General features: G+C 43.2%; 108 protein-coding genes and 1 tRNA gene (1 of these 109 running past the window's edge). 59 read left to right on the top strand and 50 right to left on the bottom strand.

Translation table 11 applies throughout. The features are described from left to right. Nucleotides 1–563 carry the end of a multidrug effflux MFS transporter gene (locus tag LZG73_RS11150; RefSeq protein WP_233848853.1) on the top strand. Its footprint begins 670 nt before the window's first position, so the window shows 563 of its 1,233 coding nt (coding positions 671–1,233); its start codon lies off the left edge, out of view; its stop codon occupies nt 561–563. 4 nt (nt 564–567) lie between these two features. Here LZG73_RS11150 and rbsK read toward each other — a convergent pair whose 3' ends face one another. Both rbsK and LZG73_RS11140 read right to left on the bottom strand, forming a co-directional pair. Beyond that, on the bottom strand, nt 568–1,464 hold the full coding sequence (gene rbsK / locus LZG73_RS11145) for a ribokinase (protein ID WP_233848852.1): 897 nt from the start codon (nt 1,462–1,464) through the stop codon (nt 568–570). 7 nt (nt 1,465–1,471) lie between these two features. Beyond that, complete coding sequence (locus tag LZG73_RS11140) at nt 1,472–2,071, bottom strand: class I SAM-dependent methyltransferase (RefSeq protein ID WP_233848847.1); 600 nt, start codon at nt 2,069–2,071, stop codon at nt 1,472–1,474. Between the two features lie 60 nt (nt 2,072–2,131). Here LZG73_RS11140 and LZG73_RS11135 point away from each other — a divergent pair, with 60 nt between their 5' ends. Then, a complete protein-coding gene (locus LZG73_RS11135; protein WP_233848845.1) occupies nt 2,132–3,991 on the top strand; it encodes a DUF885 family protein in 1,860 nt (619 codons plus the stop codon). A gap of 42 nt (nt 3,992–4,033) precedes the next feature. Here LZG73_RS11135 and LZG73_RS11130 read toward each other — a convergent pair whose 3' ends face one another. Next, nucleotides 4,034–4,681 carry a hypothetical protein gene (locus tag LZG73_RS11130; protein WP_233848842.1) on the bottom strand — a complete coding sequence of 216 codons (648 nt, stop codon included), beginning with the start codon at nt 4,679–4,681 and terminating at the stop codon, nt 4,034–4,036. A 153-nt stretch (nt 4,682–4,834) separates the two neighbouring features. Here LZG73_RS11130 and LZG73_RS11125 point away from each other — a divergent pair, with 153 nt between their 5' ends. The 3 genes from LZG73_RS11125 to LZG73_RS11115 are packed head-to-tail and all read left to right on the top strand — an operon-like array spanning nt 4,835 to nt 10,854. Continuing rightward, a complete protein-coding gene (locus tag LZG73_RS11125; protein WP_233848841.1) occupies nt 4,835–7,156 on the top strand; it encodes a PSD1 and planctomycete cytochrome C domain-containing protein in 2,322 nt (773 codons plus the stop codon). A 33-nt stretch (nt 7,157–7,189) separates the two neighbouring features. Further along, complete coding sequence (locus LZG73_RS11120) at nt 7,190–8,644, top strand: DUF1501 domain-containing protein (RefSeq protein ID WP_233848840.1); 1,455 nt, start codon at nt 7,190–7,192, stop codon at nt 8,642–8,644. A 38-nt stretch (nt 8,645–8,682) separates the two neighbouring features. Then, nucleotides 8,683–10,854 carry a c-type cytochrome domain-containing protein gene (locus tag LZG73_RS11115; protein WP_233848839.1) on the top strand — a complete coding sequence of 724 codons (2,172 nt, stop codon included), beginning with the start codon at nt 8,683–8,685 and terminating at the stop codon, nt 10,852–10,854. A gap of 7 nt (nt 10,855–10,861) precedes the next feature. Here the strand turns inward: LZG73_RS11115 and LZG73_RS11110 are convergent, their stop codons facing one another. Both LZG73_RS11110 and LZG73_RS11105 read right to left on the bottom strand, forming a co-directional pair. Further along, on the bottom strand, nt 10,862–12,040 hold the full coding sequence (locus tag LZG73_RS11110; protein WP_233848838.1) for an AGE family epimerase/isomerase: 1,179 nt from the start codon (nt 12,038–12,040) through the stop codon (nt 10,862–10,864). A gap of 127 nt (nt 12,041–12,167) precedes the next feature. Beyond that, on the bottom strand, nt 12,168–12,497 hold the full coding sequence (locus LZG73_RS11105; RefSeq protein WP_233848837.1) for a hypothetical protein: 330 nt from the start codon (nt 12,495–12,497) through the stop codon (nt 12,168–12,170). A 221-nt stretch (nt 12,498–12,718) separates the two neighbouring features. On the opposite strand from LZG73_RS11105, the gene LZG73_RS11100 reads away from it, so the two are divergent. After that, on the top strand, nt 12,719–14,002 hold the full coding sequence (locus LZG73_RS11100; RefSeq protein ID WP_233848836.1) for a sorbosone dehydrogenase family protein: 1,284 nt from the start codon (nt 12,719–12,721) through the stop codon (nt 14,000–14,002). Nucleotides 14,003–14,066: 64 nt separating this feature from the next. Here LZG73_RS11100 and LZG73_RS11095 read toward each other — a convergent pair whose 3' ends face one another. Continuing rightward, nucleotides 14,067–14,849, bottom strand: a complete 783-nt coding sequence (locus tag LZG73_RS11095) for a DUF1080 domain-containing protein (protein WP_233848830.1) — start codon at nt 14,847–14,849, stop codon at nt 14,067–14,069. Nucleotides 14,850–15,097: 248 nt separating this feature from the next. Here LZG73_RS11095 and LZG73_RS11090 point away from each other — a divergent pair, with 248 nt between their 5' ends. Then, on the top strand, nt 15,098–15,601 hold the full coding sequence (locus tag LZG73_RS11090) for a C13 family peptidase (protein ID WP_233848829.1): 504 nt from the start codon (nt 15,098–15,100) through the stop codon (nt 15,599–15,601). Between the two features lie 82 nt (nt 15,602–15,683). On the opposite strand, the gene LZG73_RS11085 is transcribed toward LZG73_RS11090, so the two are convergent. From LZG73_RS11085 to LZG73_RS11075, 3 genes are read right to left on the bottom strand one after another with little or no spacing between them, the layout of a single operon-like run. Next, nucleotides 15,684–18,059 (bottom strand): prolyl oligopeptidase family serine peptidase, encoded by a 2,376-nt coding sequence (locus LZG73_RS11085; RefSeq protein ID WP_233848828.1) that lies wholly within the window; start codon nt 18,057–18,059, stop codon nt 15,684–15,686. 36 nt (nt 18,060–18,095) lie between these two features. Beyond that, nucleotides 18,096–18,383 carry a hypothetical protein gene (locus tag LZG73_RS11080; RefSeq protein ID WP_233848825.1) on the bottom strand — a complete coding sequence of 96 codons (288 nt, stop codon included), beginning with the start codon at nt 18,381–18,383 and terminating at the stop codon, nt 18,096–18,098. Nucleotides 18,384–18,405: 22 nt separating this feature from the next. After that, complete coding sequence (locus LZG73_RS11075; protein ID WP_233848824.1) at nt 18,406–18,567, bottom strand: hypothetical protein; 162 nt, start codon at nt 18,565–18,567, stop codon at nt 18,406–18,408. 116 nt (nt 18,568–18,683) lie between these two features. On the opposite strand from LZG73_RS11075, the gene LZG73_RS11070 reads away from it, so the two are divergent. After that, the gene (locus LZG73_RS11070; RefSeq protein WP_233848823.1) at nt 18,684–21,185 is read left to right on the top strand and encodes a M1 family aminopeptidase; all 2,502 of its coding nucleotides are present in this window, start codon (nt 18,684–18,686) and stop codon (nt 21,183–21,185) included. Between the two features lie 27 nt (nt 21,186–21,212). Here LZG73_RS11070 and LZG73_RS11065 read toward each other — a convergent pair whose 3' ends face one another. Both LZG73_RS11065 and LZG73_RS11060 read right to left on the bottom strand, forming a co-directional pair. Continuing rightward, nucleotides 21,213–21,596 (bottom strand): VOC family protein, encoded by a 384-nt coding sequence (locus LZG73_RS11065; protein ID WP_233848822.1) that lies wholly within the window; start codon nt 21,594–21,596, stop codon nt 21,213–21,215. Nucleotides 21,597–21,764: 168 nt separating this feature from the next. Next, nucleotides 21,765–22,640: a helix-turn-helix domain-containing protein gene (locus LZG73_RS11060; protein WP_233848814.1), complete on the bottom strand. Its 876-nt coding sequence runs from the start codon at nt 22,638–22,640 to the stop codon at nt 21,765–21,767. A 34-nt stretch (nt 22,641–22,674) separates the two neighbouring features. Between LZG73_RS11060 and LZG73_RS11055 the strand changes: the two genes are divergently transcribed. Then, on the top strand, nt 22,675–23,175 hold the full coding sequence (locus tag LZG73_RS11055; protein WP_233848813.1) for a DinB family protein: 501 nt from the start codon (nt 22,675–22,677) through the stop codon (nt 23,173–23,175). On the opposite strand, the gene LZG73_RS11050 is transcribed toward LZG73_RS11055, so the two are convergent. The 5 genes from LZG73_RS11050 to budA all read right to left on the bottom strand — a co-directional run bounded on the left by LZG73_RS11050 (nt 23,172) and on the right by budA (nt 27,199). Continuing rightward, entirely contained in the window at nt 23,172–23,810 is a 639-nt protein-coding gene (locus LZG73_RS11050) for an HAD family hydrolase (RefSeq protein WP_233848810.1), read from the bottom strand. The genes LZG73_RS11055 and LZG73_RS11050 overlap by 4 nt on opposite strands. 78 nt (nt 23,811–23,888) lie before the next feature. After that, on the bottom strand, nt 23,889–24,377 hold the full coding sequence (locus LZG73_RS11045; protein ID WP_233848809.1) for a hypothetical protein: 489 nt from the start codon (nt 24,375–24,377) through the stop codon (nt 23,889–23,891). Nucleotides 24,378–24,603: 226 nt separating this feature from the next. Next, the gene (locus tag LZG73_RS11040; RefSeq protein ID WP_233848808.1) at nt 24,604–25,131 is read right to left on the bottom strand and encodes an REP-associated tyrosine transposase; all 528 of its coding nucleotides are present in this window, start codon (nt 25,129–25,131) and stop codon (nt 24,604–24,606) included. Between the two features lie 229 nt (nt 25,132–25,360). Further along, nucleotides 25,361–26,377, bottom strand: a complete 1,017-nt coding sequence (locus LZG73_RS11035) for an alpha/beta hydrolase (RefSeq protein ID WP_233848807.1) — start codon at nt 26,375–26,377, stop codon at nt 25,361–25,363. A 36-nt stretch (nt 26,378–26,413) separates the two neighbouring features. Beyond that, nucleotides 26,414–27,199, bottom strand: coding sequence for an acetolactate decarboxylase (budA, locus tag LZG73_RS11030; protein ID WP_233848806.1), 786 nt, complete (start codon nt 27,197–27,199; stop codon nt 26,414–26,416). Between the two features lie 282 nt (nt 27,200–27,481). Between budA and LZG73_RS11025 the strand changes: the two genes are divergently transcribed. The 7 genes from LZG73_RS11025 to LZG73_RS10995 all read left to right on the top strand — a co-directional run bounded on the left by LZG73_RS11025 (nt 27,482) and on the right by LZG73_RS10995 (nt 35,442). Next, on the top strand, nt 27,482–28,690 hold the full coding sequence (locus LZG73_RS11025; RefSeq protein ID WP_233848805.1) for a dipeptidase: 1,209 nt from the start codon (nt 27,482–27,484) through the stop codon (nt 28,688–28,690). A 122-nt stretch (nt 28,691–28,812) separates the two neighbouring features. Then, entirely contained in the window at nt 28,813–30,822 is a 2,010-nt protein-coding gene (gene glgB / locus LZG73_RS11020; RefSeq protein ID WP_233848804.1) for a 1,4-alpha-glucan branching protein GlgB, read from the top strand. A gap of 114 nt (nt 30,823–30,936) precedes the next feature. Then, nucleotides 30,937–31,620: a hypothetical protein gene (locus LZG73_RS11015; RefSeq protein WP_233848801.1), complete on the top strand. Its 684-nt coding sequence runs from the start codon at nt 30,937–30,939 to the stop codon at nt 31,618–31,620. A 24-nt stretch (nt 31,621–31,644) separates the two neighbouring features. Beyond that, nucleotides 31,645–32,316 carry an NUDIX hydrolase gene (locus LZG73_RS11010; protein WP_233848799.1) on the top strand — a complete coding sequence of 224 codons (672 nt, stop codon included), beginning with the start codon at nt 31,645–31,647 and terminating at the stop codon, nt 32,314–32,316. Nucleotides 32,317–32,424: 108 nt separating this feature from the next. Continuing rightward, nucleotides 32,425–32,499: transfer RNA gene (locus tag LZG73_RS11005), tRNA-Arg, on the top strand. 246 nt (nt 32,500–32,745) lie between these two features. Then, the gene (locus LZG73_RS11000; protein ID WP_233848797.1) at nt 32,746–33,972 is read left to right on the top strand and encodes a site-specific integrase; all 1,227 of its coding nucleotides are present in this window, start codon (nt 32,746–32,748) and stop codon (nt 33,970–33,972) included. Nucleotides 33,973–34,263: 291 nt separating this feature from the next. After that, nucleotides 34,264–35,442 carry a hypothetical protein gene (locus LZG73_RS10995; RefSeq protein ID WP_233848796.1) on the top strand — a complete coding sequence of 393 codons (1,179 nt, stop codon included), beginning with the start codon at nt 34,264–34,266 and terminating at the stop codon, nt 35,440–35,442. Nucleotides 35,443–35,507: 65 nt separating this feature from the next. Here LZG73_RS10995 and LZG73_RS10990 read toward each other — a convergent pair whose 3' ends face one another. Both LZG73_RS10990 and LZG73_RS25675 read right to left on the bottom strand, forming a co-directional pair. Next, nucleotides 35,508–35,765 (bottom strand): hypothetical protein, encoded by a 258-nt coding sequence (locus tag LZG73_RS10990; protein WP_233848795.1) that lies wholly within the window; start codon nt 35,763–35,765, stop codon nt 35,508–35,510. A gap of 142 nt (nt 35,766–35,907) precedes the next feature. Continuing rightward, entirely contained in the window at nt 35,908–36,129 is a 222-nt protein-coding gene (locus tag LZG73_RS25675) for an SOS response-associated peptidase family protein (RefSeq protein ID WP_409014329.1), read from the bottom strand. Between the two features lie 125 nt (nt 36,130–36,254). Here LZG73_RS25675 and LZG73_RS10985 point away from each other — a divergent pair, with 125 nt between their 5' ends. Beyond that, on the top strand, nt 36,255–36,728 hold the full coding sequence (locus LZG73_RS10985; protein ID WP_233848794.1) for a hypothetical protein: 474 nt from the start codon (nt 36,255–36,257) through the stop codon (nt 36,726–36,728). Between the two features lie 145 nt (nt 36,729–36,873). Continuing rightward, nucleotides 36,874–38,412, top strand: a complete 1,539-nt coding sequence (locus LZG73_RS10980; RefSeq protein ID WP_233848792.1) for a Fic family protein — start codon at nt 36,874–36,876, stop codon at nt 38,410–38,412. 46 nt (nt 38,413–38,458) lie between these two features. On the opposite strand, the gene LZG73_RS10975 is transcribed toward LZG73_RS10980, so the two are convergent. The 5 genes from LZG73_RS10975 to LZG73_RS10955 all read right to left on the bottom strand — a co-directional run bounded on the left by LZG73_RS10975 (nt 38,459) and on the right by LZG73_RS10955 (nt 41,712). Next, a complete protein-coding gene (locus LZG73_RS10975; RefSeq protein ID WP_233848784.1) occupies nt 38,459–39,016 on the bottom strand; it encodes a hypothetical protein in 558 nt (185 codons plus the stop codon). Nucleotides 39,017–39,164: 148 nt separating this feature from the next. After that, nucleotides 39,165–39,620 carry a hypothetical protein gene (locus tag LZG73_RS10970; RefSeq protein ID WP_233848782.1) on the bottom strand — a complete coding sequence of 152 codons (456 nt, stop codon included), beginning with the start codon at nt 39,618–39,620 and terminating at the stop codon, nt 39,165–39,167. A gap of 2 nt (nt 39,621–39,622) precedes the next feature. Further along, nucleotides 39,623–40,075 (bottom strand): hypothetical protein, encoded by a 453-nt coding sequence (locus LZG73_RS10965; RefSeq protein ID WP_233848780.1) that lies wholly within the window; start codon nt 40,073–40,075, stop codon nt 39,623–39,625. A 30-nt stretch (nt 40,076–40,105) separates the two neighbouring features. Further along, on the bottom strand, nt 40,106–40,921 hold the full coding sequence (locus LZG73_RS10960) for a DNA-formamidopyrimidine glycosylase family protein (RefSeq protein WP_233848779.1): 816 nt from the start codon (nt 40,919–40,921) through the stop codon (nt 40,106–40,108). Between the two features lie 8 nt (nt 40,922–40,929). Beyond that, entirely contained in the window at nt 40,930–41,712 is a 783-nt protein-coding gene (locus tag LZG73_RS10955) for a DNA-formamidopyrimidine glycosylase family protein (RefSeq protein ID WP_233848776.1), read from the bottom strand. Nucleotides 41,713–42,025: 313 nt separating this feature from the next. Between LZG73_RS10955 and LZG73_RS10950 the strand changes: the two genes are divergently transcribed. From LZG73_RS10950 to LZG73_RS10920, 8 genes are all read left to right on the top strand, one after another. Further along, complete coding sequence (locus LZG73_RS10950) at nt 42,026–42,412, top strand: hypothetical protein (protein ID WP_233848774.1); 387 nt, start codon at nt 42,026–42,028, stop codon at nt 42,410–42,412. Nucleotides 42,413–42,417: 5 nt separating this feature from the next. Further along, nucleotides 42,418–42,744, top strand: a complete 327-nt coding sequence (locus LZG73_RS10945) for a hypothetical protein (protein ID WP_233848773.1) — start codon at nt 42,418–42,420, stop codon at nt 42,742–42,744. 287 nt (nt 42,745–43,031) lie between these two features. Continuing rightward, entirely contained in the window at nt 43,032–43,517 is a 486-nt protein-coding gene (locus tag LZG73_RS10940) for a hypothetical protein (protein WP_233848771.1), read from the top strand. 16 nt (nt 43,518–43,533) lie between these two features. Further along, nucleotides 43,534–43,785, top strand: coding sequence for a hypothetical protein (locus tag LZG73_RS25670; protein WP_409014328.1), 252 nt, complete (start codon nt 43,534–43,536; stop codon nt 43,783–43,785). Between the two features lie 70 nt (nt 43,786–43,855). Then, entirely contained in the window at nt 43,856–44,392 is a 537-nt protein-coding gene (locus LZG73_RS10935) for a hypothetical protein (protein WP_233848769.1), read from the top strand. Nucleotides 44,393–44,710: 318 nt separating this feature from the next. After that, on the top strand, nt 44,711–46,276 hold the full coding sequence (locus LZG73_RS10930; protein WP_233848768.1) for a M12 family metallopeptidase: 1,566 nt from the start codon (nt 44,711–44,713) through the stop codon (nt 46,274–46,276). Between the two features lie 252 nt (nt 46,277–46,528). Further along, nucleotides 46,529–47,035, top strand: coding sequence for a hypothetical protein (locus LZG73_RS10925; protein ID WP_233848766.1), 507 nt, complete (start codon nt 46,529–46,531; stop codon nt 47,033–47,035). Nucleotides 47,036–47,483: 448 nt separating this feature from the next. Continuing rightward, nucleotides 47,484–48,308: an SOS response-associated peptidase gene (locus tag LZG73_RS10920; RefSeq protein WP_233848764.1), complete on the top strand. Its 825-nt coding sequence runs from the start codon at nt 47,484–47,486 to the stop codon at nt 48,306–48,308. A 272-nt stretch (nt 48,309–48,580) separates the two neighbouring features. On the opposite strand, the gene uraH is transcribed toward LZG73_RS10920, so the two are convergent. The 4 genes from uraH to LZG73_RS10900 all read right to left on the bottom strand — a co-directional run bounded on the left by uraH (nt 48,581) and on the right by LZG73_RS10900 (nt 51,174). After that, on the bottom strand, nt 48,581–48,991 hold the full coding sequence (gene uraH, locus LZG73_RS10915; RefSeq protein WP_233848763.1) for a hydroxyisourate hydrolase: 411 nt from the start codon (nt 48,989–48,991) through the stop codon (nt 48,581–48,583). Nucleotides 48,992–49,002: 11 nt separating this feature from the next. After that, nucleotides 49,003–49,536, bottom strand: coding sequence for a heme-binding protein (locus tag LZG73_RS10910; RefSeq protein WP_233848761.1), 534 nt, complete (start codon nt 49,534–49,536; stop codon nt 49,003–49,005). A gap of 61 nt (nt 49,537–49,597) precedes the next feature. After that, on the bottom strand, nt 49,598–50,194 hold the full coding sequence (locus LZG73_RS10905) for a Crp/Fnr family transcriptional regulator (RefSeq protein WP_233848760.1): 597 nt from the start codon (nt 50,192–50,194) through the stop codon (nt 49,598–49,600). Nucleotides 50,195–50,349: 155 nt separating this feature from the next. Beyond that, the gene (locus LZG73_RS10900) at nt 50,350–51,174 is read right to left on the bottom strand and encodes an XRE family transcriptional regulator (protein WP_233848754.1); all 825 of its coding nucleotides are present in this window, start codon (nt 51,172–51,174) and stop codon (nt 50,350–50,352) included. Between the two features lie 70 nt (nt 51,175–51,244). Here LZG73_RS10900 and LZG73_RS10895 point away from each other — a divergent pair, with 70 nt between their 5' ends. Genes LZG73_RS10895 through LZG73_RS10880 form a run of 4 tightly spaced genes read left to right on the top strand, consistent with a single transcriptional unit; the run spans nt 51,245 to nt 57,227 of the window. After that, nucleotides 51,245–51,982, top strand: a complete 738-nt coding sequence (locus LZG73_RS10895) for an ImuA family protein (protein ID WP_233848752.1) — start codon at nt 51,245–51,247, stop codon at nt 51,980–51,982. A gap of 3 nt (nt 51,983–51,985) precedes the next feature. Next, the gene (locus LZG73_RS10890) at nt 51,986–53,485 is read left to right on the top strand and encodes a DNA polymerase Y family protein (protein WP_233848750.1); all 1,500 of its coding nucleotides are present in this window, start codon (nt 51,986–51,988) and stop codon (nt 53,483–53,485) included. Nucleotides 53,486–53,504: 19 nt separating this feature from the next. Beyond that, nucleotides 53,505–56,738, top strand: coding sequence for an error-prone DNA polymerase (locus LZG73_RS10885; RefSeq protein ID WP_233848748.1), 3,234 nt, complete (start codon nt 53,505–53,507; stop codon nt 56,736–56,738). A gap of 12 nt (nt 56,739–56,750) precedes the next feature. Further along, nucleotides 56,751–57,227: a hypothetical protein gene (locus tag LZG73_RS10880; protein WP_233848746.1), complete on the top strand. Its 477-nt coding sequence runs from the start codon at nt 56,751–56,753 to the stop codon at nt 57,225–57,227. Between the two features lie 375 nt (nt 57,228–57,602). Here the strand turns inward: LZG73_RS10880 and LZG73_RS10875 are convergent, their stop codons facing one another. From LZG73_RS10875 to LZG73_RS10860, 4 genes are all read right to left on the bottom strand, one after another. Continuing rightward, nucleotides 57,603–58,670 carry a cytochrome-c peroxidase gene (locus tag LZG73_RS10875; protein WP_233848745.1) on the bottom strand — a complete coding sequence of 356 codons (1,068 nt, stop codon included), beginning with the start codon at nt 58,668–58,670 and terminating at the stop codon, nt 57,603–57,605. Nucleotides 58,671–58,684: 14 nt separating this feature from the next. Continuing rightward, nucleotides 58,685–59,404 (bottom strand): TonB-dependent receptor domain-containing protein, encoded by a 720-nt coding sequence (locus tag LZG73_RS10870; protein ID WP_233848744.1) that lies wholly within the window; start codon nt 59,402–59,404, stop codon nt 58,685–58,687. An 81-nt stretch (nt 59,405–59,485) separates the two neighbouring features. Continuing rightward, nucleotides 59,486–60,511, bottom strand: a complete 1,026-nt coding sequence (locus LZG73_RS10865) for a sugar phosphate isomerase/epimerase (protein WP_233848741.1) — start codon at nt 60,509–60,511, stop codon at nt 59,486–59,488. 11 nt (nt 60,512–60,522) lie between these two features. Further along, nucleotides 60,523–63,243, bottom strand: coding sequence for a PQQ-dependent sugar dehydrogenase (locus LZG73_RS10860; protein WP_233848739.1), 2,721 nt, complete (start codon nt 63,241–63,243; stop codon nt 60,523–60,525). Nucleotides 63,244–63,380: 137 nt separating this feature from the next. Here LZG73_RS10860 and LZG73_RS10855 point away from each other — a divergent pair, with 137 nt between their 5' ends. Continuing rightward, nucleotides 63,381–64,145: an NrtR DNA-binding winged helix domain-containing protein gene (locus LZG73_RS10855; RefSeq protein ID WP_233848737.1), complete on the top strand. Its 765-nt coding sequence runs from the start codon at nt 63,381–63,383 to the stop codon at nt 64,143–64,145. 474 nt (nt 64,146–64,619) lie between these two features. On the opposite strand, the gene LZG73_RS10850 is transcribed toward LZG73_RS10855, so the two are convergent. After that, nucleotides 64,620–64,961 carry a helix-turn-helix domain-containing protein gene (locus LZG73_RS10850; RefSeq protein WP_233848735.1) on the bottom strand — a complete coding sequence of 114 codons (342 nt, stop codon included), beginning with the start codon at nt 64,959–64,961 and terminating at the stop codon, nt 64,620–64,622. Nucleotides 64,962–65,030: 69 nt separating this feature from the next. On the opposite strand from LZG73_RS10850, the gene LZG73_RS10845 reads away from it, so the two are divergent. The 4 genes from LZG73_RS10845 to LZG73_RS10830 all read left to right on the top strand — a co-directional run bounded on the left by LZG73_RS10845 (nt 65,031) and on the right by LZG73_RS10830 (nt 67,783). Beyond that, nucleotides 65,031–65,933, top strand: a complete 903-nt coding sequence (locus LZG73_RS10845) for an SDR family oxidoreductase (RefSeq protein ID WP_233848734.1) — start codon at nt 65,031–65,033, stop codon at nt 65,931–65,933. A 248-nt stretch (nt 65,934–66,181) separates the two neighbouring features. Next, nucleotides 66,182–66,760 (top strand): Crp/Fnr family transcriptional regulator, encoded by a 579-nt coding sequence (locus tag LZG73_RS10840; RefSeq protein ID WP_233848731.1) that lies wholly within the window; start codon nt 66,182–66,184, stop codon nt 66,758–66,760. A gap of 77 nt (nt 66,761–66,837) precedes the next feature. Then, the gene (locus LZG73_RS10835; RefSeq protein WP_233848730.1) at nt 66,838–67,227 is read left to right on the top strand and encodes a DUF4267 domain-containing protein; all 390 of its coding nucleotides are present in this window, start codon (nt 66,838–66,840) and stop codon (nt 67,225–67,227) included. A 49-nt stretch (nt 67,228–67,276) separates the two neighbouring features. Further along, nucleotides 67,277–67,783 (top strand): cupin domain-containing protein, encoded by a 507-nt coding sequence (locus LZG73_RS10830; RefSeq protein WP_233848727.1) that lies wholly within the window; start codon nt 67,277–67,279, stop codon nt 67,781–67,783. A 235-nt stretch (nt 67,784–68,018) separates the two neighbouring features. Here LZG73_RS10830 and LZG73_RS10825 read toward each other — a convergent pair whose 3' ends face one another. From LZG73_RS10825 to LZG73_RS10810, 4 genes are all read right to left on the bottom strand, one after another. Next, nucleotides 68,019–68,819 carry an SDR family oxidoreductase gene (locus LZG73_RS10825; RefSeq protein ID WP_233848725.1) on the bottom strand — a complete coding sequence of 267 codons (801 nt, stop codon included), beginning with the start codon at nt 68,817–68,819 and terminating at the stop codon, nt 68,019–68,021. 51 nt (nt 68,820–68,870) lie between these two features. Further along, nucleotides 68,871–69,425 (bottom strand): TetR/AcrR family transcriptional regulator, encoded by a 555-nt coding sequence (locus LZG73_RS10820; RefSeq protein ID WP_233848723.1) that lies wholly within the window; start codon nt 69,423–69,425, stop codon nt 68,871–68,873. A 231-nt stretch (nt 69,426–69,656) separates the two neighbouring features. Beyond that, entirely contained in the window at nt 69,657–70,088 is a 432-nt protein-coding gene (locus LZG73_RS10815; protein ID WP_310588413.1) for an ATP-binding protein, read from the bottom strand. A gap of 104 nt (nt 70,089–70,192) precedes the next feature. After that, nucleotides 70,193–70,933 (bottom strand): RsbRD N-terminal domain-containing protein, encoded by a 741-nt coding sequence (locus LZG73_RS10810; RefSeq protein WP_233848720.1) that lies wholly within the window; start codon nt 70,931–70,933, stop codon nt 70,193–70,195. Between the two features lie 509 nt (nt 70,934–71,442). On the opposite strand from LZG73_RS10810, the gene LZG73_RS10805 reads away from it, so the two are divergent. After that, entirely contained in the window at nt 71,443–73,851 is a 2,409-nt protein-coding gene (locus LZG73_RS10805; protein ID WP_233848718.1) for an outer membrane beta-barrel protein, read from the top strand. Nucleotides 73,852–74,309: 458 nt separating this feature from the next. Further along, complete coding sequence (locus LZG73_RS10800) at nt 74,310–75,473, top strand: AraC family transcriptional regulator (protein WP_233848716.1); 1,164 nt, start codon at nt 74,310–74,312, stop codon at nt 75,471–75,473. A 555-nt stretch (nt 75,474–76,028) separates the two neighbouring features. Here LZG73_RS10800 and LZG73_RS10795 read toward each other — a convergent pair. Both LZG73_RS10795 and LZG73_RS10790 read right to left on the bottom strand, forming a co-directional pair. Beyond that, nucleotides 76,029–76,763 (bottom strand): SDR family oxidoreductase, encoded by a 735-nt coding sequence (locus LZG73_RS10795; protein WP_233848715.1) that lies wholly within the window; start codon nt 76,761–76,763, stop codon nt 76,029–76,031. 69 nt (nt 76,764–76,832) lie between these two features. Then, nucleotides 76,833–77,204: an AraC family transcriptional regulator gene (locus LZG73_RS10790; protein ID WP_233848713.1), complete on the bottom strand. Its 372-nt coding sequence runs from the start codon at nt 77,202–77,204 to the stop codon at nt 76,833–76,835. 335 nt (nt 77,205–77,539) lie between these two features. Between LZG73_RS10790 and LZG73_RS10785 the strand changes: the two genes are divergently transcribed. Genes LZG73_RS10785 through LZG73_RS10775 form a run of 3 tightly spaced genes read left to right on the top strand, consistent with a single transcriptional unit; the run spans nt 77,540 to nt 79,518 of the window. After that, nucleotides 77,540–78,466, top strand: coding sequence for an alpha/beta fold hydrolase (locus tag LZG73_RS10785; protein ID WP_233848712.1), 927 nt, complete (start codon nt 77,540–77,542; stop codon nt 78,464–78,466). Next, complete coding sequence (locus LZG73_RS10780; RefSeq protein ID WP_233848711.1) at nt 78,456–78,929, top strand: RNA polymerase sigma factor; 474 nt, start codon at nt 78,456–78,458, stop codon at nt 78,927–78,929. The genes LZG73_RS10785 and LZG73_RS10780 overlap by 11 nt, the downstream gene beginning before the upstream one ends. Further along, complete coding sequence (locus LZG73_RS10775) at nt 78,916–79,518, top strand: hypothetical protein (RefSeq protein WP_233848710.1); 603 nt, start codon at nt 78,916–78,918, stop codon at nt 79,516–79,518. Before LZG73_RS10780 ends, LZG73_RS10775 begins: the two co-directional genes overlap by 14 nt. A 61-nt stretch (nt 79,519–79,579) precedes the next feature. On the opposite strand, the gene LZG73_RS10770 is transcribed toward LZG73_RS10775, so the two are convergent. Beyond that, complete coding sequence (locus LZG73_RS10770; RefSeq protein ID WP_233848709.1) at nt 79,580–79,963, bottom strand: recombinase family protein; 384 nt, start codon at nt 79,961–79,963, stop codon at nt 79,580–79,582. A 741-nt stretch (nt 79,964–80,704) separates the two neighbouring features. On the opposite strand from LZG73_RS10770, the gene LZG73_RS10765 reads away from it, so the two are divergent. Next, nucleotides 80,705–81,124, top strand: a complete 420-nt coding sequence (locus LZG73_RS10765; RefSeq protein WP_233848707.1) for a hypothetical protein — start codon at nt 80,705–80,707, stop codon at nt 81,122–81,124. Between the two features lie 397 nt (nt 81,125–81,521). On the opposite strand, the gene LZG73_RS10760 is transcribed toward LZG73_RS10765, so the two are convergent. Beyond that, nucleotides 81,522–84,206: an ABC transporter permease gene (locus tag LZG73_RS10760; RefSeq protein ID WP_233848705.1), complete on the bottom strand. Its 2,685-nt coding sequence runs from the start codon at nt 84,204–84,206 to the stop codon at nt 81,522–81,524. A gap of 2 nt (nt 84,207–84,208) precedes the next feature. After that, a complete protein-coding gene (locus tag LZG73_RS10755; RefSeq protein WP_233848703.1) occupies nt 84,209–84,535 on the bottom strand; it encodes a helix-turn-helix transcriptional regulator in 327 nt (108 codons plus the stop codon). A gap of 411 nt (nt 84,536–84,946) precedes the next feature. Between LZG73_RS10755 and LZG73_RS10750 the strand changes: the two genes are divergently transcribed. Further along, nucleotides 84,947–85,618: a hypothetical protein gene (locus LZG73_RS10750; protein WP_233848702.1), complete on the top strand. Its 672-nt coding sequence runs from the start codon at nt 84,947–84,949 to the stop codon at nt 85,616–85,618. A gap of 144 nt (nt 85,619–85,762) precedes the next feature. After that, nucleotides 85,763–86,398 carry an FISUMP domain-containing protein gene (locus LZG73_RS10745; protein WP_233848700.1) on the top strand — a complete coding sequence of 212 codons (636 nt, stop codon included), beginning with the start codon at nt 85,763–85,765 and terminating at the stop codon, nt 86,396–86,398. 1,000 nt (nt 86,399–87,398) lie between these two features. Here LZG73_RS10745 and LZG73_RS10740 read toward each other — a convergent pair. After that, the gene (locus LZG73_RS10740; RefSeq protein ID WP_233848698.1) at nt 87,399–88,373 is read right to left on the bottom strand and encodes an OmpA family protein; all 975 of its coding nucleotides are present in this window, start codon (nt 88,371–88,373) and stop codon (nt 87,399–87,401) included. A gap of 39 nt (nt 88,374–88,412) precedes the next feature. After that, nucleotides 88,413–88,910, bottom strand: a complete 498-nt coding sequence (locus tag LZG73_RS10735; RefSeq protein ID WP_233848696.1) for a hypothetical protein — start codon at nt 88,908–88,910, stop codon at nt 88,413–88,415. 857 nt (nt 88,911–89,767) lie between these two features. Between LZG73_RS10735 and LZG73_RS10730 the strand changes: the two genes are divergently transcribed. The 4 genes from LZG73_RS10730 to LZG73_RS10715 all read left to right on the top strand — a co-directional run bounded on the left by LZG73_RS10730 (nt 89,768) and on the right by LZG73_RS10715 (nt 94,910). Continuing rightward, a complete protein-coding gene (locus LZG73_RS10730) occupies nt 89,768–90,151 on the top strand; it encodes a BlaI/MecI/CopY family transcriptional regulator (RefSeq protein ID WP_233848694.1) in 384 nt (127 codons plus the stop codon). A gap of 83 nt (nt 90,152–90,234) precedes the next feature. Further along, nucleotides 90,235–91,278, top strand: a complete 1,044-nt coding sequence (locus LZG73_RS10725) for a M56 family metallopeptidase (RefSeq protein ID WP_233848693.1) — start codon at nt 90,235–90,237, stop codon at nt 91,276–91,278. A 146-nt stretch (nt 91,279–91,424) separates the two neighbouring features. Beyond that, complete coding sequence (locus LZG73_RS10720; RefSeq protein WP_233848692.1) at nt 91,425–93,857, top strand: outer membrane beta-barrel family protein; 2,433 nt, start codon at nt 91,425–91,427, stop codon at nt 93,855–93,857. 834 nt (nt 93,858–94,691) lie between these two features. Then, on the top strand, nt 94,692–94,910 hold the full coding sequence (locus LZG73_RS10715; RefSeq protein WP_233848691.1) for a hypothetical protein: 219 nt from the start codon (nt 94,692–94,694) through the stop codon (nt 94,908–94,910). Here LZG73_RS10715 and LZG73_RS10710 read toward each other — a convergent pair. After that, nucleotides 94,872–95,621 (bottom strand): GIN domain-containing protein, encoded by a 750-nt coding sequence (locus tag LZG73_RS10710; RefSeq protein WP_233848690.1) that lies wholly within the window; start codon nt 95,619–95,621, stop codon nt 94,872–94,874. The genes LZG73_RS10715 and LZG73_RS10710 overlap by 39 nt on opposite strands. Nucleotides 95,622–96,064: 443 nt before the next feature. Here LZG73_RS10710 and LZG73_RS10705 point away from each other — a divergent pair, with 443 nt between their 5' ends. After that, nucleotides 96,065–96,898 carry a CPBP family intramembrane glutamic endopeptidase gene (locus LZG73_RS10705; protein WP_233848688.1) on the top strand — a complete coding sequence of 278 codons (834 nt, stop codon included), beginning with the start codon at nt 96,065–96,067 and terminating at the stop codon, nt 96,896–96,898. Between the two features lie 178 nt (nt 96,899–97,076). Here LZG73_RS10705 and LZG73_RS10700 read toward each other — a convergent pair whose 3' ends face one another. Next, nucleotides 97,077–97,613 (bottom strand): hypothetical protein, encoded by a 537-nt coding sequence (locus LZG73_RS10700; protein ID WP_233848686.1) that lies wholly within the window; start codon nt 97,611–97,613, stop codon nt 97,077–97,079. Nucleotides 97,614–98,124: 511 nt separating this feature from the next. On the opposite strand from LZG73_RS10700, the gene LZG73_RS10695 reads away from it, so the two are divergent. Further along, nucleotides 98,125–98,979 carry a TraB/GumN family protein gene (locus LZG73_RS10695; protein ID WP_233848683.1) on the top strand — a complete coding sequence of 285 codons (855 nt, stop codon included), beginning with the start codon at nt 98,125–98,127 and terminating at the stop codon, nt 98,977–98,979. 143 nt (nt 98,980–99,122) lie between these two features. Here LZG73_RS10695 and LZG73_RS10690 read toward each other — a convergent pair whose 3' ends face one another. Together LZG73_RS10690 and LZG73_RS10685 are read right to left on the bottom strand one after the other, a co-directional pair. Next, nucleotides 99,123–100,046 (bottom strand): IS3 family transposase, encoded by a 924-nt coding sequence (locus LZG73_RS10690; protein ID WP_233848681.1) that lies wholly within the window; start codon nt 100,044–100,046, stop codon nt 99,123–99,125. A gap of 5 nt (nt 100,047–100,051) precedes the next feature. Next, a complete protein-coding gene (locus LZG73_RS10685; protein ID WP_233848679.1) occupies nt 100,052–100,429 on the bottom strand; it encodes a hypothetical protein in 378 nt (125 codons plus the stop codon). A 178-nt stretch (nt 100,430–100,607) separates the two neighbouring features. Here LZG73_RS10685 and LZG73_RS25495 point away from each other — a divergent pair, with 178 nt between their 5' ends. Further along, nucleotides 100,608–100,730 (top strand): hypothetical protein, encoded by a 123-nt coding sequence (locus LZG73_RS25495; protein ID WP_255697055.1) that lies wholly within the window; start codon nt 100,608–100,610, stop codon nt 100,728–100,730. 538 nt (nt 100,731–101,268) lie between these two features. On the opposite strand, the gene LZG73_RS10680 is transcribed toward LZG73_RS25495, so the two are convergent. Further along, nucleotides 101,269–101,973 carry a hypothetical protein gene (locus tag LZG73_RS10680; protein ID WP_233848677.1) on the bottom strand — a complete coding sequence of 235 codons (705 nt, stop codon included), beginning with the start codon at nt 101,971–101,973 and terminating at the stop codon, nt 101,269–101,271. 964 nt (nt 101,974–102,937) lie between these two features. Here LZG73_RS10680 and LZG73_RS10675 point away from each other — a divergent pair. The 4 genes from LZG73_RS10675 (at nt 102,938) to LZG73_RS10660 (ending at nt 107,779) form a co-directional block, all read left to right on the top strand. Then, nucleotides 102,938–104,452, top strand: a complete 1,515-nt coding sequence (locus LZG73_RS10675) for a hypothetical protein (RefSeq protein ID WP_233848675.1) — start codon at nt 102,938–102,940, stop codon at nt 104,450–104,452. A 586-nt stretch (nt 104,453–105,038) separates the two neighbouring features. Beyond that, nucleotides 105,039–105,572 (top strand): YceI family protein, encoded by a 534-nt coding sequence (locus LZG73_RS10670; protein WP_233848673.1) that lies wholly within the window; start codon nt 105,039–105,041, stop codon nt 105,570–105,572. 232 nt (nt 105,573–105,804) lie between these two features. Then, entirely contained in the window at nt 105,805–107,148 is a 1,344-nt protein-coding gene (locus tag LZG73_RS10665; protein ID WP_233848671.1) for an NAD(P)/FAD-dependent oxidoreductase, read from the top strand. Between the two features lie 127 nt (nt 107,149–107,275). Further along, nucleotides 107,276–107,779, top strand: coding sequence for a hypothetical protein (locus tag LZG73_RS10660; protein WP_233848670.1), 504 nt, complete (start codon nt 107,276–107,278; stop codon nt 107,777–107,779). 35 nt (nt 107,780–107,814) lie between these two features. Here the strand turns inward: LZG73_RS10660 and LZG73_RS10655 are convergent, their stop codons facing one another. Further along, entirely contained in the window at nt 107,815–108,552 is a 738-nt protein-coding gene (locus tag LZG73_RS10655; RefSeq protein WP_233848668.1) for a LuxR C-terminal-related transcriptional regulator, read from the bottom strand. Nucleotides 108,553–109,619: 1,067 nt separating this feature from the next. Beyond that, complete coding sequence (locus LZG73_RS25555) at nt 109,620–110,357, bottom strand: LuxR C-terminal-related transcriptional regulator (RefSeq protein WP_304488736.1); 738 nt, start codon at nt 110,355–110,357, stop codon at nt 109,620–109,622. A 1,208-nt stretch (nt 110,358–111,565) separates the two neighbouring features. Here LZG73_RS25555 and LZG73_RS10645 point away from each other — a divergent pair. The 5 genes from LZG73_RS10645 to LZG73_RS10625 all read left to right on the top strand — a co-directional run. Next, nucleotides 111,566–111,931: a DoxX family protein gene (locus tag LZG73_RS10645; protein ID WP_233848666.1), complete on the top strand. Its 366-nt coding sequence runs from the start codon at nt 111,566–111,568 to the stop codon at nt 111,929–111,931. Nucleotides 111,932–111,938: 7 nt separating this feature from the next. Further along, nucleotides 111,939–112,670, top strand: a complete 732-nt coding sequence (locus LZG73_RS10640; protein ID WP_233848658.1) for a hypothetical protein — start codon at nt 111,939–111,941, stop codon at nt 112,668–112,670. 251 nt (nt 112,671–112,921) lie between these two features. Further along, on the top strand, nt 112,922–113,461 hold the full coding sequence (locus tag LZG73_RS10635; RefSeq protein WP_233848656.1) for a cupin domain-containing protein: 540 nt from the start codon (nt 112,922–112,924) through the stop codon (nt 113,459–113,461). Nucleotides 113,462–113,588: 127 nt separating this feature from the next. Continuing rightward, on the top strand, nt 113,589–114,161 hold the full coding sequence (locus LZG73_RS10630; protein ID WP_233848654.1) for a hypothetical protein: 573 nt from the start codon (nt 113,589–113,591) through the stop codon (nt 114,159–114,161). Nucleotides 114,162–114,291: 130 nt separating this feature from the next. Continuing rightward, nucleotides 114,292–115,343: M12 family metallopeptidase (locus LZG73_RS10625; protein ID WP_233848653.1), on the top strand; the 1,052-nt coding region annotated here is incomplete at its 3' end.

Here is a 115,343-nt window from a genome sequence, read left to right as displayed (position 1 = left end):
CTGCTGCGCCTTTCGCCTATATCGCGGGTTCTTCGGATGTGTTTATGAACATTTACAAAGTCTCTGAACAACAATATGGGTGGATTTTCGCCTTTTTGGCTGTTGCAATGATCGGCTCAACGCAGCTTAACCATTTTCTGTTAAAGAAATTCAAGAGCGAGCAGATCATTCGGGTCACCTTATTTTACCAAAGCATTGTCGGCATTTTGCTCATCGCAGGCGTTTACAACAACTGGTTTGGTTTATATTCCCTGATTGGAATGATGTTCGTTTTCCTTACTGGTCAAGGACTTACAGGGCCTAACAGCTCAGCATTATCGCTTGCGCCATTCAGGAAACACACTGGAAGCGCATCTGCATTAATGGGCAGTTGGAGAATGGGAGCCGGTGGCATAATTTCAGCTATTGTGAGCGTGCTTCATAACAACACAGCATTGCCCATGGTGGGCATGATGGCGGCTTGTTCCTTAGGCGGTCTTGTGATTTTGCATGCAGGAAACACGGTTATCAGGCACCGTGCCCGCACTTCGGAAGTGGAAGACGAGATTTCTGTCTTGCTATAAACTGTCATTGAAATTCTTCACGGAATGGCGCAGAACTTTGTGCGCCAGGTCTTGTTACCGAAATTGCCGCTGCTGCACAAGCGAACTCACACGCTTCAATCCAATCTTTTCCCTCCGCAAGTGCCGTTAAAATGGCTCCATTGAAAACATCTCCCGCAGCCGTCGTGTCAACTGCTTCCACTTGCCGAGCAGGGATTAATGTTGCATGCGAGGCATTGGAGAAATAAACGCCCGAGCTGCCCAGGGTGATGATAACTTGTTCAACGCCAGCGTTATGTAAAATCTCGGCGGCTTGTTGCATTGATGCTGCATCATACGGGTAAATTCCTGTAATGATCTCGGTTTCCGTTTCATTGGGCGTGATCAGAAATATTCCTTTGAGCAACGCTTCATTCAGTTTGATGCCGGGAGCCGGATTCATGAGCACCTTAATGCCCAAGTTGTTGCATTTTGTAATGATGTAAGAAATGGTTTCCAAAGGAATTTCCAATTGAATCAGCACAAACGCAACTTCTTCAAAAATAACATCCGGGACGTCAGCGGGATGCAGTTCCATGTTAGCGCCCGACGCCACGACGATCTCGTTTTCACCTTTTGCATTGACCGTTATCAGCGCAACGCCGGAAGCAAAATCGTCCGTTTCAAGCAAATATGTGATGTCCAACCCTTCTTTTACAAAACCCTTTTTCGCCTCTTGCCCAAAAATATCCTTCCCGATCTTGGCAACAAATCTTACATCTGCTCCCAGCCGCGCCGCCGCAACCGCTTGATTTGCACCTTTTCCGCCAGCATTCATCAGAAATATTCCGCCTAAAACGGTTTGACCCGGCTTTGGGAAATCTTGCGTCTGCACCACCATATCGGTGTTTGAGCTGCCAATGATCAGGACCTTGTTTTTCATACGCGCGTCAGTTTTTCTTCGCCACCAAAATGCCGAGTCCGTGATGCTGCGGATAATTATACAACCGCTGACCGGTTTTCTTTGCCAGATCTTTCACCGCGCGCCGCACTTCCGGAAAACTTTCCGTATCGTGGAAAATGGTGCAATCGCTGTGTTGTGCCGCCCAAAGGCCACATTCAAATGTCTCCGTATAATTGTGCACAATGTCAACGTGCGCCAGGTTGTATCGCTGTTCGTCTTTGGCAATCCAGTCTTTGTAATCTGATTTAACAAGCTGAATGTTCTGATAAGGCGCCAATCGCTCGCGCGTTTGCGCATAATGCTCTTCCTTATTAGCCGTATGGACGTCACCCTCAAATGTGTCCACACCCGTGACGAATTTGAAATAATTGGAAAAAACCACCGCCGAATAGCCGAATTCTACACCAAATTCAATGCATCGCTCGCGTGGCAAATTGAATTGTTCAATAATGTCAGCGATAATCAATTCCAGACCCTTCCATGCTGAAACAATTTCCAGCATCTGCTCCGGTTTTCGAAAATTTTTAGGTTTGTAAGGCTTGATATCTGCGATAAAATTTTCTCTGATGTATGTCCTGAGTCCCATGGCGAGCAAATTGGTAAGAATGCAAACCTATTATAATTAATTAAAAGAGCGCTTAATAAGTTGTCATATTCGTTTAAAAGCGATATTTATGTCGCTGATTCACCAGCCAGAGAAGCCTTAATTATCAATCCGCCAATTCACCCGATCATGCTGAAAATCATTTTATTCTTCATTGTTTTAGGAGCCGCTATGCAATCTTGTCAACAAAAAGCAGCCAAGGAAGAGGCCTCACAGCCGATTAAAGAGGTTTTTGCCAATTATTATGAAGAACGGCTCGCATTGTTCCCGCTCGAAGCAACGATGAATGGGGATAACCGTTTCAATGACCGCATGTCGGACGACTTAACGCAAACCGGCAAGTCTAAAATTGAAGCATTCTTTGAAAAATATAAGTCGCAACTTGCGAAATACGACCGTGAAAAACTCTCTTCGGAAGAAAAAACCAGCTGGGATCTTTTGCAGTGGGAATGTGATATCAATCTGGAAGGCCTCAAATATCCAACCGAATTAATGCCGCTGAACCAGATCTTTTCCACGCATTTAATGATCGGACAAATGGCCAGCGGGTCCAGCGTTCAGCCATTCAAAACAGTGAAGGATTACGAAAACTGGCTCAAACGTGCAGACGGCTTCGTCGTTTGGTGCGATACGGCGCTTGTGAACATGAAAAAGGGGATCAAGCAAGGTTATGTTTTGCCAAAACCTTTGATAAAGAAGATGATCCCGCAGCTGGCTGACATGGATCACGGCCCCGTAACCGCGCATCTTTTTTACACGCCTGCTAAAAATTTCCCAAAGGATTTTTCAGACGACGACAAACAGCGCCTGGAAAAAGCCTACGCAGCAATGGTCGAAACGAAGATCATTCCTACATTCAAAAAGCTGCATGACTTCGTAGCAACAGAATATTTATCCGCCGGGCGAATGACAAATGGCTTTGATGCGCTGCCCAACGGGAAGGCGATGTATGATTATTACATCAAATATTTTACAACAACCGAAATGACCGCCGACCAGATCCACAAATTGGGACTGGCCGAAGTTGCGCGGATTTCGGGTGAAATGGAGCGGGTTAAGGAGCAGGTTGGTTATAAGGGCGACCTGAAATCGTTCTTCAATGATGTGCGCGAAAACAAAAAACTGATGCCTTTCACCAAGCCGGAAGACGTGATCAAGCATTTTAACAAAATTCATGAAACCATGAAGCCTAACCTGCAAAAGCTCTTCGAACTCACACCCAAAACAGCCTTCGAAGTGCGCAGAACGGAGGCTTTCAGAGAGGCGTCAGCTTCGGCGGAATACAATCCGGGATTAGCGGATGGTTCGAGGCCGGGCGTGTTTTACGTGCCAATTCCGGATGTGAAAAAATACAATGTGGTCTCGGACGAAAGCTTGTTTCTGCACGAAGCGATCCCGGGTCACCATTATCAGATTTCTTTGCAGCAGGAAAATGAAAATCTGCCGGAATTCAGGCAAAATCTCTGGTATAGCGCGTATGGCGAAGGTTGGGCATTGTATTGCGAATCCTTGGGAAAAGAATTGGGGCTTTACACGGACCCTTATCAATATTTTGGTATGCTAAGCGGTGAAATGCACCGCGCGATCCGGCTGGTTGTTGACACGGGCCTGCATTCAAAGGGCTGGACGCGCGAGCAGGCAATCCAATATTCGCTGGACCATGAGGCGGAGTCGGAAGAGAGCATTACGGCGGAAATCGAGCGTTACATGGCCGGTGGCGGACAGGCGCTTTCTTATAAGATCGGGCAGTTAAAAATCAGGGAGTTACGCTCAAAAGCGGAGAAGGAACTGGCTTCGAAATTTGATATAAAAGAATTCCACAAGCTTGTTTTGGAATCGGGCTGCGTGCCTTTGAAATTGCTGGAAGACAAAGTCAATGTCTGGATCACGGCGAAAAAGTAGTTTAAAAAGCCTCGTTCATTTCTGAGATGAACGAGGCCAATGTTATTGGTTGTTCGAAACGATTTTCACATTCGAAATTTGTGCTTCTTCCAAAACGGCTGGGTTATGCGAACAGATAAACAAGCCGACCATCACTTCTTTACCTAAATTCTCCATTTCATGCGCGCCAACTTCCTGTAATGTAGCGCCTTTCGCGGCGGCCCGCATGATATAATTATTTCCCTTTCTTTCAATTTGAATGGTCTGAAAGGTCTTCTCTTTACTAAAAATTTCATCTTCCGGGTCACGCATCATTTTGCCTTTCTCGACGCGCCATTGCAGCACAGAAAGCCCGTCGCCATGCAGCACGGCGCTCAAATGTGATGCGTCGCCAGCATTGGATTCACGGACCATCCAACCGACTTTCCGGTGCGGATCTGTGCCCGTCCCAACAAATGCAAAGTCGGCCGTGACGGTGAAATCACCACTCAATTTTCGGAACAGATATTGAAACTCATCGCGCTCAAACCAAATGTTATAACCCGCGCCTTTCATGGTGTAAACATTTGTTGCCGGGTCAAATTTGGATGAACCAGCGACCTTGGGATTGCCGATGTCGGCATTTTGCTCAAATACGCCGATTTTGGCCGGTGCGAAGCCGGTTAGAATGGCAACAAAAAGTAGAATGGGTAAAGCTAACCGTTGATTCATAGCGAGATAGGCGATTGATTTGGTTAAGAAACAGCATAGAGCAGGACAGTTACTGATAGAGAAATCAACATTATTGTCCGAATAAATGTACATTTTTTTAGTTAATTAGTTATATTAAGTAAAAATGTCCATTTGCTACCTGAACCCACGGATATGATTTTTAGAGGAAGTTCATTTGCGGCTATGCTGCTGGCAGGATTGGCATTTTGTTTCCAGGCCTGCAACAAATCAACAGACAACCAGGCTGTTGAAGAGGCGATTCCAAAGGAGGTTAGCTACAACTTCGACATTCGCCCGATCCTGTCTGACAAGTGCCTCGCATGTCACGGCCCGGACGCCAACAAGCGAGAGGCCGGGCTGAGATTGGACGTGGCTGAAAGTGCTTTCAAAGCAATGCAGGAAAATCCCAAAGCGCATGCACTCGTGGCAGGAAAGCCAGAGTTGTCCGAGGTTTTTTTGCGCATTACTTCACCCGACACGTCACTGCGCATGCCGCCCGCGGGCTCCAATCTGAAACTGACACAACGCGAAATAGATCTGATTGAAAAATGGATCAAACAAGGTGCCAAATATGAAAAGCACTGGGCCTTTGTCGCGCCAAAAAAACCAGCATTGCCGGAAGTTGGGCAAAAGGATTGGCCAAAAAATGAGATCGATTATTTCATCCTCGAAAAGCAGGAGCAAAAAGGCCTTGAACCCAATGAGGAAGCGGACAAAGAGCGACTTCTCAAACGACTCGCCCTGGACCTCACCGGATTGCCTCCGACATTGCAAATGATGGACGAATTCATGGCCGACAATAGTGAAATGGCATATGATAAAATGGTTGATCAGCTTTTGAAAACTCCCGCTTATGGTGAAAAGATGTCGCTTCACTGGCTTGATCTGGCCCGTTATGCAGATTCACACGGTTATCAGGATGATGGTTACCGCACGCAATGGCCCTGGCGCGACTGGGTGATCCACGCATTCAACGAAAATATGCATTATAATGACTTCGTAACTTGGCAGTTAGCCGGTGATTTGCTGCCTAACAGTTCCAAAGAACAATTGCTTGCGACAGGTTTTAACCGAAATCATAAAATTACCGAAGAAGGCGGCGTCATCCCCGAAGAATATCGCGTCATGTATGTGACGGATCGCAACGACTTGTTTGGCAAAGGGTTACTCGGAGTCACACTCGAATGTGCGCATTGCCACGACCACAAATACGACCCGTTTTCGCAAAAAGAATATTATCAGATGTTCGCCTTTTTCAACAATGTCAAAGAAGTGGGCATTGAATCGGTTATCGGCGGTCCTGAAACTTATGCCAAGAAACCGTTGATGGAGATTAGCAATGACGATGTGAAAAAGATCCTGACTTTCATCAATAAGCCGGATACAAATCAGCTCATTGTTTCCGTAATGGGCGATCTGGACACATTACGGAAAACGCACATTCTCAAACGCGGCGTTTACGACGCGCCGGGCGAGGAAGTGCAGCCTGCAACACCAGCCTCCATTTTGCCATTTGATAAAAACCTTCCGAAAAATAGGTTAGGACTTTCCAAATGGCTTTTTGATAAACGAAATCCTTTGACTGCAAGAGTTTATGTAAACATTCTATGGCAGGAATTTTTCGGAAAAGGCATTGTTAAAACCTCCGGCGACTTTGGTATGCAAGGTGAACTTCCGTCACATCCCGCCTTGCTCGACTGGCTCGCAACCGACTTTATGGAACACAATTGGGACATTAAACGCCTTGTAAAGCAAATGGTTACTTCGGCAACTTACAAGCAGTCGGCAGTTATTACAAAAGAAAAACTTGCCACGGACCCCGATAACATTTTACTCGCCCGTGGCCCGCGTTATCGTATTCATGCCGAATTTATCAAAGACCTCGTGCTTGCCAGCAGCGGCTTGCTCAACAAAACCATAGGCGGTCCGAGCGTGAAGCCTTACCAGCCTGCCGGACTCTGGGAAGGCGCCACTTCGGGGCGTGGATTGCTGTCAGTTTATAACCAGGATCATGGTGGTGCATTGTATCGCCGCGGCATGTACACATTGATCAAAAGGACGGTTCCGCCGCCGACCATGAGCATATTCGACGCCAGTAATCGCGATTTATGCGAGGTGAAAAGGCTTAAAACCAACACGCCATTGCAGGCCTTGGTAATGATGAATGATCCGGCTGTGCTGGAAGCGTCACGCGTGCTGGCAGCCAAGCTTTTACAGGAAAAAACCATCGGCAAAGACAAGATTATCAAGGCATTTAGGCTCATCGTTTGCAGAAAGCCAAATGAAAAAGAACTGGATGTGCTGACGGCTTATTATGACAAACAATTGCGATCCATTAAGCCGGCGATAGCGGAAAAAATGGTGGCGGTCGGAGAATATCCATTGACACGGAACGTGGATAAAAAGGCGCAGGCAGCATTGATGCGCGTAATTTCTACGATTTACAATCTGGAAGAAACCATAACAAAATCTTAAAGCGGATGGCTTACGGCCGAAGTTTGCAAGCATATGGAAAAGGAAATATTAGAGCACGGATTTAATTTCAACAGAAGACGTTTTTTGTCTTCCATGAGCCTGGGCCTGGGAAGTGTTGCGTTAGGCTCGCTGCTGATGCCCGATCTGCTGAATGGGGGAGGGCTGGAAGAAGAAGGGCTGGCGCCAGGCATTCCTCATTTTGCTCCGAAAGCGAAACGGGTCATTTATTTGTTTCAAAATGGCGCGCCTTCGCAGCAGGAGCTGTTTGATTACAAACCCAAACTCCGTGAAATGCTAGGCAAAGAAATTCCGCCGTCTGTTCGCGGAACCCAGCGCTTAACAGGCATGACAGCCAATCAGGCGTCTTTTCCGCTTGTCGGTTCGTTCGTTGATTTCAAGCAATATGGCGAATCGCGTGCTTGGGTGAGTGATTTGATGCCTTACACGGCCAAGATCGTGAATGATCTTTGCTTTGTAAAATCAATGTACACGGAGGCCATTAACCACGATCCAGCTTTAACATTCCTGCAAACAGGTTCGCAACAGGGAAACCGCCCGAGTATGGGTTCGTGGCTTAGTTACGGACTTGGTAATGAGAACAAAAATCTGCCGAATTTCACCGTTCTGCTTTCGCGCGGCGTAGGCAATGGCCAAGGTGTCTATTCAAAATTGTGGTCCAATGGTTTTCTGGATTCCGTGCACCAGGGTGTGCAATTCAGCAAAGGTGAAGATCCGGTTTTATATTTGCGCGACCCTGAGGGAATGGACCGGCACGACCGCAGGGAGATGCTCGACAATCTCTCGCAACTCAATGAGCTGTCATACCAGGAATTTGGCGATCCCGAGATTTCTGCCAAAATCAAACAATACGAAATGGCTTATCGCATGCAAACTGCGGTGCCCGAAGTGATGGATTTGTCCAAAGAATCCGACGACATTATCAAGCTTTATGGCCCGGAATGTCTTGTTCCCGGCACTTATGCGGCCAATTGTTTGCTCGCACGAAAACTATCCGAAAATGGCGTCCGGTTTGTGCAGCTTTATCATCAGGGCTGGGACCAGCACGGCAACTTGCCATTTGAAATTGCAAAACAGGCCATGGATGTGGACCAAGCGTCGGCCGCATTGGTTACGGACCTGAAACAGCGCGGGTTACTGGACGAAACGCTCGTAATTTGGGGCGGGGAGTTTGGCCGGACAAGTTACACTCAGGGCAAGCTTACCGCCGACAATTACGGCCGCGATCACCACCCGAGATGCTTCACCATATGGATGGCAGGAGGCGGAATCAAGCCGGGAATGGTTTACGGCGAAACGGATGAACTTGGATATAACATTGCAAAAGATCCGGTGCATGTGCATGATTTTCAGGCAACTGTGCTGCATCAGCTCGGCTTGAACCATGAAAAGTTAGTCTTCAAACATTTGGGAAGAAGATATCGCCTGACTGATGTCTCAGGTAAGGTTGTGAAGGACATTATTAGTTAAGCAGCAACGCGTGGATTAAACTTTATCAGCTATTTTTAATGCATTTGAGATTCAGGGTTTTTGCAGAACAGTTATTGGTTGCCGCTAATATCTTCATTTTATTTTTACTGATCTTCGAAAGCAAACTGGTCATTCCAGCCTGGTTACAGACCGTCGGTCGCATGCATCCGCTGATCCTCCATTTCCCGATTGTAATCTTGCTTATCGCAATGCTTTTTGAGTTTTTTCGCTTCAAACCTGAATATGCAACCAATCTGTTTTATAAAAATTTCCTGCAAAACCTGCTTCTGGTCGGCGCGTTATTTGCTGCCGTTACAGTGGTTATGGGTCTGTTTTTGTCGAGAGAAGACGGTTATTCGGGCGACATTCTCGCCTATCACAAGTGGACAGGAGCCGGTATTTTCTTCATTGCTTCAATCATTTATTTTATTCGAAATTCGGGTTGGTATAAAGCTCCAATTGCGAAAGCGGGCGCATTTGTGACCGTGATTGCATTGGTGATGACGGGGCATTATGGCGCCGCATTAACGCATGGCAGTAATTTTATCTGGGAACCCATTGATAATCAAAAAATTGTTGCAGCTGTTCCATTGGACCAAGCCGTTGTTTTTAGCAATGTGATCCAGCCGATTTTGGAGCAAAAATGCACAAGCTGCCATAACCCGGACAAGCTGAAAGGCCAGCTTAATCTGGAAGACGCAGCAGCGTTGCTGAAAGGAGGGAAGTCGGGGAAGTTGTTCGTTGCGGGCAATCCGGCGATTAGTTTGTTGTTGAAACGGCTCCATTTGCCGATGGAGGACAAAAAGCATATGCCGCCAAAGGGCAAGGCGCAGCTCACTATGCAGGAAATTTCTCTGCTTAGGCTTTGGGTAAAAGAACACGCCGAATTCAAACAAAAATTAACAGCATTAGCCCCAAATGACTCGCTACGTTTGCTTGCCGTTGCTTATTTACAGCCAATTAAGAAGGAAATCGAATATGAATTTCCGCATGCCGACGAAGAAACCATTGCCAAGCTCAACACCGATTACCGGACTATTTTACCCTTAGCAAGGGAGTCGCCGGCATTGGCGGTTAACATTTACAACAGCGCCACTTATGATGTGAAGCAGCTGGATGAACTGAGTAAAATTAAGCAGCAGGTTATCTCACTTAATTTGAACAAAATGCCTGTTAAAGACGCTGATTTGAGCAGTGTTGCGCAATTCGAGAACCTGCGAAAACTGGATCTCAACTTTACTGACGTAACCGCCAATGGTTTGAAATCACTTGCTTCCTTAAAGCATTTGGAAAGCCTTACATTATCGGGCACAAATGTCGGTTTCAACGATCTTAAAGCGTTATTGCCTGATTTGAAACCGCTCAAAACGGTGGCTGTCTGGGATACAAAACTCACAGCAGCTGATGTCGAAAACCTGCAAAAGGAAAATAAGAACGTGCAAATCATCGGTGGCTTTAAGGATGATGGCAAAAATCCGCTCAAACTCAATCCACCCCAGGTGAAGAACAACTCAACGATCTTTGCCGAGTCGCTTGCATTGGAATTGCGCCATCCGATCAAGAATGTTGACATCCGTTATACAACGGACGGCACCGAACCCGACAGCATTCATTCACCGCTTTTCGATAAAATGATCGTAACCAAAAGCGGCATAATCAAGGCGCGTGCATTTAAAAATGGCTGGTTTGGCAGCGATTTGGCGATATTCGAATTTTTCAAAAGCGCTTACAAGCCGGACAGCGTCAACCTGCTCAAACCCTTAAACCGGGTCCATCAGGCAGAGGGCGCTAAGACATTCTTTGATCATAAACTTGGTGCAATCGGTGCCAACAATCCTGCCTGGGCGAACAATTGGGCTGGCGCAAAAGATAACGAAATGGCGTTTGTGTCGGAATTTAAAAAACCGGTGACTATTTCTTCGTTGGGAATCCACTATATGGTGGAGGAAGACACGGGAATTTTTCCGCCGGAGTCGGTTGAGATCTGGGGCGGAGACGATGCGTCAAATTTGAAATTACTGGGAAAAATTAATGCGCCTATGCCTTCAAAGGGTGACAAGCCGAGCTTGAAAACGGTCCAGGGATCATTCAAGCCACAAAATGTTTCTTATTTGAAAATTGTTGCTAAGCCATTGAGTAAGATGCCCGATTGGCACAAAAACAAAGGCAACAAAGCACTGCTCCTTGTTGATGAAATGTTCCTTAATTAATTCAATGTCAAGCTTTTGAGACGCGTCGTAACATTTCTGCGCAAGCGCGGGCATTGTGATATGGACATTTCCAGAAGTTGATCTTATCGCCTTTCACCGGCGTGCCGTCCGCTTTGACCGTCCCATGCCATTCGCCTTTTTCATGGTCCACAAACTTATCGACCACATAATCCCAGCTTCGCGCTGCTTTGACCTCAAACTGCTCTTCCTTTGTCAGTTGATATGCGTTGTAAAAGCCAACCATCTGCTCGGCGGCGACCCACCAGGCTCTGTCTGTTTGCAAATGTTTGGTTGCCGGGTCGTATTCATAATTGAGCGCACCGTCAGCGGCCAGGCCTTTGCTTGCAGCATTGGCCATTGCAATCGACACTTTTTTCAACTTTGCAATCAGTTCTTCATCATGCAGAATCTCGGCCGTTTCAAACAAAAGCCATGATGCTTCAATGTCATGACCGTAGGAAATAATGTTGTCTTTTGGCTTCCATTGCTCGTCGAAAAACAACCGCATTGTGTTGGTTTCAGGGTTTACAATGCGTGTCACAATGGCTTCCAGCATGTCCGCAGTTTGCTTTCTCAGCTTTTTATCCGGCCACACGCTGTACAAATTTGTGTAAGCTTCCACCAAATGCAAATGCGTGTTCATGCTTTTATTCCACGGACTTTTGCTCAAAATATAGTCGTCGGTTTTAGACCAGTCACGCGCAAAAGCTTCACGATAACCGCCATTGATCGGGTCAAATGCATGTTTTTCGATCACATCAAAAAGTGCTTTTGCCTGGTCCAACGCAGGCTGATGGTGCGTGACACGATAATATTCGCTTAAACCATACATGGCAAACGCATTGCCGTAAATCTGTTTTTTCGTTTCCAGCGGAGAGCCGTCAGCATTTACAGACCAGTAAACACCGCCGTGCTCAGGATCAAAAAAGTTTTTGACCAATTGCTGATAAGCCCTGTCGGCAAGCGTAAGATAATTGGCTTGTTTTAAAAGCCGGTGGGCCAGGGAGTAAGTCCACAGGATGCGACCTGTTAAAACGACTGAGCGCGGCGAATCCTTGACAGGCTGGTTGTCGTAGTTAACTTGCCCATAAAAGCCGCCTTTTTCAGGATCAGGGCCGTATTTTTCCCAATAACTTAAAATGTTGATGAGTTCTTCTTTAAAAGCTTCGGGGGTAAATGCAGCCATTTTTCAAATCGGTTTTAGGAAAAAGCAACCCGGCAATCATTCATACTTATCATCCACTTTGCCCGAAAAGCACATAAAAAAAGGCCGGAAACATTTTTCCAGCCCTTGTAAATATGTTGTAAAACGATTAATCTCCCTGGTTTTCTTCCAGATTATCGTGATTGTCGCCGCCGAGGCTGTAATAATTGTTCTCTTCGTCTTCTTTGCCAATCATTTCATCTGCGTCGTCATCCTCAGAACCCGGAACATCCAGATCATCGCCAATCAAATCGTCTTCAAATGATTTCTCATTCCAATCGTCGGATTCAAGTTCTATTTCACTTTTCAACTTAGAAATGTCCTCCGGATCAATGTCGCTGTCAATCAGGCCCTGACGAAAAATGTCTTCTTCCGCGGGATAGTTTCCTGGCAAATCTTCGTCAAACAAGTCATCTTCGTCATCATCAAATGGATTCATAGCCTTGATATTTATTGGTTTGGTAGTTTGAAGGGTTGACTTTCCTTCCTTTTACGTTTCAAAGATGTCAAAAAAAATCATTCCATTTTACATTTGTTTAAGGAAAATTGAGGCATTCGGACAAGTAATAAGCTTTCATGGAAATGCTTTCTAGGATACAAACCAATTAACTCGGCGCGGCCGTTAACCTTTTATTCTTTTAACTCCTTACAACTTATTGCATGCAACGAAAATTAACAAAAATCACAGGCACATTTTTAGCGATTGCAGGAGCCACTGGCCTCTTCGCATATCGGAATGCTCCTGTCAACCCATCCGTTTCAGTTCACCAAAAATCACCCATTGAAGCATCGGAACTGAAACTGCCTGCTGGCTTTTCTGCAAAAATTCTCGCGACTGATCTCGGCGCAACGCGGCATATAGTGATCGGGAAGAACGGCGATATGTATGTGAAGCTCTCGAAACTGAAAGACGGAAAGGGAATTTACCACATTAAAGATGCCAATGGTGATGGTGAAATCGAGTCGAAAACACTTTTTGGAGATTATCCGGGAACGGGCATTGCGATCAAGAACGGCTATTTGTTCAGCTCTTCCAACAAGGGTGTTTTCAGATACAAGCTTAATGATAAGGAGGAAGTTATAGATTTTGAAAAACCTGAGAAGATCATTGAAGGCTTAACGGATCATGGTCGGGATAATGCCAAGCCGCTTGCACTCGATAATGAGGGTAACATTTACGTGACGGTGGGTTCATATAGCGACAATTGCCGCGAAACCGGCTCGGGAAAAGGCATGTCGCCGTGCACAATCCTGGATTCTGCGGGAGGCGTCTGGAAGTTTAAAGCAGATAAAGCAGGCCAGACTTTCTCTGACGGAGTTCGTTTTGCAACGGGTGTGAAAAACGCAGTTGGCATTGATTGGGACAACAAAACCAATGCATTGTACGCGACGGTTCACGGCCGCGGGAAGTTCGACGACTTCTACCCTCAATATTATACGCCGAAGCATAGCGCTGAGCTTCCGGCCGAAACGCTTTATAAATTAAAGGAGGGCGACGATGCGGGTTGGCCTTACATTTACTACGATCATTTTCAAAATAAAAAAATCCTTGCACCAGAATACGGCGGCGATGGTAAAAAGACGTCGGGAGAGAAAGCAATCGATCCATTGGTTGCATTTCCGGCTCACCTCGGCCCGAACTCGATTATGTTTTACACAGGAAATTTGTTTCCTGCCAGATACAAAAACGGCGCATTCATTGCTTTTCACAGCCAGTCGGCAGAGCTGAAAAAGGGCTATATGGTTGCGTTTGTGCCTTTTGTTAATGGCAAAGCGGGGAAATGGGAGATTTTTGCAGACAATTTTGCAGGAACTGATCTTGTTAAGCCAACCGGCCCGATCCAGCACAGGCCATGCGGACTGGCGCAAGGCCCGGACGGCGCGCTGTATGTAACAGACGACCTGAATGGCACAATTTTCAAAATTGATTACAAGAAGAAATAATCATTAGTAATTGAAAAGGCCTGTCTGAACGAATCCAGACAGGCCTTTTTTATGGCTTTTGATTTTAAAAATTGGTATCTGCTTTATCCAGCTTCTCTTCCTTTATCCAGATATTTCGGTAATAAACGTCGTGACCTTCCGACTGTAATTTCAAACCGCCCGGTGTGTCTGTAATGCCCTTTCCGCCATCATTCCCGCCGTCAATTCCGGAATTAGGTCCTCCCCAAACCTGACTGATGGCTTGATTGGAATGCACTTTTTTGCCATTGAAATAAAGCGTTACCAAAGGTTTTTCAACCAATTTCCCGTCTTTGAATCGTGCCGCACGGAACAGAATGTCGTAAGCATTCCATTTGCCAATGCCGTTGTATGCGAAATAAGGCGATTTCGATTCATTAATCACAGCCGCCATTCCGTGCGACGTTGTGTCGCCGTCGAGCACTTGAATCTCGTAACGATTCTGTAAGTAAACACCGCTGTTTCCGCCCTCTTTGGTTATAAAAAATTCGACGTGCGCACGAAAATCTTTGAACTGCTTTTTGGTAACGATGTCGGCGGAACCGTATTTTCCGCCGGCTGATGCGGGGTCATTGCAGTTGATCACTGTCCCTTTATCCACCGGATCGTTCACCACTGTCCACTTGATAGGCGGCTTCGCAGCAAATCGGGGACCTTCCCAATAGATCCATTTCTCGTCCAGCATTTTTCTGCTGCCGTCCATGAAAACTTCCGCGCCTGCGGGTGCCTTTGTGCCTACGCCGACCTGGGCTTGTACAATGGTTGCGCACATCACGACCATCGCCGACGCAGGAAGGATTGTGCTTATTTTAGAAAAAATGCTGTTCATATCAGGAGTTTAAGGTGACAACAACATAAGTCTTTCTGTTTTTGTAAATACTCTTTTACCCAACTCATTTTGTCATCTTGTAGAACAAGCACCACAGCAAATCTGACGTATAATGCTATAAAAATGAATGACTTCTGCAATTATAGATCTTATCGGAATAAAGTATGTCGATTTGGAAAGGGAACAGTTATTGATATAATCGCATCACTAAACAAAGTACATATTGAATTATTACGAGGCGAAAGAAGATGGAAACGACACCAAACAAAAGCATGAACACGGTAACCAGTGTATTTGCGACAAGGGCAGATGCGGAAAACGCTTATCAGTCCTTGATTAAATTCGGTTACAAGCCGGAAGAGATTACGTTAATCATGTCCGAGGAAACGTCCGAAAGGCTCTATCATTATAGTGAAAATGATGTTTACAACGGCCGCAAGTTGAAATACAGCGGAGCGAAAAGGCTGCAAGTTTCCAGGATCTCGGATGCATTGGAAGTGTTCGGAAGGTTTGTGGCAATTCCGGGACTGGCACTTGTAGTAGCGGGAATGCTGGACGAGGGCGGACAGCGTGCAATCGCAAGCACCGTGTTGTCGGATGAATACGCTACGTATTTTCAAAGACGCATTCAGGAAGGTGAAATATTGATCGATTTCGGTTTGCACAATCTGAAAGAAAGAAACCTGATCGTAAATCTTTGGGAGAATTACGGCGGTTATTCTTTGGTCAGAAAAGTCAGCGCAGCCGCTTAATTGCTGCGCCGATTTTCGGAAAGCGGAATGTTTTTATACGTTAAGCACAATTCGTGCTGTCAGAAATTACATAGCATCTTACTTAAAGTTTCTCGTCAAAAAGCTTCAAAATTCGCTTGTATTCGTCCGTCCACGAAGAAGCTTCTGCAAATGCATGGTCTTCCATCGGATAGGAGGCGAGTTCCCAATTACTTTTTCCCAATTCGATAAGGCGCTGCGAAAGTCGCACAACGTCTTGATAATGTACATTCACATCCACCATTCCGTGGCACATTAACAAGTTGTTTTTGAGACCGGCGGCGTGATAAATCGGCGAACTTTTGCGGTAAGCGAGACTGTCTGACTGAGGCTCATTCAAGATATTGGCTGTATAAGGATGATTGTACGCCGCCCAGTCTGTTACGGGCCGCAATGCTGCACCCGCAGTAAACACATCCGGCGTTGTAAACAGCGCCATCAATGTGATAAATCCGCCATAAGAACCTCCGTAAATGCCGATCTTTTTTGGATTGATGCCATAATTTTTGACCAACCATTTGGCGCCGTCTGTGTTGTCGGTCAAGTCTTTTCCACCCATAAAGCGATAAATGCCAGTCCGCCAATCCCGGCCATAGCCGGAGCTCGCACGATAATCCAGATCCAGCACGGTGTAACCTTTGTCTGTGAGCATGTTGTTGAACATATATTCCCTAAAATATTGGCTCCACCAATGATGCGCATTTTGCAGATATCCCGCTCCGTGAACAAAAATTACTGCTTTTCCATTGGACTTTCTTGGTTCGTAAACCCTGGCATAAATGTTCTGACCATCTGTTGCCTTAATGGTGACAACTTTTGCTTTTCGCCAGGGATAAGACAGGAATTCCGGACTTGTGGAATGTGTAATCTGTTCAGGTTGAGCAATTTTTCCATTGGCAACAGCAGGATTATCCATAACAAACAGTTCCCACGGCACATTGCTTTGCGAAAATCGAATGGCAAGTTTGGTTTCGTCTGGTGAGAGCGTGACTTCATTTGCTCCGGTTTGTTTGGTGATGCGCGTTCGCTGGCCGCCTGTTACAGCCATTCGATAAAAATGCTGTTCGCCGGGATGAATCTCGTTGGTAATGAGGTAAAAAAATTTCTTGTCTTTGGATAAAATCACATTCTGGACTTCAAAGTTTCCGGATGTTAGGGCCGTTTTTGTCCCGCTCGTAACGTCCAGACTGTAAACATGTGAGTAACCGGTTTCTTCACTTTGAAAATAAATTGTGTTGTCATCAAGAAACCCAATTTCGCCCGAGCTCATCGGATAGCCGCCAATTCCCGGGCCGCCAATCCAGGCCTCATCACGCTGGCGGTCAAGCAATTTCAATGTTAGTGTTTCAGGATCAAGAGCCATGATCCAGCGATCCTTGCCATCCATTGATCGCACAACAACGACCGCATTTTTGCCGTTTTCGGACCAAACCGGGCCGTTAACAACCACATCACGTTGCTTGTTTTTCCAGGCAGAATCTTGCTTGGGATAATCTTTTAAATAATCCGGCTTGTCACCAATGCCCGGAATGTCCTTAACGATGACTTTTTGCGTTGTGTCCTTTTTAACATTGTAAACCCAAAACTCTGATTCAGAAGCAGGTGCGCCTACTTTTGTTCTGGCTGAGATGTCCTCAGTAAAACCAGATTCCGTCACATAATTGGGGACAATGGTTGATTTTGCTGATTTATTTGCCTGCGTCAGTCTGTATGTTACAAAACCGCCATCGGGGCTAATTTGCTGGTTGGACACAATCTTTTCTCCTAAGAAAATCTCTTTGGGATAAGCCGTCTTGTCTGCATCCGTTATTTTTTTGCCCGCATCTTTTTTCTCTTTCCTTTCCTTCAAAACCTCAAACATGGAAAGCTGGTCGTCTTTTAAAAACTTTTCCTGACCATCCAGTTTTGCATCCGATTTTTTTGTTCTTGCTTTAAAATCAGTGAGTTGGCTTAGCATTCCGTCGGCTAGTGAAATGCTGAAAAGGTTCATTCCACGGGTAAAAATCACCTTTTGCTCATCGCCGCTGAAAGCGGGATTGCTCTCGCGTTCGACTGTGTTGGTAAGCTGGCGGATTCTGAAATCTCTTGTTGAGATCAAGAAAATGTCTCCATTCTTTTCGTAAAGGCGTTGTGTTTTTTGTTTGTCAAAAACATCACTTTTTGCAGGCAATGCTCTGCGCTCGGTCGGTGGCACTTTACTAATTTTCTTCGAGGCAAGATCATATCTGTACAGCGAATCGCCCGGATTTTTATCCGGATTCCAATTGAAATAAATCGTCTTGCTATCTTCCGACCACGCAATGTCACTAGGCGAAGTTCCGATCCAAACCTTAGGATCACGCATAATTTTCTCAACCGTAAGATTCCCCAACTTCTGGGCGCTGGTTGAACTGGAAAAAAGATAAATGAAAAGGAAGGCGAGACGTATAAATTTTGGCATGGAGAACCGGTTATGCAGAGCGAATTATAAATAAAATCAGTGATGATCCTGGTAAGGAATTGCCTTGATCAATCGAATGTTGTTGTATTCTTCGATTACAACCGTATTTTCTTCCGTGATGATCCCGCGCTTAATCCAATTGCTTACTGTTTGCGTGTTGGGAATGTTAAACCTTTTGCAATATTCGGCGATGGTAACCCAATCATGTAGTTCATATCTTTTTCCATCCTTCGAAAGATAATTCTTCGCCTCTTCAAGAGCTTCCCGGCTCTCAGACAAGAGCGTTTTCAATTCGTCCGACTTCGATTTTACTATTGTTTCCATATCGTTTTTCGTGATTTAAATTCTAAAACTTATCCGATCTTTTATCCAGAACTGAGAGCACTTCCATCATTTTAGAAATCACATCCAAAATCTGGTCTATTTCATCATTGGATAATGTGTCCTGGTTATCTCGCAAATACTGTCTTAACGCGGCGAGTCGCATTCGCAAATCAATTTCATTCACAGGTGTGTACAGTTAATATGGATAAAAATAATCAATGTTACGATACGTAACAAGCAGGCATTGGCGTAAAATTAAGGCGCTAAGTGCTATTTTTGACCTATACTGATAACTCACTTATGAAAATTTTTTGCTGGATTGCCTTTTTGCTGATGGTTTTGATACAGTTTGGTTGCGTTCAACGAGAATCCGAGACTCCTGAAAAAGGTGTCAGTTTCAAACTAAATGAAAGGCGTAAAAAGACGATCGACAGCATTCGTTACAACATTCAGCTTGACATTCCTGGTCAAAAAAGTGAGGCGATTAAGGGCATAGAGACCGTTTCGTTTAACCTCAACGCTCCCGATTCTGCGCTGGTTTTGGATTTCAATTCGGACAGCACGCACATTATTTCCATCCAGTCGGAAGGGGAGGAAATCGAGTTTGAGGTTGCAAATCAGCACATTATCATTGAACCCGAAGCGCTCAAAAAAGGAAGGAATACGCTGACAATCGGCTTTATTGCCGGCGATCTTTCGCTTAACCGGAGTGACGAATATTTATACACGCTCTTCGTCCCGGACCGCGCCTCGACATGTTTCCCACTTTTCGATCAGCCGAATCTCAAAGCAACTTACGCACTCACATTAAGCGTTCCCGAGCATTGGGAGGCCGTTTCCAATGGCAGTTTGAAATCGAAAACAATGCGCAGTGGGAAATCCGTTTTTCAGTTTGCGGAAACCAAACCCATTAGTTCATATTTATTTGCTTTTGCAGCTGGCAAATTCTTCAAAACGCAAAAAACATTGAATGGCCGGCCGATGACAATGTATTATCGGGAAACCGATTCGGCAAAGGTTGGTCGAAACAAGGACGAGATTTTCCGGTTGCACGCCAAATCGCTTTCCTGGCTGGAAGAATATAGCGGCATTCCTTATCCTTTTGAAAAGTTTGATTTTGCCCTTATCCCGTCGTTTCAATATGGTGGCATGGAGCATCCGGGCTCTATTTTTTACAATGAATCATCGCTTTTTCTGGACGAAAATGCGTCTGTGAACGAGCGCATGGCCCGTGCAAGCGTGATTGCGCATGAGTCGGCCCACATGTGGTTTGGCGATCTGGTGACGATGGATTGGTTCAATGATGTGTGGCTCAAAGAAGTTTTTGCCAATTTCATGGCTGCCAAGATCGTCCACCCGAGCTTTCCGGAGATTAATCACGAACTGCGCTTCCTCCTGGCACATTATCCCAATGCATACGATGTTGACCGGACCGCCGGGACAAATCCGATTTTGCAGGAACTGGGCAATTTGAAAAACGCCGGAACTTTGTACGGAGCCATCATTTACATGAAAGCACCCATTGTTATGCGGCAGCTGGAACGTAAAATCGGGGTGAAATTAATGCAGGAAAGCTTGCAGGAATATTTGAAAAAATACGCTTACAGCAATGCAAGATGGGACGATCTGATCCAGATTATTGACAAGAAAACCCCGCTAGACATTGCAGATTGGAGCAAGGTTTGGGTCAAAACCCCGGATATGCCAGTCTATCATTACAACGATTCTGATGTAAACAGATTGACTCAAAACCCGGATTCTGTTTCAAGCCGAACATGGCAGCAGCCCGTCCATTTCGCGGCCATTGAGCGAAAAAACGAGCAATTTTATTTCCCTAATCCAGACGGGACAGGCTACGGCTATTTTCAAATGGACAGTGTGAGTAAGGCCTCATTCTTTGAAACTTATAATGAATTTGGACATGCGATTTTATCCAAGCCAGTGTTTCGCGGTTCAATGCTGGTCAATATTTGGGAAGGATTTCTACGCGGTGACGGGCCTGCACCGGACACACTGTTAGCTCAGGTGCTTAGTGCATTGCCGAAGGAAAAAGATCCTTTGCTGACGGATTATTTGCTCGGAAGGCTGCAAAGCTTATGGTGGACTTTTTTAAGTGATGAGAGCCGGAGCAAATACCAGTCGGAAGTGGAAAAAGTGACCTGGGATCTGCTTAACCGGACAGCGGATAAAGGAATTAAGAAGTCGTATTTCCGAACATTCAAGCGTGTGGCGTTGAGCGCGGATGCTTATGGTAAAATGGAATCGCTTTGGAATGGAAAACTGGTCATTAAGGATTTGGCTTTGTCCGAAGAAGACAAAATTTCACTCGCATACGAGCTAGCGCTCAGAGCATCTGGCGATGTGGATGCGATTTTGCAAACACAAATGGATAGCACTAAAAACCCCGATCGCAAGGCTAGAATGCAGTTTGTAATTCCATCAATAAGTCAGGACGAGGCGAAGCGCGACGCATTTTTTGAATCCTTAAAAAAGCCGGGAAACCGGGAAAAGGAAGCTTGGGTGCTCGACGGTCTGGCCAATTTGCATCATCCTTTAAGAGCCAAGAGCGCCGTCAAATATTTGCGTCCGTCGCTTGATCTTTTGCAAGAAATCCAATTAACGGGCGACATTTTCTTTCCTACGCGCTGGACAAACACTACTTTTTCGGGACATTCAACTAGCGAAGTGACCAACATTGCCACGAAATTTCTCCAAGAGCATCCCGATTATCCATATTTCCTGAAAAATAAGATCCTACAAGCGGTTGATATGCCATCGCGCGCGGCGAAGTTGAAGCGATGATCTCTGATGCATTGAGATAGGCAAATGCTATTTCTCTTGACTGGGTGAATATTTGACAATATCGATCCCTATGCCATTGGGATCGGCAATCGCGAAATGCCGGTCGCCCCAAGGTTCGTCCCGCAGCGCAATCTTAATGTCTGCACCTTTGCTTTTCAAATCTTTGTAAACCTGATCAACATTGTCTACTTCAATGGTTAAATACATGCCCTGTCCCTGGAATTGCTTGTGAAAAAGGGGCTGTTGGGAAGGGTGTTCCGGCAGGAGGAAGCTGATCTCGCTTTCTTTTCCCGGCGTATGAAGCAACAGATAAAACTCGTTTTCGAATGTGACGCCAAAACCCAGCATTTTGGTATTAAAAGCTTTTGTTTCAGCCAATTTAGATGTGATTATTCCTGCGTTAAGTCTCATTTTCTTTGTGTTTTTAAGGTTTGAATTTATTTGAGAAAAAGCATTTGTTACAAAACTGCAAGCAGCGATCAAGATGAGTAAGCGTTTCATTTGCCCAGGGATTTAGGTGAATAATACGCTACGAAGATCTGAGAATTGGAAAGGCAAACATTGTAAAAATCGGACAAACTACCTACCAAAAGCTCGCCCCGGCGTGACGCCATAGAAGTTTTTGAATTCTTTGATAAAATGTGCCTGATCGTAGTAACCGTCGAAGAACAGCTTGTTCTCACGCAAACTTTGCTGTGAAGGTTTCGCTCTCAGGATGTTTTGGAAGCGCACGACTTTGCTGAAAGTCTTTGCCGTATCGCCAATGTAGTAGGTGAAAAGTCTCCTTAACTGTCGCGGGCTAATGCCAGTGTTAAGGTCTGTTTCAACATTGATCAGGCCATAGTTTTTGAGGATGATTGACAACGCCCCATAAAACCGATTGTCATGATTAAACACGGTTTTGGAAAGAATTGTAGTAAAGTAACTGTCCAATAAAGCCGTGATTTCCAACCCAGAAAGTTGATCGTGGAAATGAGAGGAAATAAATCTTGCAATTTCAGGAACAACGGATTCTAGCTGTTCGTAACGGTTACTCAACTCGGCAGCGTCTGTCCGGAAAATCTGTGGAAACATGGTGGGTAAAAATCGGACGCCCACGTAATTAAATGCATCGGTAAGAGGGAATTCGGTATATTTTTTACAGAAACCCATCACATAGCTGTCAGCAGGATCGGTTAGTTCAAAATAAATGTCAATGCATCCGTCGGCAACGACACGGTAATGGAATGGTTCGCTTAAAGTCTGTGAAGTCTGCAGTTGCCAGTAGCAATAAATGTAATCTTGAAGCAGTAGATTGGGCGAAAACTCAACGTAAGTGACGTTGTAAGCGGATTGCTTCACCGTCGGCTGGATGGGTGTGTACAGCTGTCTTATGTCTGTGAATTCCTTCAAATCGTTGGGTTTTGCCTGCTGTAATTGTGGAGTCGATTGTTGAAACCTGGGCGTAGCAGGCATTATTTTTTTAATTTAATGTAAAAAATATTCAGCTATGGACAACAAATCTTTTGCTGCGTCATACATTGAGGAGATTGACGCTGAGTATACTGCGACCAGAAAGTGCATCGAGCGAATCCCGGAATCGGTCTATGATTTCAAGCCGCATCCCAAATCAATGGAAATGGGTTATCTGACATTTCTTGTTGCAGAGATCCCGCTTTGGGTTGCGAAAATGGTTGAAGACGGCGTTATTGATTTTGTGACGTTTGAGCATTTTCAGACCAGGGAGACAGCTGCCCTAGTCAAACACTTTGACGAAAATATCCAACGCGCGAAAGAAGCACTGCAGAACGCTTCGGAAGAAGATTTCAATCGCGACTTCCAGCTTAAAAATGGTGGGCAGCTTTTATATGCTCAGCCAATGATAGCGGCAATTGGCTCTACCATTAACCATTGGGTGCATCACCGAGGGCAATTAACCGTTTACATGCGTCTTAACGACATTGCGGTTCCCTCCGTTTACGGGCCCTCGGCAGATGACAAGACGTTCTAATTCGGTGAAACCGGATCGAATCGTTCTTTTTTCAGATTTTCCAGAATTGCTTTTGTAGATTCAAATCCTGTATGGTGAAAGGCTCGCAAACCGAGCTTTTTCGCCATATTGGCAAACATAATGCGGTCGTCAAAGTAAACACATTGGCTTGGAGTTGCTTGTGCAATGCCCATGGCCAGCTCGAAGATACGCGGGTCTGGCTTGCGCATTTTGACTTCGCATGATGAGATGAAAGCATCAAAACACGTGTGAAGCTTGAATTTTTGGACACGATAATCGTTCAATTCCTTACCCTCGTTATTGATCGAAATGATTCGAAATCCGCAATCCTTCTTCCATTCTTTCAGCCATGCAAGCATTTCGGGAAGCTCGACGGATTGTGCATACATGAATTCCTTAAAATCTTCACGCACGAAATCCCTGGGATGGTTGAAGATGACCGTATCAAGATATTGATCAAGATTGACGCTGCCGATTTCATAGACGTTGAAAATAAAGTTGTGGAGCTGGTCCATTTCCTTGTAATCCAGTCCGAACTTCTCGGCCGCCAAAATCCGTGATTCATGCCCCCAGCCATTGCTTAGCAGCACACCACCGATATCGAAGAAGAGGATTTTCAAGTCACTTGTTTGCATTGCGGTCAAAGTTTTGAATAAATATTGTAATTCAGGCCAGCAATATATGCATTCAATTCAAAAGTTGCCACATTGTAATTAAGGCCGAAACAGCCCGCTGTGATACGAAGGCACATAAGTTGCCAAAAAAAACTTACGGAAAGCCTTGTCATTTCTCACAAACGCCCCGACATCCAGTCCACGGAAGGCGAGAATGCTAATCTTGGAAAACTGCACGCGCTCATTGCCACTGCGGCGAATGATCATCAGCGTATCGCCATGTCTTTTTCCACCAGATTTTATTTTGAAACTGAATGAGTCCCCATTGGGCAAGGAGCCGGGAATGTGGTAACTGGCCGGATCTCCATCGAGAGAGGCTTTCACCATCACAGCATAATTGCACTTTCGTAATCCATACTTTCGCAGCGGGATGCGATACACATTCCCGGAGCTTGAATCGAATGTAATGTTGGCAATGCGAAGCTCACGGCATTGCATATTCGTAGATGTAAAAGTGCTTTGTGCATGGCAATGAAGGGAGACGAAAGCAAAGGCAAGCCAGGCAACAAAGCGTAATAAATTTTTCATGGCTAATAAAATGATATGGAATTTCGAGTTGTTGATCGCATTTGAATCAACAGTTCAAAATTCCATAATTCGGTCGCCATAGAAAATCAACAATTTTAATGATGCGTTGGCGCGAAGGTCCCACCTTCGTGACGATTATTTGCAGGCCTCTGGCCGATGAAGCAGTTTTACTTCTCCGGCCGGAGGCCTCAGAATATTAGGCACGAAGGTGGGACCTTCGCGCCAACTAACATAAGATTTTTAGTTTTGTTTCTTTATTGGCGCTGCTGTAAATGTAATGTTGCGGCTCTTCCACGATGCCAGCCTTTACCGGGTTGTTCCAAATATATCTTGCACGTTGATTAATCCAATTGTTAGAAATTAGGTTTATGGGATGATTTGAGTGTTGCCAAAACTGAAACTCGCATCTTCCACCCTTGCCTTTGGCAAAATAGCGGAAAAGATAAAGCATCCATTCTTTGCGGCTTTCTTTCGGATTCTCCTGAATCAGCCGAATCATTTCCTTGGCAGAGAAGCTTTTGAAATCACGGATGATCGCTCCAACATTGCCGTTTTTTGCAGAGCAGATCATGTGAACGTGATTGGTCATAATGACGAACTCATACACTTCAAGTCCCTTATGATCAATGCAGTAATTAAGGTTTTTGATGATTTCATCCGCGTAGAGCGGTCTGGTGAAGACGTCGATCCAGCCAACAGTCGTCATGGTAACGAAGAACAATCCTCCTTTAAAGAACTTGTATTTTTCAGACATAATTTTACGTTTCTGATTTAGACGCAGAAGCTTAAATTACGTCACGTAATGATTTTGGACGCTGTGACAAACCTCCCACAAGCGCTGGCGCGAAGGTCCCACCTTCGTGCCTAATATTGTGAGGCCTCTGGCCGTGGGAGTGAGAATCTTTTTTACACTTTCGGCCGGAGGCCTTAAAATAATCAGCACGAAGGTGGGACCTTCGCGCTATCGGACCTTCGCGCTATCGTTACTTCACGTTGCGTTTGGCCCAGTCGAAAATCGTTGTATAAACTTCCTCGCGGACGGGTTTTCTGGAAAGGATCAAGTCGTGCATCCCGCCTGGAATGGCTTGAATGCTATATTGGCCAACAATATTTTGTGCCTGGCGAGCGATTTCCTGAACGTTCAGCACGGCGTCGCCGGTGAAGAATGTGTCGCTCCATTTTTTTTCGTCAATGGATTTGACAGCATGCAGAACGAGAACAGGCTTGTCAATTTGCAAACCTTGCGACAATTTCGATTGGCCGAGATGAACGGCACGGATCCAACCGAAATTGACCGGCGGGACAATGTGCGGCTTCCAACCGAGATTATAACTCCATTCTCCATACGCGTCCTTATGCAAGCTTTCGCCGTATAATTCGCTTATTCCTGCGCTTATGGCCGTTTCCGGATGTTTTTCTGCTCGTTTGACAATCACCGGAAGCGCAGTTTTTTTCAAGCCCGACGCATTCAAATCGAACATAGGACTGTTCAGCAAGATGGCCTCAAACAGCTCATTGCCATTGCGAGCGGCGGCGTAAAGGGAAACGGTCAATCCGCCAAGAGAATGTCCGCTCAGGAGGATCTTGTCCGAACCTTCACTTTTCATAATGTGCAGAACCGTGTCAATGTCGGCGAAATATTCCGAGAGGTCGCGGACATTATTGAATTTCTGATTGGCGAGAAACGACCGTCCATATTTGCGTAAGTCGACGGCGTAAAAGTTGTAACCTTCTTTAATGTATCGCTCGGCCATTTCTTCCTGAAAGAAATAGTCATTGAAACCATGCACATAAAGAACGGCTTTGTTGCTTTTTTCAGGCGTTTGCTTCTTAATGATCGTGCAAGTTACACTTCCTTCATAGTCAGACGGTTGCACAATGGTTGCTTGTCTGAAACCGTGTCCCAGAATATCAGCGTAATAGGTGACCTGTCCATTTGCGGAGCCGCAACCCAGGAGGATCAGGGCGAAGATGAATATGTTTTTTGAGAAAAAATACATGATTATCGAGAATCTACGTCGCGGCAAAAGTTGAATTTACTCGATTTTTTTTAGTTCGGCACCGCGGTCGGGTTTGAGGTTTACATTCCGAAATTCCGCATTGGTGTTATTTTCAATGGTAAACCCTTTCGTAAAATCAATTTCAACGGCGACAGCATTTGTACTGAACTTAAAGATATGACCGCCAGCCTTTAAATCACCCGAAAGATAATGCAAATGAAAACCTGGAACATTGGTCCGGGCAAGATAAGGCGGGAGCAGGAATCCAACGCACGTTCCGGTTGTGTTCGTGTAATTGAAAAGCTTCTGATTTTCGCCAAGATGTGCGGTTAATGTCTTGTATGGCGGCTTTGCCGGGCTTGCAGCACGGGTTGTCATGCTTGAAAATGTGCCGGTTATTTTAATTGCATAAATGCTGTTTTCATTCAATTTATTGACCAAAAGCTCCTGAATTTTTTCATAAGTCAAATTCGGCTCTTTAAAATAAATCACCGTATCGCTTTTGAAAAACTTGACAAAAGCAGCCGACGTGCTGTCCGCGTCAGGCGCTTCTTTCACACTGCCGTCCGAGCTCATTTTGTAAACCCGACCTTTATGCATAATCAACTCACCATCCACTTTATTGAATGTCCCTACACCGAAATCTCCTTTCGCTTTCAGTTTTCCGATAGTCAGATCTCCATCAAAAACGCCCGCCATTAATGCATCAATGATCGAATATTGATACATAAAATCCTGCTCTCGAGCATTCGGATTTTTACCCGATCTTGAAACCGATTTTTGGGGAGAATGACAACTTTGCAAACCAGCTAAGGCAAACATTACGAATGCAATTGATAAGGCATTGAAAGTGATTTTTAAGGAAAGTTTTATCATCGAAAATAGAGGAAATGGTTTCGTTAGCGCTGCGTCGGCTTTGTTAAAATGCAAATTAAATCTTGTCTGCTCAGTAAGGCAACATTTGAATAAATAAATGCAGTTTAATAGAACCATGATGATGTTATTTAGGAGAAAATGAAGGAAAAGTGGTCGTGAGTTGATAAATCAGAAAAAAAGACACAACTTAAAAAGAGATCAAATTCCTTTAACCAATCACTCCTGAATATGAAAAAGCTGTTACTCTTGTTATCGCTGCCAGTCCTCTCGCTGGCGCAAACTGCCCCGGTGAAAATGTCACCTAAGGCTGCTAAAATCCATGAAAAAGCCCTCACCATCGACACGCACGCCGATGTGCCGATCAATATGATGAAGCCGGGTTTTGACATTGCTGTGGAACATGATTATGAAAAGGACCGATCGCAGATTGATTTCCCGCGGATGATCAAAGGCGGCATGGACGGCATGTTTTTCGCGGTTTATCTCGGACAAGGCAAACGTTCGGATGAGGCGAATGCAGAGGCTAAGAAAAAAGCATTAGCAATTTTTGACAAAATACATGAATCCGTAAAATTGAATCCGGCCGTTGCAGGCATTGCGACCACTTCAAAAGATGCCTATCGGCTGCAAAAAGAAGGAAAGCGGGCGGTTTTTATCGGCATGGAAAATGGCTGGCCAATTGGAAAGGACATTTCAAATCTCAAACAATATTACGATCTCGGCCTGCGCTATGTAACATTGTCACATTCGTCCAATAACGACATTTGCGATTCATCAACTGATGGCGATGGCCCGGAACACAATGGATTGAGCGCTCTGGGAGAGGATGTTGTGAAAGAAATGAACAGGTTGGGAATGATGGTTGACATTTCCCACGTCTCCGATTCTACGTTTTACGATGTAATCAAATTAACAAAGGCGCCGGTTATTGCATCGCATTCCTCGTGCCGCGCATTGTGCGATGTGCCGCGCAACATGACCGATGATATGATCAAAACTTTGGCAAAAAACGGAGGCGTAATTCAGATCAATTTTGTGCCGGGTTTTGTCAAAAAACCTTCGCAGCCGCATGAAATGTCACTCAAAGCATTGCGGTTGAAAATCCGTCAGACGGATCTGTCCGATGCTGATAAAAAAGCGCTTCGTGATGAAATGAAGGCCATTAATGAAAAATACAAGTCGGACATGCCGACGCTGAAAGAGGCGGTTGACCACATTGAGCATGTGATTAAGCTGACGAGCGTTGACCATGTTGGCATTGGCATGGACCTGGACGGCGGCGGCGAGGTGATCGGCCTGCAAGATGTAAGCCAGATCGGCGGCATAACAGAAGAATTAGTACAAAGAGGTTACTCAGCGAATGAGATCCAGAAAATCTGGGGTGGTAACATAATGCGTGTGCTTGACCAGGTAGAAAAAGCTGCTGGCGCAATGTAATTATGCCGCTGTATTTGATGGAATTAGCTATTGGGCCTAAAAAAATATATACATTTTAAGAAATAGTTTAATAAAATTGCAAATCTTACATGCTCGTAAGAATTTAAAAATGTGTATTTCAAATGGCTAAGTCAACAGGAAAAAAAAAGACAGACTCACTCCCAGATCTTGCTGAAAACAAATTGGACATTGTCCGGGATCACGGGTTGAATGCGGTGGAAACTGTTAGCCGTTTCACAGAATTTGATATTCACCTGTTTCGCCAGGGGAAGCATTATAAGCTTTACGAGAAGCTGGGTTCGCACGTAATGGAAGTAAAAGGCGTCACCGGAACTTACTTTGCGGTGTGGGCGCCTAATGCAAGTTACATTTCGGTTATTGGCAATTTTAATGGCTGGAATAATGGCACGCATGCGCTTGCAGCCAGATGGGATAGCTCCGGGATATGGGAAGGCTGGATTCCGGATATCGGGGTAGGAGAGGTTTACAAATATTACATTGTTGCGCAAAACGGTCAGTCTCAGGAAAAATCCGATCCATTTGCGTTATGGTGCGAAGTTGCACCGCGCACAGCGTCCATTGTTTGGGACACCTGGTATGAGTGGAATGATGCCGACTGGATGAAAATCCGGAAGGAAAAAAACAAGCTGAATGCGCCTATCTCGGTTTATGAAGTGCATTTGGGCTCCTGGCAGCGCGATCCTTCCGATCCTGAAAGATATTTGACCTACAAAGAAATTGCGGTCAGTCTCGTTCCCTACGTGAAGGAAATGGGCTTTACGCACGTGGAACTGATGCCTATTATGGAGCATCCTTACCCGCCGTCGTGGGGTTATCAGATAACGGGTTATTTTTCGTGCGCCTCCCGCATGGGAACGCCTCAGGAGTTAATGTATCTGATTGATCAGCTTCATCAGGCAGGAATCGGCGTTTATGTGGACTGGGTGCCGTCACATTTTCCGGGCGACGCACACGGATTATTTCGCTTCGACGGCACGTCGCTTTACGAGCATGAAGATCCGAGAAAAGGCTATCACCCGGATTGGAAAAGCTACATCTTCAATTACGGACGTGACGAAGTAAGGTCGTTTTTGATCAGTAACGCCATTTTTTGGTTGGACAGATATCACACGGATGGTCTTCGTGTAGATGCCGTTGCTTCAATGCTTTATCTGGATTATTCGAGAAAACACGGCGAATGGATTCCGAACGAATTCGGCGGTCGTGAGAACTTGGAGGCCATCTCTCTGCTCAGAGAAATGAACATTGCAGCGTATACGGAATTTCCTGACATTCAAACCATTGCAGAAGAGTCCACAGCTTTTCCGGGCGTTTCTCGTCCGGTGTTCGTGGGCGGTCTTGGTTTTGGTATGAAGTGGATGATGGGCTGGATGAATGATACATTAAAGTATTTTGAAAAAGATCCTTCTTTCCGCAAATGGCATCAGGACCAGCTGACATTCAGCTTGGTATATTCGTTTTCGGAGAACTTTATGCTGCCATTTTCTCATGATGAAGTTGTTTACGGCAAAAAATCTTTGATCAATAAGATGCCGGGCGACGAATGGCAGAAGTTTGCCAATCTGCGGTTAATGTTCACCTACATGTTTACCCATCCGGGCACGAAGCTCATGTTCATGGGCTGCGAGTTCGGGCAGACTTCCGAATGGGCTTTCCAGCGAAGCCTCGACTGGCATTTACTTGACAATCCGGCACATAAGGGAATGAAAGCATGCGTGACTGCTTTGAATAAATTATACAAAACGGAGCCAGCCATGTACGATTATTCCTTCTCGCACGAAGGCTTCGAGTGGATTGATACACAGGATCGAGAAAATTCGGTTCTGGTATTTGCAAGAAAGGCGATGGACCCGAATCAGGATGTTGTAGTTGTGCTGAACTTGACGCCTGTTCCCAGACATGGATATCGCGTTGGCGTGCTTTCGGAAGGAACGTGGGCGGAGATTTTCAATTCAGATGAAACGTCATATGGCGGAAGCGGCATGACAAATGGAGGCCCGGTAACATCCGAAGGTCATCAATGGCATGGAAGAAGCAATTCTGTGATCTTGGATTTGCCGCCGATGGGTGCAATTGTTGTTAAGAAAAAATCATCAGGCATAGGAATTTAAGGTGTTTGCCGCCGTTTAAATAAATTGTAACCATACTTAAGGCAGAGATGGACTTCTCTGCCTTATTTTTTTGTACATTTTTTTACCTTTGCCCATCACATCACATTAAAATCAATGAAAAGCTTCCGATTAATAGTACTTTTTATTTTTATTGGTTCAATTCAGGGGTTTACACAAAGTCTTTCCCGTGTAACATCCGGCATTGATCTGGGGCTTGGGTATCAGGATAAAGAATGGGTGCCGTCGATCATGTATCATCAGGAATTAAGCCTTGCAAATTTTCAATGGTTTAGAATCGGCTGGGGCATTCGGACGTGGGGATATTATGCAGGCAGGACCAATTTGCTGCCAAAAGACAATGCACTATCACAGGACACACTGAAATTCGGAAGGCTGACTGCAAATGGCGCAAGTTTTTTATTAGGCGCAAATGTCAGGCTTTGGAAATTTGACATTGGCGCCAACACCGACATCTTCGGACTTGCATTTGGATTGCGGAGAAACGGACTTTACACCAAACCAACGTTTTCGGAAGGAGAGGGCGCAGAATATTATAATAAATACGTAAAAAGCAATCCAGCCACACTCAATTTGCTTCCCCTGGCGCTGGACAATCAGAACGGTCAGTCGGAAATATTTCTTCGCTACTGGATTACTGATAGAGTTGGTTTGAAACTGGGCTATACAAAAGGCAGGATCGTTTATGCAACCGAAGCTAAGCTTGACAATGGGCAAAAGCGGTTCAGCAAGAGTTATGGTGTTCCCTACGTTGCCGTTGCGTTTCCTTTGTATAATTAATGTGCGGCGCACAGCCATCATATCATGAGCGAAAAGCTTACCGACTCTCATAAATACAATCTTTGGACAAACAAGCTTCAAAGTAACGGACTCGAAATCCATCATATCGACGAACTTTATAGCCGCAGGAATGGCAAAGGAGAAATTCTTTTTTCGTTATTGTTAACAGACGCAACGACACCGGAAGGCAACAAAATTCCACCGATTTGTTTTTTAAAAGGTGAAGTTGTCAGCGTTTTGATATGTTTCATTGATGCAAAAACAAAGGAAAAGTATCTTCTGCTGGTTCAGCAACGCAGGATTTGTGACGGGTCCATGACTTACGAGCATCCGGCCGGAATGCTGGACAGTGAAAGCGACGCAGCGGCTGTTGCTGCGAGGGAAGTGTTTGAAGAAACTGGAATAACCGTACAAAAAGAACAGCTTGTTCAAGTAAATAAAGAACCATTTTACCCGTCAACAGGCACGAGTGACGAGGCAATGTACATGTTTTACTGTGAACTGGAACTGAGCGCCGAAGCGATCCATTCCTATGACAATCAGACGCAAGGCCTAATTTCCGACCACGAATACATCAAAACCCAGGTGGTGCCATTTGTCGAAGGTCACCGTTTGATCAACAATGTCAACGGCGTCCTGCTGGACTATCTTTATCTGAAAGATGTTAAAGATTGGGAGCTGCTGAAACAACTATAAGGCAACATTTACTCGAAAAATGGCAACTAATTTTCCGATCATGTTGCTCGAAAGACAAAATACAGCCTATATTTGCACCCCGTTACAGGCTCAAGTCCTGCAAAAAAAGCACCCATAGTTCAATGGATAGAATTTCGGTTTCCGGTACCGACGATATGAGTTCGAATCTCGTTGGGTGCACCAGATAGCTTATCAAAAACAATCAAAACCCTGCAAATCAATGATTTACGGGGTTTTTGTTTTTTGAAAAAGTGTCAAAATATGCAATTATTGACAAAATTCTGGTGAGTTATTCGGGAGTCAGCTCCAAAAGCGGAATTGACTCACCAGAAATGGTGTAACGTATTGTATAACAGATGGTTTAGCTCGTAAACATCTTGATTTTTTCAGACTGCAAACCTACTTTTATTCACATAAAAAAAGTATGTTATGCTTAGTAAAACATTTAATCTGCTCTTTTATTTAAAAAAGCCCAAAAACTATGTTGGTGGCAAAATGCCAATCTACATTCGAATTACAACTGATGGTTGTCGTTTCGAGTTAGCCGCAAAAAGAGATTGCGAGCCGGAGAAGTGGAATTCACAATCAGGGCGATTAGCTGGCACGAAACAAGAAGTTCGAAGTGTAAATGCCTACCTCGATAGTTTGCAAACCAAGGTTTACGAAGCCCATAGGAGACTGATCGATTCAGGCAAAGAGGTGAATGCGGAATCCATCAGAAACGTGCTACTTGGAATAGAGGACCGTCCAAGAATGATAATGGCAATTTTCAAAGAGCATAACGATGAGATGCAGGCACTCATTGGGAAAGACTTTACAAGGAGCACTTATAACCGATATGAAGCAGCGTTCAGAAACGTGAAGGAGTTTTTACTTTTTAAATACAAAGCTGCGGATGTAAGTTTAGATAAACTGGACTACAGTTTGATCACGGCCTATGCGTTCTATTTGAAAGGGAAGAGAAATATTTCGCACAATACGACCATGAAATACCTCGTCTACTTTAAGAAGATAGTGCTGCTGTGCGTAAAGAGTGGATGGATAGTTCGTGACCCTTTTTTCGCTTTTAGCATGGCTAAACAAGAAGTGGATAGAAGACCACTGGATGAGATTGAGCTTGCAGCAATAGTTGATAAGAAATTTCCGAATGAACGGTTGCGGAAAGTTCGAGATATTTTCGTCTTCTGCTGTTACACTGGACTTTCTTATGTTGATGTTCAAAAATTGAAGCGATCAGAGATGATTGATGGCTTTGACGGCAAGAAATGGCTGTCCATAAAAAGACAGAAGACGGATACTCGTTCGAAAATTCCTTTGTTGCCAGTTCCTTTAAAGATCTTGGAGCTATATTCGGAACATATTCAATGCATCAGTCAAGATAGGTTGTTACCTGTAATGACAAACCAGAGAATGAATTCCTATTTGAAGGAAATTGCAGACGTGTGTGGAATTGAACGGAATATTACCTTCCATTTGGCTCGGCATACCTTCGCAACAACGGTTACGTTGTCGAATAACGTGCCGATCGAGAGTGTCTCTAAAATGCTGGGTCACAAAGATTTGAGAACAACACAGCACTACGCAAAAATCATTGATAAGAAGGTCAGCAATGACATGGAAGCATTGCGTTTCAAGCTTGAATCAAAGGGGATTTGAAAAAGGGTCCTGTAAATTCCTGCAAGGGATCTGTCTAATAGACTCGGTTAGTTCGACAATAAAACTCGGCAAAAGTGCAGCTAAATAAGTGTCCCTATTATTTAAGAATTTTTTAAAGCCGCCAAAAGCTTACGGCATAATGGCGGCTTTTTCTATTGTAAAGAATAGCAAAAGCAAAGCCGCCAGCTCTCCGGGCGCTTATTCCGTTTCCTTACTTTCATAGGCAAAGCTTCGAGTTTTACATCTCCTTGACCAAGGGCGTTAGGGGTGTCATTTAACTGGAGTGATTGTATGGAGGGATTTGCATTAGAATGGTTGGATCGTGTGGTTAATAAATTCAACCCTGCACAAGCGAGTTTTGCCGATTTTGAAGAGCATCGTTTGCAAGACTTTTCGGAGGAGGTGATGGAAGAAAAGGGAAGACAGATTGCTTATTTAAAGAAGCTCACATTTCAATATCCTAAAAAGCGAAAATTTCAGGAGGTTTTAGATTCATACTTCGGTGCGTTGAATAGCTTGATTGACAATGCAGAATCCAATTTAACGCTGGTTCCTATTGCGTCAGTGATTCCAAAGAGAGCTCTCGAATTGGTTACCGCTAACTTGGCAGACATTCATGCATTCCTTTTGGAGCGATACTCAGTCAGTCTAGCTCTGGATGTTCCATTAAGGAAATACCATTTAGCAGTGCCAAGCATTGATTTTGCTCAGCCAGTAGATAGCAGCTTACTAATTGGTTATCCATCGCTCTTGTCATTATTAAAGGAATTATTTACCAAGGCGTTCGATGCAGAAAACCTGCCGAACATCACTTCGCGTCAAGTGGATTATTGGAAAGGTCTAAACGAACTGATTCGCGGAAATCAAGGAAGAATTGCGGGTGACGAATATTTTTGCAATCTGGAATTGCTACTCATTGAGAGGAATTTCAACTCAACAAAGTTTGCTAGATACCTGACTGATCGCTTTACAAGTCAGCTCGAGGAACTTGCGTCTGGTGACATTAGGATCAAGCATTTGGCCTACATTCAAAAGTTATTTAATCAAATTCCGGTAATCAAAGACTTAGCCTACGATAGACAATATGATGACCTATCCCTGACAATCAACAAATGGTTTATCTGCGAAATTGAATTTAGGTCGCGCAGCAATACTGAGAAAGTTTGTGAGTCAACGGCCATGGAAATCAAGTCATCTGGCTATGTAAGGAAGACTGCGGATAAGGTACTTTGCAAGTTAACCGTCGATCAATTGGCTATTTTTTTCAAAGCAGCTGATCAGTCAAAAATTATTGCAGGTAAATCTCTTTCTGCCATATTCCAGGCAGTTGCGCCATATCTATCAACGCCTTACAAGGAGGACATTTCTCACGGCAGTTTACGATCAAAAAGTTACTCGGCTGAGAGACGTGATAAGGAACTAGTTCTGGAATATATCGCTAAACTGATGCGTCAGATTGAAGAGCTTTAAACAGGAATAATTCTTACTCCTTTTCCTAAATAGAGGTAGGTGTGTCTCATAAATTTGCTGGGTGATCATCCACGTCTTAATCTCGAAGCGGTCCTTGTTTTGGTAATCATCCAAAGCAAAACCCTATTCTGTAAAGGAATGATTTCGGGAGATAGATTGAGTGTTCCGGTTTTCGTTTTCTTGACATCTTCAACCTTCTTTAACTCCATACATTGATAATAAATCGAAAGGAGGTCTTCATAGGGCTTTATTGCTTCGGGCACGTTTGTGTCAAGTCTAGCATAGTAAAATTCCGTCAATGACTCTATAAGTCTCCGTTTCATCGTCTGGATATTGATAAACCATTAAGCTTTTCATTTCATCCTCTGTTAAATCCGTCACAAGCCAAGCCAATGCGGCATTTCCTTTTAAAACTAGTGTTGACGCTTATCGTCATTATGAACCTCCGCTAGTAATGGGCTGGCGTCAGTCGTGACAATACTTCAACGTTTTAATGCGATTCCATTCAATGCAAATTCCGCCAAGCACAAAATATTTCTTATTCTTCGGCTTGATATACCAACTTTCATGTTCTTTACTATTAAGATCCAGGTAGTGGGGTTCGAAAAATCCGGTAAAAATGACTACGCACCGATTCTGCCAATAAGGGCAATACGAGGATCTTTCAAATAATTCATTATGGTACAAGTCAAGTAATCGGGATGCCGGAAATTGAGAAATAGCCTTGCCTTTTTGGAATTGGATAAACTTTCTTCAAATTACCTATTCATCTTTTGACTACGTTGAACAGCATGCCGATAAACACCGAAAATTTGGACAAAACAGTTTTTATCCTTTATCGTGGAGATGATGATCAGCAGACACCGATAGCGGCGTTTAGCGAACTTGAAGTTATTGAGACATTAATAGCAAAACTCAACAGATTTATCGAAGGTGGTGCTGATTTGAAAACAATTCCTTTGCAACACTGCAAGCTAGAAGTGGACAAATATGCCGATTTGGTGAAATCTGGTAAAACACCCTACTACATTTCATTACACCGTGATGGTGGTTTGTTTGATCCTTGGGACCTTCTGAGTGACAACCTGGACGAACCGACACCAGAATCCTATTTCGATCACATTATTGCAATGCGTGACGCAGAAACAATCAACCCGGACAAACAATGGGGTGTAGGAGGCACATTTTGGGTAGACGATCCTAAACAAGCAATAAAGAAGGCTAATGATCTTCGAAAGGTGTTATTTAAAAAATTCAAGGTGCCTTTAACCAGAGATCGTCACTAGTTCATTGTATTACCATGCCAGTTAATCATGGAATGCGCTTGTTAAACTTAATGATATTAAATTATATGTTTTGCACAAATTAGGTTCATCAATATATATTTTACCGGGTTGTAAGCGGTTTACAAGAATTTGGGTAACTTGTGTTATGGTGAATCACTACCTTTCAGTGTTGAAAAATGACTTCCAGGGAAGACCAACTCCTGAGCTAGCCTACCTTGCAGGATATGGAGCAATAATAAATCACTATAATCTCAAAACGCCCATCCCACACATCTTATCCTTGGTCAGTACTAAGCATAGGAAGTATGAAAATGAGTTGTGGAGGGTTTTTACTCCAAGACATATGCCAGTCGATACGCTGATTGGTCATTTGACATTCGCAATGAAATATGAGGGAATCGAGCTGGGGGTCTTGAAAGCTTTATTTACTCATGTGACTGGTGATGTGATTATCCACGAGATATTAAAAGAACCAACAGGGCAATACAGTAGAAAGGTTTGGTTCCTTTATGAGTGGCTATTAGATCAAAAGCTAGATATACCTGATATCCATACAGGAAACTATGTTGAGCTAGTAGATGAAACATTACAATATTCCTTAAATGCCAATGTTCAAAATTCAATGCGGCACCGCATACGCAATAACCTTCCAGGGGTAAAGGATTTCTGTCCAATGATCCGGCGGACAACATTGATAGATAAGTTTATAACATCAGGGTTAGCCCAACAGGTGAAAAAGATTATCGACCACGCTGATCCAGTGTTACTTGCCCGCTCGTGTACCACCCTCGGTTTTCAAGAATCGAATTCAACTTTCGCAACTGGGGAAATTCAAGTGAAGGATTCAAAGACGGAAAGATGGTCACGCATCCTTAGACAGGCCGGGAATCTCCCTGTGTCAAAAGAAGAGCTAATTCGGTTGCAGAATTCCCTATTCCACACGGCCAGATTTTTGACACCTGGTTACAGGACTGATGAAAGCTTCGTAGGAGATCGTGATAGAAGATATGGAACCATTCTTCCTAAGCACTTGCCAGCAAAGGCTCACGACCTTGATCAATTGATGGATGGGCTTTTCCAGACCTGCGAAGTACTCGAAAGGGATGCTGAATTTGATGGAGTTTTAGCTACAACCCTTATCGCTTTTGGATTCATTTTCATTCATCCATTGGACGATGGGAATGGAAGGATACACCAGTATCTTATGCATCATGTGCTAGCTCGGAAAAAGTTTTTCGTTAAAGAAATGATCTTTCCGATTTCATCCACAATCCTAGCTAGAATAAACGAGTATGATGAGCTTTTAAGGCACCATTCGCATGAACGCCTTGGACTTGTCGATTGGACAACCGGGGCAGATGATCAATTAGCAATTACCAATGACACAATTGACTTGTACCGTTATTTTGACGCCACTTTGCTAGCAGAGTTTTTATACGGCTGTGTCCAAGAAACGGTAGAGAAAAAATTGCCTGATGAGCTGGCATATCTCGACAAATATGACCGGATGAAACACTATTTAGATAATCATTTTGAGATGCCAGACAGGTTAATCGCAAACCTTGTTATGGCGTTAAATCATTCAGGAGGAACCCTCACGAGAAACGTCGATGGAGTATTAAACAAATTAACAGAACAAGAAGTAGAAATGATTGAGCAAAAATACGCTGAGATTTTTATTTAAGATTCTGTAAGCTCGTCCGGACGTAACTTAAAAGAATTCTTTTTGTTTACAGGTTCTCACGAAATAACGGCAGAGAATCTTCTAACCCTAATGAAATTGTCTGTTCTATCTCTCCTGTGAGGTTATTCGTTAACAACAAATCCAGTTTTTCGATTAGAAAAGGAATATTCATGTCTAGCCCGCGAGGAAGACCGTACACCTGAGTCTCTTGGAGTGGTTTGCCATCAAGGGTAAGTGCAAAGTCTGGCAAGGGGACCATGTCAAGTTGATCAACCAATCTTTGTTTATGTAATTTGTAGTGTTTGTTTCGCGTAACGACGATGATATCACTCGTATCGTCAGCCCCGTCTTTGTAATTCAGGACCATTCGAGAAAAAGTCATCTCAAAAAACCTCAGGTGAGCATTCCGAAATTTATCCAGGATTATTTCAATTGGTTCTAGAACTGTCATTGTACCAATTGGTATCAAGAGTTTGTCGGCAATAGCTGAGGAGTTTTCATAACGCATCATAGTGGGATGGTTGAGCAACTGTTCCCGCACCTTAGATGGAATAGTGATCGCAACTGTAAGCGTGCAAACATCTTTCATGGTTAAGTCGACCATTTGATTAAGAGTATCACACCATGAATTTTCGAGCAATGAAGCCCAATGTTAGGCGAAATACTTGTACAGACTCATAAATATAACATTTATAGGTTGTCGTAATACTAATTCTTCTAGAAATGAAAAGCCTAAGGAAAAAACCATGCCTCTACCTTTTCTTTTTCAATTCATTATTTTTTTCTAGGAATGCGTAAAAGGCTTTCTGAAATCCTTCAAATGGTTGGATCTGCGAGGGGACTAGTGGTAAATTATTCTTTGTTAAGGCATAATAAAACTGCCCGAATGCATGTGCTTGACTTAAATCGCAGCATTCTTTTAAAAGGTTAAGCGCATTTTTCGAGGGTCCTCTTAGGAGACGGGAAGGTTCATCTAATTCGAAGATTGTAACGTATTTACAGCTAGACAGCCAGTGGCTTTGTTCATCTTGTTCAATCAGAAGCGTAAGTTTACTTAGAATGTGTAGAATGCCCTTCTTATAATCGCCAATGCTTGTTTCCACCTTCAAGCCAGCTTCATTTCCCAATTCACCAAGTGTGTAGAGTCCTAATCTTTGATCATTAAACTCAGTTGTGCTGGCAATTACGCCATGAATGTGATACGCCATATCTAATTTAAAGAGTAAGATATTCTAATTTTTTCAAGGAAAGTCTCAGCTTTATAATCATACTTCATTGTAGGGGTCTTATCCATCCCTGTCAAGGGTAGAGAATGCTCTTTGCAAAGTAGCACGTAAATACCGAATGCATGTGCCTGAGCTAACTCATGACATTTCATTAGCAGTGCGATAGACGGATCAAAATTCTTATCGGATAGAAGTAAATCTGGGGCAATTTCAAAATCGGAAATATAGCTTGAATGAACTGCTGGGTGAAACATATCTGTCATAAACCCCCCGAAAATGATTTCGGTAATGATCGAAAGAACACTGTTTTCGTACTTTACGTATTCTGATGACACGGTGATCGCGGGCTTACCTAACTTTCCAGCGGTAAATGTTTTGATCATCGAAGAATCAACCTCGAATTGAGTATTAGCAGCAGAGAGAATATAAAAACTCATTTATTAACCATTTAAATTAATCGGAATCATTTACAATGCCCTACCAAATAGGTGCAACTTTGGTTCGTAAAGTACTTGGTTTGCAGTCCAGTAAGTTTTTGCTTTTGCAACCTGACCTGTGAAAATTTCGTATCCATCTGGATCGTTTTTTCTTTTGGAGTTATGAACTTTCATAAAGTCTCTTTTTTCAATCATTAATGCATCAGGGCCAGTAACTTCTCTAATCTCCTTTTCTGCATTTATCAACACCGATTCAATAGCTGAAATCAGCTCTTCTATTTTACTATCTGGAATCAAATACGCGAAGGATGCAGGTGATACCTTTGCTTCCCAGAGTATTTCATCGACATAAGCATTTCCTAAACCCCTGAAATATCTTGCGTTTGTCAATAAGGGCTTCACAAGCATTCGTTTGTTTTTCTGAAAAACCGATTTTACATAGTCAAATGTGAAACTGTCAGTAAGTACATCAGGTACGCTTGACTTGACAGGGTTTAAAACCAATTGAGTTCCCCCAGTCCAGTCTTGTATACCAAAACCTAAGCCCATCTCAAAAGTCATCTCCCAGATTCTCCACTTCACCTCGCCTTCGGCGGGAATCAAATATGGTCTGCCGCTCTGCATTAAATGAAGACCAACTGTCTTTTTATTATCAAAGTGCAGTTCTAGGGTTTTACCATTCCTTTCAATCCCCTTCAACTTTGCGCCGATGACAGCCGATATAATTTGGTCTTTCGGGAATTTCAGTTTCCTTTCCCAAATAATATTAAACTGGGTCAGCTTTTGTCCTTTAAAACGCGTTAAGAGATTATGTCGTAAAGTCAACAATTCGGGAACTTCGGGCATATGTGCTATTAGTATAAGTTTTGACTTTCAGTGTAATAAGTCCTGCCACTACCCAACTTGCCGACAATTATCTCTTCCCCTTCGGGAGAATGCGTTTTCTTTGGGTTATGGACAAATCGATGGTCCTTGTTTTCCATTTCAAAAACATCGTCAGAAGATTTCAACTTTTCCAATTCCGCTGTTGCTTCGACTGTTACGTCTTTAATGGCCTTATGGAGTTCTTTTACTTTGTCAGCTGGAATATTCTTTGAGACCGAGTAAGGAGAGATTTTTGCTGCCCATAAAATTTCGTCAGCATAAGCACTACCTATCCCCCTGATCCACTCCTGTTTCTGGAGCACTTCTTTGATCTTACCTCCTGTTTTAGCCAAAATCTTAGCAAGATATTCCAAAGTAAAATCGTCTCCCATGATATCTGGAATAGGAGGAATTTCCGGGTTCAAAATTGGTTTTGCCTGACCTAGTCCATCAAGGACAACAATGCCAGCACCATTTTCAAAGGTAAGTTCAAATATGGGATTCCTCAGATTTTGGTCCGTTGGAAGCAATATCATCTTTCCAGTCAGCATCATGTGAATACCCAATATCGCTTCGTTGTCGAACTTTAAATGCAGCTCCTTTCCGTTACGAATAACCGACTTCAACGTAGCTCCTTTGAGTGCCTCGTTAAATTCCTCTTCCGTAGCCTTAACACGTTTCTTCCATAATACTTCTATTCGTTTAAACTTCTGACCTTTAAAGTGCTTTTGCAAGGTCAACCCCACTATGTTGAGTTCTGGTACTTCTGGCATGACGAATTGGATTTTTGATTCTCAAATGTAGCAAGGTGTTGCTATTTTTCAGTAAGTTTCCAATGCAAATCGATAATCATAAATTGGGAACATGTATAGAAACCAAGGAGACCATAAATTTCATAGGTTACTTGATATGTGGTGCACATACTACAAGCAGGTAATCAATGGGCAGTGTTTTGTTTTTGGTCGAGTAAAAATCTTGCCTTGAATATCGAACTGGTCACAGGCAACCTTAAAGCAGCTGTCATTGAAGTAAGTTTTGTTCGGCAAGGTTATTTTGAATGAAATTGTAGAATTAACATTTGTCTTCATGCTGAACACGTCAGAAGCACTTATTGCCGAAATTACAGACTTTGAAATTCATGTTATAGACGATGTGACACTAGAAGAAACTGTCGGATCAGTTGCGCTTTCGGCATCGATTGAAATCAAGATCAATGAAAACTATTATGTTTTTGGTGGCCCAACGGCTTTCTTATCTATACCTAACCAAGGGGTAGACTTTTTTGGACATTTTGTGATGCGTTGTATGCAGGCTGTCGGGGTTACAAACACCAGGGATATGGAAGGTGAACTTGTAAAAGTGATTATAAGTGATGCCAAAGTTGTTGCAATAAGCTCCCTAAGAAATGATGCTTTTTTTTCACCCTTTACTGAATTTGCTCTCATTGACGAGAAATTCACACGAAACAAGTAGATATTATGGCAACGATTGACGAAAATTATGAAGGGCATAAAGACTGGACGGCTTGGTCTAGGCAAGAAATTATTGCTGATGAAGGCGAAACTTTACACGAAGTAGTTGAATTTATGAGGTCCCACCTCCAGCATTTTTCACGTACAGACTTAACATTTGACACCGGGGAAATTCAGCGCAAAGGAAACAGATACTATATCATACTTAGACCAGTAGATGGTCCACCTGCATATGTTCATTTTGGCAAAAATTTGGAGGCTTCGCGTTTCCAAGGACGGTGGTTTGATTATCCCGCATCGTCAGAATCAACCGATACAGACCAATTGAAATGAACCTTGACGCCAAGTTGATTTACGACGAGTGTGCCTCTAAGGATGATTAGTATTGCAAGATAATCGGTTATTTCTAATCGGGACTTAGAACAGATTGGATCTGGCAGTGATACCGTTGATGTCAGCGATAAAAAAGCAGCCAAGAAGATTACCTCCAAAGTGGCAGTTAAAGAAACACGCGAAAAACAAGTTGTTCCCGATGATAAAGAGGTGCCTGAGCCAGCCGCGGATGTCGCAGCGATTTTAGCCAAGGCTCCGAAAGGTAAATTGATAATACAATTAAGCCGATGCTGGCCACACTTGTAGATGCGCCTTTTGATGATGAAGGATACCAAAAGGATGTTACAGGCAAGGTACCCAGCTGGATGACCACTTATCTTTATCATAGCAATGATGAGCCGGAAGACAAGAATTATTTGATTGCAAACGATGAAGTGACCCTCTCATACATGGCTAATTTAGGGGCAATTGAAATCAATCCATGGAGGTCAACGACGGATAACCCCGATAATCCGACATGGTGCGTTATTGATCTAGATCCTGCCGACAAAACTACCTTTGATCAGGTCATTGAAGCGGCTCAGCTCACAAAGAGCGTATCGGACGAGCTCGGCGCGCAGTCCTACTCTAAAAAAAGTGGGTCAACCGAATCCATATCTATATCCCTTTTGCCGGCCAGTATACTTATGAGCAGTCCAAGGAATTTGCAAGGATCGTTGTCACGCTCGTTTACCGTCAAATACCAGAATTTCAAGCCTGGAAAGTGCAATTAAAGCAAGAAACGGTAAAATGTACCTGGACTTCTTGGAAAACCGTCCCGGAGCAACACTGGCAGCCCCGTACTCTGTTCGTCCAAAACCTGGCGCGACGGTTTCAATGCCTTTGAAATGGGAAGAAGTAAAACCTTGGCTTCGCATGTCAGACTTCACCATATTCAATGGAATGGATCGGCTACAAAACGAAAGGGATCTTTTTGCACCTGTTTTGGCCAAGGAATTGATTTGCATAAAATTGTTGGCAATGACCAGGTGCTACTTATGATGTGTCCTTGGAGGCGAGATATGCTAATGCACCTTCTAATCGAGTTTATTAACAACTAACACATTTTCTAATGATGAACCCCGCTAAGCTGAATGTTGTAATTCCTATATCTGATGAAATACGCGAAAGAGTTATTGCTAGTCTTCCTTTGTCTTTGGGCGAGTTAACAGGTTTTGCAGACCAGCATCTGGTTATTGGCCAATCGGAATTAAATAATAGTATTGAAAGCTTCAAGCAGACGCTCGAAGGCTTGGCCCTGGGACAGTTTCGTTTAGAGTTTGGATCTTTCAAAACGAGGACTTATCCTGCCCGGCAAAACCCATATGAAGTTACAGTAGCTATAAAAAAGACAAAGAAATATAATGCCTTTAAGGAGTCGTTAGTTCAGGGAATTAGAATGAAGCCCGTTAAAAATTCAGGATTGCTTATAGCAAGTGAAATTCCATTTTCATTCAATGAAGCAATGGATGCATTTTCCAATTTCAAACCCAAAAATACTATTTCATTTGTGGTGAACCGCCTTATACTTACAAATAACGTAAGTGGGGTTGTGGAAATCGATTTTTCAATTAGGCAGGAAAGTATGCCCTTATTCCCAATTCTGTAACGATGGTTATCGTTACCATGATCACTAAGTATTACTTGCTATCGGCCCAACGCATTTACTGAGGTCACTGCTATATTTAATTCGTTGGTAACTCACTGCCTGAGCAAATGCAACTCAGGTTTGTTTAACAAGCATAGTGCCCTTCTTTGAAAAATTGGTCGGTACTCGACTTACGATCAATATACAGCTCACCAAGCTAGCTCCAGCTTATTTTCTTTCATCGATTTTAACGGTGCCTTCATCGAGTATTTCCCGGCTGCATATAGTTGCTCGCCTACTTTCATGATGTAAATTGTAAACGATTAACTGATTGTCAACATGAAAGATCTCTTAACATCCAAAGCCGGAATTATCCTGATGATTATGACCTTTTTCTCTTGCCAGGAGATTGTAGAAAAAGAAACGGATAAGCCTTCAGATGGCAACAAATCAAACGAACATTTGGCACCTGAGGAAGCATTTCCCGGTAAGCAGGGCATCTTGAAAACCGCTAAACTTTATGGTCAGGACATTACTTATTCAGAAATAGATGGACAGGCAGTTTTTGAAGGCGACATTATTTTGTCCCCAGCACAGTTGAAAGCTGCAAACGCCCGCACAGATGGCACAGGCACGGATGTATACGAACAACTTTGGCCGAATGGGATCATCTACTATTCCGTTGATCCTAGTGTAGATGGTGCATTTGTTGAAGATGCCATTAAGACCGTAGAAGAATATACGCCTGTAAAGTTTGTTAAACCCAGAAAGGGACAAACAAATAATTTTGTAACCTTCAAAAGAGGAATTGGACTGAGTTCATCCGTTGGAATGATTGGTGGAGAGCAATTTATTACCGTAACCCTTTTTAGCAGTAAAGGGCAACTGATGCATGAAATCCTGCATACAATCGGCATGTTCCATGAACATACCCGCAAAGACCGTGATAACACCATTTTGGTTAAGTACGAGAACATCAAAGAGGGGTTTAAATACATGTTTGATACCTATGCAGCGCAAGGTTTGAAAGGATTTGAAGGGCGCGTCGGCTTTGATATAGCATCCATTATGATGCTTGATTCTTACGCATTTTCAAAAAATGGCCAGCCTACAATGCTGCTTAAATATGACGGAATGCCCTTTACTGTACAACGCGATGACTTGACTGTCTGGGATCGCATGACCATCATGACCATGTATACGCATATCCACTCCTTGCGGAGCGGCGAAAGTGATTTGGATCAGGTAAATATCAAAAATGGAAGGTTCTATTTTTATCTGTCAGATGATGTGAAACAAGTTGACGCAATGATCGAGGACGCCAAATTCATATATATAGTGTCCGAAGGATTTCTAAAAAAGATGCACGCTATCACCGGAAAGGCCACCACGCTGACCATTGGGCTTTCCGGCACCCGGGTTATGGCGGGGTTCAAGAATGGTGACCTGTTTTTGGTTCATCAGGGCATTCTAAAAAGAGTGAACACGACAACTGGTGCAGTCAGCGTAATAGGCAAACAAGTTTGGCAAAATGCCAGAGCCATGGCCTATCTGAACGGATTTTTATATATAGTCAGCGAAGACTATCTATACAAGGTCAACCCGGAAACGAGTGTTGCTGTATCCATGGGGGGAGGATTTAATGGTATAACTGAGCTTTTGGCCATGAAAGGCAGCTTATACTCCATGTCAGGCGCAGGCATTTATAAAATTCATCCGTCTACGGGTTATGCATCGCTGCTTGAAAAATTCGCCTACACCCCAACAGCGCAGCTAGCCGGATTCAATGGCAAATTGTATGTTACTGACGATCGGTATTTCTACGAGATTGATCAGAATGGAAACAAAAAAACCCTGGATAACTATTTTCTTTACAACAAACAATTGAGCGCTTACAGTGAATAGGAAGCTGCGAACGTTGCTGCAATTAAATCACTTAGCATTCGGATTATCGGTTTTTAATGGATGTTGCTCAATTTCCTTACCATTCACAAGTTTCAATTTGGCAGCCTATTGTTAAGGACATTTGCGAGGATTATGCTTGCCGCTTTTCAAGAAACTATCGACTGATGTTATTTAATTTCCTGCTAAGAAGTAAATATAGATTATAATGATATTTTTGGTGTCTAATATTTGATATTAAAGACATCAACAGGCATGGTAGGCAATAAAAATTTCCGGGATGACAGATATCTGAAAATAGGCGATGTGATTTTTATGGAGCCAGGAACGCCCGTACAATGCCCTGATTGCCCCAGATTTTTGGATGACCAAGCATCTCCCTATGCGCAAGGGACCTTCGACTCACTTGTAAAGCTTAATGTGCCACTTGAACGTAAGATGAATCTGGATACTATTCGGAGCACAATTTCAGACCAGATAAAAGGTCTTTTTGAGTATTACAACATCCCACTTGATGAGAGTATCATGAAACGTTTTCTAGCTAACCAAATGCCTGCTCTTGAAAACTGCTCATTCATAGTGCCTGCCGGCTTGTATCAGATTACAGATATAAAAATGCGCCCTAGATGTCAAAAGATCATGTTGACTTCCTATAAACCGGCTCCTAGACAGGCAGCATACAAAATATATGTTTTTCAAGGGGGATTTCATCAGACACACTCAGATAAGATCAAAGTTGTTATTGACCCCGATAACTTTTAAATTAAGACGTTCCAGCATCCTAAACATAATTTTATTTTCAGCGTGTTTACGTTTGAAGGCAACGGGGTAAATGAAAGGTCATAGAAAGCAGCCTAATATCGCTAAATCCAATGTATAGAAGTTGGGCTGGGCGCGTTTGCTTGAAGTTGTCAATAAGAAGCCCTGCTTTTAAAGACCAAGCACTTAAGTTTAGTATTTAATGTTATGTTTAACGCGGACGTTTTTCAGGTTACGGTAGCCCAGCAAGTCCTGGACATATCGGTTCGTAACGCCAATGACCGGGTTCTATTTATTGTAAGATTCCCCGATAAGCGTCCCGAGCTGGTTTTGACTAGGCTTATGAATCTTTACAACAAAAAGGTATGGACATCGATTCCCAAGGGGCGCATGTCGGAAGCTCAGTTAATCGGGCCTGAAATAGTGAGACATTTTAAAAGCTTGAAGTGATATGTGTGTTTACAACGGACAGAGAGTAACCAAGGTCGAATTTATAGAATTGAAGAAGTTGGAAAAGGCTATCAAGGACATTGATGCTCTGAAAAGACCGGTTGTAAATGCAATCGAATGCGCCCCGCTAGCAGTTATAAAGCCAACAGCTGATAAAACCAATTTTGATATTGTGACAATGGAATGGAGCTTTCTGCCAACGAACGTACGAAACAGGACCCACGCGAAAGAATTCCGAAAAAAATATGATACCGAAAATGCGAAAGGGGAGGAGTTGCTATTAATCGATGAAAAAGGCAAAGAGAAAATGTTTCGCAGGTCGGCACTTGAAGGGCGGTGCTTAATCATTTCTGATCGGTATTACGAGTGGCGGCATATTTACAGGAAAAATAAACGAACTGGTGAAAACCTTAAAACCCCCGATAAGTATCCCTACCAGATAATGGTTAAAGACCGGCCATACTTTTACATAGCTGGTGTGTATAACAACTGGACGGACCAGGATACCGGAGAGAATGTTGATACAATCGCAATGGTCACAACCGCTGCAAACGAGCTGGCCGCCAAAGTTCATAACTCCAAAGAGCGTATGCCAACGATCCTTCCTGATGATTTGGCATGGGAATGGGCAATGCAGGATCTTACCGAGCAGCGCATAACACAGCTGGCGACCTACCAATTGCCGCACGAGCTGATGGTAGCTGAGACTATCAATAAAAAGTTCCAGAAAAACCCAACAGAACTGCCATACCTGGTAAGCTATCCTGAAATTGAGAAGTTAGATAATCCGGGTTTGTTTAAACCGGCCCAAATGGCATTGTTTTAGGTAATCTTCAAACGATCGTATCTAAGTGAACATCCATGCACTAAAAGAACACGGATGTTAATTTTGGGCTAACGCCTTGTTTCAAACGTTTTAATAGCAGCTTTTAACAGCTGTTAGCTAGATCCTGATTATACACTTTACATAGCTCTGAGTGGGGCGAGTGATTTTCTGTTCTTTAAGTTATGCACTTGCCAGGGCAACTAATTTGCAATACTGATATTGTCTCCCATTACGTTCTATTCCATTTTTTAGGAAATATTGGTAAATCTGGCTCAATTACCCCGGTATGTAGAGTAACCGTATGCCGAAAGCGTGATTGGTACGTGATAGTGCTTACTATCTTTAATTTCAAAGACAACTTCAATAAAGGGATAAAAACTCTCTATGTTTTGACTTTTAAAATAGTCTGCTGTTAGGTAGGTCAATTTGTAAATCCCTTCATTACCAGATTTTTCAGAATTTAGAAAGTCTGAGATTCGGCCATTGGCATCTGTTACCTTTTCGTCTATGACCGACCACGTTTTTTTGTCTGTGTCCATTTTTTCAAGTCGGATGGGTACGCCTGATGCCGGTATGCCCTGGGAAATGTCCAGGATATGACTTGATAACTGAAACGTTTTCGACTGCGAGTGTGCTATCGTAGTGATTAGGACAAGACCTAGCGTAAGAAGTAAGTTTCTCATCTGTTTTGAGGTTAATTAAGTTTTGTTAGTATTCCTGCCTGCTGAATGCTGGCAGATTTTGCAATCAAATCATCATTCTCAGGGCTACCGCCTCCTGCGACGCCAATGGCTCCAATCAGCTTACCATCAAACCAAAGGGGACAGCCACCACCCAGCAGCAGAAGTTCTGGCAGATTTGCTAGATTTTCAGCATCAGGATTGGACCTGGTATTTCGGGATAAAGCCAGGGTGGGGGTTCTGGTCGAGACCGCAGTATACGCCTTTCGCCTGGATGCTTCCGTATTGTGGGGCCCGACACTTTCCGGGCGGCTGATGAGAATAACCTGACCGGCTGCATCCAGAATTGAGATGGTTACTGATTTGCCCAAATCACTTGCGCAAACTCTGGCCTGTTTAACCAGTGCTACGGCAGCGTCTAGCGTTAATTGATAGGTGGGATTAAGATAGCTGCTTATTTGGGTATCGACCTGTTTGCCGGGATTGACAGCCTGAGCAATCAAAGCAGTTGGAAGTAAGAGAAGCGATATTAACAGTTTGATTTTCATTGAATTTTTTTACAAAACTACAATGCGGATCTCCCGTAAGTGTTGACTTATGTCAACGTTTTCATAGCCTTGATTTTGCCCGGCTTAGTGTAGATGGGGATATCCCAAGGTAGGAAGCCGCCATCTTGTTGGACACCCGTAGCAGAAAATTAGGCTGTGACTCGATGACCCATTTTACTTTTTCCAATGCGTCAAATCCCTGAAAGCCATAGATGCGCTTTTGAGCATTAACAAACCCTAATTCGAGTATTTCCCTATAAATGTGACTGAACTCGGTGGTTGTGTCAACAAGCTGGAGAAAGTCCTTCCGAGAAATAGCCAGTAGCTCGGACTTCTCAATGGCCTGCAGATACTCTAATGCGGGCTTCTGGTCTATGAAACTAGGAAGAGCAGTTGCAAACATGCCTTCAAAGGCAAAGTAGCGGGAAGTCTCAATTCCAGCCTTGTTTACCGTAAAGAGCCGAAGACAGCCTGTATTAATAAAATAATACGTTCTGCAAACCTCATTATAATTTAAAAGGATTTGGTTGCGGGAAACTTTGACGGGCTGAAAACACGAAAAGATCCCTTGTAATTTTTGTTCATCAATCTTGAATCTACCCACTAGATAAGACGCCAGAGGCTGATATGCAGCTTGTAGAGTGTTTATAAACTGCATTGTTAGGATAGCGTTATCAGAAAAAGTAATGTTGTTGTTTACAGGTACTATTCTTTACAAAGCTAGTTTAAATAGGTAAATATGAGAAGGAAATAAGATTAGCTGGCCAATATATTATCATCTTCTTAGACACCACCTTAGCACCCGGTAACACGTTATAAAGAGCCACCCACTTTTTCTTCCACAATTTTCATCCGCTCTAATATTTCATTGACAGTCTGGGCAATATGTTGCATCTGAGAAACAGGCTTTGGCAAGTCCTTGGATTGATAGCTGTGGTATTTCCAGATCTCTAACACATCACTGGCCACAACCTGATAAGGTTCGTACAATTGGTTGAGTGATTCTAAAAGCACTGTTTTATTGACCGGATCAACAGTGAGCCTTTTGAAGACAAAATCCTGCTCACCCCGCAGCATGGCAATGCATAATGTGCCAGGTTTTAACTGTGTCCAGTCTTCCACAAATTGACAGATCACATCAGCGCCTTCGGGAAGTGGCAGCATAGAATCACCAATGGTAGGAAACATCCGGAAGGTGCCGCCAGCAGGAAGGTTAGGCATAGAAAACTTGGGAAGCTTAGCAATGAAGTCAGGGTCAGCATACCCATGACGGTAACCCGCCTTAGCCTTGATGGGCACATACTCGACATTTTCTTTACTTGTCTGATCCGTTGAAATAGCCAGTACCCGCAAATTGCTACCAGTAATATAAATATCACTTCCGGATTCCAGCTCGCGCAGCTTTAATTCCGAAATTTTTGTGAGGTCTACACGAAAAAGTGTGTCAATGCTGATATGAAAGAAATCTGAAAATTTCATCAAGTCAGCTGCCGTCGGATTTTCTGTCCTGCCAGCTTCTAGAGAAGCCAGCTTAACGCGGGTTAAACCCAGTTTTTGTGAAAAATCTTCTTGTGTGAGCCGCTTGCGGTCTCGCAAAAAACGGATGTTGGTATGGAAAAAAAGTTTTGCGCTTGTCATGGCATATTGTTATTATTGAAATCACATCTTTGGTATTAATAATATCAAAGCTAAAAATAAATGGTATGATATGGAAACTGCAAATGATAAAAATGAGCTGGTGGCAAGGCTAAGAGCCCAAATTCTTTCTCTGCAGGGCGTGCGCGTGGCATCCCATCATAAACAAATCGGAACAGGGCTTGGGCCCATTCAGGCCGCCTTCCCCCAAGGCGCGTTCCCGGTTGGGGCTATGCATGAATTTATCAGCACCGATCAGGGACAATCCGCAGCAACAAGCGGTTTTATGGCTGCACTTGCCGGCTTTTTGATGAAGCAGGACGGCATCTGTCTCTGGGTCGGAATGCATCGCACTGTTTTCCCACCGGCTTTAAGTTTTTTTGGTGTAGCGCCTGAAAGGGTCATATTCATAGATGTGAAAAAAGAGCGTGACCTTTTGTGGATGATCGAAGAGGGGCTTCGTTGCCAGGCTCTTTCGGCAGTAATAGGTCAGGTGCAGGAAATCGGCCTGACGGCCTCCCGAAGGCTTCAACTTGCCTGCGAGCAGAGCAACGTAACCGGGCTTTTGCACCGGATAAATCCACGAAGTATGAACCCGGTCGCCGCTGTTTGCCGGTGGCAGATCAGTCCCTTGCCAACTGAGGGGCAAGCGGAGCTACCGGGCATAGGGCATCCGCGCTGGAACGTGCAGCTTCTAAAAATCCGCAATGGCCACCCTGGCAGCTGGCAGGTGCAGTGGGATAACCAGAATTTGAAATCCATCAGAACGCAGGATAGCCCGGGTAAGGGCCAGCTGCTCCAAGCAGGGTAGGGGATGGCACGCTATGTATCCATATGGTTTCCTCATTTAACCACTGACAGACTTGTGCTCAAACGGCCCGAGCTTGCAGGCACTTCATTTGTTTTGGCTTCGCCAAGCCGCGGCCGTGTTGTCGTTAAAGCAGCCAGTCCCCAGGCCCAGGCCAGCGGGATTGTGGAAGGCATGGTAGCAGCGGATGCACGCGCTGTGCTGCCATCATTAGAGGTCATTGAAGATGATGCAGAACTGGCTGAAAAACTGTTAAATGCCCTTGCAAAATGGACGCTGCGCTATACGCCACTTGCAGCGATTGACCTTGATGACGGATTGATTTTAGATGCGACCGGGTGCACGCATTTATGGGGCGGTGAAATGGCTTACCTGAAAGATATTGTCGCGCGCCTGAAAGGTAGTGGTTATGATGTAAGGGCAGCTATGGCAGATACCATAGCTGCCGCTTGGGCGGTTTGCCGCTTTGGTAAATCCCAGCGTATTGTTGCGCCTGGCGCCCAGCTGGATGCACTGCTTCCCTTACCGCCGACCGCGCTGCGGTTAGACCCGATCACCGTAGACAAGATGTACAAGCTTGGGTTTTACCAGATTAAAAGCTTTGTTTATATGGCGCCATCTGTGCTTAGAAGGCGTTTTGGACAGGCGCTTTTAGATAGGCTGGGGCAGGCGCTTGGACATGTCCATGAAGGCTTTGCGCCGATCCACCCCCCGGAGCCATTTGCCGAACGCTTGCCTTGCCTGGAACCCATCCGTACAGCCCCTGGCATTGAGATTGCCCTTCAAAAGCTGCTGGAAATGCTTTGCAGCCGCCTTGTAAAAGAAGGGCAGGGGGTACGTAAAGTGATACTGAAATGTTACCGGATTGATGGTGAGATGAGGCAGGTAGAAATCGGAACCAGTTTTGCCAGTTGCAGCACCGGGCATTTGTTCAAACTTTTCGAGCTAAAAATCCCGACCATTGAGCCTGCACTGGGTATTGAGCTTTTCGTTCTGGAAGCACCGGTGGTAGAACCTCTTGGAGAGCAGCAAGACCAGCTCTTTAACGTTGGTGCGGCAAACAAATGGGTAGAAATTGCAGAGCTGCTTGATCGACTGGTAGCAAGGGCAGGCCCGGATATCAGCCACCGCTACCTGCCTGCTCAGCATTACTGGCCAGAGCGCTGCACCCTGGAAGCAGCCTCTTTGAAAGAGCAGCCACAGACTCCCTGGCGGACAGACCGGCCCAGGCCGGTGCACCTATTACAAGAACCGCAGAAGGTAGAGGTCTCTGCACCGGTCCCGGATTACCCGCCCATGCTTTTCCGCTACCAGGGCGAAGTCCACAAGATAACAAGGGCAGATGGACCTGAGCGTATTGAACAGGAATGGTGGATCCAGCAAGGGCTTCACCGTGATTACTACACCGTCGAAGATGAATCAGGGGCCCGCTTCTGGATATTTCGGCTCGGGCACTACCAGGATGATAACAAGCCTGAGTGGTTCATACACGGTTATTTCGCATGAGTCATTAATAAAATAAGTCATGGGCTACACTGAGTTACAGGTAACGACAAATTTCAGCTTTCTGCGGGGCGGCTCGCACCCGGAGGAACTGGTGGAATATGCATGCGCAATAGGCTACAAGAAAATAGCCATCACTGATCGGAACACACTGGCCGGGATTGTGCGCGCCCATGCAGCGGCGCGTGAGAAAGATATCCAGATCATTCCGGCAGCGCGGCTTGATTTGATTGATGGCCCGAGCCTTCTTGCATACCCGACAGACAAGGATGCTTACGCGAGGCTGTCAGGACTACTTTCAACGGGAAATCTGCGCACAGAAAAAGGCAAATGCACGCTTTTCCGAAGGGATGTATATGCCAGCTGTGAAGGGATCATATTCATTGCCGTTGCCCCTGATGAGCTTAATGCTGATTTTGATTTTGAACCTGGCTTTGAAAGAGCGCTTAAAGATTACCGGGCCGCCCTGGGTGATCAGCTCTATATTTCGGCCAGTCGGGGTTACCTGGGCAATGATGCTAAAAAGCTTTACCGCCTTTCACAAATCGCTGAACGGCTCAATATCCCGCTTGTTGCCACCAACGATGTACATTATCACCATCCCGAGAGAAGGCAGTTGCAGGACATTTTGACCTGTATCCGTGAAAAGTGTACCATCTATAATGCCGGTTTTTTGCTACATCAAAATGCAGAGCGGTACCTCAAACCCGAAAAGGAGATGCTGCGCCTGTTCAGGGCTTTTCCCGATGCAGTGCGACGCTCCCAGCAGATCGCCGATGCATGCCAGTTTACGCTGGATAGTTTAAAATATGTATACCCGGAAGAGATCACCAGCCAGGGCCGCAGCCCGCAGGAAGAACTCACATTTTTAGCATGGAAAGGTGCCAGTGATTTCTATGGTGACCCGCTGCCAGAAAAGGTAGTAAATGCCATTAATCATGAAATGAAGTTTATTGCCGAGATGGATTATGCTGCGTATTTTTTGACAGTCTATGATATCGTCCGGTTTGCAAGACAGGAGGGCATATTGTGCCAAGGGCGCGGCTCGGCGGCCAACTCAACGGTTTGTTTTTGTTTAGGCATCACCAGCGTCGATCCCACCAAATTCGATTTGCTGTTTGAGCGCTTTATCTCATCAGCACGAAACGAGCCGCCTGATATCGACGTAGACTTTGAGCATGAGCGCCGCGAGGAAGTCATCCAGTACATTTATGAAAAGTATGGACGTGACCGTTCAGCGATTGTCGCCACTGTGACCCAGCAGCACCAAAAAGGGGCAATCCGTGATGTGGCCAAAGCCATGGGCATGTCAGTCGATGCTATCAACCGGCTGTCTGGCTCGATCTGGGAGTTTACCGACGAATGGTTTGAAGGCAAGCGGATTACTGAGCAAGGCTTTGATGCCGATGACCCGCACCTGGTCAAGGTGCTGGACCTGACACGGCAGTTCATGGGATTTCCCCGCCAGCTGGGCCAGCATACGGGCGGCTTTGTGATCACCCAGGGCAAGATCACCGATCTGTGCCCGATCCTGAATGCCAGGATGCCTGGCCGCACCAATATTGAATGGAACAAGGACGATATTGATACGCTTGGCTTCTTAAAAATCGATGTGTTGGCGCTGGGGATGCTAACCTGCATCCGAAAAGCGTTTGACTTGGCCAAGGAGCATTACAGCCTTTCGCTAACACTGGCCAATGTGCCGCAGGATGACCCGGTGGTTTATGATATGATCGGACACGCTGATACCATTGGCGTATTCCAGATCGAAAGCCGCGCCCAGCAGTCCATGCTACCGCGCATGAAGCCCAAGGACTTTTATGATTTGGTCATTGAGGTAGCTATTGTAAGACCGGGCCCGATCCAGGGCGATATGGTGCACCCCTACCTGCGGCGGCGCAACGGAGAAGAAGCCGTCGAGTACCCTTCCAAAGAGCTGGAAGCAATCCTGGGACGGACGCTGGGCGTACCGCTGTTTCAGGAGCAGGCGATGAAAATAGCCATTGTGGCCGCAGGCTTTACGCCGGCAGAAGCTGACAAATTACGCCGGAGCATGGCAACCTTTAAATTAAGCGGGATGGTCTCGCAATTTGAAAAGAAGCTAATTGACGGTATGACTTCCAGGGGGTATTCGGAAGACTATGCAAAAAGGATATTTCGGCAGCTCGAAGGATTTGGAAGTTATGGTTTTCCCGAAAGCCATGCAGCCAGTTTCGCCCTTCTTGTATATGTTTCCTGCTGGCTCAAATGCTATTACCCTGATGTTTTTGCAGCTGCGCTGCTTAACAGCATGCCAATGGGTTTTTACCAACCTGCACAGATCATCATTGATGCGCGCAAACATGGTGTCGTTGTCAAGCCGGTTGACGTAAATCTATCTTTTTGGGACAACATGCTTGAACCAGCCGAAGGGAAATATAAAGTGATCAGGCTGGGTTTCCGGCAGGTAAAAGGGATCAGGCAGGATGAAATGGAGCTGCTTGTCGCAGCCAGGAGTCAACCCTATGCGTCCATCCACCTGGTGCGCGACGCGGGTGTATCACAGGGCGCTATTGAAAAGCTTGCCGATGCCGATGCATTCGGCTCCATGGGACTTGACCGGAGGCGGGCTATGTGGGAGGCGACCGCACTAGCAGACAGGCCTTTTGGGCTTTTTACCGGTCAGGAGTCGCAAAGCACATTCGAGCAACCAGTCCAGCTTCCAAAGCTAACCCCAGCTGAGCATGTCGTGCAGGATTATGCTTCTACTTCCCTTTCGCTTAAAGCCCACCCAGTGAGTTTCGTCCGGCAGCAGCTTCTGGACAGGCGAGTTGTTGCTACGCAGGATCTTTCCAGCCGTAAACCGGGTACAATCGTCCGGGTGGCCGGCCTGGTGCTGGTCAGGCAAAGACCGGGGACAGCTGGTGGGGTTTGCTTTATTACCATTGAGGACGAGACAGGCGTAGCCAACCTAGTCGTCTTTCAACACCTTTTTGAAAAGTACCGCAAGGAAGTTCTTGGCGCGCGCCTTTTAATGGTGGAAGGCAAATTACAGATCGAAGGTGAAGTCGTCCATGTGATTGTACGTCATTGCTATGATATGTCTCCACTCCTTCGTGAACTGAATGTGGCCAGTGGCGCAGATCCAGACGTTCAAACACTTTCGCGTGCGGATGAAAAAGATGAATACGCATCTGCGGCAGTAAACAAAAAAACGCAGGTAAGAAAGAAAGACGTTCAACTCGAAATCTTCCCATCGGGGCGGAATTTCAAATAAACAGACCAGTGTATGACTGCATCTTATAACCCATTTTTAGTACTGGACAAGCCTTATCTCAAAGCGCTGCTAAGTAGCGGAAAATACTTTATCGTCCTACAACGCTTTAATTGGCCTGGCTTGCAAGAAGGCCAGGCTTTTATAGCGACTCCTTATCAAGATCAGAAGGCCGCGCAAAAACACGCAAAGAAGCTGACTGCCCAGGAAGGGCGGATGCTGGACGTGCGTACTGAGCATGATAAGTTTAGCAAGCTCTTCAATGACCCTAGGTATGTTGTTTTTGTTAGCAAGTTTAAAGAAGGAGATTGGCAATCGAGAGTTATAAAGCACTATCAAAAGAATATTCACTCTTTTCTAACTGCTAACACTGGTATTGCGCTAGATGAAAAGATCAACATTGAGCTAACCTTTGAGGACGGGCACCTAATGGCCCATGTCATATCAAATGGGGAGCAGTATCATTGGGAGGCCTGCAAGCTGATTGAGTAATATACAGGCAGCATCTAATCAAATTTCATGTGATCGATTTCGGTTGTCGAGAATGCTACATGTAAAGTCTGTCGGAGTTGTATAGACTTAGGATGCATTTAAGCTGCATAACAGAGCTGTATAATGGGGATAGTCAATAGAGTTGCATTGGTTGAACAATTTGGGTTGTCGCGAATACTACATGTAAGGTTTTCAAAAAGTCGACCGGCTTTCCTGGTAGCAGCTGACCCACGTTAACAAGTTGAAGTTGATATTGTCTCTTCGCATGCAAAAAGCGGACATTTTAGAGTGCGCAGAAACGGTCGTTTTTCCGTAAAATCACTAATGCATTCCATTTCGTTAATTTTGCCTGTTTACTAGTTTTAGGACAGACTTTTAGTTCGTATAACTTCGACCTCCCACAACTAAATCAGCTTTCTCGTTCTTTGTCAGCGCTAGTTGCTTCCCACCGCTTTCGTTAGAAATGTCTTGCAGGAAAGCACTGAGCGTCGGGCTTTGCCTGATTTGCTCGCTATAATGGTCGAGAACCTGCTCAATGGTTGTGAAACGACCGTCGTGCATGTAAGGAGCAGTGAGCAAGATGTTGCTGAGTGTCGGAACGCGGAACCTGGCCCGGTCAGAATTTTGCCCGGTAAACTGCTCTCTGCCAATGTCAGTGGCTGCGCTGTCCAGACCGTTGTTATGAAAAAGCTCTTTGAAGGTTTTTACCCCGCCATGGCAATGGCCGCAGTTGGCGCCACGGATACCGCGCTTAGGATCTGGGCCATTTTCGAACAGTTGTAAACCTCTTAACTCCTGAGCAGTCGGCTGGTAAGTGCCGGCCAAATACTGATCATATTCCGAGCCCGCTGAGATCAGTGTCCTTTCAAATTGGGAAAGTGCTTTTAGGATTTTGTCTTCCGTAATTTCACTATTTCCTAATGCCTTTGTGAACTTTGGCGGATACAAAGCGGTGTTACTTAGCTTACGGGCTGATTCGCTGAGAGTTTGATTCATTTCATGAGGGTCTGTCAAAGGGGACTTTGCCTGATTTTCAAGCCCAGGCGAGCGCCCATCCCAGAAAAATTGCGGATCCAGCAGGTTAGCCAGCGACATGGAGCTTCTAGCCGTCAGGGAGCCATTAGTGCCGGTGCTGAACGCTTTCCCATCTCTGAAAGCCAGTTTTTGCTGATGGCAGCTTTCACAGGATATAGTGTTGTTAACCGATAAGGCTTTTTCATAAAACAGGAGCCATCCCAAATAAACACTTTCTTTCGTTGTAGGATTATCGGCCGGAATGACAAACGGCGAGCCGAAATTAGTTGGATATATCAAAACATACGGCTCCGAATTTCTACTTTGGAACCCTTGAATGAGTCCACAAGAAATGAAAACAGCGCAGCCCAGGAGGGTTTTGAACCAACCCGGGTTATTTTGTAAAACCGTTTTCAATATGTGTCTCATTAGTGCAATGCATCTTAAAAGTGACTGAACACCAAGTTCACAAAGAAATTGCACCCAGCTTCCGGGAAGCCTTCCACCAAGCTGTAATTGACATCAAAAACATTATTCAGGCCGGCTTCGGCAGAAATGAATTTGTAAAGCTTAACCGATGCCTTGGCATTGACCAGCGTGTAAGCTTTTGCCTGCGTACCATAGCTGGTGCTGTACCGGTCGCTATTATGTTCGACACTTGCCAGGATGTTGGCACGCTTTAAGAATGAATAATCCGCACATGCAAAGACTTTATGTTCGGGAACGTTCGTGAAAAGAATGGCCGGGTTGGCCTTGTTTTTCCTTTTGATAAAAGAGTAATTCGAACCAATGCTCAGCCCGGAAATGACCCGGTAATCCAAACCTGCTTCCGCACCATAGAAATGTGCTTTTCCGGCGTTTTGCAGTTGAAAACGTCCGGGCTGCACATTGTCAACTTGTTGAATGATGTCATTAATGTTGCTGTTAAAAACGCTCGCTTGCAGGCTGAGTTTGTCCGCAATTTTTCCGGAATAACTTAAATCAAAGTTCACCGCAGCTTCTGCGCCCAGGTCAGGGTTGGGAATGGCCTGGCCCATCCGGTAAGAATAGCGGTCGAAGTATGCAATTATCGCGAACAGAATTATAAAATCATTCCGGACGCAAAAGTAATCTGGCACATCCCGAGGAGCATTGGGATGAAATACAAGGCTGGTATGTACCATTAAACTTGGATACTCTAAGGCATCCACTTGTGGTTTTTAAAGATTAGCGCCAACTTTCGCAGCGGACTGAAAAAGAAGCTATTAACCCAGCTCTTCCAACACTTTTTGCAGGAGCGCTTTTGTGAGCCGAATTCCTTCTTCATTGGATGGCTTGGTGGTGTCGCCGCCCATGTCGCGCATAAGTCCGCCCTCGTATTCAATGCCCACATATCCGCCCGACCATCCCGACGCTTTAATGATCTTGAACATCTTGATAAAATCTGTTTCAAGATCATCGCCATTATCGCCGAATTTATGCGTTTTGGCACTGATCCCTTTTGCATAAGGCATCATTTTCTGAACGCCCTCATATCTGTCAAATTCTTTAACGCATTTGGTCGCCATTAATCCTTTCAGATCACGAGTTGCAGGCTCGCTCCTTTCGGCGCAAAAGTTGCCAAAGTCGGGGAGCAGGCCTTTGTTTTTGAAATTCAATTGCTTCATCACCCCTACGAGCCAGTCGGGATCGGTTGAAACGCCGAAATGGTTTTCCACGATTACATTAATTCCAGCTTTATCGGCAAATTCGAGCAGTTTTCCATATCCGTCCACCGCAGTTGTCGCGAGTTGGGCAGGTGTGCCTTCTTCTTTTTTTCCGGTCATCATGGCCATAGCATCGCCCAGGTTGACGCGAATGGCTGAACAGCCCAGGAATTTGGCGGCTTCCACCCAGGGATAGTGACTTTCAACGGCCTTTTTTCTAGCAGCATCGTCCAATGCGGTCAGGTTTTCGCCATCCACCATGATCAGGTGATTTTTCATTCCCAGATCATCACAGCGCTTCTTTAAGTCTTTCAGGTAAGTCTGGTCGGTGTGTTTATTGTTGAAAAAACCCGACACATATTCCAGCACATTGATATCAAATTCTTCTTTGGCCCTCGAAGGAAAGTCCATATTGGTCATTTTACCGGCGAAAAGTTCGGACGCGAAAGAGAATTCAGCCAGAGAAATCTCAAAAGTAAATTTGGCAGCTTGCTGGCCCGCAAAAAGCGAATCCATGGATGCTAGACTCAGCCCGGCACTCGCCAAACCGATCTGATTAAGAAATTGACGACGTGAATTGGACATATTATGGGGATTTATTTGGTTAAAAATGTAACTGAGAAAGGCACGAACAAAGCACCTTTCGCCTGATCGTTTTTGAAAACAAAATAGAGATCGTGAAAGCCTGTAACCGGCTCAATAGGAACCTTGAAGGGCACAGGTTTGGCTGCCGGACTGAAGACGTCTACCGCATCCGACGGTTCAACGAAAGTGGTTTTTCCTAATAGCGGACCATCCATGGAGCCGGTTCTAACTTCGACAATGCCTCCTGCTGAATTAAGCCTTTCTATTGGCGCGGCAATGATCATGCTCAGTTCGGATATTCCCGTGAGGTCAATTTGCCTGAATGTGGCCGAAGTGTTTGCAGCCATGACGATCAGCAGATTGGTTTCGCCCATTTTGAAGCGCATGAGTTGTTTGGAGGCATCATCTGCATTGCCGAACATTAATGTCGGGCTTCTTAGCGTCAGCGATTTCTCGGTCGTCTGCGCGGGCAGGCCTTTGGAACCATTATCGGTGTAACTAGCCAGGAATTTATAAATGCCTTTATTGGCATCACCGCCTTCGGGGATGTCGACGGTTGTTTGGCCCTGCGGCTGCAAATAAGTGGCAGGCTTTTTCTCATTTGCGAGGCTCAGAATGTATTTTACCATTTGCCCCGCTTCCGGTAAACCAATGCTGGGATGTGCCGACATGGCTGTTTCGCCCCAAACCCCCGCACCGCCTTTGATGATTTTGTCCGAAAGCATATCAACGGCTTGCGCATTGGATTTGTATTTGGCGGCAACTTCTTTAAATGATGGGCCTATCGATTTCTTGTCCTGAAAATGACACGCTTTACAATCGCTTTTTTCAATAAGCGTTTTTCCGGCGGTGAATGTTACCGGCGCTTCCTGATGTCCTGCGGCTGTTTTTGGCTGATCTTCCGCGTCCTGGTAAGCCGCTGTGATCTTCACTTTTGAAGCCGCAATGCGTTTGCTTTCCAGACTTCCGTCTTCCTTATCTGATACATTAACCTGATATTGAATTGGTTTGCCAGGGAAAAAGAATGTTTTGTTGCCGGAAACCAGATTGAGTGTAACCTCCGGCGGCTCATTTCCAGCCTTAATGGTCAATGTTTGCGAACCCTTTGAACCATGGGTGTCGGTGACGGTTAACATTGCCTGATATACACCTGCTTTTCTGAATGTATAAGCCGGATTCTTTGTTTTTAAAATGATCGGTGCGACACCATTGGGCCCTGTGATTTTCCATTGATATTGCAGGGAATCCTTGTCAAAATCTGTCGTTCCGTCGGAAGAAAATTGCACGTTAAATGGCAATGCACCCGCATTTTTATCCGCATTAGCCACCACCGAGGGTTTGCGGTTGCCACCATTGTATTCGATCCGTACGAGCTTGGATTCCGGGTTGCCCATAAACCAGCCCTGGCCGTATTCCAGCACATATAAATCTCCATTCGGACCAAAAGCCATGTCGATAGGATGTTCCAGTTCCAGGTTGGGAAGGAAGCGTTCCATTTTTACATAATCGCCTTTCGGACTTAATGTAACGGCAATGATCCAGTCGCGCATCCACTCATAAATGAAGAGCTTTTTGTCATAATAAGTGGGGAAAGGGCGCTTTGCATTTTTAAACTGATCAACATAAAATACTGGCCCGGCCATCGCGCTTCGTCCGCCAGAGCCTAGCAGGGGAAATCTTTTGGTTTCAGCCGCGGGATACCAGATGAATGCTTTCTGAGCCGCAGGCAACTCGGTAAGGCCGGTGTTGTTTGGAGAATTATTAACTGGCTTCTCAGGATTAAATTTGTCGCCTGATTTTTTGGTTTCAAAGTCGTAATCCCAGTAAGCCTTATTATCCCCTACAAAATAAGGCCATCCGTAATTTCCCGCTTGCCTGGCTTGCCCAAACTCATCCTCTGCCGCCGGCCCAAAACCAGTGGAATCCCTTCCGGCGTCGGGCCCTACATCGCCCCAATACAGAAAATCTGTTTTAGGATCCACTGAAATGCGGTAAGGGTTGCGATGGCCCATGGTGTAAATTTCCGGTCGGGTTTTGGCTGCGTCTCTTGGGAAAAGATTGCCTTCCGGAATGCTGTAACTACCGTCTGCTTCCGGGTGGATCCGAATGATCTTGCCGCGCAGGTCCGCGGTGTTGGCAGAAGATTTTTGCGCATCAAAAGGACTTTTTCCAGGCCTTTCGTCAATGGGTGAATAGCCATCCGAAGCACGCGGACTGGTGTTGTCGCCGGTTGATAAATACAGATTTGCCTGCGCATCCCAATCAATGGAACCGCCAGTGTGACAGCAGTTATCGCGCTGTACAGGGATTTTCAGGATGATCTTCTTTGTGTTGAGATCCAGTATGTTGGCTTTCAGTTCGAAGCGTGTGAGAATGTTTTCCGGTACATTGCCAGCCGGGGAGTAGTAAAGATAAACCCAGTGATTTTTACTGAAATTCGGATCAATGTTCATTCCAAGTAAGCCATCTTCGGCCTCGGAGCCGTCCGTATATTTTGTGCTGACGGGAATTGTGGCGATCAATGTAGTTTTTTTGCTGGCCGGATTATACATTTTTACCACACCATGCCGCTCGATGAAGAGGACGCGTTCGTCGGGTAATACGGTCAATTCCAGCGGCTCGTTTAGATTTTCGGTCAGGACGACCTTTTGAAACCGGTTTTCTTCCGGAACCTGCGCCAGGACGATCCCTGTATTCATTAAAACCACAAGCACTTGTAGCAGTCTTTTCATAAGCATTATGAATATGGATATTTTAATATCAATTTTTATCTTTTTTATGTGTAAGATTTACGCAATGATAAATAAAAATAGTCAATGCGTATTATTCACACATTAAATTTATTTTTGAGACTTATTCAAATTCAATTATGGAGCGTTCGCTGAAAGAGCATTTCGAACAAACATTGCAGGAGGTTTCCATTGATTGTGCCATATTCGGGTTTCATGCCGGGGAGCTCAAAATATTGCTGTTAAGATGGAAAGGCACCGACGGATGGAGCTTGCCTGGCGGGCGCATTTACAAAGAGGAATCCACTGACGATGCCGCAAACCGGATTTTAAAGGAGCGGACGGGACTTACTGACATTTTTTTACAGCAATATTATACATTCGGAAATGCAAATCGGCTTACGCATCTCTCAAAGCAAGACTTGATGGAGTTGCTGGAATTGGCGTTAGGTAAGGATTATTTTCATGATAAAATCAACCGCAGGGTGGTTTCCATAGGATATTTCGCGCTGGTGGAATTTGATCAGGTGCAGGCAACGGCGGATTGGTATACGGATGAATTTCGCTGGTGGGAAATCCCCGATGTGCCGAAACTGCTTTTTGACCACAATGAAATGGTCGTGCGTGCCCTGCATGCATTGCGGCAGCAGATCAGGAACCAGCCGGTCGGCTATAACCTGCTTCCCGAAAAATTTACCATGCCTGAACTGCAAAGACTATACGAAACGATCCTCGATAAGCAGTTTGACAGACGTAATTTCCAGAAATTGTTAGTAAGTTACGACATTCTGGAAAAGCTCGACGAGAAGCGGACGGGCGGCGCGAACAAATCGCCATTTTTATATCGATTTAACAAATCAAAATATGAGAAGGCAATGATCGATGGCGTTTCCTTTGCTATGTAACCAGCACATTACTGGCTTATCTACACCTATTCGTTCAAGCTTGGGCTTCCATTCATTTCGGATTGATGTGGAGTAGTTGCACCAGGCACTCATAGCCATTGATCCGCGGCAGGCTGATGTCAATAAAGACAAAGCCAGGTGGGGTTGTCGATTTGCTGCTGAGTGATTGCAGACTTAATATGTAACCGCTATGGCTTTAAAATTTATACGGTGGTTTTTCTGTAAACTAAGTTTTTGAAATAGACTGCCTTTTTTCGGCGTAAATAGGTTAAAGTTTACAATATAGCTTCTATTGGACACCTTAATGTGTACTTGAGTAACGATCTACAAAACAGAGGCAAATGGCTGTTAGTGTAGCAACACACTCCGGTTCTATGAGGCTTTTGTAAGACTTCTGAGTGTTTTTAAAGAAATATGAAAGTCGCAGGAGCATTCAGCGCGGCTTCCGTTTAAATCGTTGAATGGAGTACCGGACTATTCCTGAGTGATTAAAAGATTTTGGTTCCCCCAGTTTGCAATTTCCTTAAATACTGCAACAAGACTATTGCTCTTTTCTGTAAGTGAATATTCCACCCTAGGTGGCATTTCTTTGTATTGTTGACGAACAACTAACCCATCACGTTCTAACTCCTTTAACTGTTCCGTAAGAACCTTCCTAGATATCGACGGGATTCGGACACTCAGTTCACCAAACCGTCTTGTACCTAAGGTCAGGTTGTACAAAATCAACGGTTTCCATTTTCCACCAATCACTTCCATAGTTGCCGTGATAGGGCAGTTTTTAAAGTCATATCGGCTATTTGCCTTAGTTACCATGATGTTACCAGTTTTTGCATTGTTACCTGTAAGTAACCAGTTACTTATGGAAACCAAATTAGTTTCTTTGTGAAACAAAACAAAAAAATTAACGCGAATATTGAGAATATGATTTTAGTAACAGGTGCTACCGGACATTTTGGAAGACTGACAATCAATCACTTATTGGCCAAAGGAGCTCATCCAAAAGAGATTACCGCACTGGCAAGAAACGTTGAGAAAGCGAACGATCTAAGAAAACTGGGAATAAAGATTGTCATTGCGGATTTTGATGATATTGCTGCTTTGAAGAATGCGCTAACTGGCGTAGACAAATTGTTGCTTGTGTCAGCGGTAGATTTGTCGAAACGCTATTTACAGCATGAAAATGTAATAGAGGCTGCCATTGCTGCAAAAGTAAAGCATATTATTTACACAAGCGGTGCCCGTAAAAGTGACGACCCAAATTCTTCTTTATATGCGTTTATGGAAGCTCATATAAAGACAGAACAGCTGCTTTACACGAGTGGGCTAGATTACACTATTTTACGAAACGGCTTGTACATGGAGCTGATCCCAGCTTTTATCGGAGATGTAATCAGTTCAAAAACAATCTATTTGCCTGCGCAGACTGGGGAAGTAGCAGTAGCCCTTCGCTCAGAAATGGCCGAAGCTGCTGCATCTGTTTTACTTTCAGGCGGACATGAAAAGAAAACATATAATCTCGTAAATACGAAAGCATATAGCTATAACGATGTCGCTGGGACCATTGCTGATATCACAAATGTGCACATTAAGTATGTCTCTCCAACAAAGGAAGACTTTTTAGATGCTTTGTTAAAGGCTGGAATTTCGATTCCCCAGGAATATGTTAACATCTTGATTGGGCAGGCAAATGGAGAAGCCGATCTAGTGAGCAAGGATCTGGTAAAACTCCTTGGTAGAGAGCCAACGATCCTGAAATCATATTTGGCGGAGCAGTACGCGATATAAAAATTCTTACTTTAACAGAATCTTTAAATAAACAGAAAGGATGAGTTTAAAATCTCATCCTTTCTGTTTTAAAAGTATTATGCAGTAAGTGTGTAGCAATAACCTGACGCAAGTTGATTTTCAGAGTAAATATGCCTCCATGCCATCCAGCTTGATTGAAAGTGAGTTATTCTGGCATGAGCGCGGCAAGGTCACGAAAGTAGTGGAGTTATAAATTCTCGGCCATTTTGAAAGCAGTACCATAACGAATGATAAGTAGCTTACTTGATAACATACAAAGCCTGATAACGCTAAGCGGGTCGGAAAGAGACATTGTAACTTCTCTATTTAAAGAAAAGACATACAAAAAGGGAGACTTCTTTTTATCGGAAGGACAAATTTGTAAGCATGTTGGATTTGTTCAAACGGGTTTGATGAGATACTACATTAATCACGATGGTGAAGAGAAGACTTATTCTTTCTCCCAAGAAGATCAATATGTTTGCAATTACGAGAGTTTTCTTCCTCAAAGCCCATCTTCGAAAATTATTCAGGCACTGGAAGACAGTCAAGTATTCGTGATTTCACATAGTGACCTGCAATTACTTTATGCCAGGGTCAGCCAAGGGGAGCGTTATGGCAGAATTGCAATTGAAGCTGTCTTTCTGCAAATGTTAAAGGATATCAATTCTTTTTACACAGAAAGTCCGCAGGCCCGTTATGAGCGGTTTTTAAAAAACCACGAGGACCTTCAACAAAGGGTTTCGCAATATCATATAGCTTCATTTGTTGGTGTAAAACCGCAATCTCTAAGTCGTATCCGTAAAAGAATTTTAAGTCAATGTTGATTTGTTAACCCAGGTGCATGAATGCCGGTAGGTGTCCTGATAGTTTTGTTTCATTATCAACATTGAAACAAGATACTATGACAACCAGAATTTCTTATGCTACCGCTTTGTTATTAGGCCTGGGAATGATCTTTCTCGGCGCCCGTTTCTTCATTTCTCCTGATGTAGCTACAACTGGTTACGGCATACATGTCAATTCACAGGGCGACTATTCATTTCATTACATCAAAGGAATCAGGGATATATTTTCTGGTCTTGTGATCTGCGTTTTTGTACTGCTCCGCGAAAGACGGGCTTTGGGCGTGACCTTATTAGCAGGAACCATGATCCCGGTGACCGACATGCTGATTGTGCTCAGCAAGAGCTATAACGGTGTTCTTCAAGCCCTGCCACATATTATTGCAACCCTAATTTGTTCTGTATTCGGGATTATTTTATTAGCAACTAAACGTCAGTTAAAATCCTGACATTGCTCAGACAAACAAATACTTTAAGTTTCATAAATAATAAACTCACATGGAAAATACAAAGCATGCACCCATCGCTGTAGACCCGGAAGGTGGCGAAATTTTATCAGTAGTAGGCGGCAACTATCGTGTTCTTATCTCTGGTAAGCAAACTAACGGGGCATTTGCAACGATCGAAATGCTCGTGCCCCCTAAAAATGGCCCGGGGCCGCATTCTCATGCAAATTTTTATGAGTCTTTCTTTATCCTTGAAGGCGAAGTTGAAGTCCATTCCGAAGCGGGGTCCTATACGGCAAAAAAGGATTCCTTTGTTGTTGTGCCCCAGGGAGGCATCGTACATTATTTTAAAAATGTCAGCGATAAGCTGGCTCGACTGCTTTGTATAGTTGTGCCTTCCGGATTGGAAGAATTTTTCGAAGAAATAGGCACGCCCGTAGCTTTTGGTGAGTTTATTCCGCCGCAGCCAATGGATACTGAGTCTATCAAACAAATACAGGCCATTGCACAAAAGCATGGACAGATACTATATCCACCCGACTTCCTTGAAAATAAATAGTCAACCCCGGGTCAAAGTCCCCCGGACAACGACTGCGGCGAACCTTAAAAGTTCCATACGAGGTTGGTAGTTAATAAGGCGAAACTTACAAATTAAGCACAACCTACTTTGGAAAATGGATTGTAAATAAGCTCAGTTTTCCTTTATCCAAAATGACCGTGGCCGTTGCAGAACTGTTTTAAACGTTCAGCAATGGCCACGGTCGCTGTACACTGGTAATTTGTACATTACGGGATTACTTTTCTATTTGTTTTGCAATGATGCTATTAAACCATTTTAATGGTAAAAGCCACCTCATGAAGAAAACCAAGCGAGCCTGCGGCGTTCCAGCATAGCGTAATTTCTTCTCTCCATCGGTTGCGGCCTTATAGACGATTTTTGCAACAACATCTGCCGTTGGAGCATTCTTGTATCCATCCAGTGTCCCTTTTTGTGCGCTTCTAGAATAATTGTCATATACAGGATTGCTGATAAACTCGATGTTTTCAACAAATTCACTCTTCACACTTGCAGGCTCAATGTTTTTGATGACGATGCCAAACTGTCTTAGTTCAAATTGAAGTGATTCCATAAATCCCTCTATGGCCCACTTGCTGCTGTTATAAACAGAGTAAAGAGGAAAAGTAATGATGCCGCCAGATGACGTAGTATTCAAAACAATACCAGCATGATTTGTTCTAAAATGAGGTAGAATAGCTCTTGTTACATTCATAACACCAAAAACATTGGTTTCAAATTGTTTCCGGATCTGACTTTCCGTAACGGCCTCAAATGCTCCAGCTAACGCATAACCGGCATTATTGAAAAGGACATCAATCTTTCCAAATTTGCCGATAGCTTGTTGTACAGCACTTTCAATACTGGCTGGATTAGTCACGTCTAACTGAAGACAGGTAATATTAGTTTTTTGTACGAATGCAACATCCTGGACTGCATTTCGCATTGTGGCTATGACATTCCATCCTTTATCAGCAAAATATATCGCTGTAGCTCTTCCGATGCCCGTAGATGCTCCGGTAATTAGTAATGTATTCATTTTCTGTCTTGTTTAGAGTGAATATTCATTCCAATGTGTTAGCAAATTTTTTTAGCTCTTGATAGAATCCCAAGCCATTTGTATATGATTGACCACGATTGACCTGTCAGTACATTTCCCATTGGAAATAGCCCAACGCAAAAAACCCATCAAACCGCCATCTAAAAAGTGAAGGATTTCCTCTATGTCTATATTTTTAATTATCCCTTGCTGTTGTCCTTTGACCAAGATTTCAAGAAACGGCTGATAAACCCTTAAACCTTGCAGCTTGGTTTCGCTGGTCAAAATGGGAGAATTTTTTATCTGATCAATAAAATAAAAGCAGGCGGGGTTCTCAAGTAAGAAAGTGATGAAAGTTTCGGCGAACTGCAAAAACTGCGGCTTCACACCATCTTGTTGATTTGAAAGAGAAGCATGTTGAAGTTGTTTCTGTTTTATAAAAAGATAAATTTCATTGATCAGCTCTTCCTTGGTCGCAAAGTAATTATAGATCGTTCCCATTCCAGTCCCTGCTTCTTTCGCAATCGCAGACATGGGCGTAGCCTGAATGTCATTCTCGACAAACAACTTCATTCCGGCCTCTATGATTTGCAACCTCTTATCCATACACAAAGGTAAAAAATGGAATGTTCATTCCAAGATATACAGACGAAATTAGTTTTTAATAATCCGGTGGTTTTTCTGTACTCTTAAACCATTTGCTTTTCCGTCATTTTAGTTATGAATTTTAGAATTGTTTGGCACTGTTTAAAAAAGATATTTTGCACCAGCTGGTTCATTCAAACAGTGGTTTAAACAAAATATAAGAGATTAAGTAAAGCTACTTTGAACATGTAATCACTGGTGAGAAACGAACCTGATACGGACAAGGGGGCCTTGCCCTGGGCTACTTTCAATGTCCATACTGGCCCTTAATAATTCACAAAGTTTTTTGACGATGAACAACCCAAGACCTTCGCTTTCCTTCATTTGGGAAGCAAGGTTATTTTTGATGGATTCTGTTGAAGGTGGCTGATCCATCGGATACTCCGACTTCCCGCCCTTTCGATGGCTGCTGCCTTGCTGGCTTAAAGGTTTTAGTTGTTCAGCTAAAAGTCCTGAGGGGCTGCTTGCAGGGAAGCCCGGCCCGGTATCCTGAATGCTAAGTATCCAGCGAGTGTCATTTTCTTGTGCCCAGGAAATGTATATTCCTCCTTCGATAGTATGCTTGAGAGCATTCATCAATAGGTTTTGAAGGATTCGCTGAATCTTAACAGGGTCGCTCTTCACTTTAAGTTTTCAGGTCCTTCTCCACGTAAGTCAAGATTCTGATAATCCGCGAAAGGTCGTGCAGCCGCCATGCTTTTGCGCAGCAGATCTGCCACATCAAACTCTTAAATTTCCAGCGTTTCCTGCCCTACCTCAATGCGGGAAAAATTACTCAATTGTATAAGCATATCGCGAATTGAACCCAAATTTCTATTGAGCATTGCAAAAAGCTCCGTCCTTTCTTTCTCACTTCCCGGCAGTTCTAGTAGGTGGGAAACCCCAAACAATGTGCTAAAGCCGGAACGGAGGTCGTGGGTGGTTTCGCGCAAATGCTTGTTTCGCTTTTCTCCCAGCTCTTCTAGCTGATGCAATGCCATTCGGGTAGCATTGGCCTGCTCAGCAGCGTTAGTCTGACGTATTTCATCATAGTAAAGTACGCTGCCACGACTTGCTTCCTGAGAAACATGTAGCACATGTTGATAGACTTCTTCGAGCAAGTCAGCCGAAATATCATGCTCCTTGTGAACCTTGTTAATTGTCTGCATTAAGATATTGAACAGCATCTCTAACTCACCTAATAACTCAGGAAGTGAGTAACCCCGCTGCCACCGGTGAAGCCCATGTTCCTGTGCCACAATAACTACCTCTGATTCCTCTGGTAATTTTGCCAGGCGCTGACTTAATATATTTAAAATTGCGGGCACCTGGTCATTGAATTCTTCTCTGGAGAAACTGGTTTTACTTAACATAGCCAGGTTCTCTGCACAAGTTGAACGCCATTTATTTAGAATACTTTCCCGCTGCATATGTAAATGCTGGAGAATATCACTCATTTGTTTCTCCGTCTTAGAAGATGCCTTTGCCATAGTTCTCGGTTTCTTTACACATGCTGTTTTATTGATGCTACGCGATGTCATCTGTAAATAACAGCATAGAAGTGAATTTTTTGATGACACAAAGAGAACCCATTCTTATTAATAGTGTGCCAAATTCTGATGCTAATAAAAGTTTGATAGTCACCTGAAGTCCATTTTGAAGCAAGGAACGGTAATATATTGGGATGAATGCAACAATTGCATTGCCCTCTATTGCAAAACGAAAAATCATGAGATCTCCTTGTTTTATCGGATAACCCCTAAATATCAAAACATGGCACAAAGGGGGAAAAGAACTTTAATTGGGCCTAAAAGCAGCTTCATGATAAAATAGGTCTTCTTAACTGCCTACAAGACTTTCTCAGTTGCTGACTCCACCCTAACCTCTTCAAAAGGTATCAAATTGTAATTTGAGGCGTCTCAAATCAAAAATGAAGCGCATTGGTACTTCCATTCCCACAATTTTGGGTCATTAACAACCGCTAATCGACCTACCAATTATGGCACGCTTTACAACTTTACTATTTTTCTTTTTTACTGCACTTTCATTAAATGCCCAATCCATCAGCGGCAGTGTCATCAATGAAGCAAAGCGTCCGGCTTCTTTTTCAGTAGTTAAACTTTTTACAGCGACAGATTCAAGCTTGGTGAAAGCAGCGATCGCCAATGAAGCCGGGCAATATGAATTTACTGGCATCAGCACAGGCAGCTATTATGTCAAAGCTTCGCTAGTTGGTATGCTTGATCGGAATAGCTTAACAGTAACCCTGCATGCCCGGCAGTCGGTCAGGCTTGATCCGCTGGTGATGATGCAGGCACAGCAGGTATTAAATGAAGTGGTTGTCAAAGCGCAAAAACCTACCATCGAACAGCAGGTTGACAAGACGGTATTAAATGTGGCCGCTGACCAGGTCGCCCAAGGAAAGTCGGCCTATGAGTTATTACAGCAAGCGCCAGGCGTGATGATCGATCCAAACGATAACATTCACATGGGCGGCAAGCAGGGCGTGAATGTATTCATCGATGGCAAGCCAACTAACCTGTCTTCAACAGATCTTGCAGGCCTGCTCCGCGCCACTGCTGCCAGCAACATTGATAAAATTGAATTGATTTCAAATCCCTCTGCACGGTTCGATGCTCAGGGTGGGGCTGGCGTGATCAATATCCGGCTCCGTCGGAATAAAAATGATGGCATGAATGGAAATATCTCTGGCGGTTACGGACAAAGTAATCACTACCGCGCCAATCTTGCACTTGACCTGAATTACAGGTCAAAACGTTTAAGCCTATACGGTAATGTTTCAGGAAGTGATAATTATCAGATCACCAAAGTGCTGCTTGACCGGAATGCCAGTGGCCTGCAATTCGTGCAACGTGGCTTTGACACAGATGGGACGCGCGCGGTTGTATACAAGACGGGGATCGAATATTCTTTAAGCACAAAGCAAACCCTCGGACTGGTTGTAGCGGGCAATGCGGCTTTCAACCGGTTTGGTACTAATTCCGGCACGAGCATCATAAACAGCAAGGGGCAGGTGGATTCCAGCATTGTAAACCGGGTCTTTAACCCAAATCAGAATAACCGGGTCAATGTGGCCTTGAATTACCGATATGCCGATACGCTCGGACTGGAGCTGAATGCAGATGCGGACTTTACGCATTTCAATAATGATTCTCCCAGCAATATTGTAAGCAATTATATTAGTGGCGATGGGCAGCACTGGTTCAATCGGCAAATACGTTTTGAAGCCAACACCGGCATCCGGATCAGTACTATGCGTGCTGATGTTGTAAAGGAATGGAAGAAAAAACACGTAAAGTTAGAAACCGGCTTTAAACATATCAATGTAGCTACCACCAACGATCTATTGGCTTTCTCAGGAGCCGACGACCAACTGGATGTGAATCGTACAAACCGGTTTACTTATCGCGAAATTGTCAGCGCAGCTTATGCATCACTAAACCATTCAAATGGGAAATGGTCCATGCAAGCCGGTGTTCGTGCTGAAAGAACTGCGGTACAAGGCCGTTCGGTAGACAGGTCGAGCCGTATCATTGATCGCCCGGATACTACCTATTTTAATTTGTTTCCTACCGGCTATATTCAATACCAGATCTCAGGAAATGGCCAGCTCGGGTTCAATTATGGCAGAAGGATTGGTCGGCCCAGCTACCAGGACCTGAACCCGTTTATCTACCAGATTGATCCTTACACTAGTCAGCGTGGCAACCCTTTTCTGATGCCTTCCTATACGCAGAATGCAGAACTCAGGTACACCCATAAATGGGCAACGACAATTAAGTTATCTTACGGGCACACGAGTGGATTTTCAACCGATGTGATGCAGCAACAAGGGCTGATCGCATACCAAACTGTCGCAAACGTGGGCCAGGTAAACGCTCTGAACCTTTCACTAAGCATGCCTTATGAATTAACGAAATGGTGGAGCGCTTACCTTTACGGGGCAGCAACATGGAACCGTTTTCAGGGCAACTTCTCAGCTAATGAAGCATTCGACCAGCAGGCGTTTGCCTTTGAAAGCTACGTGCAAAATACTTTTACTATCTCCAAGTCGTGGCAAGCACAATTATCGGGTTTCTGGAATGCTCCGACCACCCAAACCGTCTACCGCATCGGCAGCTTGGGCGCATTGAATTTAAGCATTGAACGGAAAATTTTAAAAGGACAGGGTAAGATCGCATTGAATGTTGATGATCTCTTTAATACGATGCGTTGGCGGCAATCTGCAGCCTTCGAGTCGCAACGATTCAACATTGATCGCAAATGGGAAAGCCGCCGTGTTTCAATAAGGTTTGCTTACCGATTTGGACGAAGTGAGATAAAGGGTGCCCGCGAGCCGCGCACAGACACAGATGCAAGCCGGATCAGGACAAAAGGGAATATGTAATTCATGTTCGAGGGTCGGTCAGCTTTGTACTCGTAACCTTTGTGTCAGCAGCTAATAAAGAACACTAATCCAATGCTCAAATGAATCGCTACCTAATTTTATTGATAACTGAACTTGTATTTCTATCAGGCCTATCTAATGCTCACCAAAGATTTTTAAACCAGGTGCAGCGGGCTGACCATAGAGCGCTTATCACGTTTACTATTCGAAATAACAGATTGCACCAAACCGAGCAAATCTTAGGCTTTCTCAGGCCTGAAAAGGGTTATCCGATGGTTTTACGACGGTATAAGTTTGGGCCTTACAGTAGCTTAACGTTCACCTATCCAGTCGGAACAAAGGTTGAATGTATCCAGGAGTTTGATTTACATGGCCGGCCAAGGGGGGTACGATTACTAACTGTATTGGAACTTACAGACCAGGGCCGGACTCTTAAATTATTTTAGTAATATTAACCGATGAGCTTTTACTTTAATGTCTACTCGGCAGTCCTCTTGTTTGGCTTTTTACAGGGCTGGATATATGCCTTGCTCTTATGGATTCGCGGCCAACGGGATGGACGCCTGTCTGATTATTTGCTGGGCTGGGTACTAGTTGCCCTTTGTTTTAACATTTGGGTTTATATGTTGGGTTTTGGTGGTATTGAGATTCTTTGGCAAAGACTTAATTTCTTCCCGCGAACCCTAAGTTTCTTGCTTCCTCCCCTTTACTACTTTTATCTGCGCAGCCAGTTTGATACTGGTTTCAGGTTCAAATGGCAGGATTTAGCCCATCTTGCACCCTTCTTAATTGAGGCAACTTATCACCTTACTATATTTGCTGGCGGACCTTCCTTTGTTAATTATTGGGAGAAAACATTTCATGGGCCCTGGCATCTGGATGATTTGTTGTTTGCCGGCAATACCACGCAGCATGTAATTTACCTTTATTGGTCATTTCGGCTTTACCATCATTATCGATCCTGGGTTAAAACACAATTCTCAAACGTTGAACCGGTAAGCTTCCGTTGGTTTCGAAATTTTCTCATAGCCCTGTTGCTGCTGGTCTCAATCGACTTTACTGTAACCGTGGTGGATCTTTGGTTGAACCTGAGTTTTTGGCAAGACTGGTGGAATAATCTGGCAGGTGTAATCCTGATCTACTACGTAAGTATTGCTGGATACGCACAGCGCCAACCGGGTCGCCAACTTACCTTTTCGGATTCAGGGTCTGCCAATCCAGCTTCAACCCCTGATGAAGTCCGAAAAAAAACACCCGCCACGGCAAATTTGGATCATGACAGGATTTATCAACAAGTACTAAATCTGATGGACACTGAAAAGCCTTACCTGAACCCGGATTTATCACTTCCTGACCTGGCCAGGCAAATGAAGATGAACGCCCCAGCACTATCGCTGGCAATAAACGGTGGCAGCAGCAATAATTTCAACGATTTTGTGAACACTTACCGGGTTATCGAATTTAAGCAACAGGCGCTTCTACCGGGCAATGCGCATTTAAGCTTGTTGGGAATTGCCCTAGAATGCGGTTTTAACTCAAAAGCAACATTTAACCGTGCATTCAAAAAGCTAGAAAATCAATCTCCTGGTGAATTTGTAGCTTCGCGAAAATTAGACCAATGATTTGTTATCCATACGAATCTTTAATATCAATTTAAAGTGGGTAAATAGTGCGGTGCAAGTACAATCCACATCCCACTATGATTTACGATTTTATACCCGCTTAGAGCTATCTAAAAAAGCGGTGGTTAAACCGTAATCTAGCGATTCCAGCTAATTTTTATGAGCGCCACTCAACGCCTGATAAAGTTCAATGTACTGTGAAGCATATGTCTTAATCTATAGTTTGGATATCACCCTGTCTTTTATATGATGTTCAAAACTGCTTGGAGTAATAGATGGAAGCTTGGAAATGTTGTTTTTTATAGGCTCACTCACTTACCTGTCTATTTGGTTGTTACCTTTTGCCGGTTCTTTTAAAGTCTTAAAGCCTGTTTCACTGCTAGGACATTAATCCAAGCTAGCAAAACAGGCACATGATTCATTTTATACAGAATAGAATTAATTACTCTTGTAAGCCGCTCATGACGCAACAGCTTATTAATCAATGCCGGCTACCAGTATGCAAGAACTTTGACATTTCTAACATTTATATCATAAATGAGTGCCTAATTAATCTCACACTTTGTATTCCGGGTTCATTTTGGCAAAGGTAGCTGCAAGTGTCTCGGGTGTTGCTTTCAGCATAGCTTCGCTAAAACCGAAGGTAAGTTCATTCTTGCCTTCTTTGAGTTGTGCAAAAATTGCTTCAACAAAATCACCAACAGAGGGGCTTCCGTCATGAATTCCTTTGCCCCCCAGATCTGTATTGAGTGCTGGCGGAATTATTTCAATTACCTCCATGCCTTTTGGTTGCAATAAGTAACGCAAAGACAGTGTAAATGAGCGGAAGAAAGCCTTCGTTGCGCAATATACCGGCACCTTTGCTAACTGTACAAACGCTAACCCCGAGGTTACATTCATAATAGTTTTAAGATTTGGCAATTTGATAAGCAAAGAAATCAAATGCAGCGGAGCAACAATGTTGGTTTCAATTTCACCGCTTGCTTTTGTGTAAAAATCTTCGTCATCAATGCCCATCCAATTTTGAACGCCCGCATTATTGACCAAAACGTTCACGTCAATGTGCTCGGCAGCGAGCCATTCATACAAAGCGATTCGCTCGGCTTCTGCTGAAAGGTCACAAACCCGGGAGATGACCTGAGGGTGCTTATCAGTTACTTCTTTTAATACTTCGGCGCGACGGCCGCAAATGATCACAGTGTTGTTTTCCAGCAAAAAACGCTCGGTTAAGCCCAAGCCGATGCCGCTTGCACCACCTGTAATCAAAATCTTATTACTTGATAATTCCATTTGTTCTGTTGGTTTTTTACAAACGTACAGGAATCATGGAATGTGCTTTTTGTCTTAGTTTCAGAATTTTTACCCTGCTGATTTCAAGCTCGCTTGACTTCTTTTATAACTGCTTGGAGTTTGACCAACATATTTTTTGAAGAACTTCGTAAAACTTGGTGCGTCATAAGTGAGCCTATGTGCAATTTGTGTAATGGTCATATCTGCTGACTCCAACAATTCTTTGGCAACCAACGCCAATTTGCCTTCGCAATGATCGCAAGGAGCTTTGCCGGTTACCTGTTTAACCGTATTACTTAGGTGGACAGGATGTATGCAAAGAATGCTAGCAAAGTCATGAATCTCATAAAATACATCCGTTTTCCCGGAAGCGATATCTGCAATATGTTTGTCCAGCTCGTGTAAAAAGTTGGTCGTAATTTCCTCAGGTCTCAACATCATTTCAAATATTCAAGAACTTTTTCATGGGTTACAATTCAAAGCACAATCTACAAAAAGAATTGAGCCTACGGTGGTTTAAATGAACTATAATAATTCCAACAGTGGCAACCAATATTTGTGAGTTTTAACAATATTTTGCTATGTTTCTTGATGATCTATTGCGCCATCTTTGACTTAGCAGACGAACAGAGGTCCTGATATTCTTCAGTTGGGTCACAAGCCTTGATTTTTTTCGCTCATGATGAGCAAGCCGTTTTACGTTAAAAAACTTTTGATGAATGCGTAACATTTCGGCGGTAGTTGTATCTAACGATTAACACATCAGTATTTTAAAGATGAAAAAATTATTGATTACCGCCTTTTTTCTAATCTTTCTATTGAAAACATTAGTGGCACAAGATCTATATGTAAGGACTTTTGGAAACAACACTGGTAAGCCTGTTATCTTTCTCCACGGCGGCCCGGGTTACAATGCGGCAGCCTTTGAAATCTCAACAGCAAAACCGCTTTCAGAAAAGGGCTACTTTGTGATTGTTTACGATAGAAGGGGTGAAGGCCGTTCTGCCAAGGCAACAAATGCAGCTTATACATTTCAGCAAACCTTCGATGACCTAACCGATTTGATGGCGAAATATAATATTCAAAAAGCAACTTTGATTGGCCATAGTTTTGGAGGTTTAGTAGGAACGCTTTTCACAGAAAAGTATCCCAGCAGAGTGCAAGAACTAATACTTGCCTCTGTGCCAGTGGTGATGCAGGAAACTTTTAGAACTATACTGGTTTCATCTAAAAAAATATACGAGGCAAGAAGGGACACATCTAACCTTCACTATATCAATTTGATCGAGAAGATGGACACTGCGTCGATCGAATATAGTACGTACCTTTTCATGCACGCGATGCAAAATGGATTCTACTCGACCAAAACCCCAAATGAAACGGCCATTTTTTTATATTCGGCTGCTAAGAAAGACAGTTTGTATCCATATCTAAGTCAGATGTCCAGAGAGGCCACAATAGGGTATTGGCAAAAAGAGCGTTATACTACTCTTAACATTAGCGAACAGATCAAAAACATTCGAATTAGGGGTATTAGAATTATCGGGATATATGGAAAGGAAGATGGTCTGTATTCCCCAATACAGGTTATGCAGTTGGAGAATCTGATTGGAAACCAGAATGTGTATTATCTTGACAACTGCTCTCACAACGTATTCATCGATAGACAAGATCAATTTATTTCCTTGATAAATGAGCTTTGATCAGTTATATAAGGAATACTGGAATAAGGTATTTCGTGTCTGCATGGGATATGTGAATGACCGCGATTGGGCAAAAGACATTTCGCAAGAAACATTTCTTACTGTCTTGCAGCAGTTGCCAAACTTTCGGAACGAATCCCTGATCGGTACTTGGATTTTTAGGATTGCAGCCAATCACTGTTTGCGACAGTTAGAGAAGCGTAATCGGTTTCCAAACGAGGACTTTCCACCCGAAATTGCTGACGTGCCAGATCATCCACCAGACATCAATGTTGGTTTGCTTTACCAATATATTGCCGAGTTACCGGAAGTAGACCGGCTAATAATCTCGATGGAGTTGGAAGAGATTGCACAAGCAGAGATTGCACGTGTCGTGGGTCTAACCGATACCAATGTACGTGTAAGGATTCACAGGATAAAAGAAAAACTATCCGCTAAATTTATATCTTATGGACAGCGATAACTTCAGGGAACTTTGGAACAAACAAATTGCAACTCCCGCACCATCAAAATCCGAATTGCTTAAAAGAGCAGTTAAACTTAAAAACGAAAACCGAAATCGGGTACTGTTAAGCTGGATATTGTTGATAGCGACGGCAGCTACGATACTATTCATGGTTAAAAGCAGTAAACCGGAATCATTAACTACAAAGATAGGTATAGGGCTAATTTTTTTATCGATCGTGTTTTACCTAGTTGCTTCAGCAGACTTTCTACGCCTATTGATAAAAGATGCAAATCGAACATTAAATGTTTCAGCCTATCTTAACTTATTACTTATCATTAAAGAAAGACAGTTAAGGATCGGAACAGTCGTAATGACCTGGTATTTCATATTACTTTCATGTGGATTGCTTATATATATATATGAATTTGCCATCAGAATGCCTCGGATCAGCGGTGTAGCAGTTTTTGCAGCAACCGGTCTCTGGATACTTATAAATTGGTTTTATTTAAAACCGATGATGGTCAAAAAGCAGCAAACCAAGCTTATTGAAATGATTGATAGCTTGGAAAAACTTAGTAGGCAATTACCTGCATCGAACAAGTAATTTTCTTCCTTAATCTTCAGATTGGTATTGAAAACCCATTCTAAGCGCCTATTTTGTACAATTATGCAGCTTTTCTGTACCTTTTAACACCGTTCTTCTTAATCCAGTTAGATAGCGTCGCCTCTGTGATTCGGTAACGGTCTGCAATGTTCTTTTGACTTGAACCGCTGAGCAGCAATGCCTCTATGTCAGGCTTGAACTGATCAAGCTTACTTTTACCAGGGCCGGTGGGCCGACCAAGCTTTATCCCGGACAGTTTCTTAGCCGCAAGTGACTCTTTAGTCCTCTTGCTGATTAGGTCTCTTTCAATTTCTGATGCCATGGCAAAAACCATCGCCATGACTTTACTCTGGATTGAGTCATCGAGTTGCCACGCACCTTTCACGGTATAGATCCGGATACCTTTTTGCATGGCGATGGAAATGATCTCCATTACTTCAACCATGGATCTTCCAAGTGGGGAAATTCACTAAGTAAAATGACATCTCCTTTTTTTAGCTCATCAAGGATTGGACCGATTTTACGGTTACGCCAGGAAACTTTTCCGGATACCTTTTCCTGGACAAACTCGACTTTTCCTTAATTTTTCTCATTGGCCAGTTGCAGTATGTCGGCTTTATTCTTTTCCAGATCTTGATCCAGGGTTGAGACACGTAAATAGGCAATATTTCGACGCATTTTTGATCGATTAGACGAAAACCTATTATCGGATTTATTTTATAATAATAACAGTGTAATATCAAAGCCTTTTTACTAAATTATCCTTACCATTTATATGAACGTTTATTTTATAATAAATTATACAATAGTGGCACCGTGCAAGCAACGCACGGCACAGCCAAGGATTCGGGCAGTTACTGGATTTGACATAGCGCTGCGAGAAAGCTTTTGACCGAACGTTTGGTTATGAATATGAGCTATAAGAAACGTTCCAATACCGGAAAGTGATGCTCAATGGGACTGCTATGCAGCGGGCCGATCTGATTGTGGCCGAGCGAAGCCACCAGAAAAAACAACCCAGGGAGCAGAGCCAAGCCCTGTTTTCTGATTAATCTGCACCTTAGGTAAATTGTGTTCTACTTATTCAACAGCGAACATTTTAATACTTAATTATTTATGCGCTCTGGCATATGACACGACAATTTAATGTTGATATTTTTGTCACCATTAGAAACTAGAAAAAACCATGAAAAACAATCTACAATCTGCATCTTGGATGCTCTGCTTAGTCATTTGCATAATTTTATCAGGCTGCTCAGTTCAGGATCATGTCATTCCAGAAATGCTTGAAATAGGGACGGAAACTGTCGCATACAATGACGGTTGGGACTTTAAAGTTCGGGCTGATAAGTTAGGAGACTTACCGGTAACTGAACATGGAATATTGCATCTGGTATTTTTCCGAGCAGAAAATGATCATGACTATGTGCCAAGAATTGAGCATGGAACTAAGATAAAATTTAATGGTCCCGTTGTTTTAGGTGCAAATACGTATAGGTATACAGGTGATGCTTTTGCAGGCCGTTACTTTTTTTACTACCGTGCATATGCAGTTAAAAATGATGGTTCGGTTGTGTACGGTGAAATTCGCAACTTCAATTTCTAACGAATTGTTTTCTGCGACTGTATTGCAAGCAGTCGCAGAAACCCTCCGTATACCGATAATAGATGACCAATCAACTACTACATTTTTAGTTATAGATAAGTTATCTCAATTGACCATCTTAAATTGCTATGTCGCGTGTCTTCAACTTTAACTGGGTTTGTAAGACGTGTTACAGAGGTATGCAAAGACAAAATCGTTTCAAAAATATCGTGGTTAAACTGGACTGTTAAAGACATAGTGAGTTACTTGATTCTATTTAGGAAAAGGCCACATTTGTTCATTTAACTGTCTTCAGAGAACGTTATATCGAACTTGCCAAGTCACTGTTTTCTGTTAACACTGGCCTTTCATGGATACACTAAATGGTGTTTTGTATGTAAGAAATTGATTAGAAACATTATTCAGAACGGAGCGCTTTTACCGGATCAATAAGTGCTGCTTTTATTGCCTGATAGCTAACGGTTAAGATTGTAAGTGTGAGCGCGGCTAATCCTGATCCGCCAAAAATCCACCAGGGAATATTGGAACGATAATGATACTTTGCCAACAACTGGGACAGGAAGTAATAGCTTACCGGTATTGCAATGACAATGGCAATCAAAGTTAGGTACACAAAGTCCTTCGAAATCAATTTCCATACACTTGCAATGGAAGCGCCCAGAACTTTGCGTATCCCGATTTCACTTCGCCTTTGCTCGGCAGTAAAGGCGGCCAAACCGAATATGCCCAGACATGATATACAAATGGCCACCACAGCAAAAAGAAAACTCAATTTACCCACACGGTTTTCAACCTTGAACTTTGTATCATATTGCTGGTTAGCAAGCTGGAAATCCAACAAAGTGCCAGGTACATGTTGATCAAATAGAGGACGTATTTTTGCAAAAGCACTGGCTACACTTACGCCAGGAGTTAATTTAATATATAAGTAATTAGGTGCATAGGTCATAAAATAGATGGTCTGCTTCACAGGTTCGTATGGCGACTGCATGATCATATCTTGCACCACGCCTACAATATGGTATTCCGAATCATTGAACGTGCCGTCTTTCCACCTGATTGTTTTGCCAACCGGATTGTCAAGCCCCATATATTTAACAGCAGACTGATTGATAATGATGGCGGATGAATCAGAAACAAAGTCGGTCGAAAAGTCTCTCCCCTGAGTGATCCGCCAGCCAACCGTTTCACCATAGCGATGTGAAGCTGCGATCACTGCAAAGTCGTCCTGGTCACTGGCCGACTTTCCCTGCCAGGAAAATCCTCTAGAATTAGATAGTATATCGGTCACGGGACCTGAGGATTGTGCTACCGATGCGATCATGCCGGATTGTAGCAAGTCATTCTTTAGTGCTTCTAAGGATTTGGTAGCAGGCGGAATCTTAACATACATTAGTCCATTCCGGTCGTAACCTGTTGCCCTGTTTTGCCCAAATTGAATCTGGCGAAATACCCCTACGGTACCAATGATTAGCGAAATGGAGATTGTAAATTGTAATACGACAAGTATTTTTCTTGGCAGAGAAGAAACCCTCGCAGTGCTTGCCGAGCCAGATTTCAGGATATTAACTGGTTTGAAAGAGGACAGGTAGAGCGCGGGATAGCCCCCGGCAACAAGGCTTACCAAAACACAGAATGCTGCACCGATAAATAACAGGTGTATGTTGAATGCAGCTCCATTTGTCAAAAGAGAGCCGATTTTCTTATCAGCAATTGCATTGAACTGGGGTAGGGTCAATTGTACTAACAGCAACGCAACCAGCATGGAAAACGCAACCATTAGAAATGACTCAGCAATGAACTGGACTATAAGTTGGCCACGCTTTGAGCCGATGGCTTTTCGAACGCCGACTTCCTTTGCCCGCTGCCCCGAGCGGGCTGTGCTCAGGTTAATAAAATTAATGCAGGCCAGGAGTAAAATAAAAATCGCTATGGCAGCAAATAATTTGACATAATAGATCTGACCCTCGGTATTCCGGCCGTTTTCCCAAGTAGAATACAAGTGCCATTTGTCTATCGAATGCAGGGATAATGTCGGTATCGGGTCTGCATGCTTTCTCTCCTCAATGTGTCTGCGTAAAATATCTTTTATCTTTTCAGATGCCCTATCAATAGAACTGTTTTGCCTTGTCTGAACGAGAATTTCGAATGTATTTACATTCCAGTTATCTTTCAGATCATTGACCCAGTGCATCCTTTTGCCTGATGCAAACAACTTCCAGGGTGCTATAAACGATAAGTCATAGTAGTCTGAATTTTGAGGAAAATCTTTATAAACGCCAGCTACCATTCCCTCCAGTTCATTATCAATCTTCAAAATCTGACCAATTGGCTGACGTGTGCCAAAAATTGATAATGCGGCAGATTCTGATAGCAATAAATGGGAGGGATTTGTTAGGGCCGTGTTGCTTCCTTTAAGCATTTCAAGAGGAAGAATCTTTGCGCCATCGGGCTCCATGAACCGGCCCTTTTTTCTGAATTTGTTTTCGCCCGAGAGTAAGCTGTAGTCCTGTGTATCCCATGAGATCGCTACGTTTTGAAAATCCGCCGAAAAGTTTTCTCGGAGCTCGGCAGCTAAGGGAAATGGCATATTTGGCGAACTGACGATGCTGCCTTTTTGAGCGGAATGTAACATGACACGTCCTACATATTCATGGTTTTTACTGGATTTATTGAACATCCACTCATCCCAAACCCATAAAGAAATAAGCATGGTTATGGTCAATCCCAATGACAGCCCTAAAACGTTGATTAGCGTGTAGCCTTTGTTTTTTCCAAAGCTTCTGAAAGCAATTTTAAAGTAATTTTTGATCGTATCCGGATTGACAAAATACGGTGTGGGGTACGTGGCCGGTTCGCTCAGTGCATTTATCTTGCGTTTAAGAAAATAAGGCCGTGAGAATTTTAGCACTTGTATAAGGTACCGTCTTCGGGCGACAGCCTCTCCAAGTGCAGATGCATCAATTGTAAACTGTTCGTGTAAATCACCTATGATTTCTTCGTGCTGCTCCGAAGGGCATGTCCATTTCAAAAAGTAATTAGCCCAGTTGGGAGGGGTAGGCTCTGAAAGATGCTCGGCCATGATCAGGAGATAAATGGTAAAGGGATTGATTCCCAGAGTTGATTTCTAAGCTCACGCATATCCGATAACATGTGCTTGCCAAGCGTAGTAACGGAAAATATGCGCTTTCGCCTCCCGCCACGGGCTGCTGTGGGACTACCTAACTCCGAACTGACAAAAGCTTTTTCTTCTAACCTATATAAAGCTACGTGGACTCCGCTGAGGCTTACAGGTCTTTCGGTTCGCCGGTTCAGTTCAGCTGCAATGGTTACCCCATACGCGTCTGAATCAAGCACTGCGACCGTCAGCAGAACGAGCTCCTCAAACTCTCCCAAATAAGCTCTTGCCATTTAACCTTTGCTTGAAGATTTATATCATTGTTGTTTGTTAAACAAATATAGTGCCATGTTACTTGCAGCTTGCTAAGGGCGATTTCTAACAGCTTTTATGTTCACTATCGAACGTTACTTGTACGTTTTTGGCTTTTTATAAAGTCACTGAGCCGCATAATATTACACAGCTACGCATATTTAATGACTTTGTCTTTTGAACGTTATGCTTGTCAAAAATCAGTCTTTATTGCAGGTGAATCAAGATCATTTTGCCTGCGGTACTAGGTAACTGTTGACAGTTCCAGATCTGCATTGCGCCTAACGATAAAATTTTTATCTACAATAGAGTATACAAGGCTTAAACGTGCATCTATTGTTTGATAGTCAAGAACTTATGCAAACAATAACAAGCTTATGATAAATGTTCTAATGTCCCTTTTGTTATTTGGATCACTAAGATATCCTGCTCCAACAAATGTGCCTAACAGTGTCGATAGTGTATTTCATGCTTTTAGGTTTGAAAACTTCAGAGAAAGTGTCATTTACTTTCGAAATAAAACGTCTCGTAAAGTATTAGTGAATTATCACTTAGGATACGGTAAATTACAGTTTATAAATGGTCATGGTGACACACTTCTGCTCACTAATAAGTATTTGATAGATCGTATAATAGTAAGTGGATGCGAGTTTATACTTGCTCCCAAAGATGAAGATTATGACCTAGAAATTGTATCTGCTTTCTCACAGGGTAGAATTGGCATGATCACCAAGTATGTTGATAATACCAATCCGGCATCTACTTCGTCCCAAAAATATTTAGACAACCCATCTTCTTCAATACCTACCTCTCTCTATATTTCTAATGCCAACAGTGAATTTCACTGGCAAAACACTGTCTTACCATTGAAGCGCCGTTTGAAAACAACATATCATTTCGTCGATTCTAACGGTATTATTTCATTAGTTTCACGAAAAAGCCTTTTTAAGCTTTATGCTAAAAAAAATAAGGATATAAAAAGATATCTGAGATCCACTGCCATAGACTTTTCAAATTTACTTGATATTCAAAGGGTTGTTTCATACTTAGATGCAGATAACTAAACAGTAGCAACACGTTACAATATTGGTTTTCGCAAATAAACCAACAGCGTTATTTGTTGGCAATAAAAATTATCCTGATGATCCGCTGAAAAAATCCTGCAATGCTTGTTCAAATTTTTCCTGAACCTTTAATCTGAAACAACAATGATGAAACAATACATCTTTACCGTGCTTGCTGCCTTGTTTTTGACACAAGTAGGAATTGCCCAATCTACCGGCACCTTCACTGACTCGCGCGATGGTCAAACGTATAAAACGATGAGCTTTAAGGAAGACTCAACCGGCAAAACCGTCACTTGGTTGGCACAAAACCTGAACTATAAAGTGGAAGGCAGCTATGCTTATGATGATAATGAAAATAATCGGAAGGAGCTGGGCTTGCTTTACACCTGGGAGGCAGCGAAAAAAGCCTGCCCCGGCGGCTGGCATTTAGCGACGGATAGCGAATGGGCTATTCTTGTGAATCATTTTGGCGGCAAGGACAGCGCCGGTGAAGCGTTAAAAAGCACCAAAGGCTGGAATAAGGACGGTAACGGTACAAATAGCAGCGGGTTCGACGCGCCAGCAGGAGGTCACCGGAAACCTGATGGCAGTTATTTTGCCCAAGGTGTTTTAGGTATCTTTTGGACGTCCACACTTATTAATTCGGTTGATAAAGCCTGGGAATGGAACTTTCACTATGGCGGTCCTCCCAATAGCAATAAACAAAATTTAAAAAAAGCGTTCCGTTGGGATGCTCAAGTTTCTGTCGGATTCTCAGTTCGCTTGGTCCGGAATTAAGGCAAGCCATTAGCTTTTTGCAACGACTATGTCGAATTACGACACTTTCCTGAATATCACTCAAAAACACTTTCCTTTATTTACGCCATCTCATAGGCACATAGAAAGGAAAGCAAAGTATAAATACGAGCCAGCTTAAGATCTTGTTTTTCATGGTTCTACATCTAACGATTTATAAATGATCCTGCGCCCGTTGGTTATACCAAATAACCGGAAAGGGTAGAATATGATTATGCGTATCCAGCGAAGTAGCTTTTTCATAGCCATGTAGTTTTCTAAAAGAAAGATACTGAGAATCAACCACTATTCCAACCTTGTCCCAACTGCTATGTAGTTGCCATTCAGTGAGACACCGATTACTTTCCCATTGGTTCCGGATCGGCAGCTGCACCGGGTGAATCGCTTCATCTTTTGCCTTCTGGCTTAGCCCTCCATGGCAGTTTTACCGACGCGGACCCAAACCGCATTGCAGTATTTTGCCTTGTCCTGGATTTCTTGTCCCTTCAATTGCCAGTCGTAAAGCCTATATCAGGGCAATTTAATTTTAAAATTTCGTGCAAAAGAGTCCTTAAGTTTACATCGGAGATCTGATTCTAGGCCCATCAGGTATGTAATAAAACGAACAAATTTTTACACAGTCTACAATAATCCCAATCTCTTTATGCACAGTCAGGTTCAATTAACCGCAGTTTAAACGTAATCTAACCGAGAGGTTAATGGCAGTTTACAGCTTATAGTCAAGTCTTCAGGTTAAATATACTTTTAATCTTATACGTTAAAATGTACTGCCAATTCAATATGTTATATGAGGGTCTTATTGTTTTGGACGAATGTAATACCCTTTAATTGTGGGCATGAGCAAGACACCGGTGCAAACAGAGCGTTTCAGTAAGCTGTATCTTGACCGACAATATTTAAACAAATATGATAAATTTTGTTATTATTCAAGTTTAACTAGATAGTATCGATCAATGTCATTTAATTGATTTTACAGATTTGATTACTCTGGAAATACTTCGATAACTACTCTTCTATTTTTTTCAAGTGCACTTTCCGAAGCTAAATTCTCTGACCCAAGCCATTTTTTGTTAATTTTGGATTCCTTTATTCCTTTATCTTTTAGATACTTTGCAGCTATCCTGGCTCTATATTCCGACAATGTTAAATTTTTTGCCCTCTCTCCGACGTTATCGGTGTAACCAGTTACTGAAATTGTGTAACTTCGAATTGGTTTAACTATATCGATAATCGAATCCAGTATCATAATTGATGAATCATTTAGTTTGTATTTGGTTTGATCAAAATAGAGAATTTTGGTCATCGGAAATTCATTATGTACTTTTTCATCAGACGACATTATCTCCGATTGTATATTATCAATCAACAGTAAATTCAATCCTTTGCTGACAGTAATTCGCTTTTTCATGATAATTTCATCAGATGAGGAGGTGACTAATAAATCTATCGATGGTGATTTCTCTGTAACCCCCATAAAAGCGCCTCTATGTCCTCTATCTATCATTTCCTTAGGAATATCTACAATACATTCTTCCTTCGCCAGCCGAACAGTATAATTTTTTAAGACGGATTTGGCAGCACCCAAGTATAAGGCGTCTTCAATTGGCACTATGATGGAGTCTGATAGGGACGTCGGCAAGTCAAATAAAAATTCGACCTCGGACGTAGCCTGTCCAATAAATCGAACTGGAAGCTTAATTTGATGAAATCCAGCGGATTCAAAAACAAGGAAATTAGAACTAAGTGGCACTTTTACTCTATAAACTCCCGCCTTGTTACTCATTCCTAAATGCTGTTTTCTTCCATCTATGATCGAATAAACATCAGTGTTAATATTCGGTCCCTTATTATAATCGAAGCACGCCCCTTTTAGAATAATGTAGTTGATATTATTCTGTTTACAATTCCCATAATTAAGAAATGTTACAAGTGTTATTAAGGTAATTATATATTTCATTTTTCGATCGTTTAGTAGATGTAAGTTAAGTGTAAGGACTTAATGGCTGTCTAACAGGAAGATATAAGAAATTGTAAAGTTAGGTTTGAATGCTCCTTCCAGAGCGACATTAAACCGGGAAGCTTCAAGGCCTGGTTCAAAATCTGCAAGCCAGTATTCCCCCCCTGATAGTTGAAGGAGTCGCGCTTCCACAAGCCATTTTCTATTAAGTGAATCTGCCAGACCCAGATTTGCTGCTACCGAATATTTATAATTTGAAAGATCAACACCTGTCGTACTCGCGAAAGTCCCGAATCCTTCAAGATAAGGGATCAGTTTAGTAGCAGACCAATATTTTTTAACAAATGGACACAGGCCAATCATGGTTTCATCAATTTTCCAAACGAAAGATTTTGGATCTACAATGTCATTGCCAAATTTAATCTTCAGTTGTTTGCTCTGTTCATATTTGATATCAAATCCCTCAGTCTGCACAGTGGCCACTGATTCAGGATCTAACTTCTTGTAAGCTCCCAGTGTTGTTAACGCTAGAAACATTACATCAGTTGTTTCCTAGCAATCTAGGTTTTTTTATGAAATATAGATAGCTTTTTGAATAATATTTATAATAAATAGTAATTTTCTAAAAAACCATTTTTGCTTTCGAAATCTGTGATTTTGGCTCAGAACTGTCGGTTTTTTGAACAATCCTTGCGTAGTTGAATCGTTATGATAAGTAACCTTTCGATCTATCTGATTCTCAAATTTTCTGAATGAATATGTGGCAGTGGTTCACCATTACAATATCGGGATGACCCGGGGTTGTCGGAAATACTACATATAAGGCGAGTGTAGTAAGGTAGCGCTTAGTTAGAATCCGGTCCTATAAACAGAAGAAACTTCGGTCTTCAAAGTACATGTTCATTAGATTTTGGATGGCCAGAAGTGAGCTAGGGTCCGCGGTTCTATTTCCCATTTTATCGACATACGAAGAAATGGGTGGTTTTCCGTACTCTTCGACCCTTGGACCGTCCTGAATATTGGTACCAATATCGGGGAAATTTAATTCTGAATTTTTTTTGCATAATAGTCCTGAGGTTTACGTCGGAGATCTGATTCCCGGCCCATCAGGTATGTATTAAAACGAACGGATTTTTACACAATCTAGTAATCATCCCAATCTGTATGCACAGCCGGGTTCATTCAAACCGTCGTATTTCCGACTCCATCGAAAGCAACATATTGTAAATCTGCGGATATGGAAGTTTCCGTTGTAAAGAACCAGGCGCTTCGTCAAAACAAATTCCTAGTCTTAAAGCTTTTGAAAGGTCTTATATATATTCGTCTTTATTTTAGTTCAGGGTTGCATGTTAGGTAACTAATTTTTTAGTTTGTATTCAAATAATTATGCACGAATGGGAGCAAAGGATCTTACCAAAGCAGAAGAGCAACTGATGCAGGCGTTATGGAAGATGCAAAGAGCCTTCATTAGGGAGATTATTGATCAAATGCCGGAACCTAAGCCTGTACATAGCTCCGTATCAACGATTATGCGTGTCCTGGAAACGAAGGGGCTTGTAGGCTATGATGCATTTGGTAAAAGTCACCGTTATTATCCTCTGATCTCGAGGGAAGAATATAAGCGTTTTCAGCTGATGAAATTAATGGGTAACTATTTTGATAACTCGGCACAAAAACTGTTTTCCTTTTTCATAGATGAGCAAAAAATCCCGGAAGAAGATGTCAAGGAAATAAATAAAATGCTTCTCACATTGAAAGATCAACAATCCGGAAAATGATAGTTTACTTTATCTCAGTTCATATTTGTCTCATCGCGGGCTTCGGATTTTACAATGTTTTTCTGGAAAAACAGACGTATTTCATGCTTAATAGGATCTTTTTGCTGGGTCTTGCGGCACTTTCATTCTGCATCCCGGCGATTCCCGTCAATCCGCATTTACCTGTCTCTATTCCCCTGGATCTGGAGATCCGTGGTGAGACGCTATCGCAAGTTGCTCCGCAAATGTGGAATGATCACATCACTTACTGGCTAAAATGGACCTATTTTGCGGGCGTTTTTTTCAAACTTGGCTGGCTAATAATCAGATTGCTGTATATCAGAAACAAAATTAAGAAACCTGCGCATAATGCTGCATTCTCATTTTTTAAATACAAAGTAATTGATCGCAACGCAGCGAATTTTGAGATGATCGATTACCACGAAGATGTGCATATCAGGCAGTGGCACAGCCTAGATATTTTGTTTTTTGAAATAGTGGCCATCGTCGCCTGGTTTAATCCGGTTGTTTATTTCTACCAGCGAAGCATCAAAAGGACGCACGAGTTTCTGGCAGATCGCGAAACAGTAAGGCATTTCGGCAATTACTACCAATATGCATCGCTGATCCTGAACAGGTCGTTGCAATACTCACCTGAGATGACCAATGCTTTTAGTGATAAACATTTACTTAAACAACGGATCGCAATGCTGGGAAGGAACAACGCTTCCAAGGCAAATCTTGCGAAATATGTCTTCCTAATCCCTGTTCTGCTTTGTCTTACATCATTTTCTGCTTTGTACAAAAATCCTGCGGCAACTGCCGAAATGGGCCAAAAAGGCTCTGTTGCTCCGGCCTTCCCCGGCGGCCTGCATGCTTTTCTGGGTTATCTGAGTAAGGAGGTAAGCCAATCGGACATATTCAAAGCGCACCACGACCAGGGAAAGGTGTTAGTAAGCTTCGTTGTCGATACCGATGGCAATGTAGTATCGCCCCAGATAATGGACAGCCCGAACGCAAATTTAAACAGCGAGGCTATCAGGATCATCCGCAACTCACCCAGATGGTCGCCCGGCCTACAAGATGGACAGCTGGTGCGTGTGCGGTATGAAATTAAACTTGGCTACCAATTGTCGTCAACTAATTGATTGACAGGATACACTAGCGGAATTGGGAAAGGTAGAATTACTGCAACTAAATAATAAGCCATGGTAACTTATAAAATAGTTTATTAACTAAAATATAAGTTATACATTTGTTCTGATTAGAAATTTTCAGTTCAAACAGCTTTGCCATGAAAAAATTTGCGGGTTATATCAGCTTCTTAGTGCTGCTATTGTTTTTCGACTTTTTACCAAGATTTTCGATTGCCCAGGAAATGGTTGATACCCATGTTTCCGGTGTGATCCTGGACGAAAAACAACAGCCGCTTCCATTTGCGGCGATCATTTTGAAAGCTATACATGATTCCACAGTTACCAAAACGGCACTGAGTGAAATTGACGGAAAGTTTATACTCCTTAATGTTCCAACGGGCGTTTTTATACTTGAAATAACAATGCTAGGCTACGAAACATACAGAAAGCAAATTGAATCTGTTGCCGTTGCCAGAGCTAATGAGCTGGGGAATATCCAACTGAAACCCGCGACTAAGAATCTGTCAGCTGTTACTATAACAGGACAAAAACCATTTATCGAGCAACGTGCCGACAAAATTGTAATTAACCTGAGCGATCAGTTTACTGGTGGTTCTTCTCTGATGGAAGTAATGGACCGGCTGCCGGGCATACAGGTTAACCCTGACAATATGGTCTATTTGAATGGTCGAAATGTACGTATATACATTGACGGTAAACCAACTCCACTCTCCGCCGATGCGCTGGCAGGCTTACTTCGGGGTATGTCGGCCACATCCATTGAAAGGGTGGAGCTGATTGCTCGTCCGTCCTCCAAATACGATGCTTCTGCGAGTGGAGGCATCATCAATATTGTCAGGAAAAGAGGCAGCAGGGAAGGGCTCAGAGGCAATGTCTACGGTGGTGGGGGATTTGGGCGATATGCCAAATACACCGGCGGATTTAATCTCAATTTTAAAACATGCAAGTACAATCTGCTACTGAATACGGACTACAATTTCAATAAATATTTTGTCGATAATTACATTTTGGCAACCACGTCCGGAGAGTCTGGCATAATTTCCGGTGGCACCGAATCAATGATCAAAAGTGTCCGTCAAATGAACAATATTACACCCAATATTGGCCTGGACCTTTATTTAACAAAGAAAACAACCTTGTCATTCGCAGTTATGAATGCACTGCAATTGTTTAAAAAGAATGCTTTTTCTGAGATGATGAACCTTGATGAAAAAAGCTTGGCCGGCAATTTTGATAACCGTGTCAAAACAAAAATGAACAACTTTTCCTCCGGCCTGCATTTGCTCCATCAAATGGATACTCTGGGCAAAGAACTAACCGTCGATCTGGATTATTACCGGAATGCCAACTATTCCGACCAGCATAATACCGAGCGGATATTTAGTCAGGGTCGTGATGAGCTAAGACGCACCTTCTTTGATCAGAATAATGCATTTGACGTTTATTCGGCCAAAGCCGACTTGACCCTTCCGCTCAAACACAAAGCGCAGATGGAATCCGGGTTCAAGTCTAGCTACGTGGAGACATATAACCGAAACGTGCTCTATGACATTAATGGAAGCAAGTTGATACCCAATGACTCACAAAGTGACCTTTACCGCTATTCGGAAAGCATTCATGCATTATATACTACATTTCATCAGGAGCTGAAAAAATTATCCTACCAGCTCGGTTTACGGGCAGAAGGTACGTGGAACAGCGGCCGGCAATTGCAGTCAAACCAGCGGTTCAGCCAGAATTATATTCAACTGTTTCCTACGGTATTTTTTGATTACAAATTCACTGACAAGCATAGTTTTATTTTCAGTTTTGACAAAAAGACAAACCGGCCGACCTACGAGAATATGAACCCGCTGCTCCGGATTGTCAATGCAAACAATTTTGTACAAGGAAATCCTAACCTGCGGCCTGTTTCATCCTATAACGGTTCGGCTACGCTGGCCTACCGCACCGCACTTTTTGTAACTGCCAACTTCGGGATCGATTTTCGCGACTTTACCTATTTTGCTTTTCAGAACCAGAGCGGGGACAGCACGGTGACCAGACCGGTCAATAATCGCTACACACAAACTGTTAGCCTGATTACAGCTTATAATCGTCAGATCAAGCCTTGGTGGTACACAAGCACGAATATCAATTTGCGAAAGTTATCCTATCAGTTGGTGGATGATCATGTAAATATAACGGGCATTACAAACTTCAATTTTGACACTTACAACAGCTTTTCACTTACTAAACAGTTATCCTGGCTGATTCTCTTTCGCTACCGTGGAAAATCACAGGAACGTAACATTAAAACCGACGCTTATTTTACATTAACATCCGGCTTACGGCAATCCTTGTTAAAAAAACGGGCAACCGTCTCGCTGAACGTGACAGACATCTTCAGTACTTTTAAAAACAGGTATTTACAACAATCGCTGGCACTCCGGCAGGTTTGGGAAAACAGGTACGAAACGACGACCCTGCGATTAAACTTCACCTATAACTTCGGCGGGCAAATAAACAAAGTCAAAAAGAGCGACTCCGCTGCGGATGAAAGACGTAGAAGTGATACCAAGGAGAACTGATATCCGATGTTTGTGAACATTTGTAATAGTGCATTCAGGAAAGTAAGCTAAGCACTACTAATCGGAAAGTATCATTGTATGACGTAAATCCTTAGAGGTATCTGGTAGACGGAGATCAGAAGGAAAGAGTTGCCGCTTTCCAATCTTCGTTATGACTTGTCATAGAATTCCCGAACATCAAAAATGCATGTTTCCGGAAGGCTTTAAAAATTTGGTATCGGTAATTTTCAAAAAGGCGGAGCAACATTGTCCGCTTTTTTTTGACCGCTACAGCATCTTACGGTTGAAAATTAATCAGCATTTGCAGGTTATCATTGGAAAAGTGGAATTACAACATGTAATAGAGGTTATCTATAACAAGATGTAGATTTTTGAATTGTTTTGCACTGTTATAACAGAGATATTTTGCACAGTCGGGTTCATTCAAAACCGTAGTCCTCAATAGTCTTAGACTCTTGACCCGTCTTAAATATTGGTACCTATATCATGGCAATTTAATTCTGAAATTTTCGTGTAAAAGAGTCCTGATGATTACATCGGAGATCTAATTCATGGCCTATCAGGTATGTAGTTAAACGAACGAATTTTTACACAATCTACAATCATCCGAATCTTTTATAACAGCCGGGTTCATTCAAACCGTGGTCAAATGTAAAACAACGCTTGTTTTATAATAGATTAGTACTTTATTGTCATCGAGAAAGCAACGCAGGGTACAGCCAGAAATTCGGGCAGTTTGACCGGCTGGGTGTTACCGAGCGCTGTGAGAACGCTTTTGACCGAACGTTTGACTATCAATGTGAGCTGAGCGGGACCTTCTAATACCACAAAGTAATGCTGAACGGAACACCGATGGACGGCGCCGATATGATTGTGGCCGAGCGAAATCACCAGGCCAAACGAGCCAAAGAGCAGAGCCAGGCTTTCGAGCAGAACAAAGGGGAAAAGAAGGGGCTGGTGCAACAGCCTGAGATCAAGCCAGCAGGAGCAGCAGAAATTGAGGGGTTTAGGTTTTTAATTAAAATTTTGCAGGTCAACGTTTTGAGTAAATGATTTTGTAGATACCATTTGATCCATTGACGGATAAGTGATATCTGACTTAGCATTTCCTGTATTATTCAGAATGCTTTCAACAAATAACTTGGCTGTGAGTTGCTTCAAAACATTTACGTCAGCTCTGGAAAGCGTTTCTTCAGTCAAAGTCAAATCGTTTACTATTAGGTTCTTAGCATTTAGAATACTCTTTGTAAATAATTCTGCATGCGCAATGTCAGTTGATCCACTAATTTCCGCGTTACAGGATGTTGCCATTCTTAAATCTAAAAAATTTAGTTTAACTACTCCTTGAATTGATGATTTCGTTTGAAGCTTTACCAGCAGCGAATCATTTTCTAATGGAGAAAGCAATTTGATGTTAGAAGCGCTACCCAGTACACTATTTAAATTAATGAAATTCAGCGTTATTTTAGGACTTTCAACATTTCTTAATGGCTGGTTTCTGTCAAAATGTATAAAAAGCGTGTCGCCATCAACTTTGCTTATGATATGCTCAATAATATTCGATTCTGCGCTTAGAGAAATAAAATTAGCGGCTCCCTTTTGTAAATCTACATCCAGGCTGACAATTCTTAAATAATTAAAATTTGCAATCTCTCGACTCAAATTTATCATTTGCTTATTGCCCACAATTTCTGTCTTGATACTTTGAGCCATTACTGTGCTGCACAGTAATGCAAAAAAGGACACATATAATAGATTTTTCATGGTTTGAAGATTAAGTATACATCAATAGTACAAATTTTTATAAAATAAGTCAAATCAAAAAAATCCAATCTAATGACCTTGTTTCTCAGGCTGCGAGAGCATAAGGAACTGCCGCTCGACGCATTGTAAATCAGCAATTAGATAATATTTGTCGTACTAATGAATAAGTGTTACTACTAACTGAGACAGCGACTGAATGTCCTTCGGTGTTCTGTATGTAGCACTTAGAATTAGCATTAAACCAAATTCGAGCCGATTGGTATGCACTCCCAAGTGCTAGATTCATTTCACCAGCATACTCTCATTGATCGATAGATGCTCACGTACGGGCTAGTATTTGTTGGACATTTAAGCCTTTTGGCGTTATGATTACATGCTTACAACAAAAAGTAACTAAAATTCCCTGAGGAAACTCCTTTTCCCTTCTGTAACTGATTTAAGTGATGAAGATCAAGATTATTGTATTTCTGCTCCTTACTTTCGTCTGGAGTTGGCTTAACTGGGGTATTGCTCTATATTATTTAAAAAGTGGCGCAGTGCAAGATAGCGTGACTTATTTCATTAGTTTCTTTTTCATTGGAGCATATGGGCCTTCCCTCGCTGCAATTATTACAACTGGTTATTTTGAAGGAGGCACAGACCTACGAACTTTGCTACAAAAACTTCTTTTATGGCGGGCATCGCCCAAGGTGTATTTTGCAATTTTTACCTTGCCAGTTATATTCATGTTATTAGGAATCTATATCTACCATTTGTTTATCGAACCAGTTGGAGATTTTAGTATGAGCAAAGTAGCAATAATCCCATCTATGGTTGGGTATGGTCTGTTCGCTGGACCTATGGGCGAAGAACTTGGATGGAGAGGTTTTTTACTTCCTAAACTGTTGGAACGCCATTCTTCAACAAAGTCCAGTATAATAATTGGTTTGATCTGGTGTACTTGGCATATCCCTCTTTTTTTCGGGCCTACTGGGGCGCTTATTTCAAATGGAGACATCACCTTTTTAAATGTGTCGATTTATCTGCTTACGACAATTTGCTTATCTTATCTTTTTACTTACATATCGTCTATAACAAACGGCAGTGTCCTTATCGCAATTTTTACCCACCTTTCTGTGAACGCTAGTCTGCCCATTTTTTTCTTTCCCTATCTGACTTCCCCACCAAACGTTCTCATTGTATGGAAACTGACAATAATCCCACTTGTGCTTCTCACAGCGTATGTCGGGATCAAGAATCGAATTCGAAGAAATATGAAAATTAAGCCATACTTATAGCATTTATCAATATGACCAAGTGACGTAGTCTACTGTTTAACCACTGAGTGAGGCTGATCAAAGAGCTTTCGATAGCAGTAACGCAGCGTAAATTGGTTTGCTGTTTAACATATCATGTAGTTATAAAATAGGTTGTATTACACTGAAATAGCGTGGTAATGAGCCGGAAGGTTGCAGGTTAGCTGCTTTCAGAGCTCAGACGGTGAGCGATGATATTATTGATTCTAAGCCTGATGTATTGTTGCAGAAGGATAGGATAGACATTATATAGTATGTTCCAAAGGGTAATAAATAAAGCTGCTCTGACTTTGCCAATTGACAAGGCACTTACAGTGCTCAAGCCAAAAAACACAAAACAGCTACAATGAAATCTTTCCGCAATGGCAATAGCCTTCAAATGGGCTGCAACTCTTTTAAAACTCATATTAGATCTAGATTTGCTGCTCCACGCTTTCTCGATACGGCTAACAAGCTTACCATTCTGCACCAACCAAAGGACAATCCTAATGCCGATTCGCTCATAAGTCTGGCGCTTAGTGCTAAGTGCTATCGCTGATAGCCATTGATTTGGAATCGAGTATGCTACTATACTTATTACAATAATTGTGTACAGTGACCATAAAGACTCATTTTCTGCAAGATAATCACCCCAGTAGCTGCCGACTACAACAAAGGAGGCCAAAGTCCACAACATGTTGATTGACTGATTAAGCATAGAACTTGGTATTTCCGCTGAGATACTTGTTGGTTAAATATATTAGTATAAATGTATTGCAGCACAGAAAATAAAACGAACCAACTTTTAGACAATCTACAATCATTGCAATCTCTTCATGCACAGCCGGGTTCATTCAAACCGTGGTTAAAATGTAAACGAACGTTTATTTTACAATACTCTACATATGATTGTTAACAAGTATACAACGTCGGCCGCAGCCAGAAATTTTAGCAGTTTGACCAGCTTGATTTACGGGGCCGTAAGAAACTTGACCGAACGTTTGGCTATGAACGTGAGCTATCTGACACGTTCTAGTACTGAAAAGTGATGCTTGACGGGACTGCCATGCAGCGGACTAATATGCTCGTGGCTTGTTGGGCCACCAAGCCCGACAAGCCACGAGCAGAGCCAAGGCATTGAGGAAAAGCAAGAGTTGGCGCTGCAGAAATAGAGGGTTTTGAATTTGGGATGTGAAATAGTATACTTGGGTAAATAATAGCTGAGAAAAATGAAAAAACTTTTTATAGTAGGGTATTTTATTGGTCTACTTTTTCCAACAGCCGTTTTAGGTCAAAAAAATGAGTCCGTAGTATGGGAAGTATCAGGTAATGGATTATCCAAAAGTTCTTATTTATTCGGTACTGTTCATATAGCGTCGTCACAATTATTAAACCGCTTTCCAACGGTCATGAATATTGCAAAGTCCTCTGATTTTGGATTATTCGAAAAAGGTGGAAACGTGATCGGTAATGTTCAGGATGCTGATATCTATTCGCCGCCGCTGGATTCCATTTTTACGAAAAGTGAGTATGCCCTAGTCGACAGTTTTTTTACCGCTTCGTCATATGGAAGTATCAAACCACACAATAATAATGCATCATTACAAGGAATGGCACAGGCGGTCATGATGATTAAAAAAGGGGAGACGAAAGATCAGGATATGACATTCGATGACTTTCTGCACTTTGAAATGGAGCGTTTAAATAAGCCCACTTTTCAACTTGATGAAACCGGTCAAATGGCGCGCCAAGAAGCAAAGGCAGACCATAGGAAACTAGCACAGGTTATTATTATTTTGATCAAAAATGATCTTAAAGAGGAAGAAATAACGACTCCCGATCTATATGATCCGAAAAGTTATCACGATTCGTTGCGGAATGATATGATGCTTAATCAGGAAGCAAGCGTATTGCTTAAAGAGAACACAATTGAAAGGCATGAACTGTGGATACCTAAAATTATGTCAAAAATGAGTGAAGGGTCATGTTTAGTGGCAGTAGGTCTTGCTCATTTAAAATTTAAAACTGGCTTAATACAATTACTTCGAAGGAAAGGGTTTGAAGTTAGGGAGGTTAAGTTATAACATATATTTAAGAGAGAATTTCTAACGCATGTGCAAAATGCAATATTAATACTTATTTCAGGCTCCAAAACCAGAACCGGCTCCTTGATGCATTACGCTGACTTTACCTTACAGATTAGTTGAGTTTTAAATCATTTTGTAGACTAGTTGATTTGTAATATTCCAGTTGTTTTTCTTTTTGTTGGTCTCCACTTTTTTTGCATCGGCCCGTTACATTCATGAGCTTGGTTGGGTGTTAGATAATTGCAGCTTGCATGAGGCCTAGTCTGATTATAATATGTAATTGCTTCTGCCGCTAACTTTTTTGCCTGCTCATAAGAGAAGAAAGTCCGATCAAGAGAAAATTCCTCCTTCAAGGTTCGGTTCATTCTTTCTGCTAGCGCATTCTCGTAAGGATCTCCATTTTTGGTCATGCTGATATCAACTTTATTATCCTTCAAAAGCTGAATGTACGACTTTGAACAATATTGAACTCCTCGATCAGAATGATGGATTAACTTCAAATTCTCTGTTCCCATTATGGTTCTCAACGCTTTTTTCAGAGCTAAAAGTGGCCCTTCGGTCTGCAAAGATTTGTGCACTGACCAGCCTACAATTTTGCGAGAATATGCGTCTGTCACTAGGCTCATGTAAACAAAGCCACGGGTGAGGGTAAGATAAGTCATATCACTGACCGCCCGGCGGCCCGGCCATAATTGATTAGGACCGGAGATTTCTAATTCTCGAATTAGGTTTGGATAGCGACGCAAGTTGTGTCGCGAATTCGTTGTAATGGCTTTTCTTGTCCTCCTTCGAATCATTAAGCCATTGCCTCTCAAAATGTTAAAAAACTTATCCCGTCCAATATTGATACCATGTGCTATGCACCAGTCTTTCATCTGAAAGTATAGTTTTTCAGCGCCCACTTTATGATGCTGTAACCGTATCAATCGAATTTGAGCAACTAAAAGCCGCTCGTCATCAGCCCGTCGATCTCTGCATTTTATGGCCTCATACCATGCCTGACGGCCATACCCAAACAGTTCGCATAATGTTTTCATCGCCACCAGTGGACGCTGGTAGCTCAACTCCGTTACTGCTTGGGTCCAGACTTTTTTCGGATTGGAATGTCAAACTGCTTTTCATCGATATTGGTCATAATTTCCAATCCTTCATTCGTCAATTTAAGCCGTTCGTTTTCCTTTTCACCAGCAGCCAGTTTCTGCTTTAATGCCAAGAGCTCATCAGATTCTTTTTTCATTGGAACACGTGGTTTAGTCCTAAGCCAGCGGCCAAGACGGTAGCGCATGTACCAACGATGCCAGGCTTTAAGTGAAGTTCGAGAAATTTTGAGTTGACTCAAAAGTTGTTGGTCGGAAAATATGCCAGAGCGGCACAGCTCAACAACCTGAGATCGGAATTTACTGTTTTTGTAATTTTTCTTGACAACAACTAATTCGTTCACTTTCATTAGCTTACAGGGTTAGTGTAAGGCTATTTCAGTGTAATACAGTTTCGTAAAGTCAATGTCAAAAGCAGTGTGGAATTAATCAGTTTTGCGAACGACTGGCTTAACTGACCGCAAATCTTAGGCGCTGACTCCATTTCTATCAACAATTTGGCTTAAACCTGGCAAAATGAATGAATGAATGAATGAAAAATTATTCGGAAAAGCCCTTTATCAGCTTCTGACTTTCAGACTGCAAGTCATCAAGAGCCTGCTTGCGGCTAAGATTACCATGAAAGAATTGCAGGGCAGGCAGTTCGGATAGGCATGCTGCAACTTCTCGGCGTCATGCCCAGTAATAATCACTTCCCAGGTCAATGAAGCACTTGGCCAAGGCCCGACGACCACCGGTAATAAGAATTCTGTTTTGGGTTGTTTTCATGGTTGGGACTTGGTTATGCCGTGAGCCAACTCGGCAGGACCGGCTCACGGCTCTTCAGTAAATTAGTCGCAATCCTTTAGATTCAATCAGGCAACCTGTGGCAGTGGCCAGCATGGGCAGCGGTACAATGCTACTCGCAGGGAAGACCTTTGCGCCCCACTCTTTACCCGCTACCTCGATCAGAATCTTCTATACTATGTGAGTACTGCAAGCGGTGAGCTCATCGCATGCCCTGTCTTCGTCGCGGTGCTGCCTTTTAGTGGATACGGATATGTGCAAGCATTGCCAAAGACGAAACTGGCAAGGTCGTAAAGGCCTTAAACAACGCGCTGGCCTATTTTGGAGGTGTACCCTAAAGCAAAGTCTAATAACATGAAACAGTGGGTATTGCATAGCTCTCGCTACTAACCTTTTGGCAGCCTCAGAACCAGTGTGCGGCTACCCATCCGGCAAATCCCTGCCACCAGGCCGAATGGTTACTGGCCCCGATGACGAAGGCGAGTATACCCATACCGACAAAAACTGCCATGGGGATTGCCGATTTTTTCTGTCGGATATCCAGAATCAGCCAAATTAGTGCCACACCCGTGGTAAGGAAAGTTAGCAGCGGAATAGCGATCATAAAGGGCAATCCGCAAAAAACAATCAGAAATCGCCCGAGGCCCGGCCCCAGAATCATTAATCCCGTACTGGTCAAAAACCGCAGATGCCAAGATGGATTTTTGCGGTACACCATTCCCAGCGTGAACAGGGTGCCTAAAAACAGGATATCAGGAAGCCCATTGGTTAGCGCGGCCAGCGTCTCAGCTTCACTGATTACCTTGATATTACGATAGTACCCAGCGCGGGATACTAGAAAGAGCGAAATCAATAGCAGCGGCATTACCACATAGCTAGATTTGCCAATCAGTCGGTGTAGCGTATACTGTTTAGCCCGGATCAAAAACGACTGCGTAATGAGCATGATGATCCAGAGCGAGGCTATAAACGCATGAAAGTGATGAGCCGTAGTAAGTCCCTCAAACACGGGAAATTTTGATAGATACGTTGGGTAAAAGCCCAACGTGGTGATAATAAAGATTCCAACAAATAAGTATACGACGCGGTTTTGGAGCGATTTTTCCATGAAATGACTTTTTTTTAAGGATTGGCAGGACTGTAACAGAGTTGTGCTTTGGTTATTAATACAGCTTAATCATTTTAGCGGTCAGTAATCAAGATTTTCTAGTCAAAGGCAATAGTCTAAGACAGGCAGCAATTCGCCTGCACAGATGCCAGTACGCCATTGCGCTTCGCAACAGACTCATAAAAGCGGGCATTCAACGTTTTGCTGGCGGGCGTTTCAATGAGGCGATAGGTCAGCGAAGCTATTAACAGGGTCAACACAATAATGGCCAGACACCTTTGCCAGTCCGTCAGCATATCGGGTTTGAGCGGGGGGCCACCGGTTGCTGGGCTGAGCGACCAAGACCTGCTTGTAAACATTGCGGTGCAAACTTATGCCAGTGCGCTGGATCAGAAAATAGTGCAGATGCACTATATTTTACCAGGTACCACCAGAAAAACATTCCTGCTATCGGCGTTCTCCAGTCATAAATCAGATTTATTTTACTGGTTTCCTCCATATAGGTTTACAGCCAATCAATGACATCAAGTGCCTATGTAAACGAGAAGCGAGTTGTTGGCTTGCCTGGAGGGGTCGAACCAGCGATGTTCAATTGTGTGCCAGAAACGTTAAGGTCCTGGAACAAAGTCTACGTTGAGTAGTTCATTTGACCAGTTAATGATCTCTATCAGAAAGTAAGATACTGCATTTGCAATTGAGAGAGGATCAGACTGACCAGCAGCATTGAGATAAACTAGTGCTCATGCACTATTGTCGTCACCAAGGACTGCGACTTACCTTTGTTGCCATAAATAGTGTGACAGGCGACATCCCAGGGTGGCGGCTTATTGGAAAACCTTCCGTTTCTCCGGGCACTGTTCATAATAACGCGTTGTATTCCGATTGGGCTTAACATCACCTTATGCCGCAACTTTTGAACAATTTATGGCAAAGCCCATTAGGTATTTAACAAAATACAGATGATATGAAACGACTCCTTTTTCTCCTCTTTATAGCATTGGTTGCCTTTACCAAAGCAGAAGATTTTGTTGATCTTGAACAGATACCCATAACCTGGGATCTTGAACGAATTAAACTGTTCCATTTGCCTCCCCCGGATACGTCAGTTAAGGTTGTCTACGCGCCAAAGGCATATTACGACTCTCTCCCTGAGCATATTATCTATAAAACATACCCTGTTTTTGTTCGAGAGAATGAGAAACAGGGATATCTGGACTCTTTGCGCAACGTGGAACCTGAAATTGTTTTTGATCCGCGAAAGCTTAAAACCAAAGAGGATTGGATCAAAGCCGGAGAAATTGTTTTCAACTGGCCAGTTTCTTACCGGCCTGACACCGGCCATAACTCGACCATTGATTCTGCCTACATTAATGCTACCAAAGCCCGTGTTACTCCGGATGGGTTATACCCATATAATCGGTACGTTGTCTCTGAAAAAGGCAAGGTTTTGTGGGGTAGCTTGTCTTGCGCCTCATGCCATACCACTGTAACCAAATCAGGTCAAATGATCGCGGGAGGCCAAGGTACCGGGGCTGGTGATAGAGGTTTTGCCCATACAATTGAAACGCGAAAAATTCCGCTGGCACAACTACAAGGCATCATGCAGGTTCTCAGTTACACGCCGTGGGCACCAAAAGATTTGCCAACAAGGCCTGCTACCTCAGACGAATATTTGCAATCACTTAAAGCCACACCACCCGGGGTAATAACCAGACAAGGACTTGCCTATCTGTATCCGCTGACGATCCCAAGTCTGATCGGCATCAAGGATATAAAGTATCTTGATCATACAGGCCTGATGCGAAATGAGGGGCCGGGGGATTTAATGCGATATGCTGCCTTCAATCAGGGACTGGATATGCTTACATCCTACAATGGCTTTATTCCCGGACATACCGGTACATCCAATTCATTTCCGGCACTCAGTCAATGGAAGCATCCTTTTGGGTATGCAGCCAGAAAATATAGTGACGCACAGCTGTATGCCCTAACGCAATACCTTTACTCTTTAAAAGAACCAAAAAATCCATATGACTTCCCTGTTTCACAACTTGAACAAGGCAGGATGGTATTCAAACAGGCGGGTTGCGCGACCTGCCATGCGCCCCCTCTTTATACCAACAATAAGTTAACGCCAGCCAACGGATTCATTCCTCCGAAATCGCACCTTGGTATCTATGATATCTTTAATGTTTCAGTAAAAACCGACTCAGTTAGCACACTTTATTCGAGGCGAGGTACAGGTTACTATAAAGTCCCATCCTTGCGGGGCGTATGGCATCGCAGCGCTTTCTTTCATAACGGAAATCTCACCACACTTGAAGAAGTACTGGATCCCAAAAGACTTGATCCGCAATTTGTACCATCCGGCTATAAGCCTCCCCATCTGAAATCCATGGCCGTGAGGGGTCACACATTTGGTTTGAATTTAAAAAGAGAAGATAAGGATGCTTTGATTGCCTTTCTGAAATCCTTGTGATTTGGTAAATCATTTGTAACGTTTATACTATACCGTACTTTGAGCCCTGGTCCGCCTACCTCTTGGTTCCAAATTGTCAGAATGAGTCATATTGCGGTAATCCACGTATGTAAGTGCCATAAGCTTATCCATAGAAAGCCCGTAAAAAGGGTGCAACATTTTTTAATATCACCAGACTGTATGGTCTTGCCTGCACAATAGAATGACTCTGCCAGGGGAAAGCGTCTTTAAGTGTTTGATTATTTCGTTACCTACACTTCTCATCGAATTAAGGGCGCGTCAACCTGTTGACCATCATCAATATTATTCAATCTTGCTATTTTCTACTACAATCTAAATGCTTCAAATTTAATTAGTGCAGAAGCACTATTGTTGTGAAATGCTTAAATGCAGAAATTTGTCATCGAAAGAAAAACTAAAAAGGTGCACAATACGATAGTTAATCCTTTTGTTAAAGGACACTGTTTCAGTTTCCATGTTAACGGTTATTAGTGGTACAAATAGCAAATGCGAAGCATCGCTGCTAATTGGTGGAAAAATGCAGCCTAAATCTAAAATACATGAATTCACTATAAATCCATTTACAATGTCGAAGACCGTTTGGAATGTAGACACACTGCATTCAGAAATACAGTTTAAGGTAAAACATCTAGTTATCTCAACAATAACTGGATCATTTACATCTTTTTCAGGAAATGCAGTAACTGAACAAGATCAATTTGAGAATGCAGAAATAGCGTTTACTGTTGATGTGACTAGCGTCAATACAGCGCAAATCGCGCGTGATGAGCATCTGAGGAGCGCTGATTTTTTTGACACAACGAAGTATCCAGAGTTTAGATTTAATTCAAACACATTTACAAAGTTGGATCAGAACCGCTACAGGCTGGTCGGCAACCTAACGGCTAAGGGGGTTACGAAGCTGATAGAACTGGAAGCAGAATATGGAGGAACAGAAAGAGATTCCTGGGGCACTTTAAAGGTTGGTTTTCAGGTAAGCGGATCCATTAATCGGAAAGATTTTGGTATCACATTTAATGCATTGACTGAAACCGGTGGATTGGCCTTGGGTGAGAAAATTGATATTATTGCCAATATTCAGCTTGCCAAAGAAATTTAATAGTTAATGACGATAAGTATTATTTCGGGCAGCTCACATCAGCTCTGTCCATAATTGCTGGTGGCAGGCACTGAGTTTTTATATGGATAGTTAAAGGTTGAATTATTATCTGAGCGAGCTTTGCTCAATCGTTGGTTGATGCTGAATATGTCTGTGGACTTATCAATCAGCTATTTCGACCAGGACCGATTGTCAACATAAAAGCCATGTAAATCTGATGCCCTCTAATTAAATGCTAGCTCACAAGGAACAAACAATGAAAGAGTCAAACACGGTGGAAGTCATCATCATAGGCGGAGGTTACGCTGGGCTGAGTGCCAGCTATTATCTAAGGCAGTATGGGATCAGTCACACTATTCTGGAACGCGGGCAGGTTGGACAATCGTGGGTATCGCAAAGATGGGACAGCTTCCGGTTGAATACGGCTAGCAAGCTCAATACATTGCCTGGGTTTGACTGTGGTGAAAACGAAAAAAACGCATTTTGCTCCGCCCAGTCACTGGTAAGCTCGATGCAGGACTTTGTAAAGATGCACGAATTGCCTATTCGGCAAAATGTAATGGTCACACGGGTAGAGAAGGATCCTCAAAATAACAGCTTTGTAGTCACAGCACTGGAAAATGGAACTATCTGTACATTCCATTGCAAGCAGGTAATCATCGCTTCCGGCTCACAAAGCCAAAAGAAAGTTCCATCTTTGGCCTCGGCAATCCAAACGGGCATCAGACAAATGCACAGCAGCGAGTATCGTAGTGCTGCTGGGCTGCCTGAGGGCGGGGTGCTGGTGGTTGGCAGCGGTCAATCGGGTTGTCAGATTTGTGAAGACTTGATAAGCGCCGGAAGAAAAGTATATCTTTCAACAAGTAAGGTCCCACGTTGTCCAAGACATTATCGGGGCAGAGATATCATAGATTGGCTGATATTATCTGGCTTTTTTGAGACTCGCCTGGATCAGTTGCCCGATCCGGCTATGCGAAAGCTGAGAACCCCTTTGTTAAAAGGCACCGACGGTGGACGGGCGTCGCTGAGCTTGCAAGCTTTGGCAAGAAAGGGTGTAAAGTTGTTTGGAAGAGTAGAGAACGTCTCAGAATACATCGTCACTTTCTGTGACGATGCGCAAACCAACCTCAGATTTGGGGACGAATTTTCTGAAAGGGTGAAAGAAATGATCGATGGGTTCATCAAAGAAACTAACATCCACGCACCTGTTGCGACCCCTGATGTGGATGATGAGCCAGTTAAACCCGAGGATATCTTGAATAATGAAACCTGGGTCGACTTGAAGGCTTACCATATTTCTTGCATTATCTGGGCAACGGGCTTTACGTCTGATTTTAGTTATCTTAAAATACCTGTATTGGACATCAGCGGTTCCCCCATTCACCACGCTGGCCTGTCCGCAGTCGAAGGTGTATATTTTCTGGGCTTACATTGGCAACGGTCCCGGAAGTCTGATATATTATTTGGACTGAAAGACGATGCACGTTTTATAACAGATAACATTTATTGTAAATTAAAAGGCAAGCTTGCGCCAGCAGCTGAGCCTGGCCCGACAATTCGTGGCATATTGTATTAAGCCAAGTACTCGGTGTTTCGGGGGTATATGCCGGTATCCATACCGTAAAACGTGTAAAGTAAGTCTCCCCTATGGAAAAATCGTAGGCCGGGATGTAATCAATAATTAAAATTCAAACAATAAAAATATGTCAGGAAAGTTCCTGACCCAATTAGATTTAGTTATGAAAAATATTCAATTAACAACTTTGAGTTTCTCGTTTTTCCTTTCTTTAATGTTTAAGGAAGTGGTCGCCCACCATGCTGATCTAACCAGGGCTGACCAGGTTAGGGTTGAGTCCCACTGGATGATCGCGAAGGCACCTGAGAGTGACGGTACTGTTGCAAATCCGATGACCACGCATTTTTCGGTTTTACCAAAAATCACTGTGAATGACGATGGAAATGTGACGGTATATATTTTTAATCCCAGTCGTATACGTATCAACGTCAGCTTTCATGATGAGGCCGGACATGCATTGCACCGCGACAATACAACTGCTTTATATTACGGCAAAATACTGAATGTTTCAGAGCTCGTTGACGGGGAGTATAATATAACGCTTAATTCGGAAGCAGTTTCTGCTCGCTATGTTGTTAAAATCGGATCGGAGGCCCGTGAGATTAAAGTAAATCTGGTTTACACGCTGTAGTACCAACAAGTCGACGTGGCCGGGAAAATAGCGCATCACTGGTGCGCCATTTTCAAGATCTGTATGACGTTCTTGGAATTAGTCTTGCGTAGTAGATTTGCGCGGTGATTTCTCACTGTATTAACGCTAATAAACAGTTGGTCTGCGATCTGCTTACTATTAAACCCTTCTGCAAGCAATTTAAGAATCTCAGACTCCCTGCTTGATAAATTGGATTTTTGATTTTGTGGGGTGTAATTGTTTATTTTAGTGTAACCTAGGGGTCCGACCTTGTACCAGTCCAGCTGCACGTTAGAAAAAGGAGAGTCCTCAGATATATCACTCATCAATGAATGGTGTCCCCCTGGCTTCTGTCCCGGAGACTGGACAATTCGTTCCTCCCGAAGGTGAAAATACTCTGGATTACGCCATACTCTATATTGAATGATAAAACGGTGCTGATCCCAATATGTGGGATCTATGTCATTTTCAAGTATTTGAACAATCTTCCGACTACATAGATCATAAGCTTCCAAATCGTCGGGATGGATCATGTTGCGGTAATCCATATATGTCAATGTCACGAGCTTTTCCATAGTAAACCCATAGAAAGTAGCAGCATTATTCGTATACAGCCAGACCGTATGATCTTGACTGCACCAGAGAATTACTCTACCAGGAAAAAGCGTCTCTAAATATTTGATTATTTCATTACTGGCACTACTCTTTGGATTAAGGGACACTGAGTCCATTTGTTGACTATCCTCAGCATTTTCGGTAGGGTATGTTTTCATAGGATTAATCCCGGTATTTATAGATTGATGCAAGCCATAAGCTTCTACTAATCATCGCTAAAATAAATGCTAGTTTACGAATATTAAAAGTAATTAATAATTAAGTTCAAGCCAAAAACAAAGTCAAATGGTCCTAGCAATTTTATCTAATGGCTAAGGAGTTGCAATAAAATTTATAAACTAACTCCTAATACTGTTTCAGAAATTTGTCACAGCAACAAAAGCAAAGAAGGTAAAAATAAGATACTTCATTTTAAAGACTTCGTTACTTTTTTTTAAACGATCAACAGACACCCGAGTAACTCTGGCGAAGCGACTAAGCGCTTATAATTGAAGAAAAAAGTAATGCACAATCAAGATTTCATAAGACATTTTTCGCTTAGAAGAAACTTAGGCGTATTACTAGGATGCCATTGAAAAACTACCACCCATATTTACTCTTGAGCAGGCATTTTGATACAGTTAACTCACCGGCTCTTTCCTAAGCCACACGGATAGAGCACCCAATTCAACGATGCTTATGGGCAGAGCACCATAGGATAGATTGTTTCGTGCGTATCCGACGACTGGTAGGATCCCTGCAAAGATACGCGCTTCGGATAGGCAAATCGATCAATGATCAGAAGGTTCACTGGTATTCGAGAAAAAGTTAGTCATACCGACTACGCCTTACTTTTTGTAAGCACACATCCGCTTCGGGTTGTTGAACCTGACGATAGTAAATAAATCTTTGGCCGGGTCGTTTCGGCTGCATCGGAGCTCGTTTTAGACCATTAGGCGTTAGAGATAGTAATTATTCCGGGCTCCTTGGTCGTATTGAGTCAGTTGCATTTCTCAAGCAAACTCTTCTAAACCTGGAAGAGTTTGCTTGGGCACATAATCAAGTACAAAGCGTCAAAGGCATAATATTTAGCTTTCCAAAAGTGTAGCTAGATAATCTAGAATTTCATTACTTACCGCACTAGTAGGTTTTAGCGCAACTGAGTCAATTTGTTGATTGTCCTCTATCTTTTCATACAATTCTTGATTCTATGAGACGGGCAGCAGTAACTTTTGCCAACAAAAAATTAATTAAGAGCCATCTTTAACACCTGTATACCATTTTTGGAATTTGTCTTGCGAAGTAAATTTGCCCTGTGATTTCTGACCGTATTGACACTAATAAATAATTGATCAGCAATTTCCTTACTGCTAAAACCTTCTGCAAGTAACCTGAGAACCTCGCCTTCTCTTCCTGATAGACCTGATTCTTGATTTTGCGGGGTATAACTATTGATCTTGGTATATCCTAGGGGACCAACTTTGTACCAATCAAGCTGTACGCAAGAAAAGGGGTAGTCCTCAGTAACATCACTCATCATTGCATGGTGACCTCCGGGCTTTTGCCCCGGTGACTGGTAGATGCGTTCTTCGCGTAGTTGAAAATACCCGGTTTTACGCCATACCCTTTTGTGGATAATAAACCTATATTGAGCCCAATCAGCTGGGTTTAAGTCTTGCTTCATTACTTGTCCGATTTTACGGCTACATAGAACGTAACCTTCCAGGTCATCCGGGTGAATCATATGGCGGTAGTCCTCAAATGTCTTTGTGGCAAGATCCTCTGGTGTAAGTCCATAAAAGGCAGCAGTGTTCTTTGTATATAACCAAAAACCAAGTTCCTTGCAACACCATAGAATAACCCTGCCCGGAAAAAGAGTTTCTAGATATTTCACTGCTTCGTTACTTTCAGCACTCTTCGGGTTCAATGTTACTGAATTACTCTTTTGCCTGTCATCGGCAATTTCACCAAATTTGTTTTCCATAAAATTGACCTTTCGTACTAAGTGGAGAGATGTTGAACGAAGATTTATCTTCTAATGACAATGAAAGTTATATGTGTACCTACACGTATCGGCAAATTTAACTACTTTTTGAATTATGCCTGGGAAAAGCGCCATAATTCATCTCTAATTATATCTAACTGCTAACGAGTTAGCAAAAAATGCATATATGATCGGGACCTGATTTTGTGAAGGAATTCATTAAGGCTTTTCAACTCCTTTCCATCTTGATGCTTAATAAATTATTAATTTCATGCACCTTTTATTGGATAACTGCCAGTAAATCCAATCCCATATCAGTAATACTTATTTTATTGAGCACTTATCAGAGGGAAAGGTGCTGCACTGGAAGCGATGCTTTCGCTGCAATTTCTCCGTGATCCTAGACACGTTAGAGGAGTTGTTGGAATTCATCTTCTATACCTTTTATCTTCCTTGTAGACCTCATTAATATCAGCTAAAAAACCGATCACCCAGTTGCGTTATAAGGCTCAAAATAAATTTTTTTTTGTAGATAGTTTGCGACTTAGCTCACCCAGGTAGGATCTGCATCACGTTTTTTGGGAATTAGTCTTAGGAAATAAGTTTTAAATGATTCCTGTGAACAGACCGTACTCGATTAAAGCGTCTTGAAGATAAATATATAGTGCTCATGCACTATTGAAACAAAAAACTGGAAAGCAGAATTTTGTATTCGAAAAGTATAATGAGTGTGGAAAACACAATAGTCAATTCAATTTTTATAGACTCGGTAACATTTACAAACGCTCTTCGATACTGGTGGTAAGTATAGCGAGTGGTGAAGGAATACTTTAACAGGTGGCAAGAATGTGGCGCGCATTCACAAACGATAGGGGCCTACGAGCAAGCTGGCAATGACGACTGGACTAAGACAAAGTGCTTAACTAGTCCAGCAGGCTATGGCAACTTCTATGCAGTCCTCAAACCGGCGAGGTAGTAGGTGGGGAGAAGTTTTCAAAAGCCTAATTGATAACGGGCACTTTCAAACAATACTTAGTTAACGGTTATTGCTTAACCGGTGCTTTAGCGTACCAGCGAAAAGAAAATTGAAGCGCAAATATTGTCAGGGAACTACCTCTATTAGATCAATTGGCCATGCCATTGATAATTAAACTAACCAGTGCCTGCTTGGCCTGTAAGTGTAAAGCAGGTATACTAAAAACCATTCAATGAAAAGACTCAAAATTATCTACTGGACAACGACATCTCTGCTTGCTGTGATGATGATTGCTTCCGCTTATGGGTATTTAACGCAAAAGGAGATCCAGCAAGGCTTTGTTTATCTTGGTTTCCCTGATTATTTCCGAGTAGAGCTGGCTGTTGCCAAACTATTGGGTGCCATAGTCTTAGTGGCACCACTGGGTAGAAAATGTAAAGAGTGGGCTTATGCAGGCTTTGCTATCACATTTGTTTCTGCATTTATTGCCCATACAAGTCTTGGAAGTCCCGTGCTAAAAAGTATAGGGCCTCTTATGGCACTGATGCTATTGTTGATTTCTTATTTCTCCCGGGGTATGGGGTTGAGCATTAGCTGAAATAATCATGATTGAAATAGATTTAGTTTCGAAGGCGGCTCTAAATAACGCCCAGTGGTGCGATTTTGTCTGCTCGAGCTATGGAAATACGGGTTTATGGACGAAATCCATATGGGTAAACAAGGAAGGCAACCTTCCCTTTTATCCCAATGCAGTTACACTAGTCGGCAGTGAAGGTATACTTGATCAACGTCAATGGCTCAGGGATGTAATATCAAGTTCTTTATTAGGTCAGTTTGTCGTCAAAGACAGCTTCCACACACTGGATCTCTCTGATTTTGGGTTCAACGTTTTGTTTGAGGCTAACTGGATATTTAAGCTACCTTCTGATAGGCTTGAAGTGGATCGGCATCACTGGGTCAACATCAAGGGTGAAAGAGCACTTGGATTATGGGAAATGGAATGGTCAAAATTCAACCAAGTCCCATATCGATCAAACAACCGTTTCTTTCGCGCTGAGCTATTGCTAAGACCTGAAATCCATATCTTACTTGCCTTTCAAAATGGTGAACCCGTTGGTGGCGGTATTATTAGCGCTGGAAATGGCGTTGTAGGTATTTCAAATCTTTTTTATTCGCCCGACAGAAATATACCTATCTGGAATGGCTTGTGTTACCATGCCAACCAGTTCTTTCCCGGTTTCACTAATGTTAGCTACGTTGTTGATAACGCTTTGCCATTTGCAATTGAAGTAGGTTTCAAACCCATTGGGAGCCTTCGAGTCTGGAAGAAACCGTAGTGAAATTTTAAGGCTGAGACACGGCGCTTGCCTCCAATTGCAACACCAGTGGGTGGCTCGATACCGTTACCGACTCACTTGGCCAACACACTTGACCAACAATCTCCATCAGAAGGTTAGTAATATACTGCCTTTGCAATTAAGAGCGGATCAGGCTGACCAGCAGCATCAAGATAAATTAGTGCTCAAGCACTATTGATACCAAAAGCTGGAAAGTGGAATTTTGCAACCAGAAAGAAAACAATATTAGCATGGAAAATACCATTATCAATCCAATTTTTAAAGACGTTGTCACTTTTACTAAACGCTCTTCGGATACTGGCGGAAAGTACAGTACCTGCCAGGTGAAGCTTTTTACTACTGGGAAGAATGTAGCCCACATTCACAAAAAGTACACTGAAACGTTCCAACCATTACAAGGAAATCTAGGTGTTTGGGCTGGCGGGAAAACCATCATTGTAAAGCCTGGTGAGACCTTTACGGTTCCTATCGGCGTTGAGCACTACTTTTTTAATCCTGGCAGCGAGACCATCGTATTTGATATAGTCTTGACCCCTGGTTTCGAAGGCTTTGAACATATGTTAAGGATTTTGTATGGACTGGCAAGGGATGGCCAGACAGATAAGGAAGGACTCCCAAAAAGGTTAGCGCTGACAGCGTTGGTGGCCGAGATTGGTGACACATCACTACCCGGGTTTTTTGTTCTGCTAGCCCCTTTACTACGATTTCTTGCTAAGCGGGCCCGCAAACGCGGAGAAGAGAAAAGGCTGATGGATTTGTATTGCAGCTAGACTCCTAAAATCTAAATACCCGGATCTTTTATAGCGTTCCTATTTGCATTCATACTTTGCCGATAGGATACTTGCCTCAATGCTTGGCAAGTAATACCGCAGGTATAAAATAATCTATAATTATAAAATGATAAAAATAAAAAACAACATCGCTACACTTTGCTACTTTCTACCAGGTGCTTGTTACTTGACCGTGTTTGTAGTCTGGTCATCGTATCCTCAAAGCCATTCACTGAATGGCGTTTTAGGTGGTTTGTGGATGCTGGGGCAAATTGGGATTCTAATATTGCTGCCAAATTTGTACCGGCAAAAAATTGCAGGAGGGAGCCAATGGAAAGTGTTAGGCGTGGCCATTGCTGCATGCGGGGCCATTTCCTATTCGATCAACTACATTTTTGGTCATTGGCTCGATATGAACACGCGCATGTTCCTTCCGCTAGGCGCGTTGCTTTCCGGTGCCGGTATGCTCATCACCGGCATACAGGTGATTATTGCAAAACGGTGGCATGGTATCAAAGGTAAATTCCCACTATTTGTAGGGTTATACCCCTTTGTTGTAATGTTCCCTTTGCTGATTATTACCGGGCATCCCGATCTTACAGCTATAATGGGATGGGGGATACCCTGGTTTTTACTTGGCTTAGGTATGGCAACCAACAGACCTTCGGTCGGAACACTACTGTTACATCGAAATAAGTGAAAGATTACATGCTAACATGATGCTTAAAAAATAACGTATATACATTATAGTTAGTTTAAAACATTTTCATGATGTAATAATTGCTTCGGATTACACACAAATCTTTTATTAACAATTATCCTTTATTTTTATGAAATCAATTTTTCTGCCTTTATGGGCAACAGGGCTCTTTTTAGGCTCTTTACTTCTTAGTTCTTGTGAAGACAAGCTAGCAGAAACAACCCCGGGAAAACCAACAGACATTGTCAGTTCAGACAGCACCGGAGTTTATAAAGACGGTATGTTTAACGGTACTCCCATCCGCTACAAAGTGGTTAATGGAGAGGCAGTCTGGCAGGGTGACATCGTGCTCACCCCTGAGCAGCTCGGGCAACGCACGGACCCCAACGCCCGCATCGCCGGCTCGGGTGCGAGCGATTTATTTTTACGCTGGCCAAATGGGGTCATCCCTTATGAAGTAGGAGATGGATTCGATCCGCAGACACGGAATATAATCTTTAATAGTATTACCCATTGGCAAGATAGAACCTCCATTGATTTCGTTCCCCGCACGAATCAAACTGATTATGTCCGGTTCGTCGTAGCGGATGATAACTCATCCAAAATTGGCAAAATAGGCGAGATGCAGGAGATCAAACTCGTAGCATCCGCAGGTTCAAGGGCTGTCGTTCATGAGATTGGGCATGCCGTGGGACTTTTACACGAGCATACCCGCGATGATCGGGATAAATGGATTACGGTTAAGTGGGAAAATGTAGATGAAGAAGGAAAAGAAGAGTTGAAGACATATGGCACTCGATATCCAGGGTATCCTACTTTCGGGAGAGGACCATTAGATTTTCAGTCAGTGATGATGTATGGCTCTAAAGCTTATAGCTTAAACGGTCAACCCACCATGGTCCGGAAGGATAATGGCCCGGCCTGGACGCTCGACGATCAATTATCAGAAGGAGATGTAAATACGGTGGAGCAGATGTACGCCAATCTTTACATTGTTTGGAGTAACAACCTATATTCTGCAAGTTCCAAAACAGGCAATTACGTGAATCTGGGCGTTGGCTGGAAGGGTGCGGCCAAGGGAATTGCTGAACAAGGTCGCTATATCTGGGCTGTTCATGGAGGCACCCTTTGGCGAATTGATCGCTTTACAAAAGAAAGACTAGCGATGGGTAACGAGGATTG

The organism is Dyadobacter sp. CY326 (assembly GCF_021390515.1).
Classification (GTDB): domain Bacteria; phylum Bacteroidota; class Bacteroidia; order Cytophagales; family Spirosomataceae; genus Dyadobacter.
This window is presented reverse-complemented; position numbering and strand designations above follow the sequence as displayed.

What these genes read in the sequence shown, in the direction of transcription:
- LZG73_RS10800 (WP_233848716.1), top strand. Translation starts at nt 74,310, where the DNA reads ATGAGCTTTTACTTTAATGTCTACTCGGCAGTCCTCTTGTTTGGCTTT.
- LZG73_RS10960 (WP_233848779.1), bottom strand. Translation starts at nt 40,921, where the DNA reads ATGCCCGAAGTTCCCGAATTGTTGACTTTACGACATAATCTCTTAACG.
- LZG73_RS10700 (WP_233848686.1), bottom strand. Translation starts at nt 97,613, where the DNA reads ATGCTTAATCAGTCAATCAACATGTTGTGGACTTTGGCCTCCTTTGTT.
- LZG73_RS11080 (WP_233848825.1), bottom strand. Translation starts at nt 18,383, where the DNA reads ATGGAAACAATAGTAAAATCGAAGTCGGACGAATTGAAAACGCTCTTG.
- LZG73_RS10860 (WP_233848739.1), bottom strand. Translation starts at nt 63,243, where the DNA reads ATGAAAAGACTGCTACAAGTGCTTGTGGTTTTAATGAATACAGGGATC.
- LZG73_RS11140 (WP_233848847.1), bottom strand. Translation starts at nt 2,071, where the DNA reads ATGGGACTCAGGACATACATCAGAGAAAATTTTATCGCAGATATCAAG.
- LZG73_RS10740 (WP_233848698.1), bottom strand. Translation starts at nt 88,373, where the DNA reads ATGAAATATATAATTACCTTAATAACACTTGTAACATTTCTTAATTAT.
- LZG73_RS10720 (WP_233848692.1), top strand. Translation starts at nt 91,425, where the DNA reads ATGAAAAAATTTGCGGGTTATATCAGCTTCTTAGTGCTGCTATTGTTT.
- LZG73_RS10695 (WP_233848683.1), top strand. Translation starts at nt 98,125, where the DNA reads ATGAAAAAACTTTTTATAGTAGGGTATTTTATTGGTCTACTTTTTCCA.
- LZG73_RS10785 (WP_233848712.1), top strand. Translation starts at nt 77,540, where the DNA reads ATGAAAAAATTATTGATTACCGCCTTTTTTCTAATCTTTCTATTGAAA.
- LZG73_RS11055 (WP_233848813.1), top strand. Translation starts at nt 22,675, where the DNA reads ATGGACAACAAATCTTTTGCTGCGTCATACATTGAGGAGATTGACGCT.
- LZG73_RS10885 (WP_233848748.1), top strand. Translation starts at nt 53,505, where the DNA reads ATGGGCTACACTGAGTTACAGGTAACGACAAATTTCAGCTTTCTGCGG.
- LZG73_RS10995 (WP_233848796.1), top strand. Translation starts at nt 34,264, where the DNA reads ATGGAGGGATTTGCATTAGAATGGTTGGATCGTGTGGTTAATAAATTC.
- LZG73_RS11125 (WP_233848841.1), top strand. Translation starts at nt 4,835, where the DNA reads ATGATTTTTAGAGGAAGTTCATTTGCGGCTATGCTGCTGGCAGGATTG.
- LZG73_RS10710 (WP_233848690.1), bottom strand. Translation starts at nt 95,621, where the DNA reads ATGAAAAATCTATTATATGTGTCCTTTTTTGCATTACTGTGCAGCACA.
- LZG73_RS11065 (WP_233848822.1), bottom strand. Translation starts at nt 21,596, where the DNA reads ATGAGACTTAACGCAGGAATAATCACATCTAAATTGGCTGAAACAAAA.
- LZG73_RS10735 (WP_233848696.1), bottom strand. Translation starts at nt 88,910, where the DNA reads ATGTTTCTAGCGTTAACAACACTGGGAGCTTACAAGAAGTTAGATCCT.
- LZG73_RS10975 (WP_233848784.1), bottom strand. Translation starts at nt 39,016, where the DNA reads ATGGTCGACTTAACCATGAAAGATGTTTGCACGCTTACAGTTGCGATC.
- LZG73_RS10660 (WP_233848670.1), top strand. Translation starts at nt 107,276, where the DNA reads ATGTCAGGAAAGTTCCTGACCCAATTAGATTTAGTTATGAAAAATATT.
- LZG73_RS10810 (WP_233848720.1), bottom strand. Translation starts at nt 70,933, where the DNA reads ATGGCAAAGGCATCTTCTAAGACGGAGAAACAAATGAGTGATATTCTC.
- LZG73_RS10955 (WP_233848776.1), bottom strand. Translation starts at nt 41,712, where the DNA reads ATGCCAGAAGTACCAGAACTCAACATAGTGGGGTTGACCTTGCAAAAG.
- LZG73_RS10925 (WP_233848766.1), top strand. Translation starts at nt 46,529, where the DNA reads ATGGTAGGCAATAAAAATTTCCGGGATGACAGATATCTGAAAATAGGC.
- LZG73_RS25495 (WP_255697055.1), top strand. Translation starts at nt 100,608, where the DNA reads ATGAATGAAAAATTATTCGGAAAAGCCCTTTATCAGCTTCTGACTTTC.
- LZG73_RS10820 (WP_233848723.1), bottom strand. Translation starts at nt 69,425, where the DNA reads ATGGATAAGAGGTTGCAAATCATAGAGGCCGGAATGAAGTTGTTTGTC.
- LZG73_RS10645 (WP_233848666.1), top strand. Translation starts at nt 111,566, where the DNA reads ATGAAAAGACTCAAAATTATCTACTGGACAACGACATCTCTGCTTGCT.
- LZG73_RS10665 (WP_233848671.1), top strand. Translation starts at nt 105,805, where the DNA reads ATGCTAGCTCACAAGGAACAAACAATGAAAGAGTCAAACACGGTGGAA.
- LZG73_RS10950 (WP_233848774.1), top strand. Translation starts at nt 42,026, where the DNA reads ATGCTGAACACGTCAGAAGCACTTATTGCCGAAATTACAGACTTTGAA.
- LZG73_RS11085 (WP_233848828.1), bottom strand. Translation starts at nt 18,059, where the DNA reads ATGCCAAAATTTATACGTCTCGCCTTCCTTTTCATTTATCTTTTTTCC.
- LZG73_RS11100 (WP_233848836.1), top strand. Translation starts at nt 12,719, where the DNA reads ATGCAACGAAAATTAACAAAAATCACAGGCACATTTTTAGCGATTGCA.
- LZG73_RS10725 (WP_233848693.1), top strand. Translation starts at nt 90,235, where the DNA reads ATGCTTAATAGGATCTTTTTGCTGGGTCTTGCGGCACTTTCATTCTGC.
- LZG73_RS10795 (WP_233848715.1), bottom strand. Translation starts at nt 76,763, where the DNA reads ATGGAATTATCAAGTAATAAGATTTTGATTACAGGTGGTGCAAGCGGC.
- glgB (WP_233848804.1), top strand. Translation starts at nt 28,813, where the DNA reads ATGGCTAAGTCAACAGGAAAAAAAAAGACAGACTCACTCCCAGATCTT.
- LZG73_RS10930 (WP_233848768.1), top strand. Translation starts at nt 44,711, where the DNA reads ATGAAAGATCTCTTAACATCCAAAGCCGGAATTATCCTGATGATTATG.
- LZG73_RS10870 (WP_233848744.1), bottom strand. Translation starts at nt 59,404, where the DNA reads ATGGTACATACCAGCCTTGTATTTCATCCCAATGCTCCTCGGGATGTG.
- LZG73_RS10865 (WP_233848741.1), bottom strand. Translation starts at nt 60,511, where the DNA reads ATGTCCAATTCACGTCGTCAATTTCTTAATCAGATCGGTTTGGCGAGT.
- LZG73_RS11015 (WP_233848801.1), top strand. Translation starts at nt 30,937, where the DNA reads ATGAAAAGCTTCCGATTAATAGTACTTTTTATTTTTATTGGTTCAATT.
- LZG73_RS10685 (WP_233848679.1), bottom strand. Translation starts at nt 100,429, where the DNA reads ATGAAAGTGAACGAATTAGTTGTTGTCAAGAAAAATTACAAAAACAGT.
- LZG73_RS10680 (WP_233848677.1), bottom strand. Translation starts at nt 101,973, where the DNA reads ATGGAAAAATCGCTCCAAAACCGCGTCGTATACTTATTTGTTGGAATC.
- LZG73_RS11045 (WP_233848809.1), bottom strand. Translation starts at nt 24,377, where the DNA reads ATGAAAAATTTATTACGCTTTGTTGCCTGGCTTGCCTTTGCTTTCGTC.
- LZG73_RS10900 (WP_233848754.1), bottom strand. Translation starts at nt 51,174, where the DNA reads ATGACAAGCGCAAAACTTTTTTTCCATACCAACATCCGTTTTTTGCGA.
- LZG73_RS10945 (WP_233848773.1), top strand. Translation starts at nt 42,418, where the DNA reads ATGGCAACGATTGACGAAAATTATGAAGGGCATAAAGACTGGACGGCT.
- LZG73_RS10705 (WP_233848688.1), top strand. Translation starts at nt 96,065, where the DNA reads ATGAAGATCAAGATTATTGTATTTCTGCTCCTTACTTTCGTCTGGAGT.
- LZG73_RS10855 (WP_233848737.1), top strand. Translation starts at nt 63,381, where the DNA reads ATGGAGCGTTCGCTGAAAGAGCATTTCGAACAAACATTGCAGGAGGTT.
- rbsK (WP_233848852.1), bottom strand. Translation starts at nt 1,464, where the DNA reads ATGAAAAACAAGGTCCTGATCATTGGCAGCTCAAACACCGATATGGTG.
- LZG73_RS10910 (WP_233848761.1), bottom strand. Translation starts at nt 49,536, where the DNA reads ATGAAAATCAAACTGTTAATATCGCTTCTCTTACTTCCAACTGCTTTG.
- LZG73_RS11090 (WP_233848829.1), top strand. Translation starts at nt 15,098, where the DNA reads ATGGAAACGACACCAAACAAAAGCATGAACACGGTAACCAGTGTATTT.
- LZG73_RS10755 (WP_233848703.1), bottom strand. Translation starts at nt 84,535, where the DNA reads ATGGCAAGAGCTTATTTGGGAGAGTTTGAGGAGCTCGTTCTGCTGACG.
- LZG73_RS10770 (WP_233848709.1), bottom strand. Translation starts at nt 79,963, where the DNA reads ATGGTTGAAGTAATGGAGATCATTTCCATCGCCATGCAAAAAGGTATC.
- LZG73_RS10670 (WP_233848673.1), top strand. Translation starts at nt 105,039, where the DNA reads ATGTCGAAGACCGTTTGGAATGTAGACACACTGCATTCAGAAATACAG.
- LZG73_RS10635 (WP_233848656.1), top strand. Translation starts at nt 112,922, where the DNA reads ATGGAAAATACCATTATCAATCCAATTTTTAAAGACGTTGTCACTTTT.
- LZG73_RS10965 (WP_233848780.1), bottom strand. Translation starts at nt 40,075, where the DNA reads ATGAGTTTTTATATTCTCTCTGCTGCTAATACTCAATTCGAGGTTGAT.
- LZG73_RS10750 (WP_233848702.1), top strand. Translation starts at nt 84,947, where the DNA reads ATGTCCCTTTTGTTATTTGGATCACTAAGATATCCTGCTCCAACAAAT.
- LZG73_RS10675 (WP_233848675.1), top strand. Translation starts at nt 102,938, where the DNA reads ATGAAACGACTCCTTTTTCTCCTCTTTATAGCATTGGTTGCCTTTACC.
- LZG73_RS11010 (WP_233848799.1), top strand. Translation starts at nt 31,645, where the DNA reads ATGAGCGAAAAGCTTACCGACTCTCATAAATACAATCTTTGGACAAAC.
- LZG73_RS11035 (WP_233848807.1), bottom strand. Translation starts at nt 26,377, where the DNA reads ATGTATTTTTTCTCAAAAAACATATTCATCTTCGCCCTGATCCTCCTG.
- LZG73_RS11110 (WP_233848838.1), bottom strand. Translation starts at nt 12,040, where the DNA reads ATGGCTGCATTTACCCCCGAAGCTTTTAAAGAAGAACTCATCAACATT.
- LZG73_RS11120 (WP_233848840.1), top strand. Translation starts at nt 7,190, where the DNA reads ATGGAAAAGGAAATATTAGAGCACGGATTTAATTTCAACAGAAGACGT.
- LZG73_RS10730 (WP_233848694.1), top strand. Translation starts at nt 89,768, where the DNA reads ATGGGAGCAAAGGATCTTACCAAAGCAGAAGAGCAACTGATGCAGGCG.
- LZG73_RS10935 (WP_233848769.1), top strand. Translation starts at nt 43,856, where the DNA reads ATGATGAACCCCGCTAAGCTGAATGTTGTAATTCCTATATCTGATGAA.
- LZG73_RS10980 (WP_233848792.1), top strand. Translation starts at nt 36,874, where the DNA reads ATGGTGAATCACTACCTTTCAGTGTTGAAAAATGACTTCCAGGGAAGA.
- LZG73_RS11025 (WP_233848805.1), top strand. Translation starts at nt 27,482, where the DNA reads ATGAAAAAGCTGTTACTCTTGTTATCGCTGCCAGTCCTCTCGCTGGCG.
- LZG73_RS10875 (WP_233848745.1), bottom strand. Translation starts at nt 58,670, where the DNA reads ATGAGACACATATTGAAAACGGTTTTACAAAATAACCCGGGTTGGTTC.
- LZG73_RS11070 (WP_233848823.1), top strand. Translation starts at nt 18,684, where the DNA reads ATGAAAATTTTTTGCTGGATTGCCTTTTTGCTGATGGTTTTGATACAG.
- LZG73_RS10880 (WP_233848746.1), top strand. Translation starts at nt 56,751, where the DNA reads ATGACTGCATCTTATAACCCATTTTTAGTACTGGACAAGCCTTATCTC.
- LZG73_RS10830 (WP_233848727.1), top strand. Translation starts at nt 67,277, where the DNA reads ATGGAAAATACAAAGCATGCACCCATCGCTGTAGACCCGGAAGGTGGC.
- LZG73_RS10765 (WP_233848707.1), top strand. Translation starts at nt 80,705, where the DNA reads ATGAAAAACAATCTACAATCTGCATCTTGGATGCTCTGCTTAGTCATT.
- LZG73_RS10990 (WP_233848795.1), bottom strand. Translation starts at nt 35,765, where the DNA reads ATGAAACGGAGACTTATAGAGTCATTGACGGAATTTTACTATGCTAGA.
- LZG73_RS10895 (WP_233848752.1), top strand. Translation starts at nt 51,245, where the DNA reads ATGGAAACTGCAAATGATAAAAATGAGCTGGTGGCAAGGCTAAGAGCC.
- LZG73_RS11000 (WP_233848797.1), top strand. Translation starts at nt 32,746, where the DNA reads ATGCTTAGTAAAACATTTAATCTGCTCTTTTATTTAAAAAAGCCCAAA.
- LZG73_RS10780 (WP_233848711.1), top strand. Translation starts at nt 78,456, where the DNA reads ATGAGCTTTGATCAGTTATATAAGGAATACTGGAATAAGGTATTTCGT.
- LZG73_RS10805 (WP_233848718.1), top strand. Translation starts at nt 71,443, where the DNA reads ATGGCACGCTTTACAACTTTACTATTTTTCTTTTTTACTGCACTTTCA.
- LZG73_RS10940 (WP_233848771.1), top strand. Translation starts at nt 43,032, where the DNA reads ATGCTGGCCACACTTGTAGATGCGCCTTTTGATGATGAAGGATACCAA.
- LZG73_RS10905 (WP_233848760.1), bottom strand. Translation starts at nt 50,194, where the DNA reads ATGCAGTTTATAAACACTCTACAAGCTGCATATCAGCCTCTGGCGTCT.
- LZG73_RS11060 (WP_233848814.1), bottom strand. Translation starts at nt 22,640, where the DNA reads ATGCCTGCTACGCCCAGGTTTCAACAATCGACTCCACAATTACAGCAG.
- LZG73_RS10745 (WP_233848700.1), top strand. Translation starts at nt 85,763, where the DNA reads ATGATGAAACAATACATCTTTACCGTGCTTGCTGCCTTGTTTTTGACA.
- LZG73_RS10715 (WP_233848691.1), top strand. Translation starts at nt 94,692, where the DNA reads ATGCTGAACGGAACACCGATGGACGGCGCCGATATGATTGTGGCCGAG.
- LZG73_RS11105 (WP_233848837.1), bottom strand. Translation starts at nt 12,497, where the DNA reads ATGAATCCATTTGATGATGACGAAGATGACTTGTTTGACGAAGATTTG.
- LZG73_RS10920 (WP_233848764.1), top strand. Translation starts at nt 47,484, where the DNA reads ATGTGTGTTTACAACGGACAGAGAGTAACCAAGGTCGAATTTATAGAA.
- budA (WP_233848806.1), bottom strand. Translation starts at nt 27,199, where the DNA reads ATGTTTGCCTTAGCTGGTTTGCAAAGTTGTCATTCTCCCCAAAAATCG.
- LZG73_RS10630 (WP_233848654.1), top strand. Translation starts at nt 113,589, where the DNA reads ATGATAAAAATAAAAAACAACATCGCTACACTTTGCTACTTTCTACCA.
- LZG73_RS10655 (WP_233848668.1), bottom strand. Translation starts at nt 108,552, where the DNA reads ATGAAAACATACCCTACCGAAAATGCTGAGGATAGTCAACAAATGGAC.
- LZG73_RS10835 (WP_233848730.1), top strand. Translation starts at nt 66,838, where the DNA reads ATGACAACCAGAATTTCTTATGCTACCGCTTTGTTATTAGGCCTGGGA.
- LZG73_RS10640 (WP_233848658.1), top strand. Translation starts at nt 111,939, where the DNA reads ATGATTGAAATAGATTTAGTTTCGAAGGCGGCTCTAAATAACGCCCAG.
- uraH (WP_233848763.1), bottom strand. Translation starts at nt 48,991, where the DNA reads ATGAGAAACTTACTTCTTACGCTAGGTCTTGTCCTAATCACTACGATA.
- LZG73_RS11095 (WP_233848830.1), bottom strand. Translation starts at nt 14,849, where the DNA reads ATGAACAGCATTTTTTCTAAAATAAGCACAATCCTTCCTGCGTCGGCG.
- LZG73_RS10825 (WP_233848725.1), bottom strand. Translation starts at nt 68,819, where the DNA reads ATGAATACATTACTAATTACCGGAGCATCTACGGGCATCGGAAGAGCT.
- LZG73_RS10790 (WP_233848713.1), bottom strand. Translation starts at nt 77,204, where the DNA reads ATGATGTTGAGACCTGAGGAAATTACGACCAACTTTTTACACGAGCTG.
- LZG73_RS10760 (WP_233848705.1), bottom strand. Translation starts at nt 84,206, where the DNA reads ATGGCCGAGCATCTTTCAGAGCCTACCCCTCCCAACTGGGCTAATTAC.
- LZG73_RS10775 (WP_233848710.1), top strand. Translation starts at nt 78,916, where the DNA reads ATGGACAGCGATAACTTCAGGGAACTTTGGAACAAACAAATTGCAACT.
- LZG73_RS10850 (WP_233848735.1), bottom strand. Translation starts at nt 64,961, where the DNA reads ATGGTAACTAAGGCAAATAGCCGATATGACTTTAAAAACTGCCCTATC.
- LZG73_RS11040 (WP_233848808.1), bottom strand. Translation starts at nt 25,131, where the DNA reads ATGTCTGAAAAATACAAGTTCTTTAAAGGAGGATTGTTCTTCGTTACC.
- LZG73_RS10840 (WP_233848731.1), top strand. Translation starts at nt 66,182, where the DNA reads ATGATAAGTAGCTTACTTGATAACATACAAAGCCTGATAACGCTAAGC.
- LZG73_RS11050 (WP_233848810.1), bottom strand. Translation starts at nt 23,810, where the DNA reads ATGCAAACAAGTGACTTGAAAATCCTCTTCTTCGATATCGGTGGTGTG.
- LZG73_RS10890 (WP_233848750.1), top strand. Translation starts at nt 51,986, where the DNA reads ATGGCACGCTATGTATCCATATGGTTTCCTCATTTAACCACTGACAGA.
- LZG73_RS11115 (WP_233848839.1), top strand. Translation starts at nt 8,683, where the DNA reads ATGCATTTGAGATTCAGGGTTTTTGCAGAACAGTTATTGGTTGCCGCT.
- LZG73_RS10970 (WP_233848782.1), bottom strand. Translation starts at nt 39,620, where the DNA reads ATGGCGTATCACATTCATGGCGTAATTGCCAGCACAACTGAGTTTAAT.
- LZG73_RS25670 (WP_409014328.1), top strand. Translation starts at nt 43,534, where the DNA reads ATGTACCTGGACTTCTTGGAAAACCGTCCCGGAGCAACACTGGCAGCC.
- LZG73_RS11130 (WP_233848842.1), bottom strand. Translation starts at nt 4,681, where the DNA reads ATGAATCAACGGTTAGCTTTACCCATTCTACTTTTTGTTGCCATTCTA.
- LZG73_RS25555 (WP_304488736.1), bottom strand. Translation starts at nt 110,357, where the DNA reads ATGGAAAACAAATTTGGTGAAATTGCCGATGACAGGCAAAAGAGTAAT.